Here is a 114,942-nt window from a genome sequence, read left to right on the forward strand (position 1 = left end):
GCCTACCCCCTGGGCGCGACCTACGACGGCGCCGGGACGAACTTCTCCGTGTTCTCCGAGGTGGCCCGGCGGGTGGAGCTGTGTCTCATCGACGCCGAGCACCGGGAGACCCGGATCGAGCTCGAGGAGGTCGACGGGTACGTCTGGCACGCCTACCTGCCCGGGATCGGCCCCGGGCAGCGCTACGGATTCCGGGTGCACGGCCCCTTCGAACCGGCCGAGGGCCTGCGCTGCGATCCGAGCAAACTGCTGCTCGACCCGTACGGCAAGGCGTTCGAGGGCGACTTCGGCACCGCCATCGCGCCCTACAACTACGGGCAGAACTCGCTCGGGCACACCATGACCGGGGTGGTCATCGACCCCTGGTTCGACTGGGCCGACGACCGCGCGCCGAAACGGCCGTACCACGAGACGGTCATCTACGAGGCGCACGTGAAGGGCATGACCGTCACCCACCCCGAGGTGCCGCCGGAGCTGCGCGGCACCTTCGCGGGCATGGCGCACCCCGCGATCATCGACCACCTGCGCGGGCTCGGCGTCACCGCCGTGGAACTCATGCCGGTGCACCAGTTCCTCGACGACCGCATCCTGCTCGACCGGGGACTGCGGAACTATTGGGGCTACAACAGTTTCGGCTACTTCGCACCGCACCGGGGCTACGCCGCCGGCGCCTCCCCCGCCGCCGCGGTCACCGAATTCAAGGCCATGGTGCGCGCCTTCCACGCCGCGGGCATCGAGGTGATCCTCGACGTGGTCTACAACCACACCGCCGAGGGCAACGAGTTCGGGCCGACCCTCAGCTTCCGCGGCCTCGACAATGCCGCGTACTACCGTCTGGTGGACGACGATCCGCAGCACTACATGGACTACACCGGCACCGGCAACAGCTTCAACATGCGGCATCCGCACGCGTTGCAGCTGATCATGGATTCGCTGCGGTACTGGGTGCTCGACATGCACGTGGACGGCTTCCGATTCGACCTGGCCGCCACCCTGGCGCGCGAATTGCACGACGTGGACCGGCTTTCCACCTTCTTCGACCTGGTGCATCAGGATCCGGTGGTGAGTCAGGTCAAGCTGATCGCCGAACCCTGGGATGTCGGGGAGGGCGGCTATCAGGTCGGCAACTTCCCGGTCGCCTGGACCGAATGGAACGGCAAATACCGTGACACCGTGCGGGATTACTGGCGCGGGCAACCGGCCACCCTGGGCGAGTTCGCGTCCCGGCTCACCGGCTCCTCGGACCTGTACGAGGCGACCGGCCGCCGGCCCAGCGCCAGCATCAACTTCGTCACCGCGCACGACGGGTTCACCCTCGCGGACCTGGTGTCCTACAACGAGAAACACAATGACGCCAACGGCGAGGGCAACCACGACGGCGAAACCTACAATCGCTCCTGGAACTGCGGCGTCGAAGGCCCCACCGACGACCCGGAGATCCTGACCCTGCGGGCCCGGCAGCGCCGCAACCTGCTCGCCACCCTGATGCTCTCGCAGGGCACCCCGATGTTGTTGCACGGCGACGAGTTCGGCCGCACCCAGCACGGCAACAACAATGTCTACTGTCAGGATTCGCCGCTGTCGTGGATGGACTGGACTCGCATGGACACTGAGGCCGAGCTGCTCGAATTCACCAGGCGCACCATCGCCCTGCGCGCGGCGCACCCGGTGTTCCGGCGGCGGCGCTTCTTCGATCCCGCGCCCGCGCCGGACGGGCTCGGTGACATCGCCTGGTTCACCCCCGGCGGCGCGGCCATGACCGACGCCCACTGGGAGACCGGTTTCGCGCGCTCGCTCGCGGTGTTCCTCAACGGCGACGGCATCGGCGAACCGGGCCCGCGCGGACAGCGCGTCACCGACGACTCGTTCCTGCTGTGCTTCAACGCCCACGACGAGGCCCTCGACTTCACCCTGCCCGACGCCCGGCACGGCGACACCTGGATGGTGGCGCTGGACTGCTCCACCCCGACCGGCGAACCGGCAGGCAGCGACCCTCACGGCGCGTCGTCCACGCTGCAAGTGCCCGCACGCTGTCTCGTCGTGCTGCGCCGTACGGCATGATCGGTAGCGACATGACCAGCTCGCCCGAACACACCACCGGACCCATCGCCCGCCAGATGCCCGTGCGCAGCACCTACCGCCTGCAGCTGCGGCCCGACGCGCTAACCTTCGCCGACGCGCGCGGTATCGCCGAATACCTGCAACAGCTGGGCATTTCGCACCTGTACCTGTCGCCCGTCATGAGCGCGGCCCGCGGCTCCACCCACGGCTACGACGTCACCGACCCGACCACGGTGTCGGCGGGACTGGGCGGGCCGACCGGGCTCAAGGCGCTCGCCGACGAGGTGCGCAGCCGCGGTATGGGGCTCATCGTCGACCTGGTGCCCAACCACGTGTCGGTGGCCGATCCGCGGCAGAACCAGTGGTGGTGGGAGGTGCTGCGAGACGGCAAGGACTCGCCCTACGCCACCTGGTTCGACATCGACTGGACGTCCGGCAACGGCGCGGGCGGGCGGATCGCGCTGCCGGTGCTGGCCGGGGAGAACGATCCGGCCGCGCTGACCGTGGACCGATCCGGGCCCGAACCCATGCTGGCGCTGCACGATATGCGCTTCCCCATCGCCCCGGGCACCGACGGCGAGAACGCGCTGCGCATCCACGACAAACAGCACTATCGGCTGGTCAACTGGAAATCCGGGCTGTGCGGGTACCGGCGCTACTTCACCGTCGGCGGGCTGGCCGCGCTGCGCCAGGAGGACCCGGCGGTCTTCGAGGCCACCCACCGCGAACTGGCCGCCTGGTGCGAGCACGACCTCATCGACGGTGTGCGCGTGGACCATCCCGACGGGCTCGCCGAACCCGCGCAGTACCTGCGGCGATTGCGGCAGCTGATCGGGCCGCAGCGGCTGCTGCTGGTGGAGAAGGTGCTCTCCAACCGTGAGCCCCTCGACGCCACGCTGCCCATCGACGGCACCACCGGCTACGACGCGCTCGCCGACATCGGCGGGGTGCTCATCGACCCGGACGGGGAGAAGCAGCTCACCGATCTGTCGCGGCAGTTCACCGGCCACGGCAGCGACCGGGCCTGGTTCACCGAGCAGGAGCATCGGATTCGCCGCGCGGTCGCCGAGACCATGCTGGTGCCGGAGGTGCGGCGGCTGGTGGCGGCGGTCAAACGCGATGCCCGCGCCGACGTGTTCGACACCATGGCGCTCACCAACGCCGCCATCGAGGTGCTGTCGTTCATGCCGGTGTACCGCACCGACTACGCGCCGCTGGCCGGGATGGTCGGCGCGGTGGTCGCGGAGGTGACGCGCCGCAATGCCGAACTCACCGCGCCGCTGCAGGTGCTGGTGACCGCGCTCGCCGTGGGTGGCGAGGCCGCCACCCGCTTCCACCAGGTGGGCGGGGCGATGAGCGCGAAAGCGGTGGAGGACACCATGTTCTACCGCGCCGCCCGGCTGGTGTCGCTGCAGGAGATGGGCGCCGATCCGGCCCGGTTCGGCTGCTCCCCCATCGAATTCCATCTCGCCAACGCCGAGCGCGCCGCCCGCTGGCCCGCGACCATGACCGCGCTGTCCACCCACGACACCAAGCGCGGCGAGGACGTGCGCGCCCGCATCGGCATGCTCTCGCAGGTGCCCGACATCTGGGCGCGGTCGGTCAGCACCTGGGAGGAGATCGCGCCCGGGCCCGACGGCGCGACCACACTGTTCCTGCTGCAGAACATGTTCGGCGTGTGGCCCGCCGACGGACGGCCGGCCGCGAGCGTGCCCGGGCTGCGGGAACGGCTGCACCAGTTCGCGGAGAAGGCGGTCCGCGAGGCGGGCACCCAGTCCTCGTGGGAGGAACCCGATATCGAGTTCGAGACGGCGGTGCACCGTTGGATCGACTCAGTCATCGACGGACCGGTCGGCTCGGAACTCGGGGAATTCGTCAACGATCTCGCCATCCACGCCTGGACCGACTCCCTGGCCCAGAAGCTGCTGCAGCTGTGCGGCCCCGGCATCCCCGACATCTACCAGGGCTGCGAACTGTGGGAGGACTCGCTCGTCGACCCCGACAACCGCCGCCCGGTCGACTTCACCCACCGCTCCCTGCTGCTCCAATCCCTCACCGGCACCCCCGATCTCGACCCCACCGGCGCGGTCAAGATGTGGATCGCCGCCTACGCGCTGTGGCTGCGCCGCGAACGCCCCGACTGCTTCGTCGGCGGCACCTACACCCCCCTCTTCGCCTCGGGCGACCGCGACCACCACCTGCTCTCCTACGCCCGCGGCCGCACCGGCGAAACCCCCGAGATCATCGTCGCCGTCACCCGCCACAGCATCCGCCTCGACGAGGCCGGCGGCTGGGGCGACACGGTCCTCGACCTCCCCCAAGGCCACTGGACCGACCGCCTCACCGGCCACACCTTCTCCGGCCGCGCCCGCCTGGAAAAACTCTTCGCCCGGCTGCCGGTCGCCCTGCTGGTGCGCTGACACCCGACCCACCCAGCTACCGCGAGAACCGCGGCGGCCTCGTCGGTCCGCAGCCTCGAAACCGGCTGCGCGGCGAGCGGCTCGGGCACACCGCAGCCGCAGCCTGCGGAAATCGGCCATACCAGGGCTGCCGAGGTCTGCGATCCGACCACTCCGTAATAGGCGGAGGCGCCTGCTCGCTCTGGTTCTCAGATACCGACTGTGCGGCAGGAGGGTTGGGGGGTGCCGTCGCCGGCGGTGACGGGCCAGGTCATGGCGGCGGAGGTTTGCGGGCCGAACACGCCGTCCTTGGTGACGGCGTGGCGGTCCTGCGCGGCGAGCACGGCGCGCTTGGTGTCCGGGCCGAAAACCCCTTCGGTATCGTTGATCACGGCGCTGTAGCAGGCACGCAGCGCCGCCTGCAAGGTCTGGACACCCGCCAGCGGGCCTTGGGCGGCGTCCTTGGTGGAGAGAATGCACCGTCGACCGCCGTCGGCTGTGGCGGGGACGACGACGTGCAGGCCGGGGGCCACCGGCACCGGAGCGGAGTTCAGGCAGCGCGCGGTAATGGGCGGCGGCGTGGTCGCAGCGCTCGTGCTCCCATCCGACCCGGAACTCCCATGCAGGACACCGGCGATCACGGCCGCCCCGGCCACGGCGCCGACCGCGGCCGTGACAGCGATGCGCCACCAGGCCGATCGGCGCGGCTCATCCGGTCCACCCCGCCCCGAACTCCCGAACCCGCCGGGGTGCTCCGGCTCATCGTCCCAGAGCGGATCCACGTCTTCGTCGGCCGAATCGCTGACGCGAGTACGTGTCGGATCGGCCTCCGCGTCATCGGTCGACCGCGCCACGCTCCCCCGGGCCCGCTCGGCGCTCGGGTCCGCTTGCCGGAGCGGATCGGCGTCCACCGGTGCATCAGTGCCGACGACCGATGGTCCGGCACCGTTCTCGCCGTGCGGCCCAGCGGCATTCGGGCCCCGGCGGCCGATCGGATCCGCCTCCGGCGGGCGGGCGGTGCTCGCGTCCACGGTCTGCGCCGAATCGGCGGCCAGCAGGCGGGCCATATCGGCGTCGAGGGACTGCGCGGGTGGCGATTCGGAGCGGACCGGGCTCGATTCGGTGGGGGCGGTGTCGAGTACGGCCGAGCGGACGAGGGGGTCCGAGATCGCCGGTCGGGCGGGCGGGTCGGAGTCGCGCAGGCGCAGGGCGGCTTCCGCGGCGGCGGCCAGGGCGCCGCAGCCGGGGTAGCGGTCGGCCGGTTGCCAGGCGGTGGCCTTGGCCAGCACCACGCCGAGCAGACCGGGCAGGCTCGGATCCGTTGCGGGGATCGGGATCTCGCGCGGAAGGTGGCCGGTGGTGAGCTGGTAGAGGGTGACGGCCAGGGCGTGGACGTCGGCGGGCGGACCGACGGTGCGGCCCGCGCACTGTTCGGGTGGGGCGTAGGGCTGGGAGAAGGCCCAGCGGCCGGTGGCGGTCTGGGTTTCCTCGGCGGCGAGGCTGCGGGCGATGCCGAAGTCGCCGATCAGGACCCAGTCCGCGCCCGCGGTGCCGGTGGTGCGGAAGATATTGGCGGGCTTGACGTCCCGGTGGACGACCTGGTGGGCGTGGGCGTAGTCGAGGGCGGCGGCGACGTCGGCGACCATGCGGACCGCGCGGTCGGGGTCGATGCCGAACGGGTTGGCCTCGATGAGATCGGCCAGGTCGCCGCCGGGGACGTACTGCATGGCCATCCACAGCGTGCCGTCCGCGTCGCCGAAGTCCTTGACGTCCACGATGTTCGGGTGTTGCAGATTGGCCACCAGCTGCGCCTCGCGGCGGAACTGGGCGGTGCCCGCGGTGCCGGTCTTCATGGGGGTGAGCAGTTTCAGCGCGACGGGCATGTCCAGCGCCCGATGCCGGGCCAGGTAGACCGTGCCCATCCCGCCCGCGCCGAGCCGGCGCTCGATGACGTATCCGGCGAAGACCGACCCCGCGGCCAGCTCGGTTGCGTCCACCGTCCGCGCACCTCCTCCCGGAGCCCGCCGATTGGAGGAGGATAGCGCCGTCACGCCGGTCCGGCAGCCCATTATCAGGCGGCGGATTCCGCCGACCCGCTCCCCTCGTCGATGCTGACCGGATGCCGGGGCAGTGGAACCAGGTCGATGGACTCGATCAACTCCGGCGGGACCGGACCGGGGCGGCGCTCGCACCAGCGCCGAATATTGGCCGGGCGGTAGCCTTTTCGATCTCCGACGGTGGAGGCCAGGAAGCTGTCCTGGTCGCCGGGCTGCAGCAGTTTGCGCCACGAGTCCCAGTAGAAGCGCGGGCTGCGCCAGGCGGTGGTCATGCGGGCGACATTGAGGATGCGGAAGCCCGGGCTCAGCGAATCGTGCAGGTGCGGGGCATCGAACGGGCAGCCGCGCAACAGGTCGTCGAGTCGATCGTGGTCGAAGGCCAGGCCCTCGGCCTCGGCTTCGGCGATCATCCAGCGCAACGGGATGTCGGACAGGCCGCAGTCGGCGTAGCCGCCGCCGATGTCGCAGTGCACGCCCTCGAACCAGACCTGCTTCACCCGGTCGGGCCGGTCGGCGTACAGCCCGCGCTGCTCGTCGGGGACCTCCCACAGGCAGGGTGAGAAGGCGCGCCGCCGCTCGTCGATGGCCAGTGCCTGCCGCGCGCACCGCACGATGCGCGAGAGCCGCACATCGTGGAAGCGGTGCAGGCGCGCCGTGATGCCGGGGACGCCCATCGCGCCCACGGTGTCGAAGACGCCGAGGAAGTTGATGGTCGGGGCCTCGGGGTGGGAGTTCCGGGCGCGGAACTCGGCCCATTCGGGCGGGTCCGGGTCGTCGGCGTGCTTCTTGCGCGTCCGGTAGATCTTCAAGGCCTTGGGGTACTGGCCGCCGATCATGGCCTGGTAGGTCAGGATGCCGAGCCGGTTGATCATCCCGGCCAGGCTGCGGGCGGTGTACGCGCCGCGGCTGAAGCCGAAGATGTAGATCTCGTCGCAGGGTTCCCAGTTCAGGGCCAGCTGCCAGTAGGCGGCCGACAGGTTGGCCTCCAGGCCGAGCCCGAAGGCGCCGCCCATGAGCTTGTCGGACATGAAGCCGCGGGAGCCGGGTCCGGGGACATAGTTGATGCGCTGGCCGACGCGGTTCCCGTCCGAATCCGTCCCGGTCAGCCGGACCGTCTCGGCGATCTTCACGATATTGGACACCGCCGAGTTCGATTCCGCCTGCCAGGTGCCGTCGCAACACACCACGAGTCGTTTCATGAACGTCAGCCTCCCGTTCTGACCGTCCGGTTTCCTGCGTAGCGAACTACTCGAATAATCGCCGCCCCGCCGCACGGCCGTTAACCGTGTGCGCGCCCCAGGAATCCCCGCGCCAGCACCGTCGACACGCCGGGTCCGGCCCGCGATCGGTCATGAATCGTTCACCATCGGCCTGGCACCGTGAGCCCGTGTCCCCACCGCAGCGCACCTTTCCGTGGATCATCCACGGCTCGGCGGCGGGATATCTGCCGCACGCCTGAGAACCCCACGGGGGCAACCGGTCCCGTGTGATCCGGACGAGGGGTCGGATCACACGGGTCACCGGGTCAGGTCAGGTACCGGTACGCGGGCGAGTTCGGGTCCAGCCGCTGGCCCTGGATCGGCGAGGCCTCCAGCCGCGCGATCAGCGACTCCAGGCAGTCCGGGCTGCCCAGTTCGATGCCGACCAGCGCGGCCCCGGTCTCCCGGTTGTTGCGCTTGACGTACTCGAACAGGGTGATGTCGTCGTCGGGACCGAGCACCTCGTCGAGGAAGCGGCGCAGCGCACCGGGCTCCTGCGGGAAGTCCACCAGGAAATAGTGTTTCAGGCCCTGATGCACCAGCGAGCGCTCGATCACCTCGCCGTAGCGGGAGATGTCGTTGTTGCCGCCCGACAGCAGGCACACCACCGTCGAGCCCGGTTCCACATCGATCTCACGCAGCGCCGCCACCGACAGCGCGCCCGCCGGCTCGGCCACCACGCCCTCGTTCTGGTACAGCTCCAGCATGGCCGTGCAGATCGCGCCCTCGTCCACGTGCATCATGCGGAAAGTGCCCGCGCCGGACTCGGTTTCGGTGCTGGTCAGTAAAGGCAGCGAGGCGTGCGAGCGGACCAGGCCGCCGAAGCGCGATACCGCGGTGTAGGGCACCGCGCCGATTCGGCGCACGGCCGCGCCGTCCACGAACGGATCGATCTCGGGGAGCGTGACCGGGCCGCCCGCCACCAGCGCGGCGGTCATCGACGCCGCGCCCGTCGGCTCGACACCCAGGATCGCGGTCTGCGGCGACCGCTCGCGCAGATAGGTGCCGACCCCGGCCAGGCAGCCGCCGCCACCCACCGGCACGATCACCAGATCCGGTGCGCGGCCGAGCTGTTCGAGGAATTCGGCGGCGATGGTGCCCTGCCCGGCCGCGGTGCGCGGGTCGTCGAAGGGCGGGACCATGGTGGCCCCGGTGCGGGCCACATCGGCGGCGGCGGCCGCGGCGGCCGCGTCGTAGGTGTCGCCGACCGCGATGAGTTCCACGAATTCCGCGCCGTGCACGCGGATCCGGTCGCGCTTCTGCTTCGGGGTGGTGCGCGGCACGTAGATGCGCCCGCGCACGCCCATCGCCTTGCACGCGAAAGCCACGCCCTGGGCGTGGTTTCCGGCGCTGGCGGTGACCACGCCGGCGGCCTTCTCGTCGTCGGTGAGCTGCGCCATCAGGTTGTAGGCGCCGCGCAGCTTGTAGGACCGGACGGCGGTGAGGTCCTCACGCTTGAGGTAGATCTCCGCGCCGGTCAGCGCCGATAGCCTCGGAATCCGCTGCAGCGGCGTCGGCTCGATAATGTTCGAAATTCGCTTGGCAGCCGCGTCGATCTCGTCCGCCGTCAATTCGGGCAGCGGACCGGACACTTTCTCTGCTACAGCAAGCGGATCAGACACCCGAACATGCTAGCCGGGTGCGTGCGTCCCGGTGGAGGCAGCGCCCATTTCGGGGCCGCCTCCGGGATCGGGACGGCGTGTCAGGCGCGTGGCGTGAGGACGAACAGCGGGATCTCCCGGGTCGTCTTCTTCTGATAGGAGTCGTAGTCGGGCCATACCTCGGCGGCCCGCTTCCACCACACCGCCTTCTCGTCGCCGGTCACCTCGCGGGCGTCGTAGTCCTTGACCACGTCGCGGTCACGCAGTTCCACGTGCGGGTCGGCCTTGATGTTCCAGTACCAGACCGGATGCTTGGGTGCGCCGCCCAGCGAGGCGACCACCGCGTACTCGCCGTCGTGCTCGACGCGCATGAGCGGGGTCTTGCGCAGTTTGCCGGACTTGTTGCCGCGGGTGGTCAGCAGGATGACCGGTACACCCTGCAGGGTGGCGCCCGTGGCTCCCCCGGAGTTCTCGTACTTCTCGGCCTGCTCGCGTGCCCAATCGGACGTGCTGGGTTCGTACTCTCCGTGAAGTGGCATACGACCAGCAACGACCCGGGCTCGTGTGTTGTTCCCGACAGAAAGTTTCGGTTGCCCGAACTTCGGTTCGACGTCTACCCTGACCATATGGCAGTGGTTCACCCTACGGACACCGAACGCGCGGTCGCGCGCGTCGCGGCCGTGGATATCGCCGGGACGGCGTGGCCGGTCTACAAGCTGGAAGCCTTGTTCGCCGGTGTGGTGGTCGCCCTGACCCTCGCCCTGATCACCGGGTCCGCACAGGCCGCGGTGCTCGGCGCGGCCGTGATCGCGGCCCTGCGGTGGATCGCCGGTTCCATCCGGCGCTGATCTCGATCCGGAATTCCCCGGTTTCGAACCGGACGTTCATCCGTGTTGGTCGGCCCACTCATGCGGGCCCACTTCTACCCATCAACCGGATCGCACCGCTGAATCAGGTGGGCACCACGCGCGCGGCACTGGCCACCAGTACCCTGCCCAACGGCAACCTCGGGGCGATCCGCCGGGCAGGGGTGGGTGAACGCCGGCCCGTGCCGGTCAGCCGGCCAGGCAGCCCGGGCCGAGCAGGGCTTTGAGGTCGCCCATGAGGGCCGAGGACGGCGAGACGCGCAGGTTGTCGGCGACCTTCAGCTTGGTGGTGCGGTCGCGGGAACCGACGTGTTTGATGTGCACGTCCGCGGTGCCGGGGTGGCGAGACAGGACGCGCTTGAGTTCGCCGATCTTGTCGGGGGTGCACAGGCGGGTGGGGATCACGACCTGCAGCGGCTTGTCGACGCCGATCGAGGAAAGATCCGGCACCACAAGGTCGTTGGCGATCAGCGAGACCCGGTCGTCGCGGGCGTTGACGCGGGCCTTCACCAGCACGATGGCGTCCTCGGTGACATCCATGCCGTAGACCGAGTAGGACTGCGGGAAGAACAGCACCTCGATGCCACCGGTCAGATCCTCGAGCTGCGCCGAGGCCCAGGGCAGGCCGTTCTTGTTCACGCGGCGGGTGACATTGGCGAAGATGCCGCCGATGGTGACCTGCGAACCGTCTTTGACGTCGCCTTCGAGGATGGCCGGGATATTGGTGTCCGACTGCGCCGTCAGCACGTGCTCGACGCCGTTGAGCGGATGCCCGGACACGTAGAGGCCCAGCATCTCCCGCTCCAGGGCGAGCTTGTGCTTGGTCTCCCATTCGTCGTCGGGGACCTTCACATTGAAGACGCTCGCGATCGAGTCGTCACCCTCGTCCAGGCCGCCGAAGAGGTCGAACTGGCCGATGGCCTCGGCCTTCTTGGTCGACATGCAGGCGTCGATGGCGTCGGAGTGCACCAGCAGCAGGCCCTTGCGCGGATGCCCGAGCGAGTCGAAAGCGCCTGCCTTGATCAGGGATTCGGTGACCTTCTTGGTGCAGGCGATGGCGTCGATCTTGTTCAGGTAGTCGGAGAAGTCGGTGAACTTCGACTTCTCCTTGCGCGCCGCGATGATCGAGGCCACCACGTTCGCGCCGACATTGCGGACCGCGCCCATGCCGAAGCGAATGTCATTGCCCACCGAGGCGAATTCGAGTTCGGACTCGTTGACGTCGGGCGGCAGCACCTGGATGCCCAGGCGGCGGCAGTCGGCCAGATAGACGGCGGCCTTGTCCTTGTCGTCACCGACGGAGGTGAGCAGACCGGCCATGTACTCGGCGGGATAGTTGGCCTTGAGGTAGGCGGTCCAGAACGACACCAGGCCGTAGCCGGCGGCGTGCGACTTGTTGAACGCGTAGCCGGCGAACGGAAGAATGGTGTCCCACAACGCCTTCACCGCGGGCTTGGAGAAGCCGTTGGCCACCATGCCCTCCTCGAAGCCCTCGAACTCGGCTTCCAGGATCTCGGCCTTCTTCTTACCCATGGCGCGACGCAGAATGTCTGCTCGACCCAGCGAGTAGCCGGCGACCTTCTGCGCGATCTGCATGATCTGCTCCTGATACACGATCAGGCCGTAGGTATCACGCAGGATGTCCTTCAGCGGCTCTTCCAATTCGGGGTGAATCGGCTTGACCTCTTGCCGCCCGTTCTTGCGGTCGGCGTAGTCGTTGTGCGCGTTCATGCCCATGGGGCCGGGGCGGTACAGCGCGAGCACGGCGACGATGTCCTCGAAGCCGGTGGGCTGCATACGGCGCAGCAGATCTCGCATAGCGCCACCATCGAGCTGGAACACGCCGAGAGTGTCACCGCGCGCGAGCAATTCGTAGGTGGCGGCGTCTTCCAGCGGCAGGGTGTCGAGGTCCAGGTCGATGCCGCGGTTGGCCTTCATGTTGACCAGGCAGTCACCGATGACCGTCAGGTTGCGCAGACCCAGGAAGTCCATCTTCAACAGGCCGATGGCCTCACACGACGGGTAGTCCCAGCCGGTGATGATGGCGCCGTCCTGCGCGCGCTTCCACACCGGGATCGCGTCCGTCAGCGGCTCGGACGACATGATCACGGCACAGGCGTGCACACCGGCGTTACGGATCAGACCTTCGAGACCGCGGGCGGTTTCGTAGATCTTGTTGACGTCCGGGTTGGTGTTGATGAGCTCGCGGACCTCAGCGGCCTCTTTGTACCGCTCGTGCTCCGGGTCCATGATGCCCGAGAGCGGAATGTCCTTGGCCATGATCGGCGGCGGCAGCGCCTTGGAGATCTGGTCGGCGATCGCGAAGCCGGGCTGGCCGAACTGCACGCGGGCCGAGTCCTTCAGCGCCGCTTTGGTTTTAATCGTACCGAAGGTGATCACCTGGGCGACTCGGTCGCTGCCCCACTTGTCGGTGGCGTAGCGGACCATCTCACCGCGGCGGCGATCGTCGAAGTCGATATCGATATCGGGCATGGACACGCGCTCGGGGTTGAGGAAGCGCTCGAACAGCAGACCGTGCGGAATCGGGTCGATGTTCGTGATGCCCATGGCGTAGGCGACCAGCGAGCCGGCCGCCGAACCACGGCCCGGGCCGACATTGATGCCGACCGAGCGGGCGTAGGTGATGAGGTCGGCGACGATGAGGAAGTAGGCGGGGAAGCCCATTTCGTTGACGACGCCGATCTCGTAGTCGGCGCGGGTGATGTAGTCGGCCGGAACGCCGTTGGGGAAGCGCCGATCCAGGCCGCGCATGACCTCCTTGCGCAGCCAGCTGGCCTGGGTCTCGCCCTCGGGCACCGGGAAGATCGGCATGCGGTCGCGGTGCGCCCAGACGTCGTCGTAGGACTGGACGCGCTCGCCGATCAGGACCGTGTTGTCGCACGCGCCGGGGACTTCCGCGTCCCAGATGGCGCGCATCTCCTCGGCGGACTTGAGGTAGTAGCCGGAGCCGTCGAACTTGAAGCGGGTCGGGTCCGAGAGCGTCTTGCCGGTCTGAATGCACAGCAGCGCTTCGTGATTGCCCGAGTCGTGCTCGTGCACGTAGTGGCAGTCGTTGGTGGCCAGCGGCGGGATGCCCAGCTTCCTGCCGACATCGAGCAAGCCCTCACGGACCCGGCGTTCGATGGACAGGCCGTGGTCCATGATCTCGAGGAAGAAGTTCTCGGGACCGAAGATCTCCTGCCACTTGGCGGCGGCCTCGAGGGCCTCGCGCTCGTGGCCCAGGCGCAGGCGGGTCTGCACCTCACCCGACGGGCAGCCGGTGGTGGCGATGATGCCCTCGGCGTGCTCGGCGATGATGTCGGCGTCCATCCGCGCCCACTTGCCCAGCTGGCCTTCGATGGAGGCGAGGCTGGACAGCTTGAACAGGTTGCGCAGACCGGTCGCGTTCTCCGCGACCATGGTCATGTGGGTGTAGGAACCCGAACCGGAGACGTCGTCGCCCTTCTGCGACGGGTCGCCCCACAGCACGCGCTTGGTGTTGAACCGGGACTCGGGCGCGATGTAGGCCTCGATGCCGATGATCGGCTTGATGCCCTGCTTCTTGGCGGAGTTGTAGAACTCCGAGCCGCCGTACATATTGCCGTGGTCGGACATGCCGACGGCGGTCATTCCCAGCCGGGTCGCCTCTTTGAACAAGGGCGTGATCTTCGCCGCGCCGTCGAGCATCGAGTACTCGGTGTGGTTGTGGAGATGGACGAATGATCCCGACGAGGCTGACACCCGGACATACTATGCGGCCCCACCGACGAGTTCCGCAGCCACGCGGGGGTGCCCGCGACGATCGGCGTGGCGGGCCCTGCGTGTCGTGGCGGAGCTCACCCGGACGCCCTCGCGGGCATCGGTTTCAGGCGGCGGCGGGCCGGTCGAGGGTAGTGGTGCGGCGCGTCGCGTTGGCGCCCCGCACCGCCAGCGGCAGCACCCATGCCGACGCGATCTGGTCCAGGCTCATGGCCCCGAGGCCCAGCCGGTTGTGGACGAAACCGACGGACAGGCCCAGCCGGGGTTCCGCCCAGCCAAAGGACCCGCCCAATCCGATATGCCCGAAGCCGGCGCGCGCGCCCGGCACCGGCAGCGAGTGATAGCCCATGTGCCACATCATCGGGATGTAGAACAGCGCGCGGTCGAGGTGATAGCTCTCCACACGCCGCATGGCCGCGATGGTCTCCGGCGACAGGAATCGGCGGCCCTCGTGCATGCCGTCGTTCGCGAGCGCTCCGTACACGGTGGCCAGCCCGGTGGCGGTGCACACGCCGTTGCCCGCGCCCAGTTCGGTGTGCAGGATCGGCGGGTCCTCGCCTTCGAGGAGTTGATCCAGGCCGGGCAGGAACAGCGCCCGCGCCGCCGCCCCGACCGCGCCGGGCAGTGAATACGCGCGGCCCAGCGCCAGCGAGACGTAATTGGCGCCGACGGCCGACAGCTTGTTGCCGCTCAGGACCGCGGCGCTGGTCGGCGATCCGGCCGGGGGCAGGCCCAGGTGGATGCCCTCCGCGCCGAGCGGTTCGGCGACCTCGGTGCGGATCAGTTCGGCCATGCCGCGGCCGGTGACGGCGCGGGCCAGCCCGGCGAGCAGCCAGCCGAAGGTGAGCGCGTGATAGGTCGGGACGCCCAGCAGATGATCGGGTTTCGCGGCGGCCAGATGGTCTTCCATCATGCGGTGGTCGAGCACGTCGTCGAGGCCGCGCGCGATCTCGGGCAGCCCGTAGAGCCCGGCGCGGTGGGACAGCAACTGCCGCACCGTGATTCGGCCCTTGCCGTTGGCCGCGAATTCCGGCCAGTAGTGGGCGACGGGGGCGTCGTAGTCGACCAGGCCGCGGTCGGCGAGCCGGTGGATGACGGTGGCCGCGATGCCCTTGGTGGCGGAGAAGACGATGGCCCCCGTATCGGCGTCCCAGGCCCGGCCCGGCGCGGCATCCCCCGTCCAGATCCGGACCAACGGTTCTCCGCGCAGGTGCACCGTGAGCGCGCCGCCGGCGCCCGGGTGACCGCCGACCATGCGGGTGAAAGTACGTACCAGCGGGCCGAATTCGGCGGCCGCGTAACCGCCCACCGTGGCGGGCAGGTCGACGAGCCCCGTGGCGTCATTGCTCACGCAATCCACAGTACGAGTGACCAGTCACCGAGGGCAATGATGACACCGGGAGAGTTACTGTCGTTGGCCCAGTGGTTATCCGGGGTGGCCGGGTAGTGACCCCGGCGTTATCGACGCGGGGTTTACCGAGATCAGCGGGGTGACGGCGGCGTATCGGTAGGCTGAGGCGCATGCGGAAGCCGTGGTCGATGGTTGCGGCGGCGCTGGTCGTGATCGCCGCGCTGGTCGCCGGATGTTCGTCGTCGAAGCAGGAGAGCGCCCCTCCGGTCACGCTGACCGGGAACTGGCACGGCACTATCGAAGTGCCCGATCAGCCGCTGGCGGTGGGAGTCGGTTTCACCGCGGACGGCACGGCCACCATCGACATTCCGGCGCAGGGGGTGGTGGACGGGCCGTTGAGCGAGGTGCGGACCGGCCCGGATGCCGTGACCTGGACGATCACCAAGATTCCGGGCAAGCCGTCGTTCCAGGGCGTCTACGACAGGGGCTCCGACAGCATCAAGGGGCAGTTCACCCAGTCCGGGCAGTCGTTCCCGCTGACCCTGACCCGCGGCAAGGTCGAGGGGCCGCCGCGGCCGCAGGAACCGAAGCCGCCCTACCCGTACAAATCCGAGGACGTCAGCTATCGCAGCGGCGACATCACGATCGCGGGGACGCTGACCGAGCCGCAGTCGGGCGGACCGTTCCCGGCGGTGCTGCTGATCAACGGCAGCGGGGCCAACGACCGCGACGAGGAACTGCTGGGCCACAAGCCGTTCCTGCTGCTCGCCGATACCCTCACCCGCGCGGGCTACGCGGTGTTGCGGACCGACAAGCGCGGTGTCGGGCAGACCGGCGGGCGGCTGAACAGCGCGACCTACAGCGACCTCACCGACGACATCGCCGCCGGAATGACCTTCCTGCGCGGGCGTTCCGATATCGACGCCACCCGGATCGGGCTGCTCGGGCACAGCGAAGGCGGGTATCTCGCGCCGCTCTACGCGCGGCGGCCCGACAGCGGGGTCGCCTTCGTGATCCTGATGGCGGGCCCGGCGGTACCCGGTTCCGAGGTGCTGCTGGAACAGAATCGGCTGATCCTGGCCGCGCAGGGCGCGACGCCCGAGCAGGTCGGCAAGCAGGTCGGGTTCACCTCGACGCTGTCGTCGGTGCTGTGCAAGGGCGATCTGGTGGCCGCCAAGGACTATGTGCGCCAGCACAATGACACCCTCCCCGCGGAGGAACGCCTCTCCGAGGAGGCCATGGACGAGTTGGTGTCGCCGTACATGGCGGCCCTGGTCTGTTACGACCCGGCCCCGGCGCTGTCGGCGCTACGGGTTCCGGTGCTGGCGTTCTACGGCAGCAAGGATCTCCAGGTGCCGGCGGTCCAGAACGAGGGTCCGGCGCGGACGCTGCTGGCCGCGGATCCGGACGCGACCGTGATCGTGTTCGACGGTCTCAATCACCTGATGCAGCCCGCCGACAAGGGCACGCCGGACGAGTACGCCCGGATCGAGACCACCATCGACCCGCAGGTGCTGACCACCGTGACCGACTGGCTGACCCAGCGCTTCCCGCCCGGCCACTGAACCGCCCGCTCGATTCGCCCGTATCCACCGGAAGAGTGGCGGACGAGCCAACCGATTGCGAGAGTGGTGTCGTGGGATTCTACGAGGATCGAGTCGTGCCCCGGCTGGTCGACCTGTGCTGCGGCGCGAAGAACATGAACGGCGAACGCGAGCGGGTCTGCGCCGGCCTCCACGGCCGGGTCGTCGAGATCGGCTTCGGATCCGGCCGCAATGTGCCGTTCTATCCGGAGACGGTGAAGTCGGTGAGCGCGGTCGAGCCCGCCGATCTCGGCTGGCATATGGCCGCCGGACGGGTGGCCGCGGCGACGGTTCCGGTGGAACGCGCCGGCCTGGACGGGCAGGCGCTGCCGTTCGCCGACGACAGTTTCGATTCCGCGCTGTCGACGTGGACGCTGTGCACGATTCCCGATGTCGACGCCGCGCTCGCCGAGGTGCGCCGGGTGCTGGTGCCCGGCGGCACATTCCATTTCGTCGAGCACGGACTGGCACCGGATCCGGGTGTCCGGACATGGCAGCACCGGCTGGATCGCCTGGAGCAGGCGGTCGCCGGTGGCTGCCATCTCAACCGCGACATCCCCGGTCTGATCGAAGCCGCCGGCTTCGAGATCCGCGATATCGACCGGTACTACCAGCGGGGCCCCAAACCCTGGGTGGCATTCAATCTGGGCACCGCGGTCGCCCCGTGAGGATTACCGCGGCCAGCCGCCGTACGGAACGGTGATCAATTCCATGTAGTGGCCGACGGGATCGAGGAAATAGATCCCCCGGCCCCCGTCATCGTGGTTGATCTGGTTGACGCCCTGCTGCCGCGGATCGGCCCAATACGTCATGCCGTACTGCTTGATCTTGGCGTACGCCGCATCGAACTCGTCCTCGGAAACCAGGAACGCGTAATGCTGCGGCTGTGGTTCGCCCTCGAAACCCGGTGGCAGATTGGCGAAGTCGAAGGTGACTCCGTTCCCGACGGAAATCGGAATGAACGGCCCGTACGGCTTGCCCACCTCCACCCCGAGGATATCCGCCCAGAATTCGGCGGAAACCCGATTGTCGGTGCACGCGACAATGGTGTGGTTGAACTGGATAGTGATAGGAATTCTCCTGTGTTCGTGGCGATCCCGACCCTGGACCGGTACAAGTCGGCCGACAGGAGCACCGCCACTGATTCGACGGTAACCAGGTGCCCGAGAATTCGCCAAGGGGGGTGTGGCAACCGTCACAGGTGAGGTTCGTGATCGGGGCGGTCATGCGCGCCGGGGCGCGGAGTACTCCTGTTCCGGGCGGCCGGTGCTGCCGTAGCGCAGCTGCATTCGCAGGTCACCGGCGCCGACCAGGTTCGCCAGATAGCGTTGCGCGGTGGCGCGGGAGATGCCGATGGCGGCCGCCACCTGAGCCGCCGACATCGCGACGTCGGCGTCGCGGACCGCTTGCAGCACCAGATCTTTCGTCGGCGAGGCGGCCGCCGCCGCGCCGGTCGACACGCTGGTCGGGGAAGTGGCAGGGCGCAGTGCCGCCAGTGCGGCATCGACATCGGCGGCGGCGACCTCCGGGGCCGAGAGCAGTCGCCGATAGCGCGCGTATCCGGCCAGCCGGGTGGCGAGCACCGCGTGATCGAACGGCTTCACCAGATAGCCCAGGGCGCCGGCCGACAGCGCCGCCCGGACCGTGGCCGATTCCGTTGCGGCGGTGAGCATCATGGCGTCGCAGCTCAGCTCGCGGACGAGGTCGACGCCGGAACCGTCGGGCAGGTAGACATCGACCAGTGCCAGATCGAACATGCCGTCGGCCAGTGCGGTGCGCGCGGCGGCGATCGAGTTCACGGTCGCTCCGACCGCGAATCCCGGTAGCGCGGAGACGATTCCGGCGTGCAGGTTCGCGACGCGGAAGTCGTCGTCGACCACCAGGACGGTCAGTTCTCCTCGGCCCACGCCGGCTCCTCCTCGGTCAGTACGCCCGGCATTCGGGCGATGAACTCCGCGCCCCGCAGCCGGGACTCCCCGTCCACTGCATCGTCGCGTACCCCACCGGGGTCGCCGAGCAGTACATCGCCGCCGCGGGCGCGCGCCACCTGGCGAGCGAGTGCCAGACCCAGGCCGCGTCCGCCACCGGCTTTGGTCGAGACTCCTTCGGCGAAGATCGAATCCGCGAGCTCGGGCGGTACGCCTGCCCCGCTGTCGGCCACCGCCAAGTGCACGGTATCGCCGTCGCGCACCAACTCGACCTCCACCACGGATTCGTGGCCGGGGGCCGGGGCGTCGCTCGCCGCGTCGATGGCGTTGTCGACGAGATTGCCGAGCACCGTCGTGACGTCCACGGGGGCGGCGAGATTCGCGTCGACCCAGGTATTGGGGCCGAGGCGGAGGTGGACGCCCTGTTCGCGGGCGTGGGCGGCCTTGGCGGCCAGGAACGCTTGCAGGTAGGGGTCTCTGATGGTCTCGATGCCCGGCAGCGTCGTGCCGAGGGGTCCGGATCCCAGCAACTCCTCGACGTAGCGAGCGGCCTCGCCGGGGCGGCCGGTGTGGAGGAGGCCGTTGAGCAGGTGGAGGCGGTTGGCGAATTCGTGGCGCTGGGCGCGCAGGACGGTGCTCATGGTGGAGACGGCGTCGAGCTGGCGGGTGAGGGATTCGACGTCGGTACGGTCGCGGACGGACAGGACCGCGCCGAGGGCGCGGGTGTCGCGGGTGACGGTGCGGGCGGTGACGACCACGATGCGGTCGCCGACGGCGGCCTGAACCGGGTTGCCGTCGGCGGCGCGGAAGGCTTGCAGGACACGGGGAGTCAGGCCGATAGCGTCGATACCGCTGCCGGGCGCGGGATCGATGCCGAGCAGGCGGCGAGCTTCGTCGTTGACGACGGTGATCCGGGATTTCGCGTCGGCGGCGACGACGCCCTCGCCGATGCCGTGCAGGACCGCGTCCTGCTCGCGGACGAGGTCGGCCAGATCGGCGGGCTCGAGGCCGAGGGTCAGGCCGTGCCAGCGACGGGCCAGCAACACTGATCCGGCAATGCCCGCCAGCAGCGCGCCGCCGACCAGCAGACCGGCCCGGCGCAGATCCCGCACCAGTTGTTCGCGCACGGCCGCGGTCGAGATGCCGACGCTCACCTCGCCCACGACCCGGCCGGGACCCGGCTGGCCGCCCGGCGGATCCGGTTGCAGAACGGGCACTTTCGCCCGGACCGATTCGCCGAGGGTGCCATGTTCCTGGATCACGACCTCGCCGCCGCCCAGGGCGCGGGAAGGGTCGGTGCTGACCATCTCGCCCAGGCGGGCGCGGTCGGGGTGGGCCAGGCGGATGCCCGCGTCGTCGGTGATCACGACGAACAGCGCGCCCGTGCGCAGCCGGGCGCTGTCGGCGATCCGCTCGAGTTCCCCGTCGGCCAGTTCCGACCGCAGTCCCGGACCGGCCGAGAGCGGACTGTCGGCGTAATGGGCGACGGCGGCGCGGACCTGCGGGTCGGAGGCGACGGTGCGGGCGATGGCCAGCGCGCGCTGCCCGTATTCGCCGGAGAGGCGGTCGCCGCTGACATAGGCGAAGACGCCGAAGGCCAGGCCGACGGTCAGACCCACCACCGCGATCTGCAGAAGCAGGATCTGCGTCCGGAGCCGGACGGAACGCGGGCCTGGCGAGAACACGACGCCAGTGTAGACAACCCTCCGCAAACGACTGAGCAGAATGCGCAAAACGGTCGAATCGCTGCTTGTGTGACTTGCGCGCACAACCGGGCCGAGTGTGACCCGGCACACGTAGCTTCGCTTCGACGCCGCAGCGGCGGCACTGGAACGGAGCGGTAATGAGCACAACGACCACGGAGCGCGGTGGCACGACGCCACCGATCGAGCCGGCACCCCTGATCGAGTTGCGCGGCGCGACCAAGCGGTTCCCCGGCAACAACGGCGGCATCCACACCGCGGTGCGCGACCTGAACTTCACCGTCGCCGCGGGCGAATTCGTCGCCGTCGTCGGCCCCACCGGCTGCGGCAAGTCCACCACCCTGTCGCTGGTGTCGGGCCTGGAACCGGCCTCGGCCGGCCGAACCCTGGTGCGCGGCAAAGATGTCCGCGGCATCCCGGACGGCGTCGGCTACATGTTCCAGCAGGATGCGGTGCTGCCGTGGAAGTCGGTGCTCGAGAACGTGGCGCTGGGCCCGAAGTTCCGGGGCGTCGGCAAGTCCGAGGCGCGGGAGCGGGCGGCCCGCTGGGTGCGCACGGTCGGGCTCGGCGGGTTCGAGAACTACTACCCGCATCAGCTGTCCGGCGGTATGCGCAAGCGGGTGGCCCTGGCCCAGACCCTGGTCAACGATCCCGAGATCATCCTCATGGACGAGCCGTTCAGCGCCCTGGACGTGCAGACCCGCCAGCTCATGCAGGACGAACTGCTGCGCGTGTGGTCGGGCTCGGACGGCTCCGAGGGCCGGGAGAAGGGCCGGGCGGCGGTCATTTTCGTGACCCACGACCTGGAGGAGGCCATCGCCCTCGCCGATCGGGTCGTCGTCATGACCGCCGGCCCCGCGACGGTGTGCGGCGATTTCGAGGTGACCCTGGACCGCCCGCGCAATGTCGAGGAGGTGCGGCTCACCGAGGAGTTCCGCGACCTCTACAAGGAGATCTGGGACACGCTGCGCGATCAGGTCGAGGCGGCCCGGACGAAGGGAGCGACCCGTGTCGCTTGAGGTTATGGACAAGACCGCTACCACCGCACCGGAATTCGAGGTGGAGACCGAGGAGCAGATCCTCGCGCGGGTCCGCTCGCAGGCGCGCAGGAACAAGATCCGCACCTGGGGCCTGCGCGCCCTGATCGTGGCCGTGTGGCTGGGTTCCTGGCAGCTCACCGCCACCTACTGGATCGACCCGTTCTTCTACTCCAAGCCCTCGCTGATCTGGGACCGCCTGGTCGAATGGTTCACCGAGGGAACCCAGTTCGGCTCGATCTGGCTGCAGCTGTACACCACCGTGCAGGAAGCGGTGCTGGGCTTCGCCATCGGCACCGTGGCGGGCATCGTGCTGGGCGTGCTGCTGGGCCGCTCCCGCTACTGGGCCGACGTGCTGGCCCCGTTCATCAAGGCGCTCAACGCGGTCCCGCGCATCGTGCTGGCCTCGCTGTTCATCATCTGGTTCGGGCTGGGCTTGCAGTCCAAGGTGGCGACGGTGGTGGTGCTGGTGTTCTTCGCGGTGTTCTTCAACGCGTTCACCGGCGCGCGTGAGGTGGACGGCAATGTCATCGACAATGCCCGCATCCTGGGCGCGAGCCGCCGTCAGGTGCTGGGCTCGATCGTGCTGCCCAGCGCCACCACCTGGATCCTGTCGTCGCTGCACACCGCGTTCGGTTTCGCGCTGATCGGCGCGGTGGTCGGCGAGTACGCGGGCGCCAGTAAGGGTTTGGGCCTGCTGATCAGCAACGCGCAGGGCACGTTCGACGCGGCGGGCATCTACGCGGGCATGATCATCATCACCGTGGTGGCGCTGGTCGCCGAATGGCTCATCGGGCTGGCGGAGAACCGGCTGCTGAAATGGCGGCCGTCGCAGGCCGGTTCGGGACACGGGATCTGAGCCATGAGGTACCGCAAGCATATCGCCGTGATCCTGCTCGCCGTCGGCTCGCTGCTGCTGGCGACCGGCTGCCGCGACTCCCGCACCATTCCGACCGCGAACGGGCGGCCGCAGATCACCATCATGGTGGGCGGCCTGGAGAAGGTCATCTACCTGCCCGCGATGCTGACCGAGCGGCTCGGCTTCTTCCAGGCCAACGACCTCGACGTGCACCTGCTGGGTGAGCAGTCCGGCGCGAACGCCGAGACCGCGCTGCTCACCGGCGACGTGCAGGCCGTGGTCGGCTTCTACGACCACACCATCGACCTGCAGGCCAAGGACCAGTGCCTGAAGACCGTGGTGCAATTCGCGGACGTACCCGGCGAGGTGGAGCTGGTATCCAAGCAGGACGCCGCCGCCGTCCAGTCACCCGCGGACTTCAAGGGCCGGAATCTGGGTGTCACGTCGCTGGGTTCGTCCACCGACTTCCTCACCCAGGCGCTGGCCGGGCAGGCCGGGCTGGGGACCTCCGACTACACGCGGGTGAAAGTCGGTGCGGGACAGACCTTCATCGCGGGCATGAACCACAACGGCATCGACGCGGGCATGACCACCGATCCGACCGTCGCCAAGATGGTCTCCTCCGGGGACGCCGAGGTGCTGGTGGACATGCGCAACGAACAGGGCACCCGGGCGGCGCTCGGCGGGCTGTATCCGGCCGCGTCGCTGTACATGCGCTGCGAGACCGTGCAGGCGCATCCGGACATCGTGCAGAAGCTCGCGAACGCGTTCGTGGAGACGCTGCGCTGGATCACATCCCACTCCCCCGAGGAGATCGCCGCCAAGATGCCCGCCCAGTACGCGGGCGGCGATCCGAAGCTGTACGTCAAGTCCATCACCGACTCGATCAGCATGTTCAACGGTGACGGCCTGATGAAACGCGAAGGCGCGGAGAACGTCCTGCGCATCCTCGGCCGGTACTCCCGCAATGTGGCGCCCGTCCGGGACCGCATCGACCTGGACGCCACCTACACCAACGAGTTCGTCGGCAAGGCCCAGGGCGCACGCCAACCCTGACCGGTCGCCCGGAACCGCACACCACATGAGGGGGTGTGCGGTTCCGCGCTAGACGGAGGTCTTCGCGGCGCGGCGGGAGCGGCGCAGGGCGTCGGCGGTGAAGATGGCCAGCGCCAGCCAGATCAGCGCGAAACCCGCCCAGCGGGAGGCGGGCATCGGTTCGTGGCCGACCGCGACACCCCAGGTCAGCTGGAGCGCTGGCGTCAGGTACTGCAGGATTCCCATGGTGGACAACGGGACTCGCGGGGCGGCCAGCGCGAACAGCACCAGCGGGACCAGGGTCACCGGCCCGGTCAGCATGAGCAGCCCGGTGTGCCCGGCCGAGGAACCGAACGTCGCATTACCGGTGAGCGCGATGACGATGACCGCGATCACCGCGAACGGCGCGGCCGCCAGCCCCTCCGCCGCCAGCCCGGGCAGCGCGTCCAGCCGGATCACCTTCTTCACCAGACCGTAGGTGGCGAACGAGCAGGCGAGGATCAAGGCGATCCATGGCGGGCGCCCGTAGTCGACGGTCAGCACGATCACCGCGGTCGCGCCCAGCCCGAGCGCGACCCACTGCGGGGCGCGCAGCTTCTCGCGGAAGATGAGGACGCCGAACGCCACCGTCACCAGCGGATTGATGAAATAGCCGAGCGCGCACTGCACCACGTGATGCGAGATGACCCCGTACACGTAGGTGCCCCAGTTCAGCGAGATGGCGGCCGAGGCCACCGCCGCCAGCCGCCAGGTCCGCGCGTCGATCCGCCGCAGCTCCCCGAGCCGCCCGGCGACCAGCAGCGCCAGCAAGGCGACGACCAGGGTCCACAGGATCCGCTCGGCCAGCACCTCCCCCGCGCTCGCGAAGGACAGCAAACCGAAGAACGCGGGAAACAGACCCCACAGGAAGTAGGCGCCGATCCCGAAGGCGATACCTGTGTCCCGCTCCCCGTCGTGCCGCGCGAATCGGCCACGCCACCCGCGCTCGACCGTCACCATCGCGGCGCCCGCGGCCGGGTGCGGGGCGGGGGACTTCGGATGCTGATGTCCTTCGGCCACCCAATTACGTTAGCGTGCGCAACAAGTCTATTTCGCCGCGATGCCGCCGCGCCGTGCCACCACCGCGCACGGCCCCGCCGCCGCCACGCACCCCGACCCCGCCGGAAGTCACGCGCCGCTCTGTCCCCCAGTCCGTGCCCTCTCCCATCCCCCTTCACGGTGTCCGATTTGTCGGAGTTTGCCTTTGACCTGGCACAGCGCGCATTGTCGACACCGCCGAATTCAGCTACATCTGGGTTAACGGCCCGGAAGGGCTAGCCTGGTCGGCATGTCGATCACCGCGCAGGCAGCGAGTCCGCCGAGCCCACCCGCGCTGGGGCTCACCTCCGCCGAGGTGGAGCAGCGGCGGCGGGACGGGCTGACCAACGACGTGCCGGAACGGGCCAGCCGGTCGGTCAAGGACATCGTCAGGGCGAACGTCTTCACCCGGATCAACGCCATCCTCGGCGTGCTGTTCATCCTGGTGCTGGCCACCGGATCGATCATCGACGGCATGTTCGGCCTGCTGATCATCGCCAACAGCGCGGTGGGCATCATCCAGGAGATCCGGGCCAAGAACACCCTCGACAAGCTGGCCATCGTCGGCCAGGCCAAACCGATGGTGCGCCGCGACGGGCAGGCCACCGCGGTCACGCCGCAGGAGGTCGTGCTCGACGACATCATCGAGCTCGGCCCCGGCGACCAGATCGTCGTCGACGGCGAGGTGATCGAGACCGAACTCCTCGAGGTCGACGAGTCGCTGCTCACCGGTGAGGCCGACCCGATCGACAAAACCCGTGGCGCGCAGATCATGTCGGGCAGTTTCGTGGTGTCCGGCAGCGGCGCGTACCGGGCCACCAAGGTCGGCAAGGACGCCTACGCCGCCAAACTCGCCGACGAGGCCAGCAAGTTCACCCTGGTCAAGTCCGAGTTGCGCAGCGGTATCGACACCATCCTGAAAGTCATTACCTACCTGCTGATTCCGGCGGGCCTGCTGTCCATCTACAACCAGCTGTTCTCCTCCAAGGAATCCTGGCGGCCCGCCGTCAACGGCATGGTCGCCGCCCTGGTGCCGATGGTGCCCGAGGGCCTGGTGCTGATGACCTCCATCGCCTTCGCCGTCGGCGTGGTCCGGCTCGGCGCGCGCAAGTGCCTGGTGCAGGAGCTGCCCGCCATCGAGGGTCTGGCCCGAGTGGACGTGGTGTGCGCCGACAAGACCGGCACCCTCACCGAGAACGGCATGCGGCTGGCCGAGATCCGGCCGGTCGACGACAGCGGACGCGCGGTGGACCCATCGAACGACGGCCGGGCCCCCGAGGAGTTGCGCCGCGTGCTGGCCGCCCTCGCCGCCGACGACCCGCGCCCCAACGCGTCCGTCCTGGCCATCAAGGAAGCGCTGCCGGACGCCCCCGGCTGGCAGTCCACCGGTCTCGCGCCGTTCTCCTCCGCCAAGAAGTGGAGCGGCATGTCCTACGGCGAGCACGGCAACTGGCTGATGGGCGCGCCGGACGTGCTGCTGGACCCCGACACCGAGATCGCCGCCACCGCACAGGAGATCGGGGCCAAGGGCCTGCGCGTGCTGCTGCTGGCCCGAAGTGACCGCCCGGTCGACGCGCCCGACGCGCCCGGCCAGGTCACCCCGGCGGCACTGGTGGTGCTGGAGCAGAAGGTGCGGCCCGACGCCAAGGGCACCCTCGAATACTTCGCCTCCCAGCATGTTTCGACCAAGGTCATCTCCGGCGACAACGCGGTGTCGGTCGGCGCGGTCGCGTCCTCGCTCGGGCTGAGCGGCGGCGACGAGCCGGTCGACGCGCGCACGCTGCCGACCGACCAGAACGAACTCGCGGACGTGCTCGACGAGAAGACCGTCTTCGGCCGGGTCCGCCCGGATCAGAAGCGCGCCATGGTCGGAGCCCTGCAGTCGCGCGGGCACACCGTCGCCATGACCGGCGACGGCGTCAACGACGTGCTCGCCCTCAAGGACGCCGACATCGGCGTCGCCATGGGCTCGGGCAGCCCGGCGACCCGCTCGGTGGCGCAGATCGTGCTGCTGGACAACAAGTTCGCGACCCTGCCGTACGTGGTGGCCGAGGGCCGCCGGGTGATCGGCAATATCGAGCGGGTCTCCAACCTGTTCCTCACCAAGACCGTCTACTCGGTGGTGCTGGCCTTCCTGGTCGGCATCGCGGGCATCGGGTCGCAGATCTTCCACTACAAGGCGATCGGCTACCCGTTCCTGCCCCGCCACGTGACGATCGCCGCCTGGTTCACCATCGGCATCCCGGCCTTCATCCTGTCGCTCGCGCCCAACAACGAGCGCGCCCGCACCGGATTCGTCGGCCGCGTCATGCGTTTGGCGATCCCGTCCGGCGTGGTGATCGGCGTGATGACGTTCATCTCCTACCTGATCGCCTACCGGGGACCCGACGCCGGGGACACCGCGAAGGTGCAGGCGGGCACAACGGCGCTGATCACGCTGCTGATCATCGCGGTGTGGGTGCTGGCCATCGTGGCCCGGCCGTGGAACTGGTGGAAGATCCTGCTGGTCTCGGGTTCCGTTGCGGGATACCTGATCCTGTTCGCGGTGCCGTTCACCCGGCACTTCTTCAAACTGGATCCGTCCAATGTCGCGCTGACCACCTCGGCGGTCGTGTGCGGCGCGATCGGCGTGGTGCTGGTCGAGGTGGCGTGGTGGCTCAGCGCCAAGTATCTCGGCGACACCCCGCACAACGCACCGGCGGTGCTGGACGAAAACGACTGAATCGCACGGCGTTCCGGAGCGGCGGCGCACCTCGGGGTGTGCCGCCGCTCCGCTGTTTCCAAACTGGTCGCATGGTTTGGCTCGCCGGGTGGTCGGCCGTCCTGGGCAGCGGTCGAAATCGCAGGTACCTTGTGCCCCATGGAGGTCTTGCTGCATCAGCTCGACGCATTCGCCGACGCGCCGTTCTCCGGCAACCCCGCGGCGGTCATGCCGCTGCTGTCGTGGCTGCCCGACGAACTGCTGCAGCGGCTGGCCGAGGAGAACAACCTCGCCGAGACCGCCTTCTACACCTCCGCGCTACCCGCGGAAGCGGGTGTGCCGCCGGACAACTCGCCCGCCTTCCACCTGCGCTGGTTCACCCCGACCGTGGAGGTCGACCTGTGCGGGCACGCCACCATGGCCACCGCCGCCCAGATCCTCGACGACATGCACCCCGGCGCGGACCGGGTGCACTTCTACACCCGCAGCGGCTGGCTGCGCGTCGACCGCGACCGCGACGATCTGGTACTGGACCTGCCGTCGGTGGCGTCGGTGGAAATCGATGCGCAGGAGGAACTTCCGCACCGGCTCGCCGAGGCGCTCGGCGTGCGGCCGCTGCGCGCGTTCGAGGGCACCGACGTGGTGCTGGTCGTCACCGCCGAACACGAAGTGCGCGAAGCCCGCCCGAACTTCGCCGCCTTCCCCGACCTGAAACGCGCCGCCATCCTCACCGCCGAAGGCACCGAGGTGGACTTCGTCTCCCGCGTCTTCGCCCCCGGCCAGGGCATTCCCGAAGACCCGGTCACCGGTTCCGCGCACGCCCAGCTCACCCCGCTGTGGAGCCGCGAACTGGGCCGCACCAGCCTCACCGCCCGCCAGCTCTCCCGCCGCGGCGGCTCCCTGCGCTGCACGCTGACAGGCGACCGCGTCCGCCTGACCGGCCGCTGCCGCCGCTACCTCGACGGCGTCGTCCGCATCCCCGACTGAGAGCCGCGTCCCGGACCGAGAGCCGCCTCCCGGACCGATAGCCGCGTCCCGGACCGAGAGCCCGCCGGCCGCCCATGCCTCATGCGGCCAGGTACCGCGCGGCCAGCGGTTCCATCGCGCGTCCGGCCAGGTCACCGCCGGCAGGCCGCGTCAGCGCGCGACGATCTGCCGCGTGAGCGTGTCCAGGTCGTCGGCCCGATAGCCGGGGTAGCCGTGGAGGATCGCCCGCCACTCCGCGGGCACGGCCGACGCGCCCCAACGGGCCCCGAGCAGGCCGCCCGCGATGGCCGCCGTGGTGTCGGTGTCGCCGCCCGCGCGGACCGCCAGTTCCAATGCGGCCGACAGGGTTTCGGCGTGGGTGATCGCCCACCACGCGGTCTGCAGCGCGTGCACCACCCAGCCGTTCTTGGCGAAGTCGGCCGGGACGCCGGTCTCGGCCTTGTCCAGCAGCGGTTCCCAGAAGCCGGTGTCCACCTGCGACAGCGCCTCCCGCAGGCCGTCGTAGGTGCCGAACAGCACCGCGTGGCGGATGGCGAGGGTCCAGAGCTTGCACGCCTGCATGGCCTGCATGTCGTAGTGGGTCAGGGAGCTCACCAGTTTGGCTGCCTTGCCACACTTCTCGGCGTCGTCGAGATAGGCGAGGGCGACCGGGGCGGTCCGCATGAGCGACCCGTTACCCGCCTTGAGCCCCGGCAGATCGTGCGCCCGCAGCTGCATGGCCCGGCCGGTCCGATCGCGGTGCTCGAGCACCTGCCGCGTCTGGTTCCCGATATCGGCCGGCTTGGAGTCCCACCACGCCACGAATTCGGCGGCCACCGCGTCCAGCCCTTCGGGGCCGCACAGGTCGCCCGCCACCGCCGCCGCGCGGGCCACCGCGACCGCCATGGCGGTGTCGTCGGTCCACTCCCCCGGCGCCCACCGGAACGCGCCGCCGCCCTTCATCCGGATCTCCACGTCGGGACCGGGATGGGTGAACTCGTATCCGGCACCCAGCGCATCCCCCGCCGCGGTCCCCACCAGCACGCCCAGGGCCCGATCAGCCTGCTCCGGCGTCAATTCCATCCGCATTCGCCTCTTCCGCTCCGATGCCGTCGGCATCGATCCGCCACGCGTATCCGATCCACGACGACGTTACCCACCCCGGGGCCACGCCGACCCGGGCATCCGCGGTCTTCACGGGTTCTGGACTACCCTCGGATCCGGAGGTTCTGCCGATGATGAATCAGCGCACCGACCGCTCCACCCAGTCCGCCGCCGACCCGCGGTCCGCACCGCTGGCCCCCGTCCCGGGCTCCGGACACATCTTCGACGTCGAACGTCGCCTGAGCACCGTCGACACGGACGAGATCCAGAATCTGCGCATCGACGGTATCGCCCGCCACCTCCAGGACGCCGGAGTCGACCATCTGACGCAGATCGGCGCCCTCGAATCCCACCCGCACTGGATCGTGCGGCGCACCGTCATCGATGTGCTGCGCCCGATCATCTGGCCCACCCGGTTACGTGTCCGGCGCTGGTGCTCGGGCATCTCCCCGCGCTGGTGCTCCATGCGCGTCCGCCTCGACGCCGACACCGGCGGCCTCGTCGACACCGAGGGCTTCTGGATCCACATGAACAAGCAGACCATGAGCCCGTCCCGCGTCGCCGACGAGTTCTTCGACCTCATGGCCACCACCACCGACGACCATCGCCTGCGCTGGCGCCAATGGCTCGACACCCCCGCCCCCGCGGCCGACGGAACCCGGTACCCCCTGCGCCGCACCGACACCGATCACTTCCGGCACATCACCAATACCGCGTACTGGCATGCCGTCCACGAATTCGCCGCCGACACACCCGAACTCACCCGCGGCCCGCACCGCTACATCCTCGAGTACAACAAGCCGATCCGCTTCGGTGAACCCCTCGACATCCACGCCGTCGACGCCCCCGGCGCGCTCACGCTCTGGTTCACCGTCGACCAGGAGACGCGCGCCATCGCCCAACTCCGCGCATTGGAGGACGCCTGATGCTCCCCACCCCCGTCTCCGCCGAGGATCTCAATATCTACGGCCGGGCCGACCTGCCCTGGGACCGAGTCCGCAAAGCCCTCGACATGGCGATCGGACTCCCCGAGACGGCCGAATTCCTCGGCACGGTAAGCCCTTCCGGCAAGCCCAGCTCCGCGGGAATCGGCTGCGTCGAATCCGACGGCCATCTCTACTTCACGAGCGGACCGGCCACCAGGAAGTCCCGAAACCTGGCCTCGAACCCGGACTGCACCCTCTCACTCCGCCTCCCCGGAGTGGACCTGGTCCTCTCCGGGGAGGCTCATCGAGTCACGGACACGGCCGAACTCGACCGCGTCACGGCTGTCTACCGCGCGGGCGGATGGCCCGCGGAACGATCGGGAGACGAGGTCACCGCCCCCTACAGCGCCCAGAGCGCGGGTCCCGCGCCATGGCACCTGTACCGCTTCACCATCCACTCGGCCGTCGGGGTGGCGCTGACCGACCCACACGGGGCAACCCGCTGGCAGTTCGCGCACCGAGGGATGGCGTTGTCACAGGAGCACTCAGATGCACCAGATGACGCTACCGAGGTTGAAGCACAACGCAGCTGATCCGAACGATCCGTTGACCGGAGTGGCGGAGGTCGCCGGTGGCGCCGCAGCAGTGGTGTCGGCGTCGGCCGCGGGTGCGGCCAAGACCAGCAAGGGCGCCGCAAATACAGTCGCCGCTACGGTTTTCATGATCTTTCTAGACATTTTGCTTCCTTACCACGAGCTTTTGTGGTGTCCGCGTCTGCCAGGCTGCGCTGCCGAGCTAGCGGACGTGACCGCGATCGCGTCGCACGCCGAGTCGGCTCTGCGACACCCGATTGGCTCCTCGGTTAAGCAGTAATCCTTGTCAAGCACATGCCGCGTCCCGATCGGAACACGCAGTGAGGCCGGCCGAGAGCTACCGCATCGACCTGACCGAACAGGACGTCAAGTGGAACGACGCCGAGTAGGAGCTTACTCCTGGCTACCAATCGATTTGGGCGGAGTATGCAGATTTAGTTGATGAAGATTCTGCAAAGTCGAGCGTCCGGGAACCGGTCAGCCGGCGGGGACGGGGCCATCATCGGGGCCCGGGACCGCGGCCTCACGCTGCTCGGGCAGCAGTGGCGAGACAGCGAAGACGGCGGCGGAGGCGTCGGCCGGCAGCGCCTCGACAGCGCGGATTCCGGGACGGGTGGCCACGGTTCGCAGCCGGTCGAGGGAGCCGTGGACGACCACGCCCACGACGCACGCGCAGCCGGCGCGAAGCCGCGCGGCGACGAGGTCCTTGACCTGCGAGGAGCGGGAATCGAAGGTCGGGGTCGATTCCATCTGGGCGACGGCCGATTTCACCGAGGCGACCGCGACGGCCTCACCCGATGGCACGCCGATCGCGATGATGGGTGTCGCGACACGGTCCACCCACACGTGATAGTCGACCTCCGAGATACGCAGGCCCGCACCGAATTCCGGGATCCGGTCGGCGGTGACGCCTTCAGCGAAGGACAGCAGGGCCCAGCGACCTCCGGAGTCGCTGCCCTCCAAGGACTTCCGGGCGCGCGTCAGGTAATCGGACACCGGCTCACCGCTTTCCGGTCCCAGCCGGTCCGTCGCGATGATCCCCGGCCGAGGCGGGTTCGCCCAGCCCAGCACGAGGATCAGGACGACGAGAAGCACCGCCGCCGTGGCGATCCCGGCGCGACGCAGGGTCGGGCCCGCCACGCCGCGCGGCCGCGGTGCATCCACTCGGAGCTCCGATCAGTGCTGACGCAGGACGTCGAGCGCGTGTTCCAGGTCGGCGGGGTATTCGCTGGTGATCTCGACCCAGCGGCCGTCGGCGGGATGGTTGAAGCCCAGCTGGCGGGCGTGCAGCCACTGCCGCTCCAGGCCCAGGCGTTCGGCCAGGCGCGGGTCCGCGCCGTAGGTGAGGTCACCGCAGCAGGGGTGGCGCACGGCCGAGAAGTGGACGCGGATCTGGTGGGTGCGGCCGGTTTCCAGATGGATGTCGAGCAGGCTGGCGGCCTGGAAGGCCTCGACCGTGTCGTAGTGGGTGACCGACGGGCGGCCGTCGGCGGTGACCGCGAACTTCCAGTCGTTGCCGCGGGCGCGGCCGATGGGGGCGTCGATGGTGCCGCTCGACGGATCCGGATGGCCTTGCACCAGAGCGTGATAGCGCTTCTCGACGGTGCGGTACTTGAAGGCGCGCTTGAGCTGGGTGTAGGCGTGCTCGGACTGCGCGACCACCATCACGCCGGAGGTGCCGACGTCGAGGCGGTGCACGATGCCCTGACGCTCGTGGGCGCCCGAGGTGGAGATGCGGTAGCCCATCGCGGCCAGACCACCGACCACGGTGGGGCCGGTCCAGCCGACACCGGTGTGCGCGGCCACGCCGACCGGCTTGTCCACGGCCACGATGTCGTCGTCGGCGTAGAGGATCTTCATGCCCTCGACCGGGGTCGCCTCGACGGTGAGTTCGCGCTTGGGCTCGGGGAATTCGACCTCCAGCCAGGCGCCGGCCGTGAGCCGATCCGACTTTCCGGCCGCGACGCCGTCGAGCTGCACCGAACCGTCCTCGGTCATGGCCGCCACGGCGGTGCGGGACAGGCCGAGCAGCCGCGACAGCCCGGCGTCGACACGCATGCCGTCCAGCCCGTCGGGCACGGGCATGCTGCGAGTCTCCCTCATGCCGCCTTCCCCTCCGCGGGCGTCGCGGGCGCGCGGTGCATGCGGGTGCCGTCGGGCTCGAAACCGAACACCGTCAGCGCCACCAGCAGGATCGCGCCGCACACGATCGCCGAATCGGCCACATTGAACACCGGCCACCAGCCGACCGCCACGAAATCCACCACGTGACCCTGCAACGGGCCGGGCGCGCGGAACAGGCGATCGATGAGATTGCCGAGCGCGCCGCCCAGCACCAGGCCCAGGCCGATGGCCCACGGCAGCGAGCGCAGGGTGCGGCCGATCCGGATCACGCCGATCACCACGGCGGCGGCGATCAGGGTCAGCAGCCAGGTCATGCCGGTGGCCATGGAGAACGCCGCGCCCGGGTTGCGGACCAGGGACAGCCGCGCCCAGTCGCCGATCAGATAGATCGGCTTGCCCGGGGTGATGGTGGAGACCACGATCGTCTTGGTCAGCAGATCCAGGCCGAGCACCACCGCGGCGAGCACCAGCAGACTGCGCAGGCGCAGCGGCTGCGACGCGGTCGCGGCGGGAGCGCTGTCCGACTCGGCGGCTGCGCCGGCGGGGGAAGCCTCGGCATCGATCGCGGGAACGGTCTCCCCTGGCGACTTGTCTGGTTCCTCAGCGCCCGTTTCGCGCGGCCGGTCGGTACTCACCCTGACATCATTCCTTATCCGCGCCCGGCGACTCCGAACGGTCCGGGCCCGGCGGCTCCGAACCGCCGCGCGGGCCGACCCGGGGCCCGTCCCGGCGAACCGAAACGGCGGCCGCACAGGATCCCAGCTGTTTTTCAGGAACCCGTCGTAACCTGTTCGACGTGACGGTGTTGTCTTCCTCCCCCAGCTCGGCGAACGCCACCGCACCCTGTTCCGGACCCCCGCGACCGCCTCGCCGCGGGAGCGCCCGCGGCCACCGTTCCGGGGTGCTGTTGCTGGTCCTCGCGGTCACCCTGACCGCCTTCGGCGTCGGCTGCAGCGACTCGTCGGAGACCACGGCCGAGGGCGACGGCACCGAGCCGGTGGGCATCAACAAAGAGGTCACCATGCCCATCGAGGCCGTGACCACCACCGTCGTCACCCCGGGCGCCGAACCCCGCTCGCCGCTGCGCCGGACCCTCGAGCCGGGCACCAGCCAGCAGGTGACGTTGAGCACCGAGCACCACATCGAGCAGCAGATCAATCAGCAGGCGCAGCGCGACATCTCCCCGCCCGCGGTCACCATTCCGCTGACCGCGCAGGCCGGGGCCGACGGGGTCGAACTGACCGTCGGCAATGTCACCTCCCCCGACCCGACCCTGGCGCAGGCGTTGACGCACGCCGACGGATCCCACGTCGGTTTCGACGTGAGCGAGCTGGGCGCGATCACCGCACTCAAGCTGGCCCCCAAACCGGCCACCTCCGACGCCGCGCGCGCCGCGCTGGAGCAGTCGTTCTATCAGGCCGTGTACCAGTCCATCGCCTTCCCGACCGAGGCCGTCGGCGTGGGCGCGGTATGGACCGTACGGCAACAGGTTTCCGGGAGCGTCCCGCTCGAGCAGGTGACCACCTGCACCCTCACCGCCCGCGAGGGCAACGAACTCACCATCGAACTGAACGTGGTGCAGAGCCCGAAGTCCGCGGTGTGGCATCTGCCCAACGAGGCCGGCCAGCTCGAGATCGTCGACTACCTGATGCACGGCACCGGCACCATCGCCGTGGATCTGGGCCTGCCGCTCCCGGTTTCCGGCCAGGTCGAAGTCGGCGGCAACCAGACCTACCGCGACCCGCGCAGCGCGGTGACCCTGCGCCAGACGCTGCGCACGGAGGTGCAGTGGGGAGCCTGACACGGCTGGCGTTGCTGGCGGGCGCGCTGGCGCTGACCGCCACCGCCTGCGGAAACGGCAAGGACTCCGGGGGCCCGCTGCCCAGTCTGGGCCCGACCGTGCAGCCGACGCAGTCGCCCGGCGGCGCACCGGTTCTCGACGAGTACACGCTGCGCTCGGATCTGCTGGATCTGACGGCCATGCCCGCGGGGTTCACCGCCCTGGACGACCCGCCGCCCGGTGCGTCGGGCGGCGCGGGCGCGAAGACCGATCCCGCGCAGTGCGCGAAGGTGCTGGAAGCGATCGCGGTGCAGGCGCCCGGCGCGGCGGCGCGCGCGGCGGCCCAGTTCGGCGGGATGAACTTCGCCAGTGTCGACATCGACGCGGCGTCCTATGCGAACGGCGGCGCGGCCCAGGCCTTTTCCGCCGTCCAGTCGCTGCTGACCGGGTGCACGAAGTACGCGGGCACCGATGCCGACAACACCAAGGTCGAATTCCGGCTGGGTGGTTTGAGTCAGCCGCAGGCCGGGGACGGATCGACCGCGTTCCAGGTCCGGACCACCAGCGAGGGACTCACCCTCTACACCGACGTGAGCATCACGCTGGTGGGCTCGACAGTCGTGCAGATCGCCTACTCCGACGCCAAGGAACCCGATCCGCAGCAGCTCAGCGCCATGACGGCGGCCCAGGTGCGGAAACTGCGGGGAGCCGCGGGACCCTAGGTGTCGCCGGTCCCCGGGCCTAGGCTTGGACGCGTCCGACAACAACCTCGACGGGAGGTTTCCGATGTCCGATGTCACACCCATTCCCGACGGCTATCCCACCGTGTGCCCCTCACTCGCCTGCAATGGCGCCGCCCGGGCGATCGATTTCTACAAGCACGTGTTCGGCGCCGACGAGCGTTTCCGCATGCCCGGCCCGGACGGCACCATCGCGCACTGCGAAATGCAGTTCGGCTCTTCGGTGATCATGCTCGGTGACCCGGCCCCGGCCATGGGGTTCCTGGATCCCCGCACGGTCGGCGGCACGCCGGTCAACCTCTATGTCTACGTCGACGACGTGGACGCCGCCCATGCCGCCGCCCTGTCCGCGGGCGCGCAGGAGCTCCAGGCCCCGGAGAACCAGTTCTACGGCGACCGCACCTCCGGCATCGAGGACCCGTGGGGTCACCGCTGGACCCTCGCCCTGCACGTCGAGGACGTGGATCCGGAGGAGATGGCCAGGCGCATGGCGGCCATGCAGGGCTGAGTCCCGCCGAAACCGCCAGGTCCGAGCCCCCGAAAACGACACCGCACCCGCTTCCGTCGGGAAGCGGGTGCGGTCGCGGTCACTGCGTGAGGGCCGGAGTCACTGCCAGCCGGTCACATTGATCGGCCCGGGATTCCACAGTCCCGGGTGACTCTCGACGGTCACCGACGGCTTGGCGGTCTGCGCGGAACTGTCGATGCGCTCGAACCGCTGCAGCTCGCCCCAGTCCCGGCGCGGGTCGTTGTCCAGGAAGGTGGCGATGGTGACCGGGCGCAGGAGCATCGAGCTCCAGCCCAGCGCGCCGCCGCCGTCGTGGCTCTGCCACAGCGTGGTCATGGCCGCGCCGCCGCGGTCGGGCAGGATGCGGTACTCGGGCACCTCGGCGATGCCGTCGAGGTGATCGAAGGGCCGCTGGCACGGGAACTGCAGGCCCACTTCCCAGTCCAGCAGTACCGGCTTGCTGCTGCCGACGTACTCCTGCAACGTCACCGTGTGCGGGATGCGCGGCGGGGTGAGCGCCACCCACTGCTTGGGGTCGCTGTCGCGATCGGTGGCGACCACGCGAATCGCGGTGGCGGCGGCCGGGATCTCGCTCAACGGCGTCCGCAGGTTGCGCCAGGTCGGGGCGGGACCGATATCGATCGGCGTCACCCGGCCCTGCGCGACGGGCACGCCGTCGGCGCCGGGCACACCGTATTCGACCTCGACCGACTGGCCGGGGGTCACGATGCCGTCCTGGTCGACCGAGCGGATGCGGCCCGCGGCGGCGATCGCGATGATGCCGGAGCGGTTCTCGGCCGCGGGCAGCGGGTACCAGCCGGTGGTCAGGGTGGAGATCGCCTCGGAGCTGTTGTAGCTGCCCAGCACCGGGGTGCTCGCGTCCAGGCCGAAAGGCAGTGGCGCGGTGGTGGTTCCGTCGGCCGTGCCGCTGCTGCGCCCGCTGACCGCGCTGGCGACGCTGCCGCCGGTGTCGAGGTCGTCGTCGGGGCGCAGATCGGCGGCGACGCCCTGGGGCGTGAAGCCGGTGGCCTCGGCGCCGAAGGCGCTGTGCGGGTCGCCGGTCAGCGGCGCCAGCATGCCCGCGTTGGGCTGCTCCTCCACCCGCACGTCGCGAGCCAGGCCGCACGGCTTGCCCAGCACCGCATCGATATTCGAGCGGGCCAGCGAGTACGCCGGGTACTGCACGACCGCGCCCTTGGCGAGCATGGCCACCTCGAACACGACCATGAACGCGGCCGCGACGGTGAGCGGCGGGATGGCGACGAAACGCCAGCCCAGCTTCGAGATCCGGTGCGGGCCCGGCTTTTCGGGCGCGCGCACATGGAACCAGCCGGCGAGCGCGAGCAGCGCCAGCGCGATGCCCAGGAAGATCTTGGAGACCAGGAACCCGGCCAGCACCACCGGCTTGTCGTTCCAGGAGATCGACCAGTTCGACACGTACCACCAGCCGTTGATGCTGGCGAACGCCGCGGCCAGCGCGAACGCCACCACCGCGGCGAACAGCGCCCGGTTGCGCGGCGAGCGCATCACCTTGGGGCCGACCGCGACCGCGGTGAGCACCGCGACGACACCGGCCAGTCCGGCGTAGATGCCGTTGTGGTGGGTCCACTTGGTGGGGGTCAGCATCATCAGCAGGATGACGCCGACGCCCGTGCCCAGCACGCGCCGGGCGGGGCCCGAGGCGGTGAACGGGATCCGGCCGCCCTTGCGCAGCAGCACCGCCGCGCACACCACCAGGCCGATCCAGAACACGAACATGCCGAAGCGCCGGGCCAGCGAGCCGTCGATGGTGGGCATGAAAAGGTACTGGTAGCGAATGTATTCGCCGTCCCAGTGCACATCCGGGCCGACCACGGTGTGCACCCGGCTCATCTCGAACATCGAGGCCAGCGGCTGATCGCAGAACATGACCGCCAGCACCACGGCGCCGGCCGCGGCCACCGGAGCGGCCAGCGACAGGTACGCGCCGAAGCGGGCCCTCAGAATGGTGAGCGCACTCGCGTCGGGCGGGGTCGGCTTACCCAATTCCGTTGCGCGCCGGTTGAGAATCCGCCAGATCGGCCGGATGCCCGCCAGCAGCGGAGCGAAACAGATGATGCCGGACGGGCCGACGGTACAGGTGAACGCGCCGATGGTGACGGCGATGCCGTAGGGCAGCAACCGCCCGGTCGCGATGGCCCGCTCCACCGACACCCAGGTGAGCAGCACACCGAGAGCCACCAGCGGTTCCGGCCGCAGGCCGTTGTTGTAGGCCAGCCACACGGCCAGGAAGCCCAGCGCCCCGGTCCACACCGCGATCCGGTCGCGGCGCACCCGCGCGCCCAGGCGCGGGATCACCTCGCGGCTGAGCACCAGCCAGATCAGCACGCCCGCCACCAGCGCGGGCAGGCGCATCCACACGCTCGCCGGACTGACCTGCGCCATATGACCGATCAGGTCGTAATACGGTGTGCCGACCGGGGTTTCGGGAACGCCGAAGTAGCCGAAGTAGTTGGCCATGTACCCGGCGTGCAGGGACGCGCGGCCCATGCCGAATTGGTAGCCGTCGTCGGAGGTGGTGGCGCCGATGAAGTGCCACAGCACCAGCGTGCCCAGCACCACGGCGTCGACCGGCTTGAACGTCCACCAGTGCGCGGGCAGGAAGCGGCGGCTGCGGCGGCCGTCGAGGCGGTCCAGCCGGAACAGGGCGCCCAGCGCGACGAGGGTGCCCACGATGGCCGTCCAGATGGCGATCCGCTTGAGCGGGCCCGGGGTGGAGGTGAAGCGGCTGTCCACCGCCGCGGTGACCTTCGCGCCGTCGGAGACGGTCAGATCGCTGAAGATCCCGACCAGCTGCGGCCGGTAGTCACCGTCGAGGGTGACCGGCTCGACCGAGGAACCGGTCAGCGTCGCGGTGGAGGAGGTGAAGTCCGAGTGCACGGTGAGCGCGCAGCCCGCGCCGAGCTGGTCCACGGGCACGCTGAGCAGCGTCTTGTGGTGCAGGATCGCTTCCAGCTTGCCGGGCGCGGTGACGCCGTCGGCGGTGGTCGCCGCGGTGACGCGGGCCACGAATCCGTTCTTCTCGAGGTCCGGCGCGCCGTGGGGTCCGGTGGCGGCCAGCGTGCCGCCCTTGGCGCCCAGCTGGGCCACGGCGGCGCAGGGGATGGTGGCGTCGAAGCTCTGCGGCGCGTACGTGATCAGCGGGGCTTCGATGCTTTGCGTCGAATTGCCCTGCGGCCAGGTCAGAGTGGTGTGGTCCACACGCACCGGCAGGAACGGCACCGCCAGCGCCGCGAGCACCGCGATCAGGCCGGCGATCAGGGCGACAGGGCGCGCCCAGCCCCCTCGAGTCCGTCTCTCGGGTTCGGCACCAGCACTCCCGGCGGCATCCGGCCCCGCCTTCTCCAACACGTCCGTCACGACCGCAGATCCTAAGCGGTCCTCATCATCGACCGCCAAGAAGAGGACGAACCCGGCATTCCATCAGGGGATGCCGGGTCCGTCCCCGACGACTAGCCGCAGGCCGGGGAGGTCTGGTTGACCAGCGAGAGGGCGTTGCAGACCCAGTCCTTCTGGACCTTCCACTTGCCGTCCTCGGCCACGAACGGCACGACGGCCTGCTGCGGCGTGCCACCGTTGACGGCGAACTGGGCGTCGGCGGTGAGGGTGCCGTTGCCGAGGTCGGTCACATTGGTGACGGTGATGGTGGCGTTGTTCTGGCGGTAGGCCTCGGTGAGGCGGCCGGGCAGGGCCGGGTCGGCCTGCGCGCCCTGCATCATGTCCAGCTTCTGCGAATCCGGAATGTTCGGATCCAGCGCCTTCTGCAGCTCGGCATTCAGGTCCGCCGCGGACGGGGCCGGCGGGTAGTTGTTCTGCGCGCCGGTGACCTTGGAGGTGGTGGCCTTGGTGGGCTTGGTCTCCTTCTTGTCACCGCTGCCACACGCCGACAGCCCGAGTACGGTCACGACAGCCAGCGTGGCGACCGCGATGCGTCCAGTCTTCTGAAGCTTCAACTGCTCGTCCTTTGCGTTCGAGTAGGTCCGTTCGACAAGTGACAGCTACACCCGCGGCGGGCTGCCCGACTGGCGACACTACCAACGCCCGGTCGCGGAAACCGCCTCCGAGGGTGGTGGCGCGGCACTTTCAGGCCGAATCCTCATAATTCGCGCATTCGGGTCTTAACGCCGTCAGCGCAGGCTGCCCAGTGGATCCGCCCTGGTGAGAGCCGGATCCGCGGCGGCGAAGGTGCGTGTGGGACCCGGTCCGGTGGAACGGGTCTCGAAGCGGACCGTCACCACCCCGTGCCCCGCGCCCTGCACCCAGCCGTGGCCGAATTCCGGGTGCTCGACATCCAGTCCCGGATACCAGGTTCCGATCGCGAAGGACCGAGTTGCGGGCGGTACCAGCGGATCCGGCCCGCCGGGCGCGGCCAGCGTGGGCTCCTCGGCGACCGCGTCGCCGACATCCACGGTCTGATCCAGTTCCGGGAACAGCGATTCCTGCCGGATCTCCGACAGCCCGGCGAAACCCACGCCCACCAAGCGAATCGGACCGATCTCGGCCGGGTCCAGGGCCGAGCGCTGTGCGGCCGCGGTCAGCGTGACCAGGTCCTCGGTGGCGTAGGGCAGTGTGGAGGATCGGGTCACGATGCTCATATCGGCCTTCTTCAGTTTGAGCACCACCGTGCGCGCCGCCCGCCCGTCCGCGCTCAGCCGCCGGTGCGCCGAGGCCGCCATGGCGTCGATGGCCGGGCGCAGCTGGGCGAGGGTGAGAATGTCGGTCTCGTAGGTGGTTTCGGCGCTGATCTGCTTGGCCTCGGCGCGCTCGGCCACCGGGCGGTCGTCGATCCCGCGTGCCAGCCGGTGCAGCGCCACCCCGATGCTGCCGCCCAGGATCGAGGCCGCCTCCGATTCCGGAAGCGCCGCCAGCGCCCCCACCGTCTCGATTCCCAAGGAGCGCAAACGACTCTCGGCCACCGGCCCGATCCCCCACAGTCTGCGCACCGGCAGCGCGGACAGGAAGCCGTCCTGCTCGACCGCCGGAATCACCCGCACCCCATCGGGTTTGGCCAGGCCGGAGGCGATCTTGGCGAGCTGTTTGCCGCTGCCCGCCCCGACCGAGGCCACCAGTCCGGTGCGCTCGCGCACCGCCGTCCGCAGCTCCTCGCAGAATTCGAGCACCCGCTCCGGCGTCGCCCCCGCCAGTTCCGCCGGTTCCCCGAACGCCTCGTCGAACGACAGCGTCTCCAGCACCGGGATCCGCGACCGCAATGCCTCGAACACCTGCCCGCTGAGTTCCCCGTACACCGCCCCGCGCGGTGGTATCACCACCGCCGACGCGCCGACCAGCCGACGCGCCTGATGCATGGGCATGGCCGACCGCGCGCCGAACACCCGCGCCTCGTAACTGGCCCCGGCCACCACGCCGCGCCCGCCCATGCCGCCGACCAGCACCGGCCGCCCGCGCAGGGTCGGTCGGGTGAGCTGTTCGACCGAGGCGAAGAAGGCGTCCATGTCGATGTGCAGCACCCAGCGCCGCTGGCCCCGGCCTCCGGCGGGGCTGAGGGGTTGCCGTGAATCCGCCACGGCCCGCACCGCGCCGCCGCCCGGTGCCGACACCCCAGCACAACCGGCCTCACCAGGCACGATGCCCGGGTTCGCGGGGCCGGCGGAGGTGGTCACAGAGGGAAATCTACAAGCGGCTACCGACAGGTACGAGCAGGAACCTGTGTGAGAATTCGTCCATGACGATTCGCAAGGCCGTGATTCCCGCTGCGGGCATCGGCTCGCGCCTGCTGCCGTTGACCAAGGCGATCCCGAAGGAAATGCTCCCGGTGGGCGACAAGCCGGTCATCGAGCACACCGTCCGCGAACTCGTGGCCTCCGGTATCACCGACATCACCATCGTGGTCAGCGGTGGAAAGTCGTTGATCCAGGACCACTTCCGCCCCAATCCGGCGCTGGTCGCGCAGCTGCGCGCCGACGGCAAGACCGCCTACGCCGACGCGGTCGAGGAGGTCGGCGAGCTGGCCCGGGCCGGCCACATCACCTACCTGGACCAGCACGGTCCCTACGGCAACGGCACGCCGGTGCTGAACGCCGCCCGCCACCTGGGCGACGAGCCCATGCTGGTGCTGTGGCCCGACGACGTCTTCGTCGCCGAGGTGCCGCGCGCCCAGCAGCTCGTCGACGCCTACGCCAAGACCGGCGCGCCCGTACTGGCCCTGATGCCGATGGACCCGGCCGAATCCTCGCGCTACGGCGTGCCGGTGGTCGAGGAGACCGAGGGCAACGGCCTGATGCGGATCAGCGGCCTCAAGGAGAAGCCCAAGCCGGCCGACGCGCCGTCCGAGTTCGCCGCCATCGGCGGCTACGTGGTCACGCCCGGCATCATCGCCGAGCTGCGCCGCCAGGTCGACCACTGGTACACCCACCGCACCGGCGAGGTGTACCTGACCGACGCCATCAATATCTTCGCCGCCGAGAACCCGGTGTACGGCCAGGTGATCCGGGGTCGCTGGTACGACACCGGCAACCCGGCCGACTACCTGACCGCGCAATTCGCCTCCGCGCTGGCGCACCCGGAGTACGGTCCACTGCTGCGCGGCCTGGTCGCCGAGTAGGAGAACCGCGACACGCGCTGAACCACAGCGGATCCGCATAGCCCGGCGCACAAGTGCCGTGTGCCACAAGCACGCCGACCCCGATATTGTCGAAACCTGAAACATTGGGGCACGAGTCGGCGATCATGCGCATGGGTCGGGACACCCTGTGGATCGAAGGTCGGTTTTGCTAGGCGGATTGGGCACTCGGGCAGCACTGCTCGCGGCGGCAAGTTGTTCCCTTGTCACTACGTTCACCACGGTCGTGCCCGCGGGCCCGGCCTTCGCCGCCCCTCCCGACCCGATAACCAGCAGCGCCGCACTCGCGGCGACAACGGTGTCCGAGGACGGATCGACGATCGAGAGCTTCGAGATCCACGACGCGCGCAACCTCACCCTGCTGGTGCACTCGGCCGCCATGGACGCCGACATCACCGTGGAGGTGCAGCGGCCCGCCGATCCCTCGCGGCCCCGGCCGGTGCTGTACATGCTCAACGGCGCGGGCGGCGGCCAGGACACCGCGACCTGGAAGCGCAATACCGACGCCACCCAGTTCTTCATGGACAAGAACGTGAACGTGGTGATGCCCATCGGCGGCGCGTTCACCTACTACACGGACTGGCGCAGCGCTGATCCCAAACTGGGACAGCCCCTGTGGAAGACCTTCCTCACCGAGGAACTGCCGCCGCTGGTGGACGCGGCGCTCGGCACCGACGGCACGCACGCCATCGCGGGCATGTCCATGTCGGGCACCTCGGTGCTGCAGCTGGCCATCGCCGCGCCGGGCCTGTACCGCGCGGTCGCCGCCTACAGCGGGTGCGCGCAGATCTCCGACCCGGTCGGGCAGAAGTTCGCGAACCTGGTGATCAGCATCGGCGGCGGCAATCCGGTGAACATGTACGGGCCGATGGACGATCCGGAGTGGGCCGCCAACGACCCGTACGTGCACGCGGAGGCCCTGCGCGGCATGGAGATCTATGTCTCCAACGGCAGCGGCCTGCCCGGCAAGCACGACAATGTGGCCGATGTGCGCAGCCTGGGCCCGGCCGACGGCGGTCTGCCGCAGCAGATCCTGGTGGGCGGCATCCTGGAGGCGGCCAGCGACTGGTGCGCGCGCAACCTGCGGGCGCGGCTGCGGGACATGAGCATTCCCGCGACCTTCGACATCACCCAGGCGGGCACGCACTCGTGGGGTTATTGGCAGGACGCGCTGCGCGCCTCGTGGCCGGTGCTGGCCAAGGGCATGGGCCTGCCCGATGAGGAATGGGCGCCCGAGACCGAGCGCTCCGACGGAACCAACTGAGCCGGGCCGGGTTCGGGCCTAGCCCGCGTCGGCGGCGTTGTAGCGCACCAGGTATTCCGCCAGCCGCTCCACATCGGCGTCGTCCCAGTCCTGGAAGCGTTCGGTGAAGGCGGCGGCGCGGCTGCGGGCCGCCGCGCGCGCCGCCCGGCGGCCCTCGGCGGTGGCGTGCAGGACCAGGTTGCGGCGGTTCGTCGGATCCACTTCACGTTCCAGGTGGCCGTCGCGTTCGAGGGCGGCCACCTGGCGGCTGACCGTGGATTTGTCGAGGTGGAAGTGACCGGCGAGATCGGCGGCCAGGCAGCCGTTCCGCTCGATCACCAGGTCCAGGATGCTGGAGGCCACCAGCGACAGCTCCGGGTGTAGTTCGCTGGCCCGGCCACGGGCGCGGCGGGCGAAGGCGGTGAGCTCGCGCTGTATGACCTCGATCGCATCGGCGCGGGCGGGGAATGCGGATTCGCTCTTCATGGTTGTAGACTACAACCTCGCTTGGTTGTATTTACCAACTATTGGAGAAGATTTCATGGCCACCCAACAGATCCGGCACGTCGCCGTCCACCTGCTCACCCCGCTGCTCATGTGCCTCGGCATGGGCCTGGCCTACCTGGGCGCGTTCCACCAGCCCCAGCCCAACCACCTGGCGGTGGCCGTGGTCGGCGACAACGCGCAGGTCAAGGTGCTGGCCCAATCGCTGAAGGACAAGGGCGGCAACGCCCTCGACGTGATCACCGTGCCCACCCGCGACGACGCCGTCGACAAGCTGCGCCACCGCGATCTGGCCGGGGCGTACGTCCCCGACCGTGAGAAGCCCGAACTGCTCGTCGCCAAAGCCGGATCCGACACCACCGCCATGGCCGCCGAGGCTGTGTTCGGGCAGGTCGCCGGCCTGCAGAACACGCCGCTCACCGTCACCGACGTCACCACCCCCAGCTCCGGCGACCCCACCGCGCAGGGCATGTTCTTCCTGCTGGTCGCGCTGAGCATCGGCTCCTACGGCAGCGTGGCCGCCATCAGCGCCGCGGGCGCGGGCCTGTCGCTGTGGCAGCGCGGGATCATCGGCCTGATCACTTCGCTGCTGGTGAGCCTGATCGGCCTGGCGCTCGCGGGCCCGGTCTTCCACATCGTCGACCACGATCTGGGCGCGATCTGGGGCATGTCGTGGCTGTACTCGGCGGGCATCCTGAGCATCGGCATCGGCCTGCACACCTTCCTGAAGCGCTGGACCACCCTGGCCATGATGGTGCTGTTCGTGATGCTGAACTTCACCAGCTCCGGCGGTGTCTACAGCCCGTGGCTGCAGAACGACTTCTTCGGCACGCTGCACCGGTTCTGGAACGGCGCGGGGTTCGTGGAGGGCGCGCGCAGTCTGCTCTACTTCGACGGCATCGGACTGGGCAGCCGGATGGCGAGCCTGGTGCTGTGGCTGGCCGCGGGCGTGGCGCTCATGGCCGCCGCGGGCCTCGCCGAGAAGCGGCGGGCCGCGCCGAAGCCCGCCGCGCCCGAGCTCGCCGCGGACGACGCCGCCGAGGAAGAGATGGAGGAGGCGGTCGGGGTCTAGCGAATACCCCACTGCGACAAGGCGGTCCGGATGCCCACCCGGACCGTCTCCGCGTCGCCCACTCCCCCGCTGATGGTCACGCCGTCGCGGGTCAGCAGCAGAGCGCGGGCGGCGTCCTCGACCTGCGGGTGACCGGCGGCGCGCAGGCGCTGGGCCATCAGGTCGCGGAACCAGGCGCGGTACTCGTCGACGACCTTGCGCACGGCGTGGTCGGAGTTCGGGAACTCCACGGCGGCGTTGAGAAACGGGCAGCCCCGGAACCCCGGGCCGCGGCTGAGCTCACCGAGCCGCTCGAAGATGCCGACGATGGACTCCGCGCCCGAGCCGGGGATGGCCTCCAAGGTCTCGCGCTGGCGGCCGTATTCGCGGACCAGGTAGGCGACGACCAGATCTTCCTTGGTCTTGAAGTGCCGATAGAAGGTGGCCTTCGCGATCCCGGCCTCGGCGATGATCCGGTCGATGCCGACCGTGTGGATCCCCTCGGCGTAGAACAGCCGGGTCGCGGTGTCCAGCAGGCGCTCGCGGGCTTCGCTCATGGCTTGACCTGCTCTCCTTCTCCCTGATCGGGGCTATGTATTGACGATAGCAGACAGATCTGTCTACCCTGGGACTCGGACGTGAACAGACAAGTCTGTCTAGGAGATATCAATGCCCGCACTCTTCACCTCATCCGCCACCTCCGTCGGCCGCGAGGGCCGCTCGGTCAGCTCCGACGGCTACCTCGACCTCAAGCTCGCCCAGCCCAAGGAGGCGGGCGGCAGCGGTGACGGCACCAACCCCGAGCAGCTCTTCGCCATGGGCTACTCGGCCTGCTTCGCCGGCGCGCTGCAGGCGGTGGCCCGCAACCAGGGCGTGAAGCTCGGCGACACCTCGGTGACCGCCGACGTCACCCTGAACAAGGACGACGAGACCGGCTTCGGCATCTCCGTGGTGCTGCACGTGGAACTGCCCGAGGAACTGCAGAACGAGCAGGGCCACGCGCTGGTCGAGGCCGCTCACCAGGTGTGCCCGTACTCCAAGGCCACCCGGGGCAACATCCCCGTGGAACTGGTTGTCGACTGACGCGATTCAGAAGAATCGTCGAATGGTGTAGATGTCGAACTCGCTCAAGGGCGTCAATCCGACGGGCACACCCCAGTTGTACGCGTTCAAGACGTTGCCGCCGCCCGCGTAGATCCCTTCGTGGGAGGCGTCATCGTTGAGAATCAGCACATCCCCGGGCTGCAGCGCCCCGAACGGCACCTCGAGGCCGACCTCGGCCTGCTGCCAGGTGGTGCGCGGCAGATTGATGCCGACGCTGCGGAAGGCCCACTGCACCAATCCCGAGCAGTCCCAGGCGTCCGGACCGGTACCGCCCCACTCGTAGGGCTTGCCGGTCTGGGTGCCGGCCAGCGCGAGCGCGGCCATGGCCCGCGGGCTCGCGATCGGCAATTGCGCCGAGCCGCTGGCGCTTCCGGAGAACGATCCGGTCCCGCTGCCGGAGGAGGATCCGGACGCGGAGCCCGAGCCCCCCGACCCGGTGTCGGCGTGCGCGGCGCCCGCCCACATCGCCCCTGTCATCGCCATCGCGGCCACCGTCGTGGCCAAGGTTCTGAGCCTGCCGAGCCGCTTGCGAGCCATAGGGGGCGCCCCTTCATCGGTGGTACCGCGGGAACAGCTGGGAACAAGGTAGGTTAGCTAGCTGATAGCCGTTCTATCGCACCCGCAACAGCAGCCACAAGAGAACCACGGCTGGCGTGTCTCGAGCCGCCGGCGCCCATCCCGAAGAAACTCCTGGTCAACCGATTCAGACCCCACATAACAAAAAGAGCGCCTCCCCGATCAGGGAGGCGCTCCATGTTTGCTGGAGTCGCACGAAGCCGCCGAGTCAGCGCCGCGCCCACACCGCCAGCCGCTGGTTGGCCTTCATCAGCAGCGGAACCAGCAGGTACGCCGAGACCGGAACCACGATCACGGTCAGGATCAGCGTCTTCACGAAGACCGGCAGCCCGCCCATCTCGGGGCCGAGCAGAGCCAGTGCGAGGGTGATGGTCGGGTACACAGCCAGCCAGGTGATCAGCGCGCGCCGGTGCACCGACGGCAGGGCGGCGGGAGTGGCGGTGACAGCGGCGGGGGTGGTGATGGTGGTCATTGTTCGCTCCTAGCGACCGTGTTCCCATTCTCTGGCGAGACGGTCCGTCTCGTCTCATGAAGTAAGTTAGCCCGCCGCCCACACCTTGTCAAGACGAGACGTGCCGTCTCGTTTGGCGGTATGCTGGACCCATGCCCCAGCCGCCCAACCCCGGACTGCGCAGCGCCAAGTCCCATCAGGCGATCCTCGACGCCACCTTCGAACTCGCCGTGCGCAACGGCTACGGGAAACTCACCATCGAGGCCATCGCCTCCCACGCGGGCGTCGGCAAGCAGACCATCTACCGCTGGTGGCCCTCCAAGGGCGCGATCGCCCTCGAGGCCATCAACGACCAGGTCGGCTCCGCCACCGACTTTCCCGACACCGGCGACATCGCCGCCGACCTGACCACGCAGATCACCGCCCTGTCGCGCATGCTCGCCGGCGACGCGGGCTGCGTCTACCGCGGTGTCATCGCCGAAGCCCAGAACGACCCGAAGCTCCTCCAGATGGTCCGCGAGACGTTCATCGAGCCCCGCGTTCGCATGGCCGGCCGCCGACTCGAAACCGCCATGCGCGCCGGGCAGATTCGCGACGACCTCCCCCTCCTGACCATGACCAACATGCTCTACGGCCCGGTGTACCTGCGCTTCCTCCTCGGTGCCGGCGAACTACTCGACGTCCCGACCCTGGTCGGTCCTGTCCTCGAGGGCTTGCGGCCCCGAACCTAGACACACGGCATCAACGGTGTCGGCGTGCTCGTGGAGTCGCTCGTAGCAGGCGACCGAGATGATGACCGCCATCTCGCAGCCGCCGGCGGTGATGATCGCTTCCCCACCGGCGGCTGCCACACCACGCACGATCGCCTCGAGCCGGTTTCGCAGGTCGTCCAGGCCGTATCTGTTCGCGCCCTCCATGTTTGATCGTTCGGGGCCGCCGGGACGCGGATCGGCGCGACACGACAGCACACCGATACGACAGCGGCGCGGACCCGAAGGTCCGCGCCGCTGTCGGGTGAACTCGGTCAGGCCTTGGTGATCGAGACCTTGACGCCGCCGACGATCTCGGACGCGTCCGCGGGGGCCGCGCCGAAAGTCAGTGTGGTGGCCAGGATCTCGCCCGCGATCAGGTCGCGGTGGGTTTCGGCCCAGGCGAGGCGGTCCGCCGGGACGTCGAGGACCACGGTGATGCGGTCGGAGACGTCCAGGCCGAGGGACTTGCGGGTTTCCTGGAGGTCGCGGATGAGGTCGCGGGCCCAGCCCTCGGCCTCGAGTTCCTCGGTGACCACCGAATTCAGCACCACCAGACCGGCATTGCCGGGCAGGGCGGCGGTGGACTCGGGCTCGGCGGCGACCAGGCGCTGGGTGTACTCCTCGGGGAGCAGGGCGATTCCGGCGGCGGTCACGGTGCCGTCGGCGGCCTCGGTCCACTCCCCCGCCTTGACGGCCTTGATCACCGTCTGGACGTCCTTGCCGATGCGCGGACCGGCGGCGCGAGCGTTGACGACCAGTTCGAAGCGGCCGTGGGCGGCCACGTCCGCGGTGAGGTCGACCTTCTTGACATTGACCTCGTCGGCGATCAGATCCACGAAGGGGCGCAGGCGTTCCGCGTCGGCGGCGGCGACGGTGACCTCCGAGAGCGGCAGGCGCACCCGCAGGTTCTGGGCCTTGCGCAGGCTCAGCACCGTGGAGCAGGCGGTGCGGACCTCGTCCATCGCCGACACCAGTTCGGCGTCGTGCGGCAGGACGTCGGCCGCGGGCCAGTCGGCCAGGTGCACCGAACGCTCCCCGGTGAGGCCGCGGTAGATCACCTCGGAGATGAGCGGCAGCAGCGGGGCCGCGAGCCGGGTCGTCACCTCGAGCACGGTGTGCAGGGTGTCGATGGCGTCGCGGTCCTCCTCCCAGAAGCGCGAACGCGACCGGCGCACATACCAATTGGTGAGCGCGTCGGCGAAGGTGCGCAGCTCGTCGCAGGCGGTGGCGATGTCGTAGACCTCGAGCGCGTCGGTCATGACGTCGCGGGTCGCCGCCAGCTTGGCCAGGATGTACCGGTCGAGCACGTTCTCCGAGTCGGTGCGCCAGGTGCCGGGCTGCGAGGCGTACAGCTGCAGGAAGGTCCACGCGTTCCACAGCGGGCGCAGCGCCTGGCTGACGCCCTCGCGGATACCGCGCTCGGTGACGATCAGGTTGCCGCCGCGCAGCACCGGGGACGCCATGAGGAACCAGCGCATGGCGTCGGAGCCGTCGCGGTCGAAGACCTCGTTGACGTCGGGGTAGTTGCCCTTGGACTTCGACATCTTCAGGCCGTCGTCGCCGAGCACGATGCCGTGCGCCACAACGGACTTGAACGCCGGGCGGTCGAACAGCGCGGTCGAGAGCACGTGCAGGTTGTAGAACCAGCCGCGGGTCTGGCCGTTGTACTCGACGATGAAGTCGCCGGGGCTGTGCGGAGCTGCGACGGCGGCGCCGTCAATGGACTCGGTCGAGGTGCCCTCGAACCACTCCTTGTTCTCGAACGGGTAGTGCACCTGCGCGTAGGGCATGGAACCCGACTCGAACCAGCAGTCGAGGACCTCGGGGGTGCGCCGCATCATCGACTTCCCGGTCGGGTCATCGGGATTCGGCCGCACCAGCTCGTCGATCATGGGCCGGTGCAGGTCGTCCGGGCGCACGCCGAAGTCCCGCTCGAGCGCGTCGAGCGAGCCGTACACGTCCACCCGCGGGTACGCCGGGTCGTCGGAGATCCACACCGGGATCGGCGCGCCCCAGTAGCGGTTACGGCTGATGTTCCAGTCGCGCGCGTTCTCCAGCCACTTGCCGAACTGGCCGTCGCGGATGTGCTCCGGGACCCAGGTGATCTCCTTGTTGAGCTCCACCATGCGATCGCGGAACTTGGTGACCGCCACGAACCAGGACGGCACCGCCATGTAGATCAGCGGCTGGCCCGAGCGCCAGCTGTGCGGGTAGGAGTGCTCGATGGTCTCGTGCCGCAACAGCTTTCCGGCGGCCTTGAGGTCCTTGATGATGACCGGGTTGGCGTCGAAGACCATCAGGCCCTCGTACGGCGGCACCATGGAGGTGAACTTGCCGCCCGCGTCGAGCGGCTGCACGATGTCGATCCCGTTGGCGGAGGCGACATCCATGTCCTCCTCACCGAAGGCGGGAGCCAGGTGCACGATGCCGGTGCCGGAGTCGGTGGTGACGTAGTCGGCGTTGAGCACGCGGTGCGCGCGCGGGTGGCCGAGGAAGAAGTCGAAGGGCGGCAGGTAGTTCAGGCCCTCGAGCGCGGCGCCCGAGTGCTCCGACAGCACCTGCGGCTCCTCACCGAACTCACGGGTGTAGTGCGACACCCGCTCGGCGGCAACCACATACCGCTTGCCGTCCTTGCCCTGCACGTGCGCGTAGGTGACGTCCGGGTGCACGGCGATGGCGAGGTTGGACGGCAGCGTCCACGGCGTGGTGGTCCAGATCAGCGCGTTGGCGCCGTCGAGGCCGTGCAGCGGGTGGTCGGCCGGAACCCGCAGCACCATGTCGACGGTGACCGCCGGATCCTGGCGCATCCGGTAGGAGTCGTCGAGGCGCGCCTCCTGGTTGGACAGCGGGGTCTGCTCGTACCAGCTGTAGGGCAGCACCCGGAAGCCCTGATAGACCAGGCCCTTGTCGTACAGCGACTTGAACGCCCACATGACCGACTCCATGAAGTCGAGGTCGAGGGTTTTGTAGTCGTTGTCGAAGTCGACCCAGCGCGCCTGGCGGGTGACGTAGTTACGCCATTCGTTCGTGTAGCGCAAGACCGAGGATTTACACGCGGCATTGAATTCCGCGAGGCCCATGGCATCGATCTGTGATTTGTCCGTGATACCGAGCTGCTTCTCCGCTTCGATTTCCGCGGGCAGGCCGTGAGTATCCCAGCCGAAACGCCGTTCGACCTTCTTACCGCGCATGGTTTGGAAACGCGGGATCAAATCCTTCACGTATCCGGTCAGCAGATGACCGTAGTGCGGCAACCCATTGGCGAAGGGCGGGCCGTCGTAGAAGACGAATTCCTCTGCCTCGGAACGGTTCTCGATGCTGGCACGGAAGGTGTCGTCGGCGGCCCAGTAGTCCAGGACCCGCTGCTCCAGCTCGGGGAAGGAGACCTGCCCGGTGGTCCGGCTCAGGTCCGCGCGGGGGTATGCGCTTCGGGTGCTGCTCTCGTCCGCCATGGCGGCCTCTCGTCTCCTCGTGCCTGCGTCGTGGGCACGGGGACGATCCCGGCGCTCGGCGCGCCGTAACCGCGGTACCACCCCGCTTGCCCGGACCGCGGGTCTGTGAAAACCCTTGCGAGACCGAGCCTCTCGTTGCGAGCTGTGACGGGCTCACCCGTTCGGTTCTAGTGGGCGATACCCGCTCGGAGCAGGTCCCGCCGTTCTTCCGAAGGCTCCCCGGTGATGGCCGGATCGACGCCGTGGTGCTGTCTCCATACTAGCGGGGCGGGTCCAGGGGTTATTCCCCGGACCCGCCCCGAAGCGAATCGTGTGAGCCGCTAATGCCTGGCGTGCCGTCCGCCCGGTGGCGGCGAGGACGCGTCCTCGTCATCGGACCGCAGCGACAACGCACTGACGAGCAGCAGCACCGCGCCGATCACGCACACGATGATGCAGCCCCATGCCCAGATCACCGAACCGGTGGTCAGTGCGGTCACCAGCAGGCCGAAACCGACAGCGGCGAGCCCGAGTGTCACTGCGAGCAAGTGCACCACCCCCTCGTTGGGCTTCGACGGCGCGGGCCATCGGAGGACTCGAAAGGTTGGCGGCGAGGCCGGATCGCCCGGACGGTCACCCGGAGCGGCCCGGCAACGCTGGCCGTAGTTACGACTTTACTTGCTGCCCTTGAGGAGTGCGCCGTTGCCGGAGGCATCCTGACCGAATTCGCCACCGTCGACCGGGACCGCCGAACCACGGTTCTCCAGCTCCTCCAGCTGCGATTCCAGGTAGGACTTCAGGCGCACGCGGTACTCGCGCTCGAAGGTCTTGAGCTGCTCGATGCGGCTCTCCAGCACGCTGCGCTGCTGGGTGATGGTGGCCATGATCTCGGTGTGCTTGCGCTCGGCGTCGGCCTGCAGGGCGTCGGCCTTCTCCTTGGCCTGGCGCAGCTGGGAATCCGAGCGGGTCTGCGCGTCGGACAGCATGGCCTCGGCCTTCTGGCGCGCGTCGGCGATCATCGCCTCCGAGCGGGTGCGAGCGTCGCTGACCAGGCGCTCGGAGTTGCCTCTGGCGTTGGCCAGCAGCGACTCGGCCTCGGTCTTGGCGTCCGAGGTGAGGCGGTCGGCCATCTCCTGGGCCAGCGAAAGCACCTTGGCGGCCTGCAGATTGGCGTCCGCGGAGGGGGCCTCGGCCTTGACGGCGGCGACCGGGGCCGGGGCCGGCATGGGGGCCGGGGGCACCGGCGGGGCGGCCTTGATGGGCTCCGGCGCGACCGGGGCCTTCACCGGCTGGACCGCGGGGCCGCGGTTCTTCTTGGCGTCGGACAGTTCCGCGTCCAGCTCGGCAACGCGCTGGCGAAGATCCGCGTTCTCCTCGATGAGGCGTGAGAGCTCCTGCTCGACCAGGTCGAGGAAGGCGTCGACTTCATCCTCGTTGTAGCCGCGCTTCCCGATCGGCGGTTTGCTGAACGCGACGTTATGAACATCGGCGGGGGTCAGCGGCATGGAACGATCCCTTCACGCTTCGTATGGAGATCTAGCGGTAGATCTGGGCAAGCATTCTTTCGGCTCATTCTGTCACACCTGAGCTACCGACTGCCCTATCTGGCCCGTGATCGACATGAGGATGAACACGATAAACAGCAGGACCATAATCGACAGATCGAGCCGAATTCCCCCAAGATTCACTGGGGGTATCAAACGCCTCAGAAGTTTCACCGGGGGGTCGGTGATCGTGAAGATCACCTCGAGGATGACCACGACGAAGCCGGTCGGCCGCCAGTCGCGCGCGAAGCTGCGGATGAACTCGACGATGACTCGGCTGATCAGCAGCAGCCAGAAGAGGAACAGCAGGAGGTTCAACACCTGGAACAAGGCCACCGCACCACTCTGCCCGACAAACCGTCATCGGCAAAACAGAAACACGGATCGTGCCGGTCACATCCGGTGTTGACGCGGCATAGCCGCAAGACTCCCCCATGATCCCCCCGCGACCCTCGGTCGCAACCCCCGTGTACGCGGCGCGTTGCGCTGCCGCCGTGCGTGTTCGGCGCGGTGTGCGCCGGCACCGGCTGACGCCGCCGTTCCCCACGGCAGCGGCAGCTGGTTACTTCTGGTTGTAGAAGCCGTTCTCGGCGATGCGGCGGCGTTCCTCGGCGGAGACGTCGACGTCGGCGGGCGAGAGCAAGAACACCTTGGTGGCCACCTTGTCGAATGAGCCACGCAGGGCGAAGGCCAGACCGGCGGCGAAGTCCACCAGGCGGCGGGCGTCGGAGTTGCTCATCTCGACCAGGTCCATGATCACCGGGGTGCCGTCGCGGAAGCGCTCACCGATGATGGCGGCCTCGGCGTAGGTGCGCGGGCGCAGCGTGGTGATCTTGGACAAGGTGCCTCCGTCCTCGAAGATCTGGGGACGGCGGGCCGCCTCGATGCGGCGCTCCTGCTCCCGCAGCTCCTCGATGCGCCGCTCGGCGTCGGTGTCCATCGCCAGCGCGCCGCGGGTGCTCGCACCGCCGCCCATGGACCGGGTGCGGCTGGACGGCGCGGTGTCGATGCGGGTGGGGCGACGCGGGGCGTCGTAGCGGGCGTCGGCGTCGTAGCGGTCGCGCTCGCGGTGATCGCGCTCGCGCTCACGCAGCTCGTCGGCGTAGTCGTCGCGACGGGAGGTGCTGTAGGCCGGCTTGTAGGGGGCCTTGTACGACGGCTCGTAGGCCGGCTCGTCGTCGTAACGGTCCTCGCCGTATCGGTCGTAGTCACGCTCGCGTTCGGCGTAGGGCCGGGGACGACGCTGGCCACGCTCATCGGCGCTCCGGGCGGCTCCGCGGTCGTCGACGTAATCGTCTTCGTAATCCTCGAGCGGAACCATCCCGAAGTACGCCTTGAACTTGTGCAGCGTGCTCATCTGGTCGACCTTCCTTCGGCCCCGGTTGGCCTGGGGTGTTGTCCTGCTCAGTCCTCGTCTGTCACCAAGCATATGTTTCAAATGTGACTGGTGAGGTTTCTTTGCTACGCCGAGGTTATCGGTCGCGCGCCCATAAGCGCAGTACCGACACGCACGCACGTACTGCCGTGGCGGATGGCCGACTCCAAGTCGCCGGACATGCCCGCCGACAGTTCTTTCGCATCGGGGTGAACAATCGTTAATACAGAGTGGATGCGGGCCAGTTGCTCGAAGGCCGCGTCGGGCTCCACATCCAGCGGCGGGATCGCCATCAGGCCCGCGAGCTGCAGCGATTCCGACGCCGCGACCTGATCGGCGAGCGCGCGCAGCGCGTCGTCGCGGACGCCGCCGCGGGCCGGATCGGCGTCCAGGGACACCTGCAGCAGCACGCGCAAGGGGGCCGAACGCGCGCCCTCGTCCAGCGCGGCCCGCGCACCGGCGTCGAGCGCGCTCGCGAGCCGCTCGCTGTCCACCGAGTAGACCGTATCCGCCCAGCGTGCAACGGCTTTCGCCTTGTTGCGCTGGAGCCGTCCGATGAACTCCCACCGGACCTGGGACAGGTGTCCCAGCTGCGCCACCTTGCCCGCGGCCTCCTGTTCGCGGGATTCCCCGAACTCCCGGCGGCCCAGGTCATAGAGGATCTCGATATCCGAGGCGGGGAAGAACTTGGTCACCGGCAGCAGCCGCACCGACCCGGGTTCGCGGCCCGCGGCCGCGCACGCTGCGTCGATTCGCTCGATGAGTGCCGACAGGGCGGTTTCGAGCTCGGCGACGCGACCTCCGCCGGACGTGACGTGCGCCGCATCGGATCCCGCTGCGGCGGTGAAACTTTCGGTCATTCTGAAACCCCCTCGGGTGACATCCAAATCACACCGGCGAGTCGGCCTGTCGGCGCGCCGCGGCGGTGGGAGAACAAGGTCTTGTCCTCGATGGTGCACCGCGGGTCCATCGCGACGGCGCCGACACCCGCGGCCTCCAGCTGCCGCCGGATGCCGGCGCGCAGATCCAGGCCGGGCGTGCCCTTGGCGGTGGTGGTCGCGCTGCCCGGCAGATGCGCCTCGACATCGGCGCGCATGGCCGCGGGCACCTCGTACTGGCGGCCGCTGGCGGCCGGGCCGAGGAAGGCCCCGATCCGCTCCGGCTTCGCGCCGACCGACACCATGGCCTCGAGCACCCGCGGCACGATCCCGATGCGGGCGCCGATCCGGCCCGCGTGCACGGCCGCGATCACCCCGGCCTCGTCGTCGGACAACAGGATCGGCACGCAGTCGGCGGTGAGCACCACCAGCGCCAGGTTTCGCTGGGTGGTGACCAGAGCGTCCGTGGCGGGCACCGGCTCGGTGCGCGGACCGTCCACGATCTCGACGGCACGGCCGTGGATCTGCTCCATCCACACCAGCCGGTCCGGCGTCAGCCCGATGCTCTCCGCGAGCCGAACCCGATTGCGCCGCACCGCCTCCGGATCATCACCGACGTGGTCACCCAGATTGAACGAGTCGTAGGGCGCTTGCGAGAATCCGCCCGCCCGCGTCGTCACAACCCGTCTGGTCCGGAAAACAGGTGCCGCTGAAGTCATGCCACCGAGGGTAGTAGCCACTGCGGGGCAACCCGGAATCAGACAGCGTCTGCGGCCGGAAACACGAACGCGCCCACCCTCTCGGGCGGGCGCGTTCGAATCGCGTTCCGTGACGGCGGCCGGCGTCAGCCGCGGCGCATGAAGTCCGGCACGTCGACCTCGTAGTCGTCGGCGTCCGGCGGCTGGATGTGGCCGCGGTTGTTGCTCGCCACCGTCGGGTCCACCACGGGCCGGGGCGCGCTGTAGGACGGGGCCGGACCGCGCTCGGCGATCGGCTGCGCGACGGGCGCGGGCTCCGGGCGCGCGGCCGGGGCGGGCTCGACCGCGCGGGCCGGGGTGTATTCGGTACTGCGGCTGACGCTTCCGGCGCTGGCGCTCGCGGTCGAGGTGCTCGACTGGGTGCCGGGGAACCGGCTGACCGCGGGTTCGATGCGGCGGGCGGGCCCGCTGCCGTCGAAGCCGGCGGCGATCACCGTGACCCGGACCTCGTCGCCGAGCGAATCGTCGATCACCGTTCCGAAGATGATGTTGGCCTCGATGTGCGCGGCCTCCTGCACCAGCGAGGCGGCCTCGTTGATCTCGAACAGGCCCAGATCCGAACCGCCCGCGATGGAGAGCAGTACGCCGTGCGCGCCGTCCATGCTGGCTTCCAGCAGCGGTGAGTTGATCGCCGCCTCGGCCGCCTTCACCGAGCGGCCCTCGCCGCGCGCGGAGCCGATGCCCATGAGCGCCGAGCCCGCGCCGGACATGACCGACTTGACGTCGGCGAAGTCGACATTGATCAGACCCGGGGTGGTGATCAGGTCGGTGATGCCCTGAACACCGTTGAGCAGCACTTCGTCCGCGGAGCGGAAGGCGTCCATCAGGCTCACCGCGGCGTCGCCGAGCTGCAGCAGCCGGTCGTTGGGGATGACGATGAGGGTGTCGCAGGACTCGCGCAGGGCCTGGATGCCGGCCTCGGCCTGGTTGCTGCGGCGCTTGCCCTCGAACGAGAAGGGCCGGGTGACGACACCGATGGTGAGCGCGCCGAGCTTGCGGGCGATGGAGGCCACCACGGGCGCGCCGCCGGTGCCCGTGCCGCCGCCCTCGCCGGCGGTCACGAAGACCATGTCGGCGCCCTTGAGGACTTCCTCGATCTCGTCCTTGTGGTCCTCGGCGGCCTTGCGGCCGACCTCCGGATCGGCGCCGGCGCCGAGACCGCGGGTGAGTTCACGGCCGACATCGAGTTTCACATCGGCGTCCGACATCAACAACGCCTGCGCGTCGGTGTTGACCGCGATGAACTCGACTCCCTTGAGTCCCTGCTCGATCATCCGGTTGACGGCGTTCACGCCGCCGCCGCCGATACCGACGACCTTGATCACAGCAAGGTAGTTGTGCGGGGGCGTCATGGGCTCTCGCCTTCCTTCGATCTGAAACAGCTTGTGTCGTCTTCGGTTACTCGACATATAACGACGCAATGGTCTCGGTCCGATAAACCCTCAACCATAGCTTCAGCGTTATGTCAAGTATCCGACTGGTGCCGAACGGTATTCGCAGCCACCGCGTTACGGGCGCAGGCGCGCCGAAACGAGTGTCAGAATCTTGTGTGATTCGCCTCGTCCGACCCACCCGAGCATCGTATCGTGGACGGTTGCCCTTCGGTCCTGGATCGGGACCGACGGTGCCCTTCCGGCAAACCACCGAAAATTTCGGCGGCCCAATGGGTATCGCTCACTTTACCGTGACCAGATTCGGACTCGAAACATCGAATACCTTGCCCGGCTGGGAAAGCAGGGGTCCGACCACCGCGGCCTTGCGCGAGGAATCCACGGTTCCGCCCCACAGCACCGTGCGACCGTCACGCAACTCCAGGGCAATATCCGAAACCGAGCGGGCCACAACCGCTCCCACGCCGACCTGATCGCGCAGCGGAATCGGAATGGCGGCCATCACCGCCACCGCCGCCTTGGTCACCGGGTCCGTTCCGCCCGGATGCTCGGTCACCAGTTTCGGTACTCCGAGGCCGGGCGGCTCGATGGCGAATTCCACGCTGTCACAATCGAGCAGATGGGCGCCATCGGGACTGTCGAAATACAGCACCGGGGTTCGCTCGGTGACCGTCACCCGGACCGTGGACGGGAAGACCCGCTGGACCCGGACCGAGCGGACCTTGGGCAGCCGGGAGACCTGTTCGGCCAGGGCATCGGTGTCCAGCCGCAGGATGGACAGGCCGTCGGGCACCTGCAAGGCTTGCCGCACCTGCTCTTCCGGCACCGCGGCCAGTCCGTCGACCTCGACCGTGCGCACCGACAGCATGGGAGTGAACCAGGCGACCAGTCCGAGCGCGATCAGGGCCACCGCACCCGCGAGCAACCCGATCCGCACCCCGCGCGACCGCCAGGCGATCGCGATCCGCGACTCCCGCGGCTCCCGGCCGCGTCTGAGCCGAGCCCGGCGGGCCGCCGCGCGTTCGGCGGACCCGGTGTCGCCGGTGGCCGGTTCGGCGGAATCGGTACCGCGCGTGCCGCTATCGGCCGCGGCCGTGTCGTAGGCGTCGTCCTCGGCCGGAACCGTCCGCTCCAGCTCTCCCCCACCCGAGCCCATCGGCGCTCACCGCCCGTGCGAGGGTCGTGCGCGCAGCCCGTCCAGAATCTGGCTGCCCAGCATGGTCACATCGCCCGCGCCCATGGTGATCACCACGTCGCCGGGCCGCGCCAGCGCGCCCACCTGCTTACCGACCCGCGACATATCCGGCTGATAGTGCACGGGTTTGGTGACCGCGCTCGCGACCAGCGCGCCGTTCACACCCGGCAGCGGCTCCTCCCGCGCGCCGTACACGTCGAGCACCACGACCTCGTCGGCCAGCGACAGTGCCGCCCCGAACTCGGTCGCGAAAGTGGCGGTGCGGCTGTACAAGTGGGGCTGGAACACCACGATCACCCTCCCCGGCCGCGACCGCGCGCCGTCGCGCGCCTCCTGCGCGACCAGTTCGGCCGCCGCGGAGAGCACCGCGCGCACCTCGGTCGGGTGGTGGGCGTAGTCGTCGAAGACGCGCACGCCGTTCTCGCGCCCGGTGAGCTGGAAGCGGCGGTGCACACCGCCGAAACCTTCCAGCCCCTGGATGATTTCGCCCAGATCGGCGCCGGTGGCACGGGCGGCCAGCAGCGCGCCGAGCGCGTTGAGCGCCATGTGCCGGCCCGGCACCGACAGCCGCAGGGTGCGCGGCGCGGACTCGTCGGAGAGCTGGAACACCGCGACGCCGCCGACGTCGCGCGGCTCCCACGAGAGCAACCGCGCGCCGACCGTCAGCCCGAGCTCGGCGAAATCACCGGAGCCGTAACCGATCACCTGGATCCCGCGCGGGTCCTCGGCCAGCCGGGCCGCCGAGCGCTGCGCCAGGCCCAGCGAGCCCGGGTCGTCCAGGCACACCACCAGGCGGCCGCCCGATTCGAGCCGGTCGACGAAGTCGTCGAAGACCTGCACGTAGGCCTCGTCGGTGCCGAAGTAGTCCAGGTGGTCGGATTCGATATTGGTGACCACCGCGACATCGGGGGCGTACTGCAGCAGCGAGCCGTCGCTCTCGTCGGCCTCGGCCACGAAGATGCCGCCGGTGCCGTGGTGGGCGTTGGTGCCCGCCTCGTTGAGCTCGCCGCCGACCGCGAAGGACGGGTCGAGTCCGCAGTGCTGCAATGCCACCACCAGCATGGAGGTGGTGGAGGTCTTGCCGTGGGTGCCCGACACCAGCAGCGTCTTGTGCCCCTGCATGAGCGAGGCCAGCACCGCCGGGCGCAGCAGCACCGGCACCCCGCGCCGATGGGCTTCCACCAGTTCGGGATTGGTCTTGGGGATGGCGGCGTAGGTGGTCACCACCGCGGTGGGCCCGCCGGGCAGCAGGTCCAGCGCCGAGGCGTCGTGGCCGATGCGCACCTGCGCGCCGCGCGCCCGCAGGGCCAGCACGCCGCGGCTCTCCTTGGCGTCGGAACCGGACACCATGCCGCCGCGTGACAGAAGAATTCGGGCGATACCGGACATACCGGCACCACCGATGCCGATCATGTGCACGCGCCGCAGATGCTCGGGTAGATCGGTGTGAGCTTCCGCGGTACCCACATCACTGTCCGGCCGCTCCACTGTCACCTCGAATTACCCCGTTCCCTGGCGTGTTTCATCGGATAGTTGGGCTCCCAGGCCCGGGTACTGCGCCACGATTCCGTGGAGCGGCTGGTGCGCCGGGCCGAATCCGAATCTACCGACCGCCGCGAGGATGATTCCGCCGAGCCGCCCCGGCCCCGCCCCGAGGGTAGCGCGCGCTTCTGCGGCGCGGACTTCACCCTCGCGTTCGCCTTCGGCTTACCGGTCGCCTTGGACTTACCTGTCGCCTTGGACTTGGCGCGGGCGCGCGCGGCCCGGGCGGGCGAGTAGATGTCGGGTTTGGGCAGCCGCAGCAGACGGCTGAACCGGCCGTCCTGCCCGGCGTGCAGCGCCGCCACCGCCTCCGGCTCGTGCCGGGCGGCATTGGCGATGATGCCGAACATGAACAGGGTGATCGCCAGCGAGGAGCCGCCCGCGGAGACCAGCGGCAGCTGCAGACCGGTCACCGGCAGCAAACCCACCACGTAGCCGACATTGATCAGCGCCTGCCCGGTGATCCAGGTGGTGGCCGAGGCGGTCAGCAGCCGGATGAACGGATCCACCGACCGCGAGGCGATCCGCAGGCCCGTGTACACGAACAGCGCGAACAGCCCGAGCACCAGCGCGCAGCCGAGGAAGCCGAGCTCCTCACCGATGATGGCGAAGATGAAGTCGTTGTGCGCGTTGGGGAGATAGCTCCACTTGGCGCGCGACTGGCCCAGGCCGCGACCCCAGATACCGCCGTCGGCAAGGGAATACATGGCCTGGCGGGCCTGGTAGCCGATGCCCTGCGGATCGTCGCCCGGATTGAAGAAGGCGCGCATGCGGTCCGAGCGATACCCGGCCGAGAGCGCGAGGATGGAGGCCGCCACCACGCCCGACACCGCGATGGTGACGAACATGCGCAGCGGCAGCCCACCGAACCACAGCAGCGAGGTCAGCACGATGCCGAGCGCGATGGTGGTGGACAGGTTCGGCTCGAGCACCACCAGCAGACAGACCAGCAGTCCGGCCGGCACCAGCGGCATGAGAATGTCCTTGTACCCGGCCTTCTCGGACTGCCGCGACGCCAGCAGGTGCGAACCCCACACCACCAGCGTCACTTTCGCGATCTCCGAGGGCTGCACCGACACCACGCCCAGGTCGAACCAGCGCTGCGAGCCCTGCACCTTGGTGCCGACGCCGGGAATCAGCACCAGCACCAGCAGCACCACCGACAGCGCGAACACCGGGAACGACAGCTGCCGCATCACCCGCATGGGGATGCGCAACGCGATGTAGAACAGCACCGCGCCGACCGCGGCCAGCACCGCCTGGGTGAAGAACAGCGAATAGGCCGAGCCGCCACCGGCGTAGGACTCCACGCTGGAGGCCGAGAGCACCATGACCAGGCCGAGCACGGTGAGCAGTACCGCGATCGCCACCACCAGGTGGAACGACGCCAGCGGGCGGGCCAGCCACGCAACGAACCATCCGGTTCGTAGACGCTGTGGGCCCTTGTTCCCGACCCGCCGCTCACCTCCTGGCGCGGCCCGCCGCGGTGTCGCCGCTGTCACTCTGTTCTCCCGATGTCCTTCTCGTCCAGGGCCTGCACGGCGGCCGCGAAACTGCGCCCGCGGTGCGTGTAGTCGGCGAACATGTCCAGGGATGCCGCGGCCGGAGCCAGCAGCACGGTATCGCCGCGATGGGCGAAACCGGCCGCCACGCGGACCGCGCGCGCCATCACCGCTTCGGGCTCGATCTCGGTGAAGGGGTCACCCATTCGAGCATCGTCCCCCGAATTCAGCTCCACCACCGGGACATCGGGGGCGTGTCGCGCGAGTGCGGCCGCGATCACGGCCGCGTCCTGCCCGAACAGCACGGCCGCGACCAGGTGTTCGCGGCACTCCTCGATGAGGTCCTCCACGCCCGCGCCCTTCAGCTGACCGCCGGCCACCCAGATCACGTTGGGGTGGGCCAGGATCGACGAACGCGCGGCGTGCGGGTTGGTGGCCTTGGAGTCGTCGACGAACTCCACGCCCGACAACTCGCGCACGAAGGCCGCCCGGTGCGGACCGACCCGATGCTCCTGCAAGCCCTCCTTGACGAACTGCGGGGCCACGTCGATGGACCGGGTGAGCGCGGCCGCGGCCAGCGCGTCGGCCACGCCCGCCGGACCCTGCGGACTGATGTCGCCGGTCTCGGCCAGGATGGCGGCCTTGGTGAAGGCGCGGTCGAGCAGCTTGCCGTCCACCACGCCCAGCTCGCCGTCGGCGGGCACGCCGATGCGGAAGCCGACGGTGCGGCGCGCCTTGGACTTACGGGCCAGCGCCGCGGCCACCTGATCGTCGAGGCCGACCACGCCGACCCGGCCGGTCAGCGCGCGCGCCTTGGCGGCGGCGTAGGCGTCCAGGCCGCCGTGCCAATCCAGGTGATCCTCGGCCACATTCAGCACCACCCCGGCCTCGGGGCGGACCGACGGAGCCCAGTGCAGCTGGAACGAGGACAGTTCCACGGCCAGGATCTGCGGGCCGGGATTGCGGCGCAGCGCGTCCAGGATGGGCAGCCCGATATTGCCGCAGGCCACCGACGGGATGCCGGCGGCACGCAGGATCGAGTGCGTCATCTGGGTGGTGGTGGTCTTGCCGTTGGTGCCGGTGATCACCAGCCACTTGCGGACCGGACCGTAGATACGGGCCTGGTCCACCCACCACGCGAACTCGACGTCACCCCACACCGGGATGCCCTCGGTCACCGCGGACGCCAGCACCGGCGAATCCGGCCGCCAGCCCGGGCTGGTGATGACCAGCGCGAAGCGGCGCAGCGCATCCGGTTCCAGCAGATCCGCGCTGGTGGCGGTGCCCAGACCCAGTTCGGCGGCCTCGGCCAGCGCCTTGGCGCCGCTGTCGGTGACCACCGGCCGCGCACCGATATCGCGCAGCGGTTCGATCAGCGAACGCCCGGAGACACCCCACCCGGCGACCAGAACGTCACGGCCACGCAGGAATTCGAGCATGGGCCCCGGCGACCGCAGGACCCTCGGAGAATGTTCGGCCATTGCTGTCTCACCCTGCCGCAGAGAGGTATTCGCTGTAGAACAGGCCCAGTCCGATCGCCGAGGCCATACCGGCCAGCAACCAGAACCGGATGATCACCGAGGTCTCGGCCCACCCGCTCAGCTCGAAGTGGTGATGGAACGGTGCCATCTTGAACAAGCGATTGCGGGTCGCGCGGAACACCGCCACCTGCAGCACCACCGAGGTGGTCTCGGCCACGAACAGCGCGCCGATGACGACCATCAGCAGCTCGGTGCGGGTGGTGATGGACAGGCCCGCGAGCAGGCCGCCCAGCATCAGCGAACCGGTGTCGCCCATGAAGATCTTGGCGGGCGCGGCATTCCACCACAGGAAGCCGATACAGGCCGCGCCGCCCGCCGCGCACACCAGCGCCAGGTCGAGCGGATCACGCACCTGGTAGCAGCCCGCCACCGCGTGCGCGGAGCAGGAGTTACGCCACTGCCAGAAGGTGATGATCATGTACGCGCCCAGCACCAGGCTCATCGAGCCCGCGGCCAGACCGTCCAGGCCGTCGGTCAGGTTCACCGCGTTGGACCAGGCCACCACGATGAGGCAGACGAACGCCAGGAACACCACCACGCTCATCGAGAGCGTGTTGATGTCGCGGGTGTAGGACAGCCGCTTGTCGCCGGGGGTGAGGCCGTGAATGTTCTTGAACTGCAAGGCCAGGACACCGAACACCACCGCCGAGGTGAGCTGGCCGATGTACTTCCCGGCCGCGGTCAGACCCAGGTTGCGCTGCTTGCGCAGCTTGATCAGGTCGTCGGTGAAGCCGACGAAACCCAGCGCGGTGGCCAGGCCCATGACCAGCAGGCCCGAGGCCGAGGGGCCCGGCTCGCCGTAGGTCATGGAGATCAGGTGCGAGCCCAGGTAACCGGCCCACATACCGATGATGATGGCGACGCCGCCCATGGTCGGGGTGCCGCGCTTGGCCTTGTGGCTCTCCGGGCCGTCGACCCGGATCTCCTGGCCGAAGCCCTGCTTGGCGAAATAGCGGATCACCACGGGGGTGAGCAGAATCGAAACGGCCAGCGCGATCGCGGCCGACAAGAGAATCTGGGTCATCGAGCGGCCTCCTGCTCCGCACCGATCAGGTGTTCGGCGACGGTCCACAGACCGACGGACTTGGATGCCTTGACCAGCACCACCGCGCCCGGCTCGAGTTCTTCGTCGAGCAGCGCGATGGCCGAGTCGATATCGGGCACGTGGATGGCTTCCTCACCCCACGAGCCCTCCTGCACGGCGCCCTGGAACATGGCGCGCACCGGACGACCCTGACCGACCACGATCAGCCGGTCCACGTCCAGGCGCACCACCAGGCGGCCGATCTTGTCGTGTTCGAGAACGGATTCCTCGCCCAGTTCACCCATTTCGCCGAGCACCGCCCAGCTGGGCCGCGGCTCGGCCCCGGCGCGGGACATGGTGACCAGCGCCTTGAGCGCGGCACGGACCGAATCCGGGTTGGCGTTGTAGGAGTCGTTGACGACGGTGACGCCGTCGGCGCGGGTGCGCACGTCCATGCGGCGGGCCGAGACGGCGGCCGCGCCGGCCAGCGCCGCCGCGACGGTCGCGAGATCCGCGCCCTGGTCGAGGGCGACGGCGGCGGCGGACAGGGCGTTGCCGACCTGGTGCTCGCCGGACACGGCCAGCTGGACGTCGACCGATTCGCCGTTGGCGTGCAGCGTGAATCGGGCGCGCGCCTGCTCGTCGAGCACGACGTCGGCGGCGCGCACGTCGGCCGAGGACGCCAGGCCCACGGTCACCACCCGGGCGGCGGTGCGCCCGGCCATCTTCGCGACCAGGTGGTCGTCGGCGTTCAGCACCGCCAGCCCGGAGGCCGGAAGCGCCTCGACCAGTTCACCCTTGGTCTGCGCGATCACCTCTCGGCTGCCGAACTCTCCCAGGTGCGCGGTGCCGACATTCAGCACGACGCCGACACCGGGCGGAGCGATCTCGGTGAGCGCCTTGATGTGTCCCGGGCCGCGAGCCGACAGCTCCAGCACCAGGAACCGGGTCTGCGCGTCGGCGCGCAGCGCCGTCCACGGGTGGCCGAGCTCGTTGTTGAACGAACCGGGCGGGGCCACAACGGATCCCAGCGGCGCGAGCACGGCCGCGATCAGATCCTTGGTGGAGGTCTTGCCGGACGAGCCGGTCACCCCGACCACGGTCAGGCTCCCGGCCCGCACCAGCCGGTCCACGCTGGCGCGGGCCAGCGCGGCCAGCGCGTCCAGCACCGCCGCGCCGGAGCCGTCGGTGTCGTGGGCCAGTGCGATGGCGCGGGTGTTCCCGGGGTGGGGCTCCACCACGATGGCGGGCACCCCGACCGGCCGCGCGGCGAGCACCGCGACCGCGCCCTGCGCGACGGCCTGCGCCGCGAAGTCGTGGCCGTCGGCGCGCTCACCCGGCAGCGCCAGGAACAGGTCACCGGAACCGATTCGGCGCGAGTCGAATTCGGCCGAGCCGGTGACCTTCGCCTCGGGATCGGCGACGTCGTGCAGCGTGCCGCCCACGACCTCCGCGATCTCCCGCAAAGTCATCTCGATCATGAATGCGTCAGGTCCCTCGTCTTTTCCGACAGGGCGGCCGCGAGTACCTCACGGTCGTCGAACGGCTGCTTCACGCCTGCAATCTCCTGCCCTGTCTCATGTCCCTTGCCCGCGACCAGCACCGCGTCCCCGGGCCGCGCCCAGTTCACGGCGGCGTGGATCGCGGCCGCCCGGTCCCCGACCTCCCGGACCTCACCGCGTTCCGCGTCCGGCACCTGTTCGGCCCCGGCGAGCACCGCGGCGCGGATGGCGGCCGGGTCCTCGCTGCGCGGATTGTCGTCGGTAATGATGGCCAGGTCGCTGCCGCGCGCCGCCGCCGCACCCATGAGGGGCCGCTTGCCGGCATCGCGATCACCGCCCGCGCCCACCACTACGGCCAGACGTCCCGTCCCCTTCTCGGCCAACCACGTGCGCAGGGTGGCCACGACCGATTCGATCGCGGCGGGCTTGTGCGCGTAGTCCACCACGGCCAGAAACTCCTGACCCCTATCCACCCGCTGCATGCGGCCCGGCACGTCGACCTCGCCGAGCGCCGCTGCGGAAGTCTCGATATCGGCGCCCGCCGCCGCGCAGACCGCGACCGCCAGCAGCCCGTTGGCGATGTTGTACGCGCCCGGAAGCCGCAGCCGCACATCCACATTGACACCCGGCCCCGACGCGGTGAATTCCTGGGTGCCGCCGGTCCCGGCGGTCGCCGCCCCCGCGGTCCAGTCGGCCGGCGCGCCCGCGCGGGTCGCCACGGTGCGCAAGCGGCCGGTGGTATCACCGGATTCGGCTGCCAGGCAGTCGGATACATCGCCCGCCAAGCGCCGGCCCCACTCGTCGTCCACGCAGATCACCGCCGTGCGCGCGGCCACCGAGGGGCGCGACCCGGCGGCGGTGTCCGGGCCGTCGGGAATGAACAGGCGGCGCTTGGCCGCGAAGTAGTCCTCGAAGTCGGCGTGGAAGTCGAGATGGTCCTGGGACAGGTTGGTGAACGCGCCGACCGCGAAACTCACCCCGTCCACCCGGCCCAGCGCCAGCGCGTGACTCGACACCTCCATCACCACGGCGTCCACGCCCTGCTCGACCATGACCGCGAACATGGCGTGCAGCTGCGGGGCCTCGGGGGTGGTGAGCGCCGAGGGCACCCGGACCCCGCCGATGCGGGTCTCGATGGTGCCGATCAGCGCGGTGCGCAGCCCCGACGCGGCCAGCCCGGCCTCCACCAGATAGGAGGTGGTGGTCTTGCCGGAGGTGCCGGTGATACCGATGATGCGCAGTTTGCGAGACGGATCACCGTAAAGGGCCGAGGACAACTCGCCGAGAATCGTGCGCGGCGCGGCGTGCACCAGCACGGGGACGGCGATCTCGCCGATCAGCTCCGCACCCGCCGGATCGGTGAGGACGGCGACCGCGCCGCGCGCCACCGCGTCGGCGGCGTAGCGCGCGCCATGGGAATGCCCACCGGCCAGACCGGCGAACAGATCTCCCGGCAGCACCGCGTTCGACCGCTGCTCGATACCCGTGACCTGGATGTCCTGCAAACCTGCCGCGGACCCGGCGGGCGTCGCGCCCGTCAGCTCCGAGACCGTGCGCAAGCTGGTCGCCGCCGGTGCGGCGGGCCGGAACACCTGCGGGCTGGACTGCGCGGGCACGAAGCTCCTCTCACGGGCGGGTTTCATATGTAGAAAAGATCCGGACGACCGGATCGACGTGTCAGGTTACCTGTGTTCGATTGCCGTGCGATCGGCACGGCGCAGTTCGGTCACCCGCCGGTGGTGGTATCGGCGGCGGCGTGCGTCACGACCATTCGTTCCCTGCTCTAACTCGCCTGCAGAATCAGCTGTTTGGCGGGCGGTGACGGCGGGATCCGGTCCCGCTGCAGCAGCCACGACGCGATGCTGTGGAACAGGGGCGCGGCCGACCCGCCACCGCTGCCATCCGAGCTGCGCATGGGCGCGTCGAGCATCATGCCGATCACGTAGCGCGGATTGTCGGCGGGGGCCATGCCCGCGAAGGTGATCCAGTAGCGGTCGCTGGAGTAGCAGCGGCACTTGGGATCGATCTGCTGCGCGGTGCCGGTCTTGCCGGCGATCTGATAGCCCTCGATCGAGGCCGGGCCGCCGGTGCCGGACTGGACGCCGCGCGGATCCTTCTGCACCACGGCCTGGAACATCTGCTGCAGGGTCTTGGCGGTCTGCGGGCTCACGACCCTCACGCCCTCCGGCGGCTCCTCCTCGGTGCGCGCGCCGTCCGGGGAGATCTTGGCCTTCACGATGCGCGGCGGCATCCGCACGCCGTCGTTGGCGATGGCCTGGTACATGCCGGTCATCTGCAGGGTCGTCATCGAAAGACCCTGGCCGATGGGCAGGTTGGCGAAGGTCGAGCCCGACCACTGGTCACGCGCGGGCACCACGCCGCTGCTCTCGCCGGGCAGGCCGACGCCGGTGCGCTGACCCAGGCCGAACTTCTTGAGCATGTCGAAGTAGCGGTCCTCACCGACCCGCTGCGCCAGCATCAGGGTGCCCACGTTCGAGGACTTCCCGAAGACGCCGGTGGTCGTATAGGGGGCGACGCCGTGCTCCCAGGCGTCGTGCACGGTGACCCCGCCCATGAAGATGCTGCCCGGAACCTGGAGCACCTCATCGGGGTTGGTGAGGCCGTACTCGATGGCCGAGGCCGCGGTGACGATCTTGTTCACCGAGCCGGGCTCGTACACCTCCTGCACCGACGGATTGCCCAGATCGGTGGTGGACCAGAAGCGCGGTCCCATCGCCGGATTGAAGGTGTTGTCATTGGCCATGGCCAGCACCTGGCCGGTGTGCACGTCCAGCACCACCGCCGAGGCCGCGCTCGCGCCCGACAGATCCTTGGCCTGCTGCACCTGCTGCTGCACGTAGTACTGCAGATCCGAATCCAGGGTCAGCTCCACGCCGAAACCGTTCACCGCGGGCTGGCGGTCACGCCACGAACCCGGGATCACCGCGCCGTCGGAGCCGCGGTCGTAGGTCATCGAGCCGTCCGAACCGGCCAGCAGGGCGTCCATCGAGGACTCCAGGCCGATCTGCCCGTGCCCGTCCCAGCCGGTCGCGCCGATCACATTGGCGGCCAGCGCGCCACCCGGGTACTCACGCATGTCCTGGCGTTCGAGCCCGACCTCCGGGAACTTCAGCGTGATGTCGGCGGCGACCCGCGGATCCACGTTGCGCACCAGATAGACGAACGGCTCGTCGCTCTTCAGCTTGGCCAGGATGTCCTTCGCGGGAGCTTCCTTACCCAGCTTCTCGTGCAGGTACTTGGCGATGGCGGCGAGCCGGTCGTCGGGGTCCGGAGCGGTCTTCGGCTGCTTCTCGCGCTCGTCGGCCAGATCCTTGCGGACCCGCACCGGCTGGAAGGTCAACGCCTTGGCGGCGATGGTGAACGCCAGCGACTTCCCGTAGCGGTCGGTGATCGGCCCCCGGGTGGCGGGATCGGCCAGCTTCACGGTCCGCTGACTGGCCGCCTCCGCGGAGAGCTTCGGCGCGGAAATGCTCTGTACCCACAGCAATTGGATGGCGGCCACGACGATCGCCACCAGCATCACCAGCCGGCCCACCCCGAACCGGAACCGCGTACTCGAATCCAATCCCGGAGCCGGCCGCGGTCTGAACTGCCGGCCCGGCCCCGAACCCGCGCGGCCCGACCCGGACTTCGCCCGTGCGACGGCGGCGCGCCCCCGGCCGGAATCGGAACGGCCCCGGCCGGAATCACGCCCGCGCCCCGCGCGGGTAGGGCTCATCGACCATCCCCATTCACGGGCATCGTGGTCGGCCGCGACGGTTCGATCACCGCGGCACGCCGTTCGCCTGGACCGCCGGGTTCTGCGGCGTCGGAAGCGGGGACGCCGGAACGGGATTCGCGGCCGAGGTGGTCGGCGGGGCCGGGGTCGTCGTGGGCGGCGCCGCCGGGGTGGTGGGCACCGGGACGACCCGCTCACCCTGCGTCTGCGACTGCTTGGGCGGGGCCGCGGCCGGAGTGGTGTTCAGTGCGGGAGCCGGAGCGCCCTGCGCGGGCTGCGGATTGCCGACCACGGTCACCTGACCGTCGGGCGCGATGATCAGGCGGGCCGGATCCTTGGCCGGGATCATGCCGAGTTCGGCGGCACGCTGGGCCAATTCGGGCGCCGAGTCGGCCGCGGCCACCTCGCGCTGCAGCGCGTCCCGCTCGTCGGACAGCTTCTGATTGGCGCGGCGCTGATCGCCGAGCTGGTAGCTGTCCTCGGTGGCGCGGGTGGTGAGCAACAGCGTCAAGGCCAGACCACAGCCCAGCAGCGCGATGATGGTGGCCACGAAGGACATCCGCCCGCGCGGAATGGATTCACTGCGCCGGCCGCGGCGCATCCCGGGCAGCTCCACGCCGCCCTCGCGATTGCGGCGCCGGGCGTAGGCTCGTTGCGCCGCACCCGATTTGACCCGCTCGGCGGCCTGCACCCGGCGGGCCCCCCGGCTCACCTGCGTCTTGATCGTCATAGCGCGGCTCCGATCTCTCGGGTCGCGGCCCGGAACCGCCCGCCGCCCCCGCGCTGCCGCCTCCGCGCCTGACCACTCATGCCCTGTCCTCCCCTGCGATACGTTCCGCCGCCCGCATGCGCACCGGAGCGGCTCGCGGGTTCTCCTCGATCTCCTGCTCGGTCGCCTTCTCCGCACCGCGGGTCAGGATCTTGAATTCCGGTCCCATGCCGGGCAATTCGACCGGCAGGTCCAGGGGGGTGCGCGACGCCGACCGCTTGGCCAGCTCCACCTTCACCACCCGGTCCTCGAGGGACTGATAGCTCATCACCACGATGCGGCCGCCCGGGGCCAGCGCGTCCAGCGCGGCGGGCATCGCCGCCTCGAGCGATTCCAGCTCGCGGTTCACCTCCACCCGCAAAGCCTGGAAGGTGCGCTTGGCGGGATGCCCGCCGGTGCGCCGGGCCGCAGCCGGGATGGTGTCGTAGAGCAGCTCCACCAGCTGGGCGCTCGTGGTGAACGGGGTGCGCTGGCGCCGCCGCAGGATCTCCGAGGCGATCTTGCCCGCGAACCGTTCCTCGCCATAGGTTTTCAGCACCCGGGCCAGTTCGCCGTGACTGTAGGTATTGAGCACGTCGGCCGCGGTGGGGCCGGTGCTGGAGTCCATCCGCATGTCCAGCGGCGCATCCACCGAGTAGGCGAACCCGCGATCGGCCTCGTCCAGCTGCATGGAGGACACGCCCAGATCCATGAGAATGGCGCTGACCGAACCCTTTTCGGGCAGACCGGCCTGTTCGAGCGCGGCGGGGATCCCGTCATATCTGGTGTGCACCAGGGTGATCCGGTCCCGGAACGGCGCTAGTCGCTCCCCCGCCAGCCGCAGCGCGGCGGTGTCGCGATCCAGGCCGACGAGTCTGATGTTCGGGTAGGCGCGCAAGAAATGCTCGGCGTGACCGCCGAGACCGAGCGTGCAGTCCAGGTAGACGGCGCCCTCGGAATGCAGTGCGGGACCGAGGATTTCGTCGGCGCGATGCAGGAGAACCGGAACATGGCGGGGGCCGTCATTGCTCTGGTTCACCTAGGACCTCCCGGAATTCACTGCCTCACGTTCATTCGCACGGCCACATCGGATAGCGAGCGACGGCGGGCCTCTTCACAACGACCTTCGAATTAGGGCGAATGCCCCGTGGTCTCTGACCGAAGCACCGCACCTGGCGTTGGGGAAGTACGTCAGGGTCGGTGTCGGGCAGAGGCCGCAGGGCACTCGCCTCGCTAGGGCTAGAAGATCTCGCCCAGCGACTCGTCTCTGGCCTGCGAGTAGTCCTCCTCATGCTCGGCGAGGTAGGAATCCCACGCCGTCTTGTCCCATATCTCGAGGAAGTCGACCGAGCCGATCACCACGCAATCCTTGGAGAGATTCGCGTAGCGGCGATGCTCTGCCGACAGCATGATCCGGCCCTGTGCGTCCGGACGTTGCTCATCGCTGGAAGCCGCCAAGGCCCGGACGAATGCTCGGGCCTGCGGGTTCGATCGGGACGCGGCCGCGGCTCTCCGCGCGAGCGCGGTGAACTCGTCCTTGGGATAAACGGCAAGGCTGTGGTCCTGTCCCTTCGTGACCATCAACCCTCCCGCCAGCTCGTCCCGGAACTTCGCAGGCAACGTCAGTCGCCCTTTGTCGTCCAATCGAGGGGTATAGGTACCGAGAAACACGTCTCGACACCTCCTGCCGGATCACCCTCTCGACTGTCGGCCTCCTGTAGTGCGGGCTCCACATTACCCCACTTTCCCCCACTTTCAATCGAAAGCGCCGGTGATCTCGGTCCCCGCTTGGCGAACTTCGCAGGTCACACCAGCTATCACGATGGTGGGGAAGATTTCGCGCAGTTCCCCCGACACGCGCGACGCGCGCCGGCAGGCACCCGACAACCGCCAGCAAACCCGCAGATAGCGTGCATTTCCGGCACTTGTGGGGCGGGGTGGGGCACCCCCGTGGGGAGGTGTGGGGAATCGTGGCCGCCACCCGACACGCCGATCCCCGACCAACCAGAAACGCCGTGACGCCACACCTCAAATCGGTGTGGCGTCACGGCGTGTCGTGAAGATCTTCAGTTGGTCGATCGTGGTCCGCTACCGCGCGGGTCCGAAAGCACTCGACCGCACGGTAGCTCGGTCAACTGTCCTGTTCGAACCTCTTGCGGAACCGGTCCTCCATCCGCGCGGAGAACCCGCCCTGCTTGCGGGGCTTGCCGCGGCCGGCGCCGGGAGCGCCGCCCTGGCTGGGATGAGCGTCCGAGGCCCGACCGGCCGAACCGCCCATGCGGGGGCCACCGATCAGCAACAGCACACCCGCGCCGAACATGACGATGAAGCCGACGAGACTGATGATCGGGAAGCCGCCGGGCTTGAACGGAGCGGCGATGCCCGCCACCAAGAGAAACAGGCCGAGGACGAACAAGGCCGCCGCCTGGAGTCTGCGCCGACCGGTGGCAGAACGTAACCGCCCGCCCCGAACAGTCGAGGCGAACTTCGGATCCTCAGCATAGAGCGCGCTCTCGATCTGTTCGAGCATGCGCTGCTCGTGCTCGGAGAGTGGCACGGTACCTCCCCCGGCACTAGGTGGTGGCTGTCGCCTCCGGGTAGACGACGGGTAGCCGACCTTGGCGGCTATCTGCCACCAATAATACGAGTTCGATCAGAACCGGACCACCTACTCGCCGATACTCACGCCAGCATTCCGTTCACCCACCCTGAACTGGGCCGAAGCCGCGACGCGGCGGCCAGCAGATCCGCCACGTCGTGCAGGAATGCGCCTACCCGCGAAGCGAACTCGTCGGCGCGGTGGTCGTCGATGGGCCGGGACAGGCCCGCCTCGAGCGCCGCGCGGGTCTCGGACTGGCCGGTGAAATAGTCGGTCCACATGACGAATTCCGGTGCAGCGCGCTGCATCAGGACCCAGGCGTTGCGGGAGCGGGCCCGGGGCGCCCGGTCGGCCCCCGTCAGCGCCAGCACCGCGCCCGCCCCGCGTAGCGCGGCCAGGTAGGCGATGCGGAAACGCTCCGCCGGATCGCGTTCTCCCCGTGCCTCCGACAACAGCCCGTCGGCCTTGCGCAGCAGGTCGCCGGCGCGGCCCGGGTGGCCCGGACGTTCAGTTTTCCCGGTCATTTCGCGTACCTCCCCACTCGCACACCCGAATCACATCTATAAGGACAACGCGTCCCGATCAGGCATTTCACCCAACTCGATGATCGAACAGGCATTCGAAGGTTTCTGTTGGGTTTGAATATAGAGAGACCCACCGACAAGTTGAGACGCCCACCGTGGCGCTACTGTCGATCCATCCGTCCGCGCCAACGAGAGTTGCGTCCAGCCGATGACCGCAGTCACCCCCAAACCGACGCCGGCACCCGTCGTGGTCGACCTGTCGGCCGCGACCCTGCGGCACCGGCTGCACGACGCCCTGGCGGTCTACGTCGCGGCGATGGACTATCCCCGCGGCACCGAACACCAGCGCGCACCCATGTGGACCGAGCACACCACCCGCCCCGGATGGCAGGCCGTGGCCGCGGTGCTGCCCGACGACGACGGGCGCCTGGACCTGCGCACCGCGCCCATCGTGGCCATCGCCTACGGCTATCACGGCGCGCCGCACCAGTGGTGGCATCAGCAGGTGTACAGCGGCATGCGGCGCACCGGCTGGCCCGAATCCGGCGCGCGGGAACTGCTTTCGGACTACTTCGAGCTCACCGAACTCCACGTGCACCCCGCCGCGCAGGGTCGCGGACTCGGCGAGATCCTGCTCACCCGGCTGCTGCAGAACCGGCCCGAGCGCACCGTGCTGCTGTCCACCCCCGAGGTGGACCGCGAGGCCAACCGGGCCTGGCGGCTGTACCGGCGCCAGGGGTTCGGGGATGTGGTGCGGCACTTCATCTTCTCCGGCGACACCCGCCGGTTCGCGGTGCTCGGGCGGCGGCTGCCCCTGTGAGCGGGCGCGACAACGGTTCCCGCACAGTCGTAGTCGTCGGATCGGGGCACAACGCGCTGGTCGCGGCCTGCTACCTGGCCAAGGCCGGGCATCGGGTCGAGGTGCTCGAACGCGACACCGTGCTCGGCGGGGCCGTCTCCACCGTCGAACGGTTCCCCGGGCATCTGGTCGATCGGGGGTCCTCGGCGCACATCATGATCCGGCACACCGGGATCATCGAGGAGCTGGAGCTGGCCCGGTTCGGGCTGCGCTATATCGACTGCGACCCCTGGGCTTTCGCGCCCGCGCCCGCCGGGAGCGAGACGGCGCCCATCGTCTTCCACCGTGATCTGGACCGGACCTGCGCGTCCATCGCCGCCGCCTGCGGGCAGCGCGACGCCGACGCGTACCGGCGGTTCGCGACCGTGTGGGGTCCGCGCAGCGCACGGGTGATGCGGGCCTTCTCCGGCACCCCGACCGGCGGGCATCTGCTGAAGTCGTTCTGGGGCATGGATCCCCGCGAGGCGGCCGGGGCCACCGGGCGGGCCAGCGGCGGGGCCCTGTCCCGGGAGATGATGCAGAGCGGAGACGCGCTGCTGGACAGCCTGTTCGACAGCGAACGACTGAAGGCGGCGCTGGCCTGGTTCGGCGCGCAGTCCGGGCCGCCCATGTCCGAGCCCGGGTCCGCGCCCATGGTCGGGTTCGCGGCGCTCATGCACACCCTGCCGCCCGGGCGCGCGGTCGGCGGCAGCGGCGCGCTGAGCGCGGCACTGGTGGCGCGGCTGGAATCCGACGGCGGCGTCGTCTCCCCCGGCGACGCGGTGACCGCCCTGACCCGCCGCGGCGACCGGTGGGAGGTGCGCACCGCGAGCGGGCGAAACCTGTCCGCGGACACCGTGATCGCGGGCAGCCACATCCTCACCACTCTGAACCTGCTGGAACAGGGCGGATTCGACACCGCGACGATCGCCGACTGGCGACGCCGCATCCGGGTGGGACCCGGCATCGGCATGGTGGTGCGCGCCGCGATCAGCGAACTTCCCCGCTATCCCGGGGCCGAGACCGGCGAATCGGCGCACGGGCTGCAACTACTCGTCACCGACCGCCGCGAACTGCGCCGCGCCCACGGCGCGGCCCTGGCGGGCGACCTGCCGCCACGTCCGGTCGTCCTGGCCATGACCTTCAGCGCCCTGGACCCGAGCATCGCCCCCGCGGGTGAACACCAGGTCACCCTGTGGTCGCAGTGGCATCCCTACGATCTCGCCGACGGCAGCGACTGGTCCGCGCACGCCGAGACCGAGGCCGACCGCATCATCGCCGAAGTCGACGCCCTCGCACCGGGATTCGCCGACTCCATCACCCAGCGCTACGTCCAGACCCCCGCCGACCTGGAACGCGAGATGGGCCTGCTCGGCGGGAACGTCATGCACGTCGAGATGTCCATCGACCAGATGTTCATGTGGCGCCCCCTGCCCGAACTCGCCGATCAGCGCGTCCCCGGCGCCCCGGGCCTCTACCTCACCGGCGCCTCCACCCACCCGGGCGGCGGCGTCTCCGGCGCCAGCGGCCGCAGCGTGGCCCGCATCGTGGAGCGCGACCTACGCCCCCGCCGCCTGTTCTCGTTCCGGCGATGACCGACCCGGCGCTATCGGGCCACCGCTCAGCCGCCGAAACCGTTGCGGCCCAGCCCGCGACCGCGGCGGCGGGGCCGTGGGCCGCCGCGAATCCTGACGGCCCTGCCGCGGCGAACCGCCCCGCACGGGCACCGGCCGTCCGACACCGTGCCCGCCCGGGTGGCGGCGCCGTCCGACCGCGCGACGGTGCGTGATGACTGCGCTGGAACAGTTGAGGACGTCGGGCATCGAGCGGGCGACAGTTGTCGCTGCGGTGCCCGCGGTGTTGCTGGTCCTGATGCAGATCGCTTATCCGCTGGCGGACGGGGTGGGGCGGGATCGGGTGACCGTGGCGGTCGTGCTGCTCTCCGCCGCTACGGCGCTCGTGCACGCCGGAGTCACCCGGAACGTGTGCTGGGCGGCCGGGGTGCTGGCGATCGTGTCGGGGGTGGGGCTGGCGGCGGAGGTTGCGGGGACGGCCACCGGGATTCCGTTCGGCGGCTACGACTATGCGAGCGGGCGGCTGGGGCCCGAGGTATTCGGGGTGCCCGTGGTGGTTCCGCTGGCGTGGACGGGTGGGCTGTATCCGGTGTGGGTCGTGGCGGGGATGCTGGCGAAGGGTGTGGCCGGGCGGGTTTCGCTGACCGCGGCCGGGGCCGTCGGGTGGGATCTGTTCCTGGATCCGCAGATGGTGGCCGACGGGCAGTGGACATGGCGTTCGCCGATTCCCGGGCTGCCAGGGCTGGCGGAGATTCCGGTCAGTAACTATCTCGGCTGGTTCGCGGTGGCTGCGGTGATGGCCGGGCTGCTGGCGGGGTGGGATCGGACCGCGCCGGATTCGGGTGCGGCTCGGGTGGTTCCGGTGGCGGTGTTCGGGTGGACGTGGCTGGGGTCGACGCTGGCGCACGCGGTGTTCCTGGGGCTGCCGGTGTCGGCGGTGTACGGGTGCTGCGGGCTCGGGGTGCTGGGGATTCCGCTGGTTCGGGGGCTGAGGGCCCGTCGAATCACCCTGTGGCCCGGGACGCATGGCACGATGTGAGCCGTGCAGCCGAGTCCGAACATGTCGACAGCAGAGGGAACCCTCGAATCCGCCCCACCCCGGCGGCGATCGCGGCGATGGGTACGGACCGTGGCCGTCATCCTGTTCGCGGGGTTGGCGGTCCTGCTGACCGGGTGCCTGCGGGTACAGGTATCCATGGGCGTGTCCTCCAACGACCGGGTGTCCGGGCGCATCGTCGCCGCGGCCGTGCCCCAGCACGAGAAGGACAAGGGCCCGCAGCTCGTGGCCCCCGACGGCCTGTCCGGCAAGGTGCGGGTGGACTCCTACGCGCAGGACGGCTACGTCGGCAGCCAGGTGTACTTCGACGATCTCACCTTCGGTGAGGTGCAGCAGCTCGGCGGCCTGTCCGACCAGACCTCCGGCATGTTCAACCTGGTCTTCGCCCGCACCGGCGACCTGGTCACCCTGACCGGCCGGGTGGACCTGAAGTCGCTGCCGCCGCAGGGTTCCGACGTGCAGCTGACCGTCGCCTTCCCGGCGCGCGTCGCCACCACCAACGGCACCCGCGAGGGCGACTCGGTGGTCACCTGGAAGCTGCCGCCCGGCGATGTCAGCACACTGCGCGCCGAAGTCGGCTACGCGGACCCGAATACGCGGTCCTTCGCCGGCTGGGCGGGCATCGTCGGCGGCATCACCCTCGCGGTGGCGGCGGTGGTCGCGGTGCTGGCGTACATGACCCGCAACCCCGATCCGCCGGCCTACGTGCGTGCCGCGCGCTGGCTGCGCCCGGACCGCACCAACACGCGATAGCACACACCCTATGACTCTCGCCCCGAAGGCGGTGACGGCCGCGAGCGCCGTCGCCGCCTTCGGCGCCTCGGTGGCCCTCGCCAATCGCCTCACCCTCCCCCGGCTGCGGCGTGGCGGGCCCACCGTCATCGAACCGGTCACCGTCTGCGTCCCGGCCCGCGACGAGGCCGACCGGCTGCCCGAGCTCATCGCGGATCTGCGCGCCCAGCCCGATCTGCCGCGCCTGCGGGTCCTCGTGCTCGACGACGGCTCCACCGACGACACCTTCGAGGCGGCGCGCGCGGCCATCCGCGGCGACCACCGATTCCTGCTCTCCCGCAACGACACCGATCCGGCGCCCGGCTGGACCGGCAAGACCGCGGCCTGCGCCCGGCTGGCCGAACTCGCCGACACCACCGACGGCGTGCTGGTCTTCCTCGACGCCGACGTGCGGCTCGCGCCCGGCGCGCTGTCGGCCGCGGTCCGGGAACTGCGGTCGGCCCGAACCGATCTGCTCTGCCCGTGGCCCCGCCAGCTCGCGGTCTCCCCCGTCGAACGCCTCGTCCAGCCGCTGCTGTGCTGGTCGTGGGCCTCGACTCTGCCGGTCGCGCCGGCGAATCGGACCCGGCGGCCGTCGATGGCCGTGGCGTGCGGGCAGTTCCTGGTCTTCGACGCCGCCGCCTACCGGGCCGTCGGCGGGCACGCCGCGGTCGCGGACAGCGTCACCGAGGATCTGGCCATCGCCCGCGAGCTGCGGCGCGCGGGCCGGCCCACCACACTGATCGCGGCCGGGCCCCTCGCCGAGACCCGCATGTACCGGGACGCCGCCGAGGTGAGCGAGGGCTTCAGCCGCTGGCTGTGGTCGGCCTACGGCGGGCCCGCGGGCAGTCTCGCGGTCGGTTCGATTGCGGCGCTGGCCTTCTGGGTTCCACCCCTCGCGGCGGTGTGCGGGCGCGGACGCGTGCGCCGGATCGGACTGCTCGGCTATACCGCCGCCGTCACCGCCCGCCTGCTGGCCCGCTCCACCGAGAACGGCGGCCCGGTCGACGCCACGGATGCCCTTGCGGCACTGGCACACCCGTTCTCGGTCGCCGCCTACCTGGCCCTGTCGGCCCGGTCCCACCGCGCACATCGCACCCGCGCGCTGCGCTGGAAGGGCCGGACCGTCGGCTGAGAGTCCCGATCAGGGAACCGGCGTCATCCCGATGGTCGGCAGGAAGAAGCAGGTGGTGTCGCCATTGCGGACCGTGCCGAACATGGCCGCCAGCACCGTGCCCGACCCGGTGTTCACCGGAACCGCGCGGACGCCGCCGACCGGCAGGGCCGCGGTGAAGTAGTCGTGCACGGCCTGTTCGACCATGGGCCGCAACTCGTTCGGGACCTGCGGCGGGATCATGGCATTGAGCACCTGGTTCAGCGGGCCCATCGGCACCAGGCCGCCGCGGCCGGTGGTGGTGTTGAACCAGGCGACCTGCATCCCGGAGGTGTCCGCGCCGTCGGGGGCGATGCCGTAGGGCACGAACGCGAACATGGTCTGGCCCGCCTTGACGGCCGAAAGATCCAGGCCGGGAATGGAGATCGCGTAGTGCGGCCACGGGCCCGGGATGCTGCCCGCCATGGCGGGAGCCAGGCCCAGCGTGGTGCCGCCGAGGCAGAACGGCGCGGCGGTCGGGTACAGGAAGGGCTTGATGCCCAAGGTCTGGAGTCCTTCGACGGCCTGACCGTAGGCCGACAGCCAGTCCGTCGGAGCGGACGACGGCCCGGCGGCATCGGACCGGCCGGTGGTGTCCGGACGAGCCGCGGTGTCGGTGCGAGCCGAGGTATCAGGGCGAGCCGAGGTATCAGGGCGAGCGGTGGCGTCGGCGCGGCCGGTGGTCTCGTTCACCGCGGTGATGGCGGCCAGCGCGGCGGCGGCCTCGGGGCTCACCGCGGCGACGGTGGCGTCGCCGGTATCGGCTTGCGCCGGGGCCGCGGCGGCGGGTCCCGCCAGGGTTGCCGGTCCGGCGGCGGCGAGCACGGCGCAGGCGCTGACAGCGCCGGCCACCCGGACGATGTGGTGGAACACGGACATGAAGGGCTCCCCTCGAGGTCACGAGTCGTGAGGGGACGGTACTCCGCTGACCAGTGCATTCCGTTCATTTGCTCCGGCATGCCGGAGCCGATTCGCGGTGCGAACCGGTCCGTTCAGGCGTTGGCCGGCGCGGCCGAGACCGAATAGCCCAGGTTCGCCAGCACTTCGCTGGTTGCCTTGGCGAAATTCAGGGTGATGAAATGCAGGCAGGGCGCGCCCTCGGAGATCAGGCGTTGCGCCATCTCCGTGGCGATCTGGATGCCCTCGGCCCGGACCGCCGCGCGATCCTCCTCCGGCCCGGTGCCCGCGGCCTTGCGCAGCCGCTCGATCACCTTCGCCGGGAGCGGACGCCCCGACAGCTCCTCCGCGCGCTCGACCGTGCGCAGGGAGGTGACCGGCATGAGCTCGGGAATGATCGGCTTGGCGCCCTCGATCGGATCGGCCGCGATGGCCCGATCCCGCAGGCGCAGATAGTGATCCACGTCGAAGAACATCTGGGTGATCGAATACTCCGCGCCCGCGCGCAGTTTCGACACCAGGAAGCGGGTGTCGTCGTCGAGGTCGGTGGAGCGCGGGTGGCCCTGCGGGAACGAGGCGACACCCACGTGGAAGTCGCCCAGGTCGCGCACGATGCGCACCAACTCCTCGGCGTACTCGACGCCCTCGGGGTGCTTGAGCCACTCGCCCAGCACGTCGCCCGGCGGATCGCCGCGCAGCACCAGCAGATTGCGGATGCCCGAGTCGGCGTACGCGCCGACGATGGAGCGCAGTTCGGCGACCGAGTGGTCCACCGCGGTCAGGTGGGCGACGGTCAGCAGCGTGGTCTCGCGCGCCAGCTCGCCGGTGACCCGGATGGTGCGGTCGCGGGTGGAGCCGCCCGCGCCGTAGGTCATCGACACGAACGCCGGATGCAGCCGCTCGAACTCGCGGGCGGCCCGCCACAGGCGCGCCTCGCCGGCGGCGTCACGCGGCGGATTGAACTCGACCGAGAACGGAACCGACCCATCGGGACGTGGGCCCAGCTGCTGCACCACGGAGCGAGTTCCGGACACATGAGGTGTGCGGGAAACTCGGCCAGGGGTCGAATATCCCCGTACATTGTCGAAACTCACGCCAGTATTTTACGGGTCCGCGCCCGAGCCCCGGACCCCGACCTGTGCCTATCCCAGCAGGTGGGACCGACCGGGCCCGACCGATTCCCGGCCGCGACCCGGTGGTCGGTAGAGTCGGGGCGAACCCCGCGCGCGGACCTGACGCCCGCGCGATCGGGCCGGTCATAAGGGCGTTCGCCATCGTCGCACGCGCGCCGGGACCGATCATCGGGGAATCGCGCTCGCGCCGCGCCGCGCACTCACCAAGGAGGCTCCCCTGTCCGCCGGACCCGGTACCCCCACCCGCCACCCGGTCGGCGCGGGATCGCTCGTCGCCGCCGTGGAGGACCGTCTCACCGCCTTCTTCCGCACCCGGGAACCGATCGTCGAGCCCCTCGGCCCGGTCTTCGTGGACGCGGCCGCGGCCCTGGAGAACTTCGTCATTCGCGGCGGCAAGCGCACCCGCCCCGCCTTCGCCTGGACCGGCTGGCTGGGCGCGGGCCGCAGCCCCGAGGACCCGGACGCCGACGCGGTGCTCACCGCCTGCTCGGCACTGGAACTGGTGCAGGCGTGCGCACTCATCCACGACGACATCATCGACTCCTCGCGCACCCGGCGCGGCTTCCCGACCGTGCACGTGGAGTACGAACAGCGGCACCGGGATCAGCACTGGACGGGTGACGCCGACCACTACGGCGTCAGCGTCGCCGTCCTCATCGGCGACCTGGCCCTGGCCTGGGCCGACGACATGACCCGCGACGCCGGGCTGCCCGCCGACGCCGCCGCCCGCTTCGCCCCGGTCTGGGCGGCCATGCGCACCGAGGTGCTGGGCGGCCAGCTGCTCGACATCCACGGCGAGTCCGCGGGCGACGAGTCGGTGGAGGCCGCGCTGCGGATCAACCGGTTCAAGACCGCCGCCTACACCATCGAACGCCCGCTGCACATGGGCGCGGCGCTGGCCGGGGCCTCCCCCGACGTGATCGCCGCCTACCGCGAATTCGGCACCGATATCGGCATCGCCTTCCAGCTGCGCGACGACCTGCTCGGCGTGTTCGGCGATCCGGCCGTCACCGGCAAGCCGTCCGGCGACGACCTGCGCGAGGGCAAGCACACCGTGCTCATCGCCGAGGCCCTGCAACGCGCCGACGCCACCGCGCCAGCCACCGCCGCGCTCATCCGCACCAGCCTCGGCACCGACCTCAGCGCCGAGCAGGTCGCCGAATTGCGCACGGCCCTCACCGAACTCGGCGCGGTCGACGCCGTCGAGCAGCGCATCGCCTCGCTCACCGAGCAGGCCCTGACCGCGCTGGACGCCAGCACCGTGACACCGGAGGCGGCCCGGCAGCTGCGCGGCATGGCTCTCTCGGCCACCGCGCGGCACTACTGACGCCGGATCCGACCGACAGCACGGGCCGCAGGAGGGTGGCATGAAAACAGTTGCGGGACCGACCGATCGGGTGGTCGTGGTCGGCGCGGGACTGTCCGGGCTGTCCGCGGCGCTGCACCTGCTGGCGGCCGGGCGGCGGGTGACCGTGCTCGAACGCGATGACCGCCCCGGCGGACGGGTCGGGTCCTACAGCGGGCCGGACTACGAGATCGACTCCGGGGCGACGATTCTCACGCTGCCCGAACTCATCGACGAGGCGCTCGGCGTGGTCGGGCACACCCGGGAATCGGTCGGCCTGACGATCCTCGACATGGCCCCGGCCTACCGGGCGCGATTCGCCGACGGCACCCGCATCGGCGTCTACTCCGACGAGGAGCGCATGGCCGAAGAAGTCGCGCGGGTGCGCGGGCCCGCCACGGCCCGCCGCTACCGGCGGCTGCGCGGCTGGCTGAAAGGCGTGTACGAGGCCGAGTTCCGGCAGTTCATGGACACCAATTTCGAGTCGCCCCTGGACATGGTGCGGATTCCGGAGAAGCGGACCGCACTGGCGCGGCTCGTGCGGCTCGGCGCCTTCGGGCGACTCGGCCCCCAGGTCGGTCGCGTGATCCGGGATCCGGACATCGCCCGGCTGTTCAGCTTCCAAGCCCTCTTCGCGGGCATGGCTCCGAACCGGGCGCTCGGTGTCTACGGCGCGATCCCGTACATGGACACCTGCCTGGGCGTCACCTACCCCGAGGGCGGCATGCGGGCCATCGCCGCGGCGCTGGGCCGCGCGTTCACCGCCGCCGGCGGGACCCTCGAACTGAACGCCGAGGTGATCGGCGTCGACTACACGGGCCGCCGCGCCACCGCCGTGCACACCGCCGACGGCCGCGTCTTCGACTGCGACGCCCTGGTGGTGACCGCCGACATCGGGTCGCTGACCCGGTTCGGGCTGCGGCATCGCCGCGGACTGCGGGCCTCCCCGTCCGCGGTGGTCGCGCACGGCACCATTCCCGCGGAGGTGGCGGCCACCTGGCCGGTGCAGGCGCACCACACCATCGACTTCGGCGCGGAGTGGGACCGGACCTTCGCCGAGATCGCCGCCCGGCGCGGCCGCGGCGCGCTGATGAGCGACCCGTCGCTGCTGCTCACCCGCCCCGCCCTCACCGATCCGACCCTCTACATCGACCGCCCCGAACAGCACATCGACGCCGAGGGCCACCTGCGCGACAGGGTCCGCTACGAACCGCTCTCGCTGCTCGCCCCCTGCCCGAACCTGGATGCCGCGCCACTGGCCTGGGACGAACTCGGCCCGCACTACCTGCGCGAACTGCTCCAGATCCTGGAAACGCGCGGCTACCAAGGCATTTCGCGGTACTTCCGGGTCGACCACCTCGACACCCCACGCACCTGGCGGGCCAAGGGCATGCTCGCGGGCACCCCGTTCTCGGCCGCGCACCTGTTCCGGCAGACCGGGCCGTTCCGGACCCGGAACCTGGTGGCCGGTCGCGCGAATGTCGTTCTCGCAGGCTCGGGCACCGTGCCCGGCGTCGGCGTGCCGACCGTGCTGCTTTCGGGCAGACTGGCGGCGGCACGCATCACGGGTGACGTACGACATGCCGGTATCGGATCCGCCGACACCGGGGCGGTGGCGTCCGCGCACACGCACTAGACTGACCGCGTCCTGAACCAACGCGGCTGCCGCCGCTGACCTTTCCGGGGGGAACGACCGCCTATGCCGACCCCCGATATGGACGCAGCCACCCCCGGCACCGGCGCTGTCGCCACGCGTCCGGCCGACGCCCCGAGCGCCGCCGAAGCCGCGGACCCGGACGCTCCGTCTCCGAGCGCCCGGATGAACTGGCAAACCCGGGTGCGCCACGCCGCCGACTTCGCCCGCACTCCCGAGGGACACGCGGCCACGCTCGGCTTCTTCGGCGCCCTGCTGATCACCTTCGGCGGCTTCGGCGCGGGCGGCGTGCGGCGCAGCGACCCGTTGCTCGAGGTCATGCACCTGTCGTGGCTGCGGTTCGGGCACGGCCTGGTGCTGTCGTCGATGTTCGTGTGGCTCGGCGTGATCGCCATGATCACCGCGTGGGTCCGGCTGGGGCGCATCGTGATCGGCGGCCAGCCCGGCGCCGCGGTCACCCTCAACGAACTGCGCGGCATCGTCGGCGTCTGGACCTTCCCGCTGCTGTTCGCGGTCCCCATGTTCAGCCGCGACGCCTACTCCTATCTGGCGCAGGGCGCGATGCTGCGCGACAACATCAACCCGTACCTGTACGGGCCGGTGGAGTTGAAGGCCAACGCCGCGGTCCTGCTCGACAATGTCAGCCCCGTCTGGACCACCACCACCGCGCCCTACGGGCCGGTCTTCCTGCTCATCGGGCGGGCCATCACCACCATCACCGGCGACAACGTGGTGGCCGGAACCATCGCGCTGCGGCTGGTCATGCTGCCCGGGCTGGCGCTCATGGTGTGGGCGGTCCCGCACCTGACCAAGCATCTGGGCGGCAAGCCCACCACCGCGCTGTGGCTGGCCGTCCTCAACCCGCTGGTGCTCGTCCACCTCATCGGCGGCGTGCACAACGAGATGCTGATGGTCGGCCTGATGGCCGCGGGCATCGCGCTGGTGCTCGAACACCATCACGCCGCGGGCATCGTGGTGGTCGCCATCGGCGTGGCCGTGAAGGCGACCGCGGGCGTGGCGCTGCCATTCCTGGTGTGGATCTGGGTGATTCACGAACGCGAACGCCGCGCCGCCCAGCACGAGGGCGAACTGCCGCATCCGCTGCGCACCTTCGCCAAGATCGGCGCGCTGGGTGTGGCGGTGTTCGCGGCCGTGTTCGCCGTCGCCACCGTCGCGACCGGGCTGCGCGATCACCAGATCGGCTGGCTCACCGCGCTGTCGGGCTCCAAGAAGATCATCAACTGGCTCTCGCTGCCGACCATCATGGCCCACGTCGTCACCTGGGTGACGCCGCTGCCGATGGACAAGGTGCTGCCGTGGACGCGCATGCTGTGCGCGATCGCCATGGTCGCCATCCTGGTGTGGGCCTGGTGGCGGTTCAAGAACAGCGAGAAGGAGGCCGTGCTCGGCATTCTGGTCGCGTTCGTGGCCATCGTGATCCTGTCCCCCGCCGCGCTGCCCTGGTACTACTCGTGGCCGCTGGCCCTGGCCGCGGGCTTCGCGCTCTCCACCCGGACATTGCAGGTCCTCGTCGGGCTGTGTACCTGGCTCATGCTGATCTTCCAGCCCGACGGCGCACCCGTGTCCGACTATGTGCACGGCACCCTCGCGATCGTCGCCGCCGTGGTGGCGGCGGTTTCGCTGTGCAAGGTGGATCCGCTGAAACTGCGTGCCGGACGCCCGCATTCCGATCAGCTCGGCGGCGCGCCCGCGCCCAGCCCCGCGTGATGCTGGACCGCGCCTACCGCGACTGCCGCCGCATCGCCGCCGCCCACGGACGCACCTACTTCCTCGCGACCCGGCTGCTGGAACCCGAGCGAAGACCGGCCGTGCACGCGCTGTACGCGTTCGCCCGCCTGGTCGACGACGTCGTCGACGCGAGCGACGCGCCCAGCCGCGCCGCCGAATCCGCGGCCCGGCTCGACCGGATCGAACACGAACTGCGGGCCCGCCTGGCCGACGCGCCCACCGCACCGGGCGACAGCCGCGAACAGCGGGTGCTGCTCGCGGTCTCCGACACCATCCGCCGGTACTCGATTGCCGCCGAACACTTCTGGGTGTTCCTCGACTCCATGCGCATGGACATTCCGGGCGCGCCCCAATACCGCGACCGCTACCCCACGATGGGCGAGCTCGAGGACTACATGCGCGGCTCGGCGGCCGCCATCGGGCTGCAACTGCTGCCGGTGCTGGGCACCGTCGTCCCGGTCGCCGAGGCCGAACCGGCCGCGGCCGCGCTCGGGGAGGCCTTCCAGCTCACCAACTTCCTGCGCGACGTCGGCGAGGATCTGGGCCGCGGCCGGGTGTACCTGCCCGCCGACGAACTGGCGGCCTTCGGCGTGGACGACGAATTGCTGTTCCACTGCCGCGAATCCGGTCGGACCGAGCCGCGGGTGCGGCGTGCGCTGGCGCATCTGATCGCGGTCAACAGGGGTGTCTACCGTCGCGCGACCCCCGGCATCGAGCTGCTGGCCCCGCGCGTGCGCCCGGCCATCCGGACGGCGGCCACGCTCTACGGCGGCATCCTCGACGAGATCGAGCGCGCCGACTACGCGGTCTTCACGAGCCGCGCGGTCGTCCCCCAGCATCGCCGGCTCCGGGTCGCGGCACGCGAATTGGTCGCGGCCAGTCCCCTCGGGAACTGACCGCGTCCGCGGTCGATCTATGTCAGAAGGGATCCGCGGCGGCGCGGCGGATCACTTCGCGGGCCAGCGGCCCGTGGATGGCGTCGATGGGACGGCCGGGCAGGGTCTCGTCCTCGGTGTAGATCCACTCGAGGATTTCCTCGTCGGTGTACTTGCCGTCACGCATGACCGTGAACAGACCGGTCAGGTGCTTGGCGATAGCGCCGGTGGAGTCGAAGAACTCCTTCGGGACACCGGCGATACCGTCCCGGCGGACCGCGATGATCTGATGGTCACGCAGCATCTGATGGACCCGGGTCACCACCATGCCCAGCTGCTCGGCCACGTCGGGCAGCGGGATCAGGGTCACCGAATCCGGCAGGACGTCTTCGCTGCAAGGAAAGGCACTCACGCCGACCACGGTAGTCTCTCGCGTCGCCACAGTCGCATCACACCCCGACGCGGCTACCATCGGGTGAGCCGCGCTGGGCGGCATTGACGAAAATCGGAAGGGTCGCAGTTGATCGGCCAGATGCTGGAAGGGCGCTACCGCATCGACGCGCCGATCGCGCGTGGCGGTATGTCCATGGTGTTCCGGGGGGTGGACACCCGGTTGGACCGACCGGTCGCCATCAAGGTGATGGACCCGAAGTTCGCCTCCGACCCGCAATTCCTCACCCGCTTCGAACTCGAGGCGAGAGCGGTGGCCAAGCTCAAACACCCCTCCCTGGTGGCGGTCTACGACCAGGGCGTGGACGGTGACCACCCGTTCCTCATCATGGAACTGGTCGAGGGCGGCACCCTGCGCGAACTGCTGCGCGAACGCGGCCCCATGCCCCCGCACGCGGTGCGCGCCGTCGCCGAACCCGTGCTCTACGCCATCGGCGTGGCCCACGCGGCCGGGCTGGTGCACCGCGACATCAAGCCGGAGAACGTGCTCATCTCCGACTCCGGCGAGGTGAAGATCGCCGACTTCGGTCTGGTGCGCGCCGTCGCCGAGGCCAAGATCACCTCCGACAGCGTCATTCTCGGCACCGCCGCCTACCTCTCCCCCGAGCAGGTCACCAGCGGCAGCGCCGACGCCCGCAGCGACGTCTACTCCGCGGGCATCCTGATCTTCGAAATGCTCACCGGCCGAACCCCGTTCACCGGCGACAACTCGCTCTCGATCGCCCTGCAGCGGGTCGAGAAGGACGTGCCCGCGCCCGGCCGCCTGATCGGCGGCGTGCCCGCCGAGATCGACGAACTGGTCGCGCACGCCACCGCCCGCGAACCCATGCACCGGTTCTCCAACGCCACCGAGATGGCCGACGAACTGCGCCGCGTGGCCCGCGAACTGCAACTGCCGGACTACCGGGTGCCCGCGCCGACCGAATCCGCCGAGCACCTCAGCGCCAAGTACCGCGTCGGGCCCACGCCCGCCCCGCGCGGCCCCGTGCATCCCCCGTCGCGGCCAATTCCGGGCGCGGCGGACCAGACCACCCGGTTCCAGGCCGACGCCACCACGAGGCTCCCGGCCGACCCGCCGACCGTGTTCGCGCCACCCCAGCAGCCCCAGCACACCCGGGTCATGACCGCGGCGCGCGAGATCCCGGCCGAGTACCGGCAGCACGACTACGCCCCGCCGCCGGGCCCCCAGCACCCCGGCTCGGATCTGATCGAGGATCGCGGCAAGTCGCGGCGCCGGGTCGTCGTGTGGCTGAGCATCGTGGTCGCGCTGGCGGTGCTGCTGGGCATCGGCGGCTGGTGGCTGGGCGTCGGGCGCTATTCGCCGGTGCCCACGATCGCCGGCATGGACACCCAGAAAGCGGTCTCCACGCTCCAGGACGCGGGCTTCACCACCGAGACCCGCAACAAGCCCTCCGACATGATCCCGGTCGGCAATGTGGTCGGCACCGATCCGCCCGCCGGCACCCGCGTCACCAAGGGCTCCCTGGTCGCGGTGCTGGTCTCCAGCGGCAAGCCGAAGGTTCCGGACGTGAGCCCCGGCCAGGACCTCAGCTCGGTCAACAAGGCCATCAGAGACGCCGGGCTCACCCCCGTGGACGCGGGCGAAGTGGGCAGTAGCGCACCGAAAGGCTCGCTCGCCAAGGTGGATCCGGCGCCCGGCACCGTCCTCCCGGCCAACGGCCAGGTGAAGGTCTACCGCAGCAAGGGATCCCTGCCGGTGAAGGTGCCGGACCTGCGCGGCAAGACGCAGGAGGAGGCCAAGATCGCCCTGCAGAAGGCCGGGCTGACCGTCAGCTCCACTCGCGAGCAGTTCGATCCGAAGATCAAGTCCGGTCAGGTGATCGGCACCGATCCGGCCGCGGGCGCCAGCGCCGAATCCGGCACCGGCGTGGTCCTCATCGTCAACAGCGCCCTCGACATGCCGAATCTGCTGGGCGCCAATGTCGGTACCGCGCGCGGCAAGCTCCAGCAAATGGGGCTGTCGGTCACCGTGCGCCAGCTGGCCAGCAATGACAGCTCGATCGTCATCTCGCAGAGCATCGCCCCCGGCGACGCGGTCGAACCCGGTTCCACCGTCACCATCGTGGCGATACCGTAACCGCTCGTAGCGCACGACAGCACTCAGAGAGCTCGGAAAACGAAGGAGCCCGAACCGCTTTCGCGGTCCGGGCTCATTTCATACATCCGCCCTCTAGCGCAGCATCTCCGCGACCAGGAAGGCCAGTTCGAGGGACTGCTGGGTGTTCAGGCGCGGGTCGCACGCGGTCTCGTAGCGCTCCTCCAGGTTGAGGTCCGAGATGTCCTGCGCGCCGCCGAGGCATTCGGTCACGTTCTCACCGGTGAGCTCGATGTGCAGGCCGCCCGGGTGGGTGCCCAGCGCGTGGTGCACCTCGAAGAAGCCCTGCACCTCGTCGACGATGCGGTCGAAGTGGCGGGTCTTGTAACCGGTGGACGCCTCGTGGGTGTTGCCGTGCATGGGGTCGCACTGCCAGATCACCTGGTGGCCGGTGGCCTGCACCTTCTCGATGATCGGGGGCAGCACGTCGCGGACCTTCTGGTTGCCCATGCGGGCCACGATGGTCAGGCGGCCGGGCTCGTTGTTGGGGTCCAGGCGCTCGACGTACTCCACGGCCTGCTGCGGCGTGGTGCTCGGGCCGATCTTGAGGCCGATCGGGTTGGCGATCAGCTCGGCGAACCCGACGTGCGCGCCGTCGAGCTGCCGGGTGCGCTCACCGATCCACAGGAAGTGCGCCGACAGGTCGTAGAGCACCGGCTCCCCGGTGACGGGGTGCTCGCTCAGGCGCAGCATGGCCCGCTCGTAGTCGAGCACCAGCGCCTCGTGGCTGGCGTAGAGGCGGGCGCTGGACAGGTTCGGGTCGTTGACCCGGCAGGCCTTCATGAACGCCAGCGCGCGGTCGATCTCGGTGGCCATCTGCTCGTAGCGGGCCCCGGCCGGGGACTGCGCCACGAACTCGCGGTTCCAGTCGTGCACCTTGTGCAGATCGGCCATTCCGGCCGAGGTCAGCGAACGCACCAGGTTCATCGCCGCGGAGGCGTTGGCGTAGGCGCGGACCAGGCGCGACGGGTCGTGCTCGCGCAGCCCGGCGTCGGCGACCAGCGAGTTCACCATGTCGCCGCGGTAGGACTTGAGGCCCAGCGAATCGACGTCGGCGGAACGGGGTTTGGCGTACTGGCCCGCGATGCGGGCCACCTTCACCACGGGCAGGCTCGCGCCGTAGGTGAGCACCACCGCCATCTGCAGCAGGGTGCGGATATTGCCGCGGATGTGGGGTTCGGTGTTGTCGGCGAAGGTCTCCGCGCAGTCACCACCCTGCATGAGGAAAGCCTCGCCGCGCGCTACCTCGGCTAAGCGTAGGCGCAGTTCCTCGACCTCGGCGGGCACGCAGATCGGCGGCACGCTCTCGAGGACGGTGCGCATCTTCTCGGCCTGCTCGGGATCCCAGGACGGCTGCTGCAGGGCCGGTCGGGCGAGCGCCTCGTCGAGACGCCGACGGAGCTCGTCAGGCAGCGGAGGAAGTTCCGGCAAGCGATCGATCGGTACGTCGACGGTCCAGTTCACGGTTTCAGAATACGGATTGCTCCGGATGAACCGGACTACCCCCAGGGCTTGAATTGCTCACACCGCGCTCGGACCGCGTGGCGCCGCCGCCTAGGCTGGGACCGGATTGCCCGGAAGCATCCCGGACCCGAGCTGAGGAGAGACCCATCTCATTGCGGTACTTTTACGATTCGGAATTCATCGAGGACGGCACCGTCATCGACCTCGTCTCCATCGCGGTGGTCTGTGAGGACGGACGCGAGTTCTACGCGGTCTCCACCGAATTCGACCCCGAGAAGGCCGGCCCGTTCGTCCGCCGCAATGTGCTGCCGAAGCTACCGGCGCCGTCCTCGCCGCTATGGCGTTCCCGTCAGCGCATCCGCGACGACCTCTACAAGTTCCTGGTCCCGCGCCCCGGCGTGGAACCCGAACTGTGGGCCTGGGTCGGTGCCTACGACCACGTCGCACTGTGCCAGCTGTGGGGTTCCATGGTGGACCTGCCCAACGCGCTGCCCCGCTACACCAACGAACTGCGCCAGCACTGGGACCAGCACGGCCGCCCGCCGCTGCCGCCGGTGCCGAAGGACGCGCACGACGCGCTGGCCGACGCCCGCCACAACCTCGCGAAGTTCGAGGCCATCGAAGCCCACCGGCGCCTGCAGGCGGTCTGAGCCGCGATACCGGGCAGACGAAAGGCCCCGGGAGACTTGGTCTCCCGGGGCCTTTTCCGGTTCCAGCCGACGGGACTAGCTCGCCAGGGTCTCCGGGACGCGGTCGGCGTCGGGGCGGCTGCCCGAGGGCACGCCCTTCTTCAGGCTCGCGGCGTAGACGTCCACGTACTCCTGGTCGCCCATCCGCATCAGCTCGTACATGATCTCGTCGGTGACGGCGCGCTCGACGAAGCGGTTGCCGCCCATGCCCTCGTAGCGCGAGAAGTCGATGGGCGCACCGAACTTCACGGTCACCTTGCGCGGCCGCCAGCGGAACGGACCGGGCGGGCACACCTCGTCGGTGCCGATCAGGGCGACCGGGATCACCGGCACTCCGGTCTCCAGGGCGAGGCGTGCCACACCGGTCTTGCCCTTGTAGAGGCGGCCGTCGGGCGAACGAGTGCCCTCGGGGTACAGGCCGACCAGGCGGCCCTCACCGAGCAGCTTGCGCGCGGTGTTGAGCGCCGACTCGGCGGCGTCCGCACCGGAACGATCGATGGGGTACTGGCCGGTGCCGGAGAAGAAGAACTTCTGCAGCCGACCCTTGAGACCGGGGGTGGTGAAGTATTCGGCCTTGGCCAGGTAGGTGATCCGGCGAGGGCTCATCAGCGGGGTGAACAGCCAGTCGGTGAACGACAGGTGGTTGCCGGCCAGAATGGCCGCACCCTTCGGGGGAATGTTCTCGACGCCCTCGACCTCGGGCCGGTTGATGAGATGCATCAGTGGCCCTACCAAGACGAACTTCAGCAGCCAGTAGAACATTGCGTCCTTTCCCCTGTTTTCGATACCCGGGACCGGCCTCATTGCGGGCACCACACTCGCTTGCCTACCCTACCGCTGAGACCTGAGAGCAACCAACCGTGGTGACCGGATTCTCCAATGTCGGGACGAACGTCCCATGCTCCGGAATACGGAACCCGGTGAGCAGGTACGGATCAGCGGCGAGCCGGCGCGACCGGCACGGCGGCGGACTTCGCGAGCACCGCCGCGCGCGCCAGTTCCGCCGCGCCGATCATGCCCGCGGCCTCACCCAATTGGGCGGTGCGGATACGGGCCAGGCGGCGGTGGCGGGCGCCGGTGATGGAACCGGCGTAGTGCTCGCGGGCCTCGTCGAGGAACAGCGGGGCCGAACTGCTGACGCCGCCGGCCACCACGATCAGGTCCGGGTCGAAGATGTCGCTCACGAAGGCCAGACCCAGGCCGAGCCAGCGCGCGAAGTCCGCCATCACCTCGAGGGCGACCGGGTCGCCGTCCTGGGCCGCGCCCGCCACCCGGCGACCGGTCAGCGAGCCCGGGTCCCGGCCCGCCTCGCGCGCCAGCACCGTGGAACGCTGCGGGTCGGTGGCCAGCAGTTCCAGGGCGGTGTCCACCAGAGCGGTTCCGCTGCAATACCGTTCCCAGCAGCCACGCTTGCCGCACGCGCAGGCCCGGCCGTTCGGGACGACCTGCAGATGCCCGAGTTCCGGTGCGACGCCGTAGCTTCCGCGATACAGCTGGCCGTTGATCAAGAGGGCCGCGCCGATGCCGGTGCCGATGGCCACCAGCACCACATTGCGCCCGCCCGCCGCCGCGCCGAACCGGTACTCCGCCCACAGCGCGGCATTGGCGTCGTGCTCCAGGATCACCGGCAGGCCGAGCCGATCGGTGAGCCGCTGCGCGACCGGGGCGTCCTCCCACGGCAGATGCGGGGCGAAACGCACGGTGGCGCGGTCCTCGTCGACGAAACCCGCCACCGCCAGCCCGACCGCGCCGATGGCGTGGCGGCCGCGCAGTTCGTGCACCGCGCGGGCCAGGCCGTCCTCCAGGGCGCGCGCCGAATGCGGGGTCGGCGCGGTGACGGTGTCGAGGACTTCGCCCCCACCGTCCACCACCGACGCCCGAATATTGGTGCCGCCCACATCGATACCCACGGTCAACGGCACATCCACACCGCCCGTCATGCCTTGATGGTTATGTCGATGGGCACATACCTGCCGCGTGTCGGCCGCCGCCCGGACTGCGCGGCGCGGCCGGGCGCGGAGGCTTCACGACCGGACGGTCCCGCGGCGGGCCCGCCCGCGTCAGCCGATCGGCCGGGGTCGTCGGCGGGGCGTGCCACCGGCGGCCCGAACGGTTGCGCCGCCGCCCCGGCCCGATCGTCCGCACCGTTCGCGGCGCGAAAGCCCGTGCCCGACACCGGGTCCGGGTCCTCGGGCCGGCGCGCGGCACCGGGGCCCGGCCCCATCGGTTCGTCGGACTCGTCGTCGTTGTGGTGGGCCCGGACGCGAGCCGCGGCACGACCCTGCGCGCCCGCGACGAAGCGCGCGAACACCGCCGCGAGGTTCGCGGCCGCGCCGTGGTGGCCGGCGGATTCGGCTGCGCTCGCCGTGGACTCGGATCCCTCGCCCGGCCCGTCCTTCTCGTCGTGTTCGCCGCGGGCGTTCGCGTAGGCGTCGGCGAACGGCCGATCGCCTGTGCCGGACCCGGTTCCGGCCCCGTGCGAATACCGATGCCAGGCTTGATATTCCGGCGATTCCGGATCCAGATCCGGCGGGATCACCGGGTCCACCGGCACCCCCGCGAGCGCCTCGCGCAGCACGGTCACGATGGCGGTGCCGTGTTCGGCGATGGCGGCCACCACGTCGTGGTGCTCGCCGCGCACGATCGCGGCGGCCGCGCACACCGGGCACCAACTGCAACTGGACCATTCGGTGCGCCCGTCGGAGGCGGTGCGGCGCAGCACCGGTTCCACGCGTTCGAGCAGGGCTTCGGCGAGCAGCCGTAGCTCCTCGGCGAATTCGCCGAGGTTCTCGTCCGGTTGGCCGGGGCGCGGGTGGTGCGTGGTCGTCATTTCGGCCAGACCTGCGGGTCGGGCCGGAAGCGGATCACCAGGTGGTCGCCGTCGAGTTCGGCGGCGTCGACCGTGCACCGCCGCAATACCGGGGCCAGCCGCAATCGCCGCCGGACCCCGTCCGCTCCCACGATCAAATCGTCCTCCACTCGTCCCAGCCGCAGCGTCGACGCATCGACCACCGGCAGATGCATGCGCATCGCGAACACCGAAGCCACCCCCGCCCCGGACTCGAGCCTGACCACCGGTTCGGCGGCGACGGGCGGCGCCCCGTCCGCATCTGTGCCAAGCATAGGGACCGGACGCCATCCCACCCAGTTACCACTCGCGTCCACCGCGTAGGACAGTGCGGCCAGCGAGCCCAGCCCTACCGGTTCGGTCCCGGCATGCCCCACCACCTGCACCGGAACCTCGCGCAGCCGCTTGCGCAGTTCGGTCACCACGTCGAGTTGCTCACCGCGCCGGTTGAAGTACCACTGCACGGCCGGATGCGGCGGCGCGGCCGGATGCGGCCCCGGCATCTCCGGCAGCACCTTGTTGACCAGCACCGCGTCCAGGCGCAGGCCCAGCAGGGCGGCGGCCGAGCGCACCCGCGCCGATTCGGCCACCGCCACCTGTTCTGCGACGGTCACCAGGCGCGCGCCGGTGCGGGTCCGATCCGCCAGCAGGTCACGGGCTTCGGTCACCGCCTCCACGATCTGCTCGACGGTCACCGCCAGCACCGCCTTGCGGAAGTCGGCGCCGATGGCCTCCATGGTGCGAGAGTGCGCGGGCCACACCCGTTCCAGGTAGCCGAGCAGGGTGTCGGGGGCGGTGACGATGCGCAGCATGTCCGCCGAGGGCGGGCAGTCCAGCACGATCACGTCCCACCGCTTGTCCTTGGCGAACTGCGTGATCTCCAGCAGCGCCAGCAGTTCCTGCACCCCGGGCAGCCCGGTGAGCTCGGCGGGATCCAGTGCGCCCAGATCGAATCCGTGCTCGTGCCCGGCGCCGGAGGCCATCATCAGCACCTGCCGGAACCGATCCTCCAGCAGCGCCAGCGAATCCACCTCGATGACATCGAGGGTCGGCGCGGCGGCGGACCCGACCACCGGCAGCCCCGGATCGGTGGCCTCGGGGTCGCTCGCGAGATCCGGTGCGGCCGTGGCGAACACGGGCAGCGGCACGCTGGCCACCGCCGGTTTCGCGCCGTGCCGCAGCCGGTAGCCGAGCGCGTCGCCCAGGGAGTGCGCCTGATCGAGGGAGGCCAGCAGCACCCGCCGCCCGGTCCGCGCGTAGGCGATCGCGGTCGCGCAGGCGAGGGTGGTCTTTCCGACGCCGCCCTTGCCGATGAACAGCTCGACTCGGGCGGCGGGGCGGGTCGGGCGTTCGGTACCGCCGGCGGTCAGCCTTCGACCCGTTTCTTGAGTTCCTTGAGGGCGGTGTCGGTGATGACCTTCTCCGCCTTGCGTTTGAACATGCCGATCATCGGAATGTTCAGGTCGACGGTCAGCTCGTAGACCACCTGGGTGGTGCCGTCGGGCAGGGCGATCAGTTCGTAGGTGCCGTCCTGCGCCTTCTGCAGTTCCCCGGCGACCAGGCTCCAGCTGACCGCGCGGCCGTCGGGCCGCCAGGTGTAGGCCAGCGTGTAGGTGTCCTTGACGACCCCGGCGTCCAGCACGAAGCGCGCGGTGCGGGCCCGGCCGTCGGGTAGTTTGTCGAGGACCTCGACCGAGCGGGCCGCGGAGACCCATTCCGGATACGACTCCAGGTCGGCGATGACGGCCATCACTCGGTCCGAGGGGGCGTCGATCACGATCGACCGCTGAGTTCGATCGGCCATGGGCGGCAACGCTTCCTTTCTAGTGAGCGGCCGCGGGCGCGACCCCGGCCTTGCGCCCCGCCTCCAGGCGGGCCTTGATCTCGAACGACATGACCTTGCCCGCGACCCGGCGGGTGCGGTTGAGCGCCAGCAGGTCACGCCCGGACATACCGGCGACGCCGCCGCGCGGTTCGGCGTGCATGAAGTAATGCATGAGGACGCCGTCCAGCATCGGCTCGAGCCAGAGTTCCATGGTGCCCTCGGCGCCCCCGCTGACGGTCCACCGGATTCCCTTGTCGCCCCGATCTTCCCGCACGTCCAATTGCAGGTCCGGCCACCACTGACGCCAGCGCCCGCGATCAGCCAAGATCTCGGCGACGGCCTCGCCCGGCGCGGCGATGAAAGTCATATCGGCAACCTGGATACTGCTCACAGTGCCTATCTTGCCCTACGCTTCGCTCCGGGCGGGTTCGCGGCCCCGAAGTCTCGATTCTTCCCTCCTCCGCTCCTCCGCTTCGCTCCCCCGCTCCAAGGCGGAGGTCGATCAAGCCGCAGTCCAGAATCGAGACGGCCGCGAACCTTCTGGTGCGGCCTCAGCGCCCAGTACCCATCGCTGCATGGTTCGGGTCCAGCAGCTGCTGTAGTCGCTGACCCATCAGGTCCCAGCGCCACTGCTGCTGCACCCAGGCGCGGCCCGCCGCGCCCATGGCGGCCGCCGCGTCGCGGTCGGAGAGGATGTCGACGATGGCGTCGGCGAGCGACTCCAGCTTGCGGCCGTTGACCACCCGGCCGGTCTCGCCCTCACGCACGGTCTCGGGCGCACCGCCCGAATTGCCCGCGATCACCGGCACTCCCGTGGCCGAGGCCTCCAGGAACACGATGCCCAGACCCTCGACGTCCAGGCCGGCGCCCCGGGTCCGGCAGGGCATGGCGAACACGTCGGCGATGGTGTGGTGGGCGGCCAGCTCCTGCGACGGCACCCGGCCGGTGAACACCACACTGTCGGAAACGCCCAGGGCCGCGACCAGTTCGCGCAGCTTCTGCTCGTACGGTCCGCCGCCCGCGATCACCAGCACCGCGCCCTTGACCCGCTTGCGGATGTCGGGCATGGCCGCGATCAGCGCATCCTGGCCCTTGCGCGGCACCAGCCGCGACAGGCACAGGATGGTCGGCCGGTCCCCCAGCCCGTAGCGCGCCCGCAGTTCGGCACGCGCGGCCGGATCCGGCTTGAACACCTCGGCATCCACAGCGGGCGGTAGGTATTCGAGCGCCGACTGCGCCCCGAACGCCGCCGCGAACCGCCGCCGCGTGTACTTGCTGACATAGGTGACGACATCGGTGTGATCGCCGATGACGCGCAGCGCCTGCCGCGCGCCGGGCAGCATCGACCAGCCCACCTCGTGGCCGTGGGTGGAGGCGAGAATCCGTTCGGCCCCGGCCTTGCGCAACACCGGCGACATCAGCGCCAGCGGCGCCGCCGCCCCGAACCACACCCGGTCGCACTGCTCGTCGCGTAGCAGTTTCCTGGCCCGGCGCGCGACCAGCGGCGTCGGCAGCATCAGTGTCGTGGGATGCCGCACCACCTGGAACGGCTGCTGCGCGTCGAACTTCCAGTGGCTGTCGCCCTTCCAGCGCGGCGCGTACACCACCAGCTCGTCGGCGGGCAGCTGTTGGGCGAGCGCGTGCAGATACGACTGAATCCCGCCGGGTCGCGGCGGGAAATCATTGGTAACCAGCAGAGTTCGCCCCATGCCACAAACCTACTGCACCCGCGGACCAGGCGGCTTTACGCGCCCTCGGTCGTACGGCTGGTGAGCCAGGCGCGCCACTGGCCGACCAGGTCGGTAGAGGTCGTGCCGAGCGAGTCGCGCAGCACGGCTTCCACGGCGGCCCGGTCCTTCGGCCCGGAAGCCAGCTGCCGGTACAGGTCGACCAGGGTCTGATCGCCGTAGCGGTCGGCGATGAAAGCGCAGGCGGACCAGCCCTGTTCGTAGGCGAGCGAGGCCTTGCCGCTGGACGGTTCGAACATCGCGTCGGCGGGGAGATCGGCGGGCAGGTCACCGGCGCGGGCGCGGGCGGTGAGGGTCGGGGCGATCTGGGCGATCGGGTGGCGCATGCCGCGGTGCGCCGAATACTCGGCGAAACCCTCGAGCATCCACATCGGCGAACCGTCGACGGTCACCGCACGGCTGGCCATGTGGGTGAGTTCGTGACGCAGCACCGAGCGCAGGCCGTCCGCGCCCAGCCGGCGTCCGGCGTCGGGCCCGAAAACCACGCGCTGCCCGGTCAATTGCGTACCGGGCCGGTACGGGTCGGCGATGGTGGAGGCGGCGACCTCGGCGGGCACGTCACCGGTGGCGCGGGTCAGCGCCGCGAATTCCGAAGGACTGGAGGCGACCACCACGACCGGCGCCCGATTCCAGTCCTGACCCCACAGCGCGGAGACCGCCGCGGTGGATGCCGCGAGTTCGCTCGCCAGCACATCGAGATCGGCGCGCTGGCCCGGATGGCCGAGCACGATGCCGGTTCGGCCCGATCCGGTCGGCACCGGTTCGGCGACCACCTTCCCGTAGGCGTCCATGGACCGCTTCACCAGCGGCACCTGCGGATCGGTGGCCTGGCTCGCGTCCTGGCCCGGCACCACGGCGCGCAGCGTCGGCAGCACCGAGTTCGGCAGCATGAGCAGCGCGCCGCACGCGGCGGTCAGGGCGCTGACCATGACCAGGGTGAGCACGAACTGGAACCGCCGTTTCGCCGACAGCCAGCCGCGGACCTGCCGCAGAGCGCTCATCGCCGCCTCTCGTTCAGTACCGACGAGCCGAATGGAACGGTGTCGAACCCAGCGGCGCGACCTGGACGGGAACGCCGAATGTCGAAGCGTGCAGCATCAAACCGTTGCCGGCGTAGATGCCCACATGCGAGATGTCCGAGTAGAAGAAGACCACATCACCGGGCTGCAGGTCCTTTTGGTCGACCGGCGTGCCGTATCCGGCTTGCTGCTGCGAAGTGCGCGGCACGCTCTTGCCGACCTGATGGAAGGCCCACTGCACCAGGCCGGAGCAGTCGAACTGGTCCGGTCCGGTGGCGCCCCAGACGTACGGATCGCCGACGCGGGTCAGGCCCGCGGCCAGCGCGCTGGTGCCCGAACCCGGGACCAAGCCCTTGAGCAGGCTGTCACGATCGAAGCCGGGCGGGAACATGGAGCCCGCCAGCGCGGACTTGTCACCGGCCGAGAGCTGGCCCCACGCGGCAATGACCTGGGCCATCGAGCCTTGCAGCGCAGCGCGTTTGGCCTCCAGGTCCGTACGGACCCGGTCGGCGGCGGCGCTGGCGGCACGCGCGGAGTCGGCGGCGGCGCGGGCGCCGGATTCGGCGGTGGCGGCCGCGGCAGTGGCCTTCTGATACTGGGCCAGTTGATCATTGGTGCGCGCGCCCACCAGGTCCACGATCGACATCTGGTCGAGCAGCTGCTGCGGCGAATTGCTGACCAATAGCGAGGTGATCCGGTTGGTGCGGCTGCCGAGCAGCGCGGAGGTCGCGGCGCGTTCGATGACCGGTTGGTAGCGGCGGATTTCGGCCTTGGCGGCGTCCAGCGTGGCGGCCGCGTCGGCGGCGCGCTGGTCGGCGGCGTCCGCGGTGGCGGACTTGGCGTCGAGATCGGCCTGGGCGTCGAGCGCCTGCTGATTCATCTGCTCGGACTGCCGGGAGAGATCGATGAGCTTCTGCACCGCGTCCCCGGCGGAAGCCGGTGCGGCCACCGGATCGGCTCCGGCGAAGCCGTAGCCGCCGTAGGTGCCGACCATGAGAGCCCCGACCGTGAAGGCTCCTCCTACCAGTCGCCTGGTCCGCTCACTGTGTGTCCGCTGATGTCGCTGCTGCGCTGCCACCGCTGGTGTCGTCCCGTTCTCTTACCCCGAGCCGGTCAGAAGGTCTCGGTAAGATTACGAAACGGCGACCGCTTGTGTCCAGCAGGCCACGGAAGCATTACGGTCGCCGTTTCCCCCGCGGGTCGTCCGCCCGCGGTCGGCTGGGGGACGAATCCCCCGGTAGAGCCAGGGATCAGATACGCGTGGCGCCCGAGAACGGCATCGACGAGATCGGGGCGACCTTGACGGGCTGACCGGAGGTCGACGCGTGCACGACATTGCCGTCGCCGATGTAGATGCCGGAGTGGCCGCCGCCGTAGAACGACACCACGTCGCCCGGCTCGAGGGCATCGTAGGAGACCGGGCTGCCCGCGCCGGCCTGCTCGTAGCTGGTGCGCGGCAGGCTGACACCGGCCTGCGCGTAGGACCACTGCACCAGACCCGAGCAGTCGAAGGCGTTCGGGCCCGCGGCGCCGTACACGTAGGGGTCGCCGATGCGGCTCATGGCGGCGTCGACCGCGGCCTGACGGAAGCTGCGCTGCGGACCCGGAGCCGGGACACCCGGAACGGCGATGCCGGGCAGGGCCGGGATGGTGATCGGCAGGGACTCGGGCAGGCCCGGGATCCCGGCGGGAAGCTGGATGGCGTCGGGCACGTCGATGGTTCCGACGGGGGTGTTGACCGGCTGGGCCGACGCGGGCGTGGCGGGCAGCAGCAGCGCGCTCAGCGTGGCAGCGCCGACGGCACCGGCCGCGGCGGCGCGACGCGCAGTGCGCTGCATGCCCCGGACCTGTCGCTTGACGGTGGTGGTCGCCATGGTGAGGTACTTCCAATCTGCCCCGCGACGCCGCACCCGGTGGTGCGTCGGACTCCGCGAGGTCTCAGGAAGATTACGAGGACATAACGGTGCTTTGTAAAGCCAAGGCCGCCGGCGCGTGACTCAAAATTGTTGCGCACTCGCATTTCGGTGCGACAAACGTCACAACAATCACGAAACGATAACAGCGGCCATTTTTCTGAGAGCGTCCTGAGAGCTACCCGCCGGTAGCAAGTGCCTGCCCAAGGCCCCTCCGACCTTGGCGAATTCCGTATAACTCCAGGTCAGAGCCGTGGTCCGCGACCTGGGGGATTCCCGGACCGACATCCGGCGCGCCCGGGCGCGGGGCACCGGGCCAGCACCCGCCCCGCGCGAGTCCGAACCAACCGCCCTCCCCAACAAAATTGATCCATTTTGCGAATAACTGTGACCCTGGCCACAAAGCTGCATATTCGCTCAATTCGAGGATTTCATCTCGAGAATCGCCATCCCATATTCGAGCATTTCCCCAGGTGGCCTCGAAAGATCAACTTCGGGCGGAGTTGTCGGACCCTGCGCCTACGCTTGCCCCTCGTGTCCGGACAGCTGGCCTTCGATGAGCTCGAAACCCCGCTCTATGACACAACGTTCGTGGTCGTGGACCTGGAGACCACCGGAACCAGCCCCGAGGGCGACTCGATCACCGAGATCGGCGCGGTCAAGGTGCGCGGCGGCGAGGTGCTCGGCGAGTTCGCGACCCTGGTCAATCCCGGCTGCGCCATCCCGCCGCAGATCGTGCAGATCACCGGCATCACGACCGCCATGGTGATCGACGCGCCCCGGATCGAGCAGGTGCTGCCCGGATTCCTGGAGTTCGCGCGCGGAGCGGTGCTGGTCGCCCACAACGCCCGCTTCGATCTGGGCTTCCTGAAGGCCGCCGCCACGAAGTGTGCATTGCCCTGGCCCGCCTTCCAACACGTGTGCACCGTCCAGCTGGCCCGCCGCGTGCTGCCCAAGGACGAGGCGCCCTCGGCCAAGCTCTGGTACCTGGCCCAGCTGCTCGGCGCGGAGACCCGGCCGACGCACCGCGCCCTCGACGACGCCAAGGCGACAGTCGACGTGCTGCACGCGCTGATCGCCCGGGTCGGCAATCAGGGCGTGCACAGTCTCACCGAGCTGCTCGACTATCTCCCCGAGGTGACCCGCCGTCAGCGCGCGAAACGCGTGATGGCCGCGGACCTTCCGGCGACCCCGGGCGTGTACCTGTTCCGCGGCCCCTCCGACGAAGTCCTCTATATAGGGACGGCGGTGAATCTGCGCCGCCGCGTCCGCAACTACTTCACCGGCTCCGACACCCGCCCGCGCATGCGCGAGATGGTGCAGCTGGCCACCCGCGTCGATCATGTCGAATGCGCGCACGGCCTGGAGGCGGGCGTGCGCGAGCTGCGGCTGCTGATCGCCCACACCCCGCCCTACAACCGGCGCTCGAAGTTCCCGCAACGCGCGTGGTGGCTGACCCTCACCGACGAACCCTTCCCCCGCTTCGCGGTCTCGCGCACCCCGACCCGGGATGCGCTGGGCCCGTTCACCTCCCGCACCGATGCCCAGGAGATCGCGGCCACCCTCGCCGAGCAGTCGGGCCTGCGCACGTGCACCACCCGCATCCCGCGGACGGGCCGCCACGATTGCCAGCCCGCCATCGTCGGCGGTTGCCCCGCAGCCGCCGAAAACAGCCCCCTCTATATAGAGGAGTACGAACCGGCGCCCACCGCCATCCGCGCCCTGTTCACCGGGGTGGACGACGCCCTGCTGCACACCATCGCCGCGAGACTCGAAACACTTTCCACCGCAGAACATTTCGAGGCGGCGGCCCGCCTCCGGGACCGCACGGTCGCGGTGGTCCGCGCCCTGCGCCGCACCCAGCGCCTCACCGCCCTGGCCGCCATCCCCGAACTGATTGCCGCCCACCCCGACGGCGCCGGCGGCTGGCAGTTCGCGATCATCCGCCACGCCCGCCTGGCCGCCGCGGGCACCGCGGTCCGCGGCATCTCCCCGATGGCCGTCGTCGACCGCCTCGCGGCCGCCGCCGAAACCGTCCTCCCCCAACCCCTCCCGGACTCCGGCGGCACCCCCGCCTTCCCCCCGCTGCGCGGCGCCCTCCCCGAGGAGGCGGGCCTGCTGGTCCGGTGGCTCGAACAGCCCGGCACCCGCATCGTCCGCACCACCGACGGGTACGGCGAACCCCGCCTCGGCGCGGGCCCCTGGCTCGCCTGGGCCGACCGCGCCGAGGCCGCCCGCTCGACCCTCGACCCAGCGGACTGACCGGCCGCCGCACCCCATCGCTGCCAGAATGGCGTGATGTACCTGCCCGACGCCGAGCGCTGGAACCACAACATCGAGTACCACCCGCTGCTGGCCGACGCGGTCTCCGGCGCCGAGAACGTCCTGGATGTCGGTTGCGGGGAAGGCATGCTGGCCAGGCGAATCCGCCGCGCGGGCGCGACGGTCACCGGCATCGACCCCGATCCCGCGAGCATCGCCCTGGCCCGGGAGCAGTCCCCGGACGACGACATCACCTACCTCGAGGCCGACTTCCTCACCCGCCCCTTCCCGCCGGAGTCCTTCGACGGCATCGTCTCCGTCGCCGCCCTGCACCACATGGACACCGTCGAGGCCCTCACCCGCATGCGGACCCTGCTCCGCCCCGGCGGCACCCTGGCCGTCATCGGCATGGCCCGCAGCACTTTCCCCGCCGATCTCCCCTGGGAGGCGGCAGCCCTCCTCACCAGCATCAAAGACCGTCTCTTCCGAGCCCAATGGGCCCACCCCTCCCCCGTCGTCTGGCCCCCACCCCAGACCTACCCCGAAACCCGCCGCACCGCGGCCGAACTCCTCCCCGGCGTCCGCTACCGCCGCCACCTGCTGTGGCGCTTCTCCCTGATCTGGACGAAGCCCGACCCCACTGCAGCCGACTCCACAACCTGACGATGCGAATACTCGCCGACGATCCGGCGACACATCGGGATTCGCGCTACGCCTGTTCCAGCACGTCGAACGGGATCGTCACCTCGACCGGATCATCGAGCAGCAGGACGCGGCGGTGGACGTCGTGGGCACGGTACCGGCGACCGGACCAGTCGAGGCGGTACTCCTCGATTTCCTCGATCCGCTCTTCCTTCTGGTCCAGTCGGACGATCAGGTAGCGGGGGACGCCCGCGATGGCGTATTGGATCCGCTTGTCGGTGATGTCGGCATCGATCGTCGATTCAGAGGTCACTTCGACGATGAGCAGGATGTGGTCCCGGACGGTATTGACGTTGTATGGCTCGCAGTCTCGGATCCAGATATCGGGGTACCGAATGTTCAGGCGGCGATCGGCGGCGGCCGAATCGCTGTCGGCGAAGCGAGCGGCGACATCGGAATCCACCACCATGCACGGCCCTCCGGGACGGCGGGCGGCCTCGAGCAGCCCAGCCAGTCGTCGTACCACCCGGCTGTGGAGCGGGCTCTGCGCCATCATCTGAACAACGCGCCCGTCCACGATCTCGATGTCACCGAGTTCGGCGGTCGCTCCGTCGTCGAACTCCTCGGCTGTCACGCGCTGGGCGTCTTGCTCGTCGGGAGCGCTCATGCCGACCATCATTGCAGCTCGGCTGGTGCCGGGCCAGGAACGGGGAAGGCCCCGAGTCGAATTCGACTCGGGGCCTTCCCTGGTGACGATCCGATCAGTGATCGGTCTGCTTGCCGGAGGCGGCGTTCTGGGCCGCTTCCAGCACGGAGAGCATCTTGTGCTCTTCCTCGTGGGCGATGGCGACGTTCTCCGCCTGCTCCGACGCGGGGTCGGGGCGCATGAACGAGCCGGTGCCGGGCTTGCCGGCGGAACCGAGCTTGACCATCTTCTTGGGCACCGGGGCGCCCTGGTACTCCAGCGGGATCGGGTGGCCGTGCGAGTCGACCGGGCCGAGGGGCTGGTGGACCTCGATGTACTCACCGTGCGGCAGCCGCTTGATGACACCGGTCTCGATGCCGTGCTCGAGCACCGCGCGGTCGGACCGCTGCAGGCCGATGCAGAAGCGGTAGGCCAGGAAGTACGCCAGCGGCGGGGCCAGCAGCAGCGCGATGCGGAAGAACCAGGTGGTGGCGTTCAGCGAGATGTCGAACTTCAGCGACAGGATGTCGTTGACACACGCCAGGGTCAGCACCATGTAGAACGTGATGGCCATGGCGCCGATGGCGGTGCGGACCGGCACGTCGCGCGGACGCTGCAGCAGGTTGTGGCGGGCGGTGTCGCCGGTGAGGCGCTTCTCGATCCACGGGTAGGCGATCAGCACGGTGAACACCAGGCCCATGATGAGGGCGACCCAGAACGGCGCCGGGATCGTGTAGCGACCCAGGTACAGCTCCCACGGCGGCATGAGACGCGCCATGCCGTCGGTCCACATCATGTAGAAGTCCGGCTGCGAACCCGCGGAGACCTGGGACGGGTTGTAGGGACCCAGGTTCCAGATCGGGTTGATCTGGAAGACGCCACCCATGATGGCGACGACGCCCAGGGTGAAGGCGAAGAACGCGCCCTGGTCGGCGGCGAACACCGGGATGATGCGGGCGCCGACGACGTTCTTCTCGGTGCGGCCCGGTCCGGGGAACTGGGTGTGCTTCTGGTACCAGACCAGCGCGACGTGCGCGGCGATGAGCGCCAGGATGATGCCCGGCAGCAGCAGCACGTGCGCGATGTACAGACGCGGGATGATGATGGTGCCCGGGAAGTCACCGCCGAAGATCAGCCAGTGCATCCAGGTGCCGATCACCGGCACGCCCATGGTGATACCACCGAAGGCGGCGCGCAGACCGGTGCCCGACAGCAGGTCGTCGGGGATCGAGTAGCCGAAGAAGCCCTCGAACATGGCCAGGATGAGCAGCAGCGAGCCGATCACCCAGTTGGCCTCACGCGGCTTGCGGAACGCGCCGGTGAAGAAGATGCGGAACAGGTGGATGATGATCGACGCCGCGAACAGCAACGCCGCCCAGTGGTGCACCTGGCGCACGAACAGACCGCCGCGCACCTCGAAGGAGATGTTCAGCGCGGTCTCGTAGGCCCGCGACATGGTGACACCGCGCAGGGGCTGGTAGGCGCCCTGGTACACGGTCTCCGACATGGACGGGTCGAAGTACAGCGTCAGGTAGATACCCGACAGCAGCAGGATGATGAACGCGTACAGCGCGATCTCACCGAGCAGGAACGACCAGTGGGTCGGGAAGACCTTGTTGATCGATCGCTTGGCGAACGCGGCCAGCCGGTAGCGCTCGTCCATTTCGTTGGCCTGGACGGCCACTTTGCTAGGGCTCATGAACGACGCTCCCAGTAGGCCGGGCCGAGCGGCTCGATGAAGTCGCCGGCGGCGACCAGGTAGCCATCGGCATTGACGGTGATCGGCAGCTGCGGCAGCGCGCGGGCGGCAGGACCGAAGACCGGCTTACCCCATTCGGTCGCCGAGAACTGCGACTGGTGGCACGGGCACAGGATCCGGTTGGTCTGCTGCTCGAACAGCGAGGTGGGGCAGCCGAGGTGGGTGCAGATCTTCGAGTAGGCGAAGTAGTCGCCGTAGTTGAAGCTCTCCTGACCCTTGCGCTTGATCGCGGTCTGGGCGTCGTGCGGACGCAGACGGATCAGCATGACCGCGTTGCGGATGCCGCGCAGCGACTGCAGGGTCGCGTGCTCGTCACCGCGCCAGGATTCCTTCCAGGGGAAGACGGTTTCCATGGCTCCGCCGTCGAGGTCCTCCGGCTTGACGAGGACGATGTCCTCGGGGCGGCCGGTGTCGCGACGCAGGTAGACGGTCTCGCCCGGGTAGTCCGGGGTCCAGCCCGAGACCCACAGCGGCGACTTGTCGCGCTTGGCCCACGGGTTCTTGATCATGCCGCCGACGAAGACGAACAGCGCGCCGACGCCGACCAGGCCCGCGCCCAGACCCGCGGTGCGGGTGATGAGCTTGCGGCGGCCCAGGGTCGAGGTGTCGGCGGCGTCCTGCAGCTGCGCGACCAGGGTGCGCCGGTTGACCTCCGAGGAGGCGCCGTCGTGGCGGTCCTGGATGGAGATCTCGGCGGGGATGAAGTGCTTGCGGATGAGCACGACCGCGATGCCGATGGCCAGCACGGCGATGCCGAGGGTGAGGCCGTACAGCGGGGTGGTCAGCGTGTACATCGCGTTGCCGTCCTGGTTGCGGCCCTTGTACTCCCAGGGCCAGAACAGGAAGACACCGATCAGCGCGGCACCCGCGAGCGCGGAGATGCCGAACCACAGGGCGACGCGGCGCTCGGCGCGCTTCTCGGCGCGCGTGCCCTCGACCGGCCAGCGGGGGGCGCGGTAGGCGACGTCGACGCCGTCGAGCTCGGTGCCGAGCTTGACCAGCTCGTCACGCGACATGGCGTCGAGCTGCTCATCGGTGGGTTCGGTGGGGTTGTCCCCCATGGTGTTTCGCTCCTGTTCGCTCATGACCGGGAACCGATCCACATCGCGGAGCCGACCAGGACCACGATGCCGACGACCCAGATGGCCAGGCCCTCGGTCGCGGGACCGAAGCCGCCGAGGCCGTAGCCGCCCTCGGACGGGGTCTCCATGCGGTCCTTGATGTAGGCGACGATGTCCTTCTTCTCGTCCGGCGTCAGCTGCCGGTCGGAGAACTTGGGCATGTTCTGCGGGCCGGTCAGCATGGCCAGGTAGATCTGCTGCTCACTGGCTTCTTCCAGCGGCGGCGCGAACTTGCCGGAGGACAGCGCGCCACCCTTGCCGGTGAAGTTGTGGCAGGACGCGCAGTTCATGCGGAACAGCTCGCCACCGCGGCCGAGGTCGCGGCCCTCGATGAGGGATTCCTGGGCGATCTCGCCGTTGGCGTCGCGCACGACGGTGGGGCCGCCACCGTTGGCCTGGACGTAGGCGCTGATCGCGTCGGTCTGGTGCGCGTCGAACTTCGCCGGCTTGCGCACGATCTGCGCCTCGTTGCGGGCGGCGGGCATGCGGCCGGAGGAGACCTGGAAGTAGACCGCGGCCTCACCGACGCCGATCAGGCTCGGGCCGCGATCCTGGACGCCCTGCAGGTTGACACCGTGGCAGGTGACGCAGGAGGTGTCGTAGATCTGCTTGCCCTCGCGGATCAGCGCGGACTGATCCTCGTGCGCGGTCGCCACCTGAGCCTGCGGGGTCAGGGCCGATGCCGCGAAGCCGGCTCCGACGAGGCCCATCAGGAGGACCAGACCGCCGGCCAGCTTCCGGCGAATGCGGCGCTGCTTGCGGGTCTTGGTGGCCTGGCCGATCCCCTCGGGATCTGGCGCTGACGGGGGAGATGAACTCATCTGTGTCCCTTTGGAGTAGACGGAACCGACTTGTACAAGTTTGTGGTTGCCGGGGCGGGGGGCTGACTGCTCCGGCGGGTGTCCGGTATTAGCGGACGAAGTAGATCGTCGCGAAGAGGCCGATCCAGACGATGTCGACGAAGTGCCAGTAGTACGACACGACGATCGCCGCGGTGGCCTGCGCCGGGGTGAACTTGCTGAGCTTGGTGCGCACCAGCAGGAAGATGAACGCGATGAGACCGCCGATGACGTGCAGACCGTGGAAGCCGGTGGTGATGTAGAACACCGAGCCGTACACCGAGCTGGAGATCGTGGTGCCCTCGTGCACGAGGTTGGTGTACTCGTAGCCCTGGCCGGCCACGAAGAACGCGCCCATGATGAAGGTGAGCAGGTACCAGCGGCGCAGGCCGAACACGTCGCCCTTCTCCGCGGCGAAAACGCCCATCTGGCAGGTGAAGGAGGACAGCACCAGCACCGTGGTCACCGGCACGGCCAGCTTCAGATTCAGCTCGGTCGGCTCCGGCGGCCAGACGCCGTGTGCCTGGGCACGAGCAACGAAGTACATGGCGAACAGGCCGGCGAAGAACATCAGCTCGCTCGACAGCCAGATGATGGTACCGACGCTGACCATGTTGGGCCGGTTCAGCGAATGCACACGCTGGGTAATGGCCGATCCTGGGGTCCCTACTGCGGTCGTCACGCCGGTAAGTATGACTCGTCGTAGTACGACAGGTGTAGGCGGGTACGAAACTTTGTCGTCCGTGTCGGAAAGCCCAGGGCGAGCGTGGCTCTCGCGGGGTTCCCGGCGTGTCCCCGCAGAGCCTAGATTGCGCAGGTAAGAGGAAGCTGAGGCCCGTTTCGGGGCCCGTGAGAGGGAGTGGACGTGAAGTCGTGGTGGCGGCGGTGGCGAGGGCGCGGCGGCGCAACACAACTGGATCCGGCGCGCCCGGATCTGGTGGTGGTGGCATCGAGTTTCGATGACGCGGAGGCCTGTTCGGCGGCCCTCGGCAAGGCCCTGGACTGGACGGCGGACCAGCCGGTGGTGCTCAGGCACCATTTGCGCCTGCCCGCGGCCCAGGTGAATGCGGTGCAAGTCATTGCCGCGCAGGGCGGCTATGAAACCGCCTCGGTCTCCGCCGCGGACCCCGCGAAGCTGGTCTTGCAGCGAGTACAGATCCTCGACGCCGTGCACTGCTCCCAGGAGCGTTCCCGCATGGCGGGCCTGGCTCAGCGTCATGACGGCGACGCTCTGGGCTGGGACGCCCTGCAACCCGCCGAGCGGCCCCGATAGTCGGGGTTCGGGACGAAGCGCCCTGAGAGTCCCGGGAGTCGGGTTCTCGGCACTAGGCTTGCCTCCGAACCACACTGGTGTCCGGGCATCCGGCAACGGGAAGAGAAGGCAATGAGCGCGCGCAGCTGGCGAGAAGTTCTCGGCATCCTCACCGACGGCAACGACCTGTCCTCGGACGAGGCCGCGTGGGCGATGAACGAGATCTTCACCGATAACGCCACCTCGGCGCAGATCGCAGCCTTCGGTGTGGCCCTGAAGATGAAGGGCCCGACCCCGTCGGAGTTGAACGGGCTGGCCGGGGGCATGCTCTCGCACGCGCGCCGGGTACGCCACGACGGCGCGGCGGTGGACATCGTCGGCACCGGCGGCGACCGTTCGGGCAGCGTGAACATCTCGACCATGTCCTCGATCGTGGTCGCGGCCTCCGGAGTTCCGGTGATCAAGCACGGCAACCGGGCGGCCTCCTCCAAGAGCGGCGGCGCGGACGTGCTGGAGGCGCTGGGCGTGAAGATCGCGCTGGGCCCGGAGTCGGTCGAGCAGTGTGTGCAGCGGACCGGGATCGGTTTCTGTTTCGCGCCGGTGTTCCATCCGTCGCTGCGGTTCGCCTCGCAGGCGCGCGGTGAGATCGGGATTCCGACGGTCTTCAATATCCTGGGCCCGCTGACCAATCCGGCGCAGCCGGGCGCGGGCCTGATCGGCTGCGCGTTCCGGGAGCTGGTGCCGGTGATCGCGGGCGTGTTCGCCGAGCGCGGGGCCTCGGCCCTGGTGGTGCGCGGCAATGACGGCCTGGACGAGATCACCACCGCCGACACCTCCGACGTCTGGGTGGTGGCGGGTGGCAAGCTGCACGAAACCACCATCGACCCAACGACTCTCGGCATCGAGCGGGTGGATCCGTCGGCGCTGAAGGGCGGCGACGCGGTGACGAACGCGGCGATCGCCCGGGCGATGTTCGCCGGGGAGCCGGGTCCGGTGCGGGATGCGGTGCTGGTGAACTCGGCGGCCGCGCTGGTCGCGTTCGACCTGACCGCCGACGACGTGCACGCCGATCTGCACGGCAAGCTGGCCGAGGCCCTGATGCGGGTGGCGGAGACGGTGGATTCGGGTGCGGCCACCGCGCTGCTGGAGCGCTGGGTGACCGTCTCCAACGAGCTCGGCGCGGACTAGCCGCCTAGGCCGTGGCCTCGATGAACCGGCGCATGGCATCGAAACTCTTGATGCCGGGCGCGGTTTCGAGGGAGCTGGACACGTCGACGCCGAAGGGCCGGTGGGTGGCGACGACCTCGGCGACATTGTCGGGGGTCAGCCCGCCCGCCAGCACCACCTGGCCGGGCGCTTGCTCGAGCCAGTCGGGGAATTCGGCGAAGACGCCGGAGCCGTGGCTGGCGTCGTAGAAGAAGTAGCGGCAGCTCTGGCCGGGTTCGGGCCGCTCGGCGGAGCAGTAGGCCAGGTTCGGCAGGTCGGTCCAGTGGTAGAGCTGGATGATGTCGAAGTCGTCGATCACCTCGTCGACTTCGCTCTTGTCGAAGGCGACCACGAACGATTCGATCCGGCCGCGCGCGTAGGCGGCGAGTTCGCGGGCCCGCGCGGGTTCGACGTACCGCTTGCTCTTGGTGGTGCCGACCACGCCGATGGCGGTGTAGCCGAGGTCGACGGCCCAGTCGATCTGTTCTTCGGTGGTCAGTCCGCAGACTTTCACGAACATGGGTTCCTGCCTTTCCCTGGGCGGATTGCTCAGAGTGTCCTGGGAGTTCGGGTCCCTCGGCGCCGCGTGGTCGTTCGGCCGCCCGCGGCGGCGTTACAGTTCCGCTATGCGATACGCGGCGGTGCTACCCGGCCTGGTGGTCGTGCTTCTGGGCCTCGGAGTCTCGGTGAGCGCCGCTCATCCCTCGGCCCGGGCCGAGGCCACCGATGCCGGAGGCCTCTCGGTGGACGGCCGCGGCTACGGCGTTCCGTCCGAGTGTGTGACGGTCCGTCACTGGCCGCATCGGCTCGATGTCGCCAATTCGACCAGCTTGCCGGTCAGCGTGTACCTGCTTCCCGGTTGCAAGGGCGGCGTGACGCACGTGATCGAACCGGGTCGGAGCGGCCGGGCGCTGGGCGCCTCGGTGCTGACCCGCTGATCCGGGCGGCTATTCGCCGATCGAGAATCCGGCTTCCACGTCCGCGCGCGAGTAGGACTTGAACGCGATGTGGGTGGCGGTGCGCAGCACGCCGGGCGTCTTGTTGATGTGCCCGGTGACGACGTCGGCGATCTCCTCGTGGTCGCGGACCCGGACCTTGGCGATCAGGTCCACATCCCCCGCGCACGAATAGACCTCGGTCACCCCCTTGATGTCGGCCAGTTCCTGCGCGGTCTCCGGAATCCGATCCGGTTCGGCGGAGATCAACACGATCGCGGTAATCATGTGCCCAACTCTAGTGGTTCGCCGAGCAGGTCGGCGGCGGCGCGGTGGATCTTGGCGAGCGCGGACATCAGGTGTTCGCGTTCGTCGGCGGTGAGGTCGGCGGTGACCTTGTCCGACAGCGCCTTCCGGTCGGCTTCGACGGGTTCGCGCAGTTCGCGGCCGTGATCGGTGAGCCACAGCCGGACCAGCCGGTTGTCCTTGTCGTCCCGTCGGCGCGTGAGCAGTCCGGCCGCGGCCATCCGGGTGGCCATCTTGACCACGGTCGGCGTCGTGACGTTCAGCGCCGCGGCCATCTCCCCCGGCGTCCGCCCGTCCTGTTCCCACAGCGCGGCCAGCACATGGTTCTGACCGAGATGCAGTCCGAGGCGCCGCATGTCCCGATCAGCCAGGGCGCGCAGCACTTTCGAGGTGAGCCCGTGCAGATCGAGAAATTCGACTGAATCGTCGGCGGCCACGAAGCCTCCTTCACACAGTGGCGTTGACGTTCGATCGTTAGCCGTCTAACGTTTTTCAATAGACGGCTAACGATCTGGAGATGCCATGCTACTGCTGACCGGAGCGACCGGGAACATCGGCCGCGAACTCACCCGCATCCTCGATTCCCACGACACCGATTTCCGCGCCCTGGTACGCGATCGGGCGCGCGCGGCGACCCTGCCCGCCCGCGCCGAGGCCGCACTCGGCGATCTCGACAACCCCGCGAGCGTGGACCGTGCCATGTCCGGAGTCACCGCCCTGTTCCTCCTGGTCCCCGGCATCGGCCTCGACCACACCCGCACCCTGCTGCGCGCCGCCGAACGAGCGGACGTGCAGCGAATCGTCCTCATCTCCTCGGCCCACGTCCTGATCGACCCCCTGCCCGCCATGGGCACCTGGCACCGCGACCGCGAGAATCTGGTGCGCGACACCGGAATTCCCGCCACGATCCTGCGCCCCGGCGGCTACATGTCCAATGCCCTGGAGTGGATCCCCCATCTCCGCTCCGGCGACCCGATCCTGGACCCCTCGGGCCCCGGCCGTTTCGCCCCCATCGACCCGGCCGACATCGCCGAGGTCGCGGCCCGCTGCCTGACCGAGCCCGGCCACACCGGGCAGGCCTACCACCTCACCGGCCCGGACGCCCTGACCGCCGCCGAACAGGTCGTGATTCTCGCTCGAATCCTGGACCGGGACATCAAGATTCGCGAAACGACGACACCCGAGGAGGCGGTTGCCGCCCGATACCCCCACGGCGCTCCCCCAGCCCTGGCCGCCGCCATCGTCGAAGGCTTCGCACTACTGCGAGCGAATCGCGCCGACGCCCGGACCGACACCGTCACCGAACTGCTCGGCCGCCCGCCACGCACCTTCGCGGCATGGTGCGAGGCACACCGCGCCGCCTTCACCGACTGACGGACTCCCCGAATTCTCTTGCGCCAGTGGCGGGATTCGAACCCGCGAGGACTGCCATCACACCGGCTGGACCACCCCACGTCCTGCGCGCCAGGGCGTCGGTGGCGACAAGGACAGTAGCCGCCCGCCGCGGAAATCGGTATCGAATTTCCGCGGCGGGTGAGCGGTCACCACTGGCCGGGGGTGTATTCGCCGCCCAGTTGCCCGGAGATGACGTTGAGGCGGTTCCAGGCGTTGATGGTCGCGATCAGGGAGATGAGCGCGCCGATCTGGTCGTCGTCGTAGTGCTTGCGGACCTGGGCCCAGGTGTCGTCGGAGATGGCGGAGGAGGTGTCGGCGAGGCGGGTGCCCTCTTCGGTGAGCGCCAGGGCGGCGCGCTCGGGGTCGGTGAAGACGGTGGATTCCTTCCAGGCCGCGATCATGGCCAGGCGGACGGGGGTTTCGCCGGCGTGGGCGGCGTCCTTGGTGTGCATGTCCAGGCACATGCCGCAGTTATTGATCTGCGAGGCGCGGATCTTGACCAGTTCCTGGGTGGCCTTGGGCAGGCTGGAGTCGTCGATGACGCGGGCGGCGGTGACGATGCGCTTGCTGAACTTGGCGGCGATCTCGTTCTCGTACAGGGCGAAGCGGGTCATCGTTCTCTCTTTTCTGGTGGGTGTTCGTTGGCTTCATGAGGTTGACGACGTGGCTCGCACAGGTGTGACATCGCCTCGCGTGTGAGCCCGGTCACCCCCGGAAAGAGGGGTCTGGCGCGAAATGTGAATCTGGATTTCACCAATTCGCCTCCGCGCGGCGCGATCCCACGCGATCATGAGTCGGTAGATTGTGAACCGACCGGTAGTCACATCCCGGCTACCTAGGGGGTTGCGATGCTCGAATCAGGCAGACACCGCCGCGTCCCGTCCGCGGGCCAATGGCAGTGGGTTGTTCCGCAGCTGCGGCGCACCCCGCCCGGCCGACATCATCGGCAGACACCGAACACCTTGCGCACCAAAACCTTACAGGCGCTGCTCCCCGGGGCGACGGTTGTCGCCCTGGCGGCGGTGTCGACCCCGGCGCACGCCGAGGTGGCGAACCCGGCTCCCGCCGAAACGCCCGGCCCGCCGCTCGCGGACTCGGGGACCCAGCCGCCGGCCGAGTGGGAGGCTCCGCAACAGGCCGCCTCGGACACCCGGCTACTACCGGGCGACTCGGCGGACCAGCCGCCACAGGTCGATCCGGTGTTCGGCCTGTCCCAGGACCTGCCGGCGACCTTCGACGCGGTCAAGTCCATCAATATTCCGGGCATGGATCTGCCGGGTCTCGATCTGCCCGCGCTGTTCACCCCGGACACCGCGATCGTGGTGCTCGGCTACGGCCTGCTCCCCGACGGCCAGATGCGCCCGGAACTCATGGCCCGCCTCTCCGCCGGCTACGTCTCGGCGCTGCTGTCGCCCCAGGCTCCGGTCATCGTGACCGGCGGCAATCCGCAGAACGGCGTCACCGAGGCCGATGCCATGGCCGACTGGCTGGTCGAGCGCGGCATCGACCGCAACCGCATCCACACCGAGACCAAGGCGAATTCGACGGTCCAGAACGCCGCCTTCTCGGCGCATCTGATGGATGTGATCGGCGCGCACGCCGCGATCCTGATCACCTCCGCGGATCACATCGCGCGGGCGCTGACGAATTTCCGGGCTGCCGGAATTTCGGTGGTGGCCACGCTGACCCCGGATTCCGCGCCGCTGTCGGCGCAGCCGTTCGGGCCGGGCGCGAAGTAGGCCGGTCACGGAAACTCGAAGGCCCGCTGATCGATTCGATCGGCGGGCCTTCGGCGTGCGATGACCTCAGGCG

At 69.7% G+C, this 114,942-nt stretch carries 104 protein-coding genes and 1 pseudogene (2 of these 105 running past the window's edge); 38 read left to right on the forward strand and 67 right to left on the reverse strand.

What is annotated here, in order from left to right; all coding sequences use genetic code 11:
* Together glgX and treY are read left to right on the forward strand one after the other, a co-directional pair.
* Positions 1-2,061, forward strand: the 3' portion of a protein-coding gene (gene glgX, locus ACFRAQ_RS32155; RefSeq protein ID WP_379106388.1) for a glycogen debranching protein GlgX. 51 nt of this gene lie to the left of the window's left edge; only the last 2,061 of its 2,112 coding nucleotides appear in the window; its start codon lies beyond the left edge, outside the window; it ends in the stop codon at positions 2,059-2,061.
* Between the two features lie 56 nt (positions 2,062-2,117).
* Positions 2,118-4,481, forward strand: a complete 2,364-nt coding sequence (treY, locus tag ACFRAQ_RS32160; protein WP_379106648.1) for a malto-oligosyltrehalose synthase — start codon at positions 2,118-2,120, stop codon at positions 4,479-4,481.
* Between the two features lie 188 nt (positions 4,482-4,669).
* On the opposite strand, the gene ACFRAQ_RS32165 is transcribed toward treY, so the two are convergent.
* From ACFRAQ_RS32165 to ACFRAQ_RS32180, 4 genes are all read right to left on the reverse strand, one after another.
* The gene (locus ACFRAQ_RS32165; RefSeq protein WP_379106390.1) at positions 4,670-6,457 is read right to left on the reverse strand and encodes a serine/threonine-protein kinase; all 1,788 of its coding nucleotides are present in this window, start codon (positions 6,455-6,457) and stop codon (positions 4,670-4,672) included.
* 74 nt (positions 6,458-6,531) lie between these two features.
* On the reverse strand, positions 6,532-7,716 hold the full coding sequence (locus ACFRAQ_RS32170) for a DUF2235 domain-containing protein (RefSeq protein WP_379106393.1): 1,185 nt from the start codon (positions 7,714-7,716) through the stop codon (positions 6,532-6,534).
* 326 nt (positions 7,717-8,042) lie between these two features.
* Complete coding sequence (ilvA, locus tag ACFRAQ_RS32175; protein WP_379106650.1) at positions 8,043-9,368, reverse strand: threonine ammonia-lyase IlvA; 1,326 nt, start codon at positions 9,366-9,368, stop codon at positions 8,043-8,045.
* 110 nt (positions 9,369-9,478) lie between these two features.
* Positions 9,479-9,916 (reverse strand): nitroreductase family deazaflavin-dependent oxidoreductase, encoded by a 438-nt coding sequence (locus tag ACFRAQ_RS32180; protein WP_379106395.1) that lies wholly within the window; start codon positions 9,914-9,916, stop codon positions 9,479-9,481.
* An 87-nt stretch (positions 9,917-10,003) separates the two neighbouring features.
* On the opposite strand from ACFRAQ_RS32180, the gene ACFRAQ_RS32185 reads away from it, so the two are divergent.
* A complete protein-coding gene (locus tag ACFRAQ_RS32185; RefSeq protein WP_379106397.1) occupies positions 10,004-10,225 on the forward strand; it encodes a hypothetical protein in 222 nt (73 codons plus the stop codon).
* 207 nt (positions 10,226-10,432) lie between these two features.
* Here the strand turns inward: ACFRAQ_RS32185 and dnaE are convergent, their stop codons facing one another.
* Positions 10,433-13,984, reverse strand: coding sequence for a DNA polymerase III subunit alpha (gene dnaE / locus ACFRAQ_RS32190; protein ID WP_379106399.1), 3,552 nt, complete (start codon positions 13,982-13,984; stop codon positions 10,433-10,435).
* Between the two features lie 124 nt (positions 13,985-14,108).
* The gene (locus ACFRAQ_RS32195; RefSeq protein WP_379106401.1) at positions 14,109-15,353 is read right to left on the reverse strand and encodes a serine hydrolase domain-containing protein; all 1,245 of its coding nucleotides are present in this window, start codon (positions 15,351-15,353) and stop codon (positions 14,109-14,111) included.
* Positions 15,354-15,523: 170 nt separating this feature from the next.
* Between ACFRAQ_RS32195 and ACFRAQ_RS32200 the strand changes: the two genes are divergently transcribed.
* Entirely contained in the window at positions 15,524-16,918 is a 1,395-nt protein-coding gene (locus ACFRAQ_RS32200) for an alpha/beta hydrolase family protein (protein ID WP_379106403.1), read from the forward strand.
* Between the two features lie 71 nt (positions 16,919-16,989).
* Positions 16,990-17,604, forward strand: a complete 615-nt coding sequence (locus ACFRAQ_RS32205; RefSeq protein WP_379106405.1) for a class I SAM-dependent methyltransferase — start codon at positions 16,990-16,992, stop codon at positions 17,602-17,604.
* Between the two features lie 3 nt (positions 17,605-17,607).
* On the opposite strand, the gene ACFRAQ_RS32210 is transcribed toward ACFRAQ_RS32205, so the two are convergent.
* From ACFRAQ_RS32210 to ACFRAQ_RS32220, 3 genes are all read right to left on the reverse strand, one after another.
* Positions 17,608-18,006, reverse strand: a complete 399-nt coding sequence (locus ACFRAQ_RS32210) for a VOC family protein (protein WP_379106652.1) — start codon at positions 18,004-18,006, stop codon at positions 17,608-17,610.
* Positions 18,007-18,159: 153 nt separating this feature from the next.
* Positions 18,160-18,843, reverse strand: coding sequence for a response regulator (locus tag ACFRAQ_RS32215; protein ID WP_379106407.1), 684 nt, complete (start codon positions 18,841-18,843; stop codon positions 18,160-18,162).
* Positions 18,825-20,549, reverse strand: coding sequence for an ATP-binding protein (locus tag ACFRAQ_RS32220; RefSeq protein WP_379106409.1), 1,725 nt, complete (start codon positions 20,547-20,549; stop codon positions 18,825-18,827). The genes ACFRAQ_RS32215 and ACFRAQ_RS32220 overlap by 19 nt, the downstream gene beginning before the upstream one ends.
* Before the next feature lie 158 nt (positions 20,550-20,707).
* Between ACFRAQ_RS32220 and ACFRAQ_RS32225 the strand changes: the two genes are divergently transcribed.
* The 3 genes from ACFRAQ_RS32225 to ACFRAQ_RS32235 are packed head-to-tail and all read left to right on the forward strand — an operon-like array spanning position 20,708 to position 23,519.
* A complete protein-coding gene (locus tag ACFRAQ_RS32225; protein ID WP_379106411.1) occupies positions 20,708-21,586 on the forward strand; it encodes an ABC transporter ATP-binding protein in 879 nt (292 codons plus the stop codon).
* A complete protein-coding gene (locus ACFRAQ_RS32230) occupies positions 21,576-22,463 on the forward strand; it encodes an ABC transporter permease (protein WP_379106413.1) in 888 nt (295 codons plus the stop codon). Before ACFRAQ_RS32225 ends, ACFRAQ_RS32230 begins: the two co-directional genes overlap by 11 nt.
* 3 nt (positions 22,464-22,466) lie before the next feature.
* Positions 22,467-23,519 carry an ABC transporter substrate-binding protein gene (locus ACFRAQ_RS32235; RefSeq protein ID WP_379106415.1) on the forward strand — a complete coding sequence of 351 codons (1,053 nt, stop codon included), beginning with the start codon at positions 22,467-22,469 and terminating at the stop codon, positions 23,517-23,519.
* 48 nt (positions 23,520-23,567) lie between these two features.
* Here the strand turns inward: ACFRAQ_RS32235 and rarD are convergent, their stop codons facing one another.
* A complete protein-coding gene (gene rarD / locus ACFRAQ_RS32240; protein ID WP_379106654.1) occupies positions 23,568-24,497 on the reverse strand; it encodes an EamA family transporter RarD in 930 nt (309 codons plus the stop codon).
* Positions 24,498-24,825: 328 nt separating this feature from the next.
* On the opposite strand from rarD, the gene ACFRAQ_RS32245 reads away from it, so the two are divergent.
* Positions 24,826-27,297, forward strand: coding sequence for an HAD-IC family P-type ATPase (locus ACFRAQ_RS32245; protein ID WP_379106417.1), 2,472 nt, complete (start codon positions 24,826-24,828; stop codon positions 27,295-27,297).
* Positions 27,298-27,435: 138 nt separating this feature from the next.
* A complete protein-coding gene (locus ACFRAQ_RS32250; protein WP_379106419.1) occupies positions 27,436-28,263 on the forward strand; it encodes a PhzF family phenazine biosynthesis protein in 828 nt (275 codons plus the stop codon).
* Between the two features lie 150 nt (positions 28,264-28,413).
* On the opposite strand, the gene ACFRAQ_RS32255 is transcribed toward ACFRAQ_RS32250, so the two are convergent.
* Positions 28,414-29,325, reverse strand: a complete 912-nt coding sequence (locus tag ACFRAQ_RS32255) for an ADP-ribosylglycohydrolase family protein (protein ID WP_379106421.1) — start codon at positions 29,323-29,325, stop codon at positions 28,414-28,416.
* A gap of 152 nt (positions 29,326-29,477) precedes the next feature.
* Here ACFRAQ_RS32255 and ACFRAQ_RS32260 point away from each other — a divergent pair, with 152 nt between their 5' ends.
* Together ACFRAQ_RS32260 and ACFRAQ_RS32265 are read left to right on the forward strand one after the other, a co-directional pair.
* On the forward strand, positions 29,478-30,272 hold the full coding sequence (locus ACFRAQ_RS32260; RefSeq protein ID WP_379106423.1) for an acyl-[acyl-carrier-protein] thioesterase: 795 nt from the start codon (positions 29,478-29,480) through the stop codon (positions 30,270-30,272).
* Positions 30,272-30,865 (forward strand): pyridoxamine 5'-phosphate oxidase family protein, encoded by a 594-nt coding sequence (locus ACFRAQ_RS32265; RefSeq protein ID WP_379106425.1) that lies wholly within the window; start codon positions 30,272-30,274, stop codon positions 30,863-30,865. Before ACFRAQ_RS32260 ends, ACFRAQ_RS32265 begins: the two co-directional genes overlap by 1 nt.
* A 477-nt stretch (positions 30,866-31,342) precedes the next feature.
* Here ACFRAQ_RS32265 and ACFRAQ_RS32270 read toward each other — a convergent pair whose 3' ends face one another.
* Genes ACFRAQ_RS32270 through lspA form a run of 3 tightly spaced genes read right to left on the reverse strand, consistent with a single transcriptional unit; the run spans position 31,343 to position 33,624 of the window.
* Positions 31,343-32,029 carry a hypothetical protein gene (locus ACFRAQ_RS32270; RefSeq protein ID WP_379106427.1) on the reverse strand — a complete coding sequence of 229 codons (687 nt, stop codon included), beginning with the start codon at positions 32,027-32,029 and terminating at the stop codon, positions 31,343-31,345.
* 12 nt (positions 32,030-32,041) lie between these two features.
* Complete coding sequence (locus ACFRAQ_RS32275; RefSeq protein ID WP_357095098.1) at positions 32,042-32,968, reverse strand: RluA family pseudouridine synthase; 927 nt, start codon at positions 32,966-32,968, stop codon at positions 32,042-32,044.
* Positions 32,965-33,624 carry a signal peptidase II gene (gene lspA, locus ACFRAQ_RS32280; protein ID WP_379106430.1) on the reverse strand — a complete coding sequence of 220 codons (660 nt, stop codon included), beginning with the start codon at positions 33,622-33,624 and terminating at the stop codon, positions 32,965-32,967. Before lspA ends, ACFRAQ_RS32275 begins: the two co-directional genes overlap by 4 nt.
* Before the next feature lie 957 nt (positions 33,625-34,581).
* Here lspA and ACFRAQ_RS32285 point away from each other — a divergent pair.
* The 3 genes and pseudogenes from ACFRAQ_RS32285 to ACFRAQ_RS32295 form a co-directional block, all read left to right on the forward strand.
* Positions 34,582-34,638 (forward strand): annotated as a pseudogene (locus tag ACFRAQ_RS32285) (hypothetical protein); the annotation flags it as partial.
* 139 nt (positions 34,639-34,777) lie between these two features.
* Positions 34,778-35,491: a hypothetical protein gene (locus ACFRAQ_RS32290; protein WP_379106432.1), complete on the forward strand. Its 714-nt coding sequence runs from the start codon at positions 34,778-34,780 to the stop codon at positions 35,489-35,491.
* Positions 35,492-35,555: 64 nt separating this feature from the next.
* On the forward strand, positions 35,556-36,017 hold the full coding sequence (locus ACFRAQ_RS32295; RefSeq protein WP_379106434.1) for a VOC family protein: 462 nt from the start codon (positions 35,556-35,558) through the stop codon (positions 36,015-36,017).
* A gap of 99 nt (positions 36,018-36,116) precedes the next feature.
* On the opposite strand, the gene ACFRAQ_RS32300 is transcribed toward ACFRAQ_RS32295, so the two are convergent.
* From ACFRAQ_RS32300 to ACFRAQ_RS32310, 3 genes are all read right to left on the reverse strand, one after another.
* Entirely contained in the window at positions 36,117-39,416 is a 3,300-nt protein-coding gene (locus ACFRAQ_RS32300; protein WP_379106436.1) for an arabinosyltransferase domain-containing protein, read from the reverse strand.
* Between the two features lie 92 nt (positions 39,417-39,508).
* Positions 39,509-40,009, reverse strand: coding sequence for a hypothetical protein (locus tag ACFRAQ_RS32305; RefSeq protein ID WP_357287392.1), 501 nt, complete (start codon positions 40,007-40,009; stop codon positions 39,509-39,511).
* A 174-nt stretch (positions 40,010-40,183) separates the two neighbouring features.
* On the reverse strand, positions 40,184-41,509 hold the full coding sequence (locus ACFRAQ_RS32310; RefSeq protein WP_379106655.1) for a DNA polymerase IV: 1,326 nt from the start codon (positions 41,507-41,509) through the stop codon (positions 40,184-40,186).
* Positions 41,510-41,739: 230 nt separating this feature from the next.
* On the opposite strand from ACFRAQ_RS32310, the gene ACFRAQ_RS32315 reads away from it, so the two are divergent.
* Together ACFRAQ_RS32315 and ACFRAQ_RS32320 are read left to right on the forward strand one after the other, a co-directional pair.
* Positions 41,740-42,618 carry a UTP--glucose-1-phosphate uridylyltransferase gene (locus ACFRAQ_RS32315; RefSeq protein WP_357095085.1) on the forward strand — a complete coding sequence of 293 codons (879 nt, stop codon included), beginning with the start codon at positions 41,740-41,742 and terminating at the stop codon, positions 42,616-42,618.
* Positions 42,619-42,814: 196 nt separating this feature from the next.
* Entirely contained in the window at positions 42,815-43,900 is a 1,086-nt protein-coding gene (locus ACFRAQ_RS32320) for an alpha/beta hydrolase (RefSeq protein ID WP_379106656.1), read from the forward strand.
* A gap of 18 nt (positions 43,901-43,918) precedes the next feature.
* Here ACFRAQ_RS32320 and ACFRAQ_RS32325 read toward each other — a convergent pair whose 3' ends face one another.
* Complete coding sequence (locus tag ACFRAQ_RS32325) at positions 43,919-44,365, reverse strand: MarR family winged helix-turn-helix transcriptional regulator (RefSeq protein WP_379106439.1); 447 nt, start codon at positions 44,363-44,365, stop codon at positions 43,919-43,921.
* Between the two features lie 55 nt (positions 44,366-44,420).
* Between ACFRAQ_RS32325 and ACFRAQ_RS32330 the strand changes: the two genes are divergently transcribed.
* Positions 44,421-45,455 (forward strand): hypothetical protein, encoded by a 1,035-nt coding sequence (locus ACFRAQ_RS32330; protein WP_379106441.1) that lies wholly within the window; start codon positions 44,421-44,423, stop codon positions 45,453-45,455.
* Here ACFRAQ_RS32330 and ACFRAQ_RS32335 read toward each other — a convergent pair.
* On the reverse strand, positions 45,452-45,991 hold the full coding sequence (locus tag ACFRAQ_RS32335) for a TetR/AcrR family transcriptional regulator (protein ID WP_379106443.1): 540 nt from the start codon (positions 45,989-45,991) through the stop codon (positions 45,452-45,454). The two genes, ACFRAQ_RS32330 and ACFRAQ_RS32335, sit on opposite strands and share 4 nt — an antisense overlap.
* Before the next feature lie 112 nt (positions 45,992-46,103).
* Between ACFRAQ_RS32335 and ACFRAQ_RS32340 the strand changes: the two genes are divergently transcribed.
* Positions 46,104-46,517, forward strand: coding sequence for an organic hydroperoxide resistance protein (locus ACFRAQ_RS32340; protein ID WP_379106445.1), 414 nt, complete (start codon positions 46,104-46,106; stop codon positions 46,515-46,517).
* Positions 46,518-46,523: 6 nt separating this feature from the next.
* Here the strand turns inward: ACFRAQ_RS32340 and ACFRAQ_RS32345 are convergent, their stop codons facing one another.
* Both ACFRAQ_RS32345 and ACFRAQ_RS32350 read right to left on the reverse strand, forming a co-directional pair.
* Positions 46,524-47,075, reverse strand: a complete 552-nt coding sequence (locus ACFRAQ_RS32345) for an NlpC/P60 family protein (protein WP_379106447.1) — start codon at positions 47,073-47,075, stop codon at positions 46,524-46,526.
* Between the two features lie 247 nt (positions 47,076-47,322).
* Positions 47,323-47,586 (reverse strand): hypothetical protein, encoded by a 264-nt coding sequence (locus tag ACFRAQ_RS32350; protein ID WP_379106449.1) that lies wholly within the window; start codon positions 47,584-47,586, stop codon positions 47,323-47,325.
* A gap of 131 nt (positions 47,587-47,717) precedes the next feature.
* Here ACFRAQ_RS32350 and ACFRAQ_RS32355 point away from each other — a divergent pair, with 131 nt between their 5' ends.
* Complete coding sequence (locus ACFRAQ_RS32355; RefSeq protein WP_379106451.1) at positions 47,718-48,296, forward strand: TetR/AcrR family transcriptional regulator; 579 nt, start codon at positions 47,718-47,720, stop codon at positions 48,294-48,296.
* Here ACFRAQ_RS32355 and ACFRAQ_RS32360 read toward each other — a convergent pair.
* From ACFRAQ_RS32360 to ACFRAQ_RS32465, 22 genes are all read right to left on the reverse strand, one after another.
* Positions 48,237-48,482, reverse strand: a complete 246-nt coding sequence (locus ACFRAQ_RS32360; RefSeq protein WP_379106453.1) for a type II toxin-antitoxin system prevent-host-death family antitoxin — start codon at positions 48,480-48,482, stop codon at positions 48,237-48,239. The two genes, ACFRAQ_RS32355 and ACFRAQ_RS32360, sit on opposite strands and share 60 nt — an antisense overlap.
* Before the next feature lie 107 nt (positions 48,483-48,589).
* A complete protein-coding gene (gene ileS / locus ACFRAQ_RS32365; RefSeq protein ID WP_379106456.1) occupies positions 48,590-51,769 on the reverse strand; it encodes an isoleucine--tRNA ligase in 3,180 nt (1,059 codons plus the stop codon).
* A 320-nt stretch (positions 51,770-52,089) separates the two neighbouring features.
* Positions 52,090-52,296, reverse strand: coding sequence for a hypothetical protein (locus ACFRAQ_RS32370; protein WP_357287461.1), 207 nt, complete (start codon positions 52,294-52,296; stop codon positions 52,090-52,092).
* A 126-nt stretch (positions 52,297-52,422) separates the two neighbouring features.
* Positions 52,423-53,253, reverse strand: coding sequence for a DivIVA domain-containing protein (locus ACFRAQ_RS32375; protein ID WP_379106458.1), 831 nt, complete (start codon positions 53,251-53,253; stop codon positions 52,423-52,425).
* A 72-nt stretch (positions 53,254-53,325) separates the two neighbouring features.
* A complete protein-coding gene (locus tag ACFRAQ_RS32380; RefSeq protein WP_213560475.1) occupies positions 53,326-53,628 on the reverse strand; it encodes a YggT family protein in 303 nt (100 codons plus the stop codon).
* A gap of 226 nt (positions 53,629-53,854) precedes the next feature.
* Positions 53,855-54,649, reverse strand: coding sequence for a cell division protein SepF (locus tag ACFRAQ_RS32385; RefSeq protein ID WP_357287422.1), 795 nt, complete (start codon positions 54,647-54,649; stop codon positions 53,855-53,857).
* A gap of 104 nt (positions 54,650-54,753) precedes the next feature.
* On the reverse strand, positions 54,754-55,527 hold the full coding sequence (locus tag ACFRAQ_RS32390) for a YggS family pyridoxal phosphate-dependent enzyme (RefSeq protein WP_379106462.1): 774 nt from the start codon (positions 55,525-55,527) through the stop codon (positions 54,754-54,756).
* The gene (pgeF, locus tag ACFRAQ_RS32395) at positions 55,524-56,264 is read right to left on the reverse strand and encodes a peptidoglycan editing factor PgeF (protein ID WP_379106464.1); all 741 of its coding nucleotides are present in this window, start codon (positions 56,262-56,264) and stop codon (positions 55,524-55,526) included. Before pgeF ends, ACFRAQ_RS32390 begins: the two co-directional genes overlap by 4 nt.
* 125 nt (positions 56,265-56,389) lie before the next feature.
* Positions 56,390-57,655 carry a cell division protein FtsZ gene (ftsZ, locus tag ACFRAQ_RS32400; protein WP_379106466.1) on the reverse strand — a complete coding sequence of 422 codons (1,266 nt, stop codon included), beginning with the start codon at positions 57,653-57,655 and terminating at the stop codon, positions 56,390-56,392.
* Positions 57,656-57,977: 322 nt separating this feature from the next.
* The gene (locus ACFRAQ_RS32405) at positions 57,978-58,850 is read right to left on the reverse strand and encodes a cell division protein FtsQ/DivIB (protein ID WP_379106468.1); all 873 of its coding nucleotides are present in this window, start codon (positions 58,848-58,850) and stop codon (positions 57,978-57,980) included.
* Between the two features lie 6 nt (positions 58,851-58,856).
* Positions 58,857-60,302, reverse strand: a complete 1,446-nt coding sequence (gene murC, locus ACFRAQ_RS32410; RefSeq protein ID WP_379106658.1) for a UDP-N-acetylmuramate--L-alanine ligase — start codon at positions 60,300-60,302, stop codon at positions 58,857-58,859.
* A 77-nt stretch (positions 60,303-60,379) separates the two neighbouring features.
* Positions 60,380-61,933: a putative lipid II flippase FtsW gene (gene ftsW, locus ACFRAQ_RS32415; RefSeq protein ID WP_379106470.1), complete on the reverse strand. Its 1,554-nt coding sequence runs from the start codon at positions 61,931-61,933 to the stop codon at positions 60,380-60,382.
* Positions 61,930-63,372: a UDP-N-acetylmuramoyl-L-alanine--D-glutamate ligase gene (murD, locus tag ACFRAQ_RS32420; RefSeq protein WP_379106660.1), complete on the reverse strand. Its 1,443-nt coding sequence runs from the start codon at positions 63,370-63,372 to the stop codon at positions 61,930-61,932. The genes ftsW and murD overlap by 4 nt, the downstream gene beginning before the upstream one ends.
* Positions 63,373-63,421: 49 nt before the next feature.
* A complete protein-coding gene (gene mraY, locus ACFRAQ_RS32425; RefSeq protein ID WP_357287437.1) occupies positions 63,422-64,498 on the reverse strand; it encodes a phospho-N-acetylmuramoyl-pentapeptide-transferase in 1,077 nt (358 codons plus the stop codon).
* Positions 64,495-65,979: a UDP-N-acetylmuramoyl-tripeptide--D-alanyl-D-alanine ligase gene (gene murF, locus ACFRAQ_RS32430; RefSeq protein ID WP_379106473.1), complete on the reverse strand. Its 1,485-nt coding sequence runs from the start codon at positions 65,977-65,979 to the stop codon at positions 64,495-64,497. Before murF ends, mraY begins: the two co-directional genes overlap by 4 nt.
* Positions 65,976-67,643 (reverse strand): UDP-N-acetylmuramoyl-L-alanyl-D-glutamate--2,6-diaminopimelate ligase, encoded by a 1,668-nt coding sequence (locus ACFRAQ_RS32435; RefSeq protein WP_379106476.1) that lies wholly within the window; start codon positions 67,641-67,643, stop codon positions 65,976-65,978. Before ACFRAQ_RS32435 ends, murF begins: the two co-directional genes overlap by 4 nt.
* 140 nt (positions 67,644-67,783) lie before the next feature.
* Positions 67,784-69,739: a peptidoglycan D,D-transpeptidase FtsI family protein gene (locus tag ACFRAQ_RS32440; RefSeq protein WP_379106478.1), complete on the reverse strand. Its 1,956-nt coding sequence runs from the start codon at positions 69,737-69,739 to the stop codon at positions 67,784-67,786.
* A gap of 46 nt (positions 69,740-69,785) precedes the next feature.
* Positions 69,786-70,469 carry a hypothetical protein gene (locus ACFRAQ_RS32445; RefSeq protein WP_379106480.1) on the reverse strand — a complete coding sequence of 228 codons (684 nt, stop codon included), beginning with the start codon at positions 70,467-70,469 and terminating at the stop codon, positions 69,786-69,788.
* Positions 70,470-70,545: 76 nt separating this feature from the next.
* Complete coding sequence (gene rsmH / locus ACFRAQ_RS32450; RefSeq protein ID WP_379106482.1) at positions 70,546-71,526, reverse strand: 16S rRNA (cytosine(1402)-N(4))-methyltransferase RsmH; 981 nt, start codon at positions 71,524-71,526, stop codon at positions 70,546-70,548.
* A 200-nt stretch (positions 71,527-71,726) separates the two neighbouring features.
* Entirely contained in the window at positions 71,727-72,158 is a 432-nt protein-coding gene (gene mraZ, locus ACFRAQ_RS32455) for a division/cell wall cluster transcriptional repressor MraZ (protein ID WP_213560465.1), read from the reverse strand.
* A gap of 460 nt (positions 72,159-72,618) precedes the next feature.
* A complete protein-coding gene (locus tag ACFRAQ_RS32460; RefSeq protein WP_357286701.1) occupies positions 72,619-73,044 on the reverse strand; it encodes a DUF3040 domain-containing protein in 426 nt (141 codons plus the stop codon).
* 125 nt (positions 73,045-73,169) lie between these two features.
* The gene (locus tag ACFRAQ_RS32465; protein ID WP_379106485.1) at positions 73,170-73,610 is read right to left on the reverse strand and encodes an SAV_6107 family HEPN domain-containing protein; all 441 of its coding nucleotides are present in this window, start codon (positions 73,608-73,610) and stop codon (positions 73,170-73,172) included.
* 208 nt (positions 73,611-73,818) lie between these two features.
* Between ACFRAQ_RS32465 and ACFRAQ_RS32470 the strand changes: the two genes are divergently transcribed.
* The 5 genes from ACFRAQ_RS32470 (at position 73,819) to ACFRAQ_RS32490 (ending at position 78,985) form a co-directional block, all read left to right on the forward strand.
* Positions 73,819-74,430 (forward strand): GNAT family N-acetyltransferase, encoded by a 612-nt coding sequence (locus ACFRAQ_RS32470; RefSeq protein WP_357095017.1) that lies wholly within the window; start codon positions 73,819-73,821, stop codon positions 74,428-74,430.
* The gene (locus tag ACFRAQ_RS32475; RefSeq protein WP_379106487.1) at positions 74,427-76,043 is read left to right on the forward strand and encodes a phytoene desaturase family protein; all 1,617 of its coding nucleotides are present in this window, start codon (positions 74,427-74,429) and stop codon (positions 76,041-76,043) included. The genes ACFRAQ_RS32470 and ACFRAQ_RS32475 overlap by 4 nt, the downstream gene beginning before the upstream one ends.
* Before the next feature lie 193 nt (positions 76,044-76,236).
* Positions 76,237-77,061: a carotenoid biosynthesis protein gene (locus ACFRAQ_RS32480; RefSeq protein WP_379106490.1), complete on the forward strand. Its 825-nt coding sequence runs from the start codon at positions 76,237-76,239 to the stop codon at positions 77,059-77,061.
* A 21-nt stretch (positions 77,062-77,082) separates the two neighbouring features.
* Positions 77,083-77,832 (forward strand): LppM family (lipo)protein, encoded by a 750-nt coding sequence (locus ACFRAQ_RS32485; protein WP_379106492.1) that lies wholly within the window; start codon positions 77,083-77,085, stop codon positions 77,830-77,832.
* A gap of 10 nt (positions 77,833-77,842) precedes the next feature.
* Positions 77,843-78,985, forward strand: coding sequence for a glycosyltransferase (locus tag ACFRAQ_RS32490; protein WP_379106493.1), 1,143 nt, complete (start codon positions 77,843-77,845; stop codon positions 78,983-78,985).
* A 9-nt stretch (positions 78,986-78,994) separates the two neighbouring features.
* On the opposite strand, the gene ACFRAQ_RS32495 is transcribed toward ACFRAQ_RS32490, so the two are convergent.
* Both ACFRAQ_RS32495 and ACFRAQ_RS32500 read right to left on the reverse strand, forming a co-directional pair.
* Positions 78,995-79,882, reverse strand: a complete 888-nt coding sequence (locus ACFRAQ_RS32495) for a hypothetical protein (protein ID WP_379106494.1) — start codon at positions 79,880-79,882, stop codon at positions 78,995-78,997.
* 113 nt (positions 79,883-79,995) lie between these two features.
* Positions 79,996-80,994 (reverse strand): methylenetetrahydrofolate reductase, encoded by a 999-nt coding sequence (locus tag ACFRAQ_RS32500; protein WP_357094999.1) that lies wholly within the window; start codon positions 80,992-80,994, stop codon positions 79,996-79,998.
* A gap of 214 nt (positions 80,995-81,208) precedes the next feature.
* Here ACFRAQ_RS32500 and ACFRAQ_RS32505 point away from each other — a divergent pair, with 214 nt between their 5' ends.
* The 4 genes from ACFRAQ_RS32505 (at position 81,209) to ACFRAQ_RS32520 (ending at position 86,677) form a co-directional block, all read left to right on the forward strand.
* A complete protein-coding gene (locus tag ACFRAQ_RS32505; protein ID WP_379106663.1) occupies positions 81,209-82,360 on the forward strand; it encodes a polyprenyl synthetase family protein in 1,152 nt (383 codons plus the stop codon).
* A 40-nt stretch (positions 82,361-82,400) separates the two neighbouring features.
* On the forward strand, positions 82,401-84,014 hold the full coding sequence (gene crtI, locus ACFRAQ_RS32510) for a phytoene desaturase family protein (protein ID WP_379106497.1): 1,614 nt from the start codon (positions 82,401-82,403) through the stop codon (positions 84,012-84,014).
* A 78-nt stretch (positions 84,015-84,092) separates the two neighbouring features.
* The gene (locus ACFRAQ_RS32515) at positions 84,093-85,760 is read left to right on the forward strand and encodes an alpha-(1->6)-mannopyranosyltransferase A (RefSeq protein ID WP_379106666.1); all 1,668 of its coding nucleotides are present in this window, start codon (positions 84,093-84,095) and stop codon (positions 85,758-85,760) included.
* Positions 85,760-86,677 (forward strand): phytoene/squalene synthase family protein, encoded by a 918-nt coding sequence (locus tag ACFRAQ_RS32520; RefSeq protein ID WP_379106499.1) that lies wholly within the window; start codon positions 85,760-85,762, stop codon positions 86,675-86,677. Before ACFRAQ_RS32515 ends, ACFRAQ_RS32520 begins: the two co-directional genes overlap by 1 nt.
* 22 nt (positions 86,678-86,699) lie before the next feature.
* Here ACFRAQ_RS32520 and ACFRAQ_RS32525 read toward each other — a convergent pair whose 3' ends face one another.
* Entirely contained in the window at positions 86,700-87,068 is a 369-nt protein-coding gene (locus ACFRAQ_RS32525) for an Rv2175c family DNA-binding protein (protein WP_379106502.1), read from the reverse strand.
* Positions 87,069-87,176: 108 nt separating this feature from the next.
* On the opposite strand from ACFRAQ_RS32525, the gene pknB reads away from it, so the two are divergent.
* The gene (gene pknB / locus ACFRAQ_RS32530) at positions 87,177-89,204 is read left to right on the forward strand and encodes a Stk1 family PASTA domain-containing Ser/Thr kinase (protein WP_379106504.1); all 2,028 of its coding nucleotides are present in this window, start codon (positions 87,177-87,179) and stop codon (positions 89,202-89,204) included.
* Positions 89,205-89,297: 93 nt separating this feature from the next.
* On the opposite strand, the gene ACFRAQ_RS32535 is transcribed toward pknB, so the two are convergent.
* Complete coding sequence (locus tag ACFRAQ_RS32535; protein ID WP_357094978.1) at positions 89,298-90,686, reverse strand: class II 3-deoxy-7-phosphoheptulonate synthase; 1,389 nt, start codon at positions 90,684-90,686, stop codon at positions 89,298-89,300.
* 152 nt (positions 90,687-90,838) lie between these two features.
* Between ACFRAQ_RS32535 and ACFRAQ_RS32540 the strand changes: the two genes are divergently transcribed.
* Entirely contained in the window at positions 90,839-91,336 is a 498-nt protein-coding gene (locus ACFRAQ_RS32540) for a polyadenylate-specific 3'-exoribonuclease AS (protein WP_379106508.1), read from the forward strand.
* A 75-nt stretch (positions 91,337-91,411) separates the two neighbouring features.
* Here ACFRAQ_RS32540 and ACFRAQ_RS32545 read toward each other — a convergent pair whose 3' ends face one another.
* The 10 genes from ACFRAQ_RS32545 to ACFRAQ_RS32590 form a co-directional block, all read right to left on the reverse strand.
* Complete coding sequence (locus tag ACFRAQ_RS32545) at positions 91,412-92,137, reverse strand: lysophospholipid acyltransferase family protein (protein WP_357094972.1); 726 nt, start codon at positions 92,135-92,137, stop codon at positions 91,412-91,414.
* Positions 92,138-92,310: 173 nt separating this feature from the next.
* The gene (locus ACFRAQ_RS32550) at positions 92,311-93,315 is read right to left on the reverse strand and encodes an ROK family glucokinase (protein WP_379106511.1); all 1,005 of its coding nucleotides are present in this window, start codon (positions 93,313-93,315) and stop codon (positions 92,311-92,313) included.
* Positions 93,312-94,205, reverse strand: a complete 894-nt coding sequence (locus ACFRAQ_RS32555) for a hypothetical protein (protein ID WP_379106513.1) — start codon at positions 94,203-94,205, stop codon at positions 93,312-93,314. The genes ACFRAQ_RS32550 and ACFRAQ_RS32555 overlap by 4 nt, the downstream gene beginning before the upstream one ends.
* Entirely contained in the window at positions 94,202-95,593 is a 1,392-nt protein-coding gene (locus ACFRAQ_RS32560) for an ArsA-related P-loop ATPase (protein WP_379106668.1), read from the reverse strand. Before ACFRAQ_RS32560 ends, ACFRAQ_RS32555 begins: the two co-directional genes overlap by 4 nt.
* Entirely contained in the window at positions 95,590-96,027 is a 438-nt protein-coding gene (locus ACFRAQ_RS32565) for an SRPBCC family protein (protein ID WP_357286651.1), read from the reverse strand. Before ACFRAQ_RS32565 ends, ACFRAQ_RS32560 begins: the two co-directional genes overlap by 4 nt.
* A gap of 19 nt (positions 96,028-96,046) precedes the next feature.
* Positions 96,047-96,439 carry a polyketide cyclase / dehydrase and lipid transport gene (locus tag ACFRAQ_RS32570; RefSeq protein WP_357094963.1) on the reverse strand — a complete coding sequence of 131 codons (393 nt, stop codon included), beginning with the start codon at positions 96,437-96,439 and terminating at the stop codon, positions 96,047-96,049.
* A gap of 160 nt (positions 96,440-96,599) precedes the next feature.
* The gene (locus tag ACFRAQ_RS32575) at positions 96,600-97,757 is read right to left on the reverse strand and encodes a glycosyltransferase family 4 protein (protein WP_379106516.1); all 1,158 of its coding nucleotides are present in this window, start codon (positions 97,755-97,757) and stop codon (positions 96,600-96,602) included.
* Positions 97,758-97,792: 35 nt separating this feature from the next.
* A complete protein-coding gene (locus ACFRAQ_RS32580) occupies positions 97,793-98,797 on the reverse strand; it encodes a peptidase MA family metallohydrolase (protein WP_379106518.1) in 1,005 nt (334 codons plus the stop codon).
* Positions 98,798-98,810: 13 nt separating this feature from the next.
* Entirely contained in the window at positions 98,811-99,809 is a 999-nt protein-coding gene (locus tag ACFRAQ_RS32585; RefSeq protein WP_379106520.1) for an NlpC/P60 family protein, read from the reverse strand.
* A 256-nt stretch (positions 99,810-100,065) separates the two neighbouring features.
* Complete coding sequence (locus tag ACFRAQ_RS32590) at positions 100,066-100,689, reverse strand: C40 family peptidase (protein WP_379106522.1); 624 nt, start codon at positions 100,687-100,689, stop codon at positions 100,066-100,068.
* Positions 100,690-101,262: 573 nt separating this feature from the next.
* Here ACFRAQ_RS32590 and ACFRAQ_RS32595 point away from each other — a divergent pair.
* A complete protein-coding gene (locus tag ACFRAQ_RS32595; RefSeq protein WP_379106524.1) occupies positions 101,263-102,990 on the forward strand; it encodes a DEDD exonuclease domain-containing protein in 1,728 nt (575 codons plus the stop codon).
* A gap of 36 nt (positions 102,991-103,026) precedes the next feature.
* Positions 103,027-103,653, forward strand: a complete 627-nt coding sequence (locus tag ACFRAQ_RS32600; RefSeq protein ID WP_379106526.1) for a class I SAM-dependent methyltransferase — start codon at positions 103,027-103,029, stop codon at positions 103,651-103,653.
* Between the two features lie 46 nt (positions 103,654-103,699).
* On the opposite strand, the gene ACFRAQ_RS32605 is transcribed toward ACFRAQ_RS32600, so the two are convergent.
* From ACFRAQ_RS32605 to ACFRAQ_RS32625, 5 genes are all read right to left on the reverse strand, one after another.
* On the reverse strand, positions 103,700-104,299 hold the full coding sequence (locus ACFRAQ_RS32605) for a Uma2 family endonuclease (protein WP_379106529.1): 600 nt from the start codon (positions 104,297-104,299) through the stop codon (positions 103,700-103,702).
* 94 nt (positions 104,300-104,393) lie between these two features.
* Positions 104,394-106,016 carry a cytochrome bc complex cytochrome b subunit gene (locus tag ACFRAQ_RS32610; protein WP_379106531.1) on the reverse strand — a complete coding sequence of 541 codons (1,623 nt, stop codon included), beginning with the start codon at positions 106,014-106,016 and terminating at the stop codon, positions 104,394-104,396.
* Entirely contained in the window at positions 106,013-107,161 is a 1,149-nt protein-coding gene (locus tag ACFRAQ_RS32615; protein WP_379106533.1) for a ubiquinol-cytochrome c reductase iron-sulfur subunit, read from the reverse strand. The genes ACFRAQ_RS32610 and ACFRAQ_RS32615 overlap by 4 nt, the downstream gene beginning before the upstream one ends.
* The gene (locus tag ACFRAQ_RS32620; protein WP_357286623.1) at positions 107,158-108,018 is read right to left on the reverse strand and encodes a cytochrome c; all 861 of its coding nucleotides are present in this window, start codon (positions 108,016-108,018) and stop codon (positions 107,158-107,160) included. Before ACFRAQ_RS32620 ends, ACFRAQ_RS32615 begins: the two co-directional genes overlap by 4 nt.
* 88 nt (positions 108,019-108,106) lie before the next feature.
* Positions 108,107-108,718 carry a heme-copper oxidase subunit III gene (locus ACFRAQ_RS32625; protein WP_357286621.1) on the reverse strand — a complete coding sequence of 204 codons (612 nt, stop codon included), beginning with the start codon at positions 108,716-108,718 and terminating at the stop codon, positions 108,107-108,109.
* A gap of 177 nt (positions 108,719-108,895) precedes the next feature.
* On the opposite strand from ACFRAQ_RS32625, the gene ACFRAQ_RS32630 reads away from it, so the two are divergent.
* Positions 108,896-109,309, forward strand: a complete 414-nt coding sequence (locus ACFRAQ_RS32630) for a hypothetical protein (RefSeq protein WP_379106537.1) — start codon at positions 108,896-108,898, stop codon at positions 109,307-109,309.
* A 111-nt stretch (positions 109,310-109,420) separates the two neighbouring features.
* Positions 109,421-110,476 carry an anthranilate phosphoribosyltransferase gene (trpD, locus tag ACFRAQ_RS32635; RefSeq protein ID WP_379106539.1) on the forward strand — a complete coding sequence of 352 codons (1,056 nt, stop codon included), beginning with the start codon at positions 109,421-109,423 and terminating at the stop codon, positions 110,474-110,476.
* A gap of 4 nt (positions 110,477-110,480) precedes the next feature.
* Here the strand turns inward: trpD and ACFRAQ_RS32640 are convergent, their stop codons facing one another.
* Positions 110,481-111,014 (reverse strand): hypothetical protein, encoded by a 534-nt coding sequence (locus ACFRAQ_RS32640; RefSeq protein ID WP_379106541.1) that lies wholly within the window; start codon positions 111,012-111,014, stop codon positions 110,481-110,483.
* A gap of 106 nt (positions 111,015-111,120) precedes the next feature.
* On the opposite strand from ACFRAQ_RS32640, the gene ACFRAQ_RS32645 reads away from it, so the two are divergent.
* Positions 111,121-111,432, forward strand: a complete 312-nt coding sequence (locus tag ACFRAQ_RS32645; RefSeq protein WP_379106544.1) for a hypothetical protein — start codon at positions 111,121-111,123, stop codon at positions 111,430-111,432.
* Between the two features lie 9 nt (positions 111,433-111,441).
* On the opposite strand, the gene ACFRAQ_RS32650 is transcribed toward ACFRAQ_RS32645, so the two are convergent.
* Entirely contained in the window at positions 111,442-111,717 is a 276-nt protein-coding gene (locus ACFRAQ_RS32650; RefSeq protein WP_213560441.1) for an Lrp/AsnC family transcriptional regulator, read from the reverse strand.
* The gene (locus ACFRAQ_RS32655; RefSeq protein WP_379106547.1) at positions 111,714-112,172 is read right to left on the reverse strand and encodes a MarR family winged helix-turn-helix transcriptional regulator; all 459 of its coding nucleotides are present in this window, start codon (positions 112,170-112,172) and stop codon (positions 111,714-111,716) included. The genes ACFRAQ_RS32650 and ACFRAQ_RS32655 overlap by 4 nt, the downstream gene beginning before the upstream one ends.
* 85 nt (positions 112,173-112,257) lie before the next feature.
* Between ACFRAQ_RS32655 and ACFRAQ_RS32660 the strand changes: the two genes are divergently transcribed.
* The gene (locus tag ACFRAQ_RS32660) at positions 112,258-113,109 is read left to right on the forward strand and encodes an NAD(P)H-binding protein (protein ID WP_379106549.1); all 852 of its coding nucleotides are present in this window, start codon (positions 112,258-112,260) and stop codon (positions 113,107-113,109) included.
* 167 nt (positions 113,110-113,276) lie between these two features.
* Here the strand turns inward: ACFRAQ_RS32660 and ACFRAQ_RS32665 are convergent, their stop codons facing one another.
* Entirely contained in the window at positions 113,277-113,744 is a 468-nt protein-coding gene (locus tag ACFRAQ_RS32665; protein ID WP_379106551.1) for a carboxymuconolactone decarboxylase family protein, read from the reverse strand.
* A gap of 348 nt (positions 113,745-114,092) precedes the next feature.
* Between ACFRAQ_RS32665 and ACFRAQ_RS32670 the strand changes: the two genes are divergently transcribed.
* On the forward strand, positions 114,093-114,869 hold the full coding sequence (locus tag ACFRAQ_RS32670; protein ID WP_379106553.1) for a YdcF family protein: 777 nt from the start codon (positions 114,093-114,095) through the stop codon (positions 114,867-114,869).
* Positions 114,870-114,935: 66 nt separating this feature from the next.
* Here the strand turns inward: ACFRAQ_RS32670 and ACFRAQ_RS32675 are convergent, their stop codons facing one another.
* Positions 114,936-114,942: the 3' end of a MaoC family dehydratase gene (locus ACFRAQ_RS32675; RefSeq protein WP_379106555.1), read on the reverse strand. The gene runs 446 nt beyond the window's last position; 7 of the gene's 453 nt are visible here — the last part of the coding sequence; the start codon falls outside the window, past its right edge; its stop codon occupies positions 114,936-114,938.

This window comes from Nocardia sp. NPDC056611 (assembly GCF_042792755.1).
In the GTDB taxonomy this organism is placed as follows: domain Bacteria; phylum Actinomycetota; class Actinomycetes; order Mycobacteriales; family Mycobacteriaceae; genus Nocardia.

Bases quoted from the DNA above. Each gene is read 5' to 3' on its own strand.
- ACFRAQ_RS32555 (WP_379106513.1), bottom strand. From the start codon at position 94,205: ATGACGACCACGCACCACCCGCGCCCCGGCCAACCGGACGAGAACCTC.
- ACFRAQ_RS32470 (WP_357095017.1), top strand. From the start codon at position 73,819: ATGACCGCAGTCACCCCCAAACCGACGCCGGCACCCGTCGTGGTCGAC.
- ACFRAQ_RS32495 (WP_379106494.1), bottom strand. From the start codon at position 79,882: ATGTCCGTGTTCCACCACATCGTCCGGGTGGCCGGCGCTGTCAGCGCC.
- rarD (WP_379106654.1), bottom strand. From the start codon at position 24,497: ATGGTGACGGTCGAGCGCGGGTGGCGTGGCCGATTCGCGCGGCACGAC.
- ACFRAQ_RS32265 (WP_379106425.1), top strand. From the start codon at position 30,272: ATGCTCCCCACCCCCGTCTCCGCCGAGGATCTCAATATCTACGGCCGG.
- ACFRAQ_RS32255 (WP_379106421.1), bottom strand. From the start codon at position 29,325: ATGGAATTGACGCCGGAGCAGGCTGATCGGGCCCTGGGCGTGCTGGTG.
- ACFRAQ_RS32170 (WP_379106393.1), bottom strand. From the start codon at position 7,716: ATGAAACGACTCGTGGTGTGTTGCGACGGCACCTGGCAGGCGGAATCG.
- ileS (WP_379106456.1), bottom strand. From the start codon at position 51,769: ATGGCGGACGAGAGCAGCACCCGAAGCGCATACCCCCGCGCGGACCTG.
- ACFRAQ_RS32310 (WP_379106655.1), bottom strand. From the start codon at position 41,509: ATGGACGCCTTCTTCGCCTCGGTCGAACAGCTCACCCGACCGACCCTG.
- crtI (WP_379106497.1), top strand. From the start codon at position 82,401: ATGAAAACAGTTGCGGGACCGACCGATCGGGTGGTCGTGGTCGGCGCG.
- ACFRAQ_RS32435 (WP_379106476.1), bottom strand. From the start codon at position 67,643: ATGAAACCCGCCCGTGAGAGGAGCTTCGTGCCCGCGCAGTCCAGCCCG.
- ACFRAQ_RS32360 (WP_379106453.1), bottom strand. From the start codon at position 48,482: ATGGAGGGCGCGAACAGATACGGCCTGGACGACCTGCGAAACCGGCTC.
- ACFRAQ_RS32275 (WP_357095098.1), bottom strand. From the start codon at position 32,968: ATGAGGGAGACTCGCAGCATGCCCGTGCCCGACGGGCTGGACGGCATG.
- pgeF (WP_379106464.1), bottom strand. From the start codon at position 56,264: ATGACTTCAGCGGCACCTGTTTTCCGGACCAGACGGGTTGTGACGACG.
- murF (WP_379106473.1), bottom strand. From the start codon at position 65,979: ATGATCGAGATGACTTTGCGGGAGATCGCGGAGGTCGTGGGCGGCACG.
- ACFRAQ_RS32200 (WP_379106403.1), top strand. From the start codon at position 15,524: ATGCGGAAGCCGTGGTCGATGGTTGCGGCGGCGCTGGTCGTGATCGCC.
- ACFRAQ_RS32665 (WP_379106551.1), bottom strand. From the start codon at position 113,744: ATGACCCGCTTCGCCCTGTACGAGAACGAGATCGCCGCCAAGTTCAGC.
- ACFRAQ_RS32245 (WP_379106417.1), top strand. From the start codon at position 24,826: ATGTCGATCACCGCGCAGGCAGCGAGTCCGCCGAGCCCACCCGCGCTG.
- ACFRAQ_RS32390 (WP_379106462.1), bottom strand. From the start codon at position 55,527: ATGACCGAAAGTTTCACCGCCGCAGCGGGATCCGATGCGGCGCACGTC.
- murC (WP_379106658.1), bottom strand. From the start codon at position 60,302: ATGATCGGCATCGGTGGTGCCGGTATGTCCGGTATCGCCCGAATTCTT.
- ACFRAQ_RS32575 (WP_379106516.1), bottom strand. From the start codon at position 97,757: ATGGGGCGAACTCTGCTGGTTACCAATGATTTCCCGCCGCGACCCGGC.
- ACFRAQ_RS32605 (WP_379106529.1), bottom strand. From the start codon at position 104,299: ATGAGCGCTCCCGACGAGCAAGACGCCCAGCGCGTGACAGCCGAGGAG.
- ACFRAQ_RS32250 (WP_379106419.1), top strand. From the start codon at position 27,436: ATGGAGGTCTTGCTGCATCAGCTCGACGCATTCGCCGACGCGCCGTTC.
- ACFRAQ_RS32640 (WP_379106541.1), bottom strand. From the start codon at position 111,014: ATGTTCGTGAAAGTCTGCGGACTGACCACCGAAGAACAGATCGACTGG.
- ACFRAQ_RS32600 (WP_379106526.1), top strand. From the start codon at position 103,027: ATGTACCTGCCCGACGCCGAGCGCTGGAACCACAACATCGAGTACCAC.
- ACFRAQ_RS32590 (WP_379106522.1), bottom strand. From the start codon at position 100,689: ATGGCGACCACCACCGTCAAGCGACAGGTCCGGGGCATGCAGCGCACT.
- ACFRAQ_RS32375 (WP_379106458.1), bottom strand. From the start codon at position 53,253: ATGCCGCTGACCCCCGCCGATGTTCATAACGTCGCGTTCAGCAAACCG.
- ACFRAQ_RS32490 (WP_379106493.1), top strand. From the start codon at position 77,843: ATGACTCTCGCCCCGAAGGCGGTGACGGCCGCGAGCGCCGTCGCCGCC.
- ACFRAQ_RS32485 (WP_379106492.1), top strand. From the start codon at position 77,083: ATGTCGACAGCAGAGGGAACCCTCGAATCCGCCCCACCCCGGCGGCGA.
- ACFRAQ_RS32440 (WP_379106478.1), bottom strand. From the start codon at position 69,739: ATGAGCCCTACCCGCGCGGGGCGCGGGCGTGATTCCGGCCGGGGCCGT.
- ACFRAQ_RS32660 (WP_379106549.1), top strand. From the start codon at position 112,258: ATGCTACTGCTGACCGGAGCGACCGGGAACATCGGCCGCGAACTCACC.
- ACFRAQ_RS32405 (WP_379106468.1), bottom strand. From the start codon at position 58,850: ATGGGCTCGGGTGGGGGAGAGCTGGAGCGGACGGTTCCGGCCGAGGAC.
- ACFRAQ_RS32545 (WP_357094972.1), bottom strand. From the start codon at position 92,137: ATGTTCTACTGGCTGCTGAAGTTCGTCTTGGTAGGGCCACTGATGCAT.
- ACFRAQ_RS32465 (WP_379106485.1), bottom strand. From the start codon at position 73,610: ATGACCGGGAAAACTGAACGTCCGGGCCACCCGGGCCGCGCCGGCGAC.
- ACFRAQ_RS32235 (WP_379106415.1), top strand. From the start codon at position 22,467: ATGAGGTACCGCAAGCATATCGCCGTGATCCTGCTCGCCGTCGGCTCG.
- ACFRAQ_RS32185 (WP_379106397.1), top strand. From the start codon at position 10,004: ATGGCAGTGGTTCACCCTACGGACACCGAACGCGCGGTCGCGCGCGTC.
- ACFRAQ_RS32345 (WP_379106447.1), bottom strand. From the start codon at position 47,075: ATGGCTCGCAAGCGGCTCGGCAGGCTCAGAACCTTGGCCACGACGGTG.
- ACFRAQ_RS32325 (WP_379106439.1), bottom strand. From the start codon at position 44,365: ATGAAGAGCGAATCCGCATTCCCCGCCCGCGCCGATGCGATCGAGGTC.
- ACFRAQ_RS32180 (WP_379106395.1), bottom strand. From the start codon at position 9,916: ATGCCACTTCACGGAGAGTACGAACCCAGCACGTCCGATTGGGCACGC.
- ACFRAQ_RS32355 (WP_379106451.1), top strand. From the start codon at position 47,718: ATGCCCCAGCCGCCCAACCCCGGACTGCGCAGCGCCAAGTCCCATCAG.
- ACFRAQ_RS32445 (WP_379106480.1), bottom strand. From the start codon at position 70,469: ATGACGATCAAGACGCAGGTGAGCCGGGGGGCCCGCCGGGTGCAGGCC.
- ACFRAQ_RS32610 (WP_379106531.1), bottom strand. From the start codon at position 106,016: ATGAGCCCTAGCAAAGTGGCCGTCCAGGCCAACGAAATGGACGAGCGC.
- ACFRAQ_RS32565 (WP_357286651.1), bottom strand. From the start codon at position 96,027: ATGGCCGATCGAACTCAGCGGTCGATCGTGATCGACGCCCCCTCGGAC.
- ACFRAQ_RS32330 (WP_379106441.1), top strand. From the start codon at position 44,421: ATGGCCACCCAACAGATCCGGCACGTCGCCGTCCACCTGCTCACCCCG.
- ACFRAQ_RS32260 (WP_379106423.1), top strand. From the start codon at position 29,478: ATGATGAATCAGCGCACCGACCGCTCCACCCAGTCCGCCGCCGACCCG.
- ACFRAQ_RS32620 (WP_357286623.1), bottom strand. From the start codon at position 108,018: ATGAGTTCATCTCCCCCGTCAGCGCCAGATCCCGAGGGGATCGGCCAG.
- ACFRAQ_RS32315 (WP_357095085.1), top strand. From the start codon at position 41,740: ATGACGATTCGCAAGGCCGTGATTCCCGCTGCGGGCATCGGCTCGCGC.
- ACFRAQ_RS32480 (WP_379106490.1), top strand. From the start codon at position 76,237: ATGACTGCGCTGGAACAGTTGAGGACGTCGGGCATCGAGCGGGCGACA.
- trpD (WP_379106539.1), top strand. From the start codon at position 109,421: ATGAGCGCGCGCAGCTGGCGAGAAGTTCTCGGCATCCTCACCGACGGC.
- ACFRAQ_RS32645 (WP_379106544.1), top strand. From the start codon at position 111,121: ATGCGATACGCGGCGGTGCTACCCGGCCTGGTGGTCGTGCTTCTGGGC.
- ACFRAQ_RS32350 (WP_379106449.1), bottom strand. From the start codon at position 47,586: ATGACCACCATCACCACCCCCGCCGCTGTCACCGCCACTCCCGCCGCC.
- ACFRAQ_RS32580 (WP_379106518.1), bottom strand. From the start codon at position 98,797: ATGAGCGCTCTGCGGCAGGTCCGCGGCTGGCTGTCGGCGAAACGGCGG.
- treY (WP_379106648.1), top strand. From the start codon at position 2,118: ATGCCCGTGCGCAGCACCTACCGCCTGCAGCTGCGGCCCGACGCGCTA.
- ACFRAQ_RS32385 (WP_357287422.1), bottom strand. From the start codon at position 54,649: ATGAGCACGCTGCACAAGTTCAAGGCGTACTTCGGGATGGTTCCGCTC.
- mraY (WP_357287437.1), bottom strand. From the start codon at position 64,498: ATGACCCAGATTCTCTTGTCGGCCGCGATCGCGCTGGCCGTTTCGATT.
- ACFRAQ_RS32520 (WP_379106499.1), top strand. From the start codon at position 85,760: ATGCTGGACCGCGCCTACCGCGACTGCCGCCGCATCGCCGCCGCCCAC.
- ACFRAQ_RS32585 (WP_379106520.1), bottom strand. From the start codon at position 99,809: ATGGTCGGCACCTACGGCGGCTACGGCTTCGCCGGAGCCGATCCGGTG.
- ftsZ (WP_379106466.1), bottom strand. From the start codon at position 57,655: ATGACGCCCCCGCACAACTACCTTGCTGTGATCAAGGTCGTCGGTATC.
- ACFRAQ_RS32550 (WP_379106511.1), bottom strand. From the start codon at position 93,315: ATGACGGGCGGTGTGGATGTGCCGTTGACCGTGGGTATCGATGTGGGC.
- ACFRAQ_RS32335 (WP_379106443.1), bottom strand. From the start codon at position 45,991: ATGAGCGAAGCCCGCGAGCGCCTGCTGGACACCGCGACCCGGCTGTTC.
- ACFRAQ_RS32650 (WP_213560441.1), bottom strand. From the start codon at position 111,717: ATGATTACCGCGATCGTGTTGATCTCCGCCGAACCGGATCGGATTCCG.
- ACFRAQ_RS32295 (WP_379106434.1), top strand. From the start codon at position 35,556: ATGTCCGATGTCACACCCATTCCCGACGGCTATCCCACCGTGTGCCCC.
- ACFRAQ_RS32340 (WP_379106445.1), top strand. From the start codon at position 46,104: ATGCCCGCACTCTTCACCTCATCCGCCACCTCCGTCGGCCGCGAGGGC.
- ACFRAQ_RS32515 (WP_379106666.1), top strand. From the start codon at position 84,093: ATGGACGCAGCCACCCCCGGCACCGGCGCTGTCGCCACGCGTCCGGCC.
- ACFRAQ_RS32615 (WP_379106533.1), bottom strand. From the start codon at position 107,161: ATGAGCGAACAGGAGCGAAACACCATGGGGGACAACCCCACCGAACCC.
- murD (WP_379106660.1), bottom strand. From the start codon at position 63,372: ATGCTCGAATTCCTGCGTGGCCGTGACGTTCTGGTCGCCGGGTGGGGT.
- ACFRAQ_RS32225 (WP_379106411.1), top strand. From the start codon at position 20,708: ATGAGCACAACGACCACGGAGCGCGGTGGCACGACGCCACCGATCGAG.